A 115,343-nucleotide genomic window follows, 5' to 3' on the forward strand; every position below is an offset into this window, starting at 1 on the left:
CGCGGCGGCCCGAGGGGCGGCAGGGCGCGGCGCGGTGACGTACGCGCGTCGATCCTGGCCCTCCTCAAGGACCGGCCGATGCACGGCTACGAGATGATCCAGGAGATCGCCGAGCGCAGCGGCGGCGCGTGGAAGCCGAGCCCCGGCTCGGTCTACCCCACCCTGCAGCTGCTGGAGGACGAGGGCCTGATCGCCAGTGAGTCGGAGGGCGGCAAGAAGCTGTTCGCCCTCACCGAGGCCGGCCGTACCGCGGCCGAAGAGGGCCCGGACGCCCCCTGGGAAGAGGCTTCCCGCGGGGTCGACTGGGAGGCCCTCAGTGAGATCCGCCAGGCCGGCTTCGGTCTGATGGAGGCCTTCGGCCAGGTCTGGAAGACCGGCAGCAAGGAGCAGCGCGAGAAGGCGCTGACCGTCATCAACGACGCCCGCAAGAAGCTGTACCTGATTCTGGCCGACGAGGACTGATGTCCTCGGGGTCGGAAGAAGTGGCAGGCCAGGGCGCCCCGCGGAACTTCCGTGGGGCGCCTTCCCTGTGTCCGTTCCCGTTCCTGCGGTGCCCCGGCGCGTTCCTCAGGCCACCAGCCCGGCCAGTTTGCGCAGCGACTCGTTCAGGGCAGCCGTACCCGAGTCCTTCAGTTTGCCCGCCATCAACGACACCGCCGCACCCGTGAACTCACCGTCGATCCGGACCGTCGTGGCGTTGCCGTCGGGCGTGAGCGTGTAGCGCGTGGCGACGTTCACGGCCATCGGGCCCTTGCCGCGGATGGCGAACACCCGGGCCGGTTCGACCTCCTCGATGGTCCACTCGACCTCGGCCGGGAAGCCCATCAGCTTCATGTTCTCCTGGAAGGTCCCGCCCACCGCGAGTACGTCCGGGCCGCCCTTGGGGAAGTTGGTGTGCGTCGCGTTCCACTCGCCGTACGCGGACCAGTCCGTGAGCTGAGCCCACACCTTCTCGGCCGGGGCCTCGATGCGTGCCTCCGCGCTGATTTCGGCCATGCGACCACCTCTTCGTATCGGGCTACCGTGTCGCGGAACGTAGCCGCAGGGCGCGCAACATTCAATACTGATGAACCGTCAGGAATTGTGTACGTGACGGGAATTGCGCACGGCGGCCGACTTGCCCGGTTCGGCCTCGCGCGGTTCAGCTCACCCGTCGTATGACCGCCGCGTCGAAGAGGTCCCACGCGCGCGGGTGGGCACTTTCGTCGTGGCAGTGCCACGCGTCCCAGAACAGATCGGCGAGCAGCGCGTCCTCCGGGGCGTACACCCGGTACACGTACTGCCTGCCGTCGACCGCCGGTAATGCCACCAACCAGCACCTGCTCTCCACGTTCGCGAAAGACGTACGCCGGGTGCAGGGCGGTTGCGCACGGGGCGCGCGGCGGCCGGGCGCGCGCCTCTCGGGGTCAAGGGGCGTGATCTCATCCGTAAGGAGGAGATTCCGTCGGCCCGGGTCCACTCTGTGTGGGACGCCGAAATGCAACCCTCCGGGGATGCCCTCAATGCGGGGGACTGATGGGGTAAGAGTGTGCAACCCCGTATCCCCAGGCAGTCGGCCCGCGAGCAAGGAATCCACCGCGCGGACAGCGATGCCAGACTCAGTGCAGAGCTGGCAGCGGTGATCGCCGGTGCGCGCCGCCGGGCCCTGCGGGACGGGGACCGACAGATCGACACGGCCCACCTGCTGCACAGCCTCCTGGAGTCGGACCCCGAGGCGCGCGCCGTCTTCGGTGACGGCCCGCAGATCGCCCGACTCCTCGGCTACCTCGTCCAGCGCAGCATCGGCTACGGCCTCCGCTGGCAGGGCGCGGTCGAGGACTCCGGCGCGATCCCCGTGATCCCCGCGGCGGAAGGCTGGTCGCCGCTGGCCGCCGGCGCCCTGGAGTACGCCTGCGAGCGCGCCGAACTCCGCGACGGCGACCTGGCCTGCGGCATCGACCTCCTCGCCGCGATCGTCGCGGACCCGGAGTCCCGCGCGGTCGAGGTCCTGCACCGCGCGGGTATCGAGTCCCCCGAGGTGCTGATCTGGATCGAGGGGCGCTTAGGGGAGTACGTCAGGGGCGCCGAGACGGGTTGCTGACAGTCCACGCCCTGAGACAGGTGTCATCAGGGGCGACGCTCCTGTCATCCCCTGTCATCATGTGCCCGTGCATACGTCTGAGAGCAGTGCGGCCGGAGGTGGCGGCGGCAAGAGTGTCGGGCTGGGCCTGGCACTCGGGTCCGCGTTGGCCTTCGGGGGATCCGGGGTCGCGGCGAAGCCGTTGATCGAGGCGGGGCTCGACCCGCTGCACGTGGTGTGGCTGCGGGTGGCCGGCGCGGCCCTCGTGATGCTGCCGCTCGCCGTACGGCACCGCGCGCTCGTACGGAGCCGTCCCGCGCTGCTCCTCGGGTTCGGGCTGCTCGCCGTGGCCGGTGTCCAGGCCTGCTACTTCGCTGCGATCTCCCGCATACCCGTCGGGGTCGCCCTGCTCGTGGAGTACCTCGCCCCCGCCCTCCTGCTCGGCTGGGTGCGGTTCGTGCAGCGGCGCCCCGTCACCCGTGCCGCCGCGCTCGGTGTCGTCCTCGCGGCCGGCGGCCTCGCCTGTGTCGTCGAGGTGTGGGCGGGCCTGACCTTCGACGCCGTGGGACTGCTGCTCGCGCTAGCCGCCGCCTGCTGCCAGGTCGGCTACTTCGTTCTGTCCGACCAGGGCGGCGACGCCGGCGTCGAGGCCCCCGACCCGCTCGGCGTGATCGCCTACGGCCTCCTCGTCGGCGTCCTCGTCCTGACCGCCGTGGCCCGCCCCTGGACCATGAACTGGTCGATCCTCGCGGGCGACGCCCATATGAACGGCACCGCGGTCCCTGCCGCCCTCCTGCTCGCCTGGATCGTCCTGATCGCCACGGTCCTGGCGTACGTCACCGGAGTCGTCTCCGTCCGCCGCCTCTCCCCGCAGGTCGCGGGCGTCGTGGCCTGCCTCGAAGCGGTCATCGCGACCGTCCTCGCCTGGATCCTCCTCGGCGAACACCTCTCCGCACCGCAGATCATCGGGGGAGCGGTGGTCCTGCTGGGCGCTTTCATCGCCCAGTCCTCCGCACCCACGAAGAGCTCCGCGGAACCGGTGGCCGGCGGCGCCCCGGAACGAGAGCCGGCCATCCGGGAGACGACGGCCTGAGCGCGTCGCACGACAGGTCGCCCCGCCGTCCCACCACCCACCACATCGGCACCTGCGGCCTACCGCCCCGACGCCCGCCGCAATCGGCCCACCGCCCGGCCCACCGCCTACCGCCTACCGCCCGCAGGCTTGCCCGCCTGCTGCCTGCTGCCTGCTGCCTGTCGCCTGCTGCCCGCCGCCCGCCGCCCGCAGGCATGCCGGCTTGCCCCCTGCCGACCCGGCTCCCGGGGCCTGCCGTTCGCCTGCCGTCCGGGCGCCCCCGCCGCGATCGGGCCGCCGCCTAACGCGTGCGGGCCTGTCGTTTGCGCGCTATCCGCGATCGGCACGCCGCCTAATTCCTGCGGGTCTGCCGCGCACTGCGACCGGCCGTCGCCTGTCGGCTCGCCGCCACGGCCTGACGTCTTGCCGCTCGCCTGTTGTCCGGGTTGGCGCCGCGATGGTCCCGAATGCCTGCCCGCCGTCCCGGTGTTCACTGCGATCGGCCGGCATCCCACGGACTGCCGCCTGTGGACCTGCCGCGCACTGCGACCGGCCGTCGCCTGTCGTCTTGCCGCCTGTCGGCTGTCCGGGTTGGCACCGCGATGGTTCCGAATGCCTGCCCGCCGTCCCGGTGTTCACTGCGATCGGCCGGCATCCCACGGACTGCCGCCTGTGGACCTGCCGCGCACTGCGACCGGCCGTCGCCTGTCGTCTTGCCGCCACGGCCTGTCGTCTTGCCGCCTGTCGGCTGTCCGGGTTGGCACCGCGATGGTTCCGAATGCCTGCCCGCCGTCCCGGTGTTCACTGCGATCGGCCGGCATCCCACGGACTGCCGCCTGTGGACCTGCCGCGCACTGCGACCGGCCGTCGCCTGTCGGCTCGCCGCCCACGGCCTGTCGTCTTGCCGCTCGCCTGCTGTCCGGGTTGGCACCGCGATGGTCCCGAATGCCTGCCCGCCGTCCCGGCGTTCACCGCGATCGGCCGGCAGCCCACGGACTACCTCCCGTGAGCCTGCCGCCCACCGCGATCGCCCGCCGCCTGCCGTCCCGGCTCCCACGGCTTGGCGTCTCGCCAGCCGCCTGCCATCCGGGCGCTCCCCGTGATCGGCCCACCACCCGCCGCCTAACGCCCGTGGGTCTGCCGCCACCCGCGACCGGCCGTCGCCTGTCGGCTCGCCGTCCACGGCCTGGCGTCCCGCCGCCTACCGCTCGCTGCGACCGTCCCGCTGCCTACCGCTCGCCGCCCCCTCCGCAGGCTGTGGTTATTTCTAACCGGTCATCTGGGTATACGGTGGTTAGATTTGCCCCCGGCTTCCAGCGCCCCCCACGCCAGACCGCCCGCGGGCCAGCCGCCCGTCGCGGCCGGCCCGCCGTCCACCGTCCGTCAGCTCGGTCGGCGGCGTGCCTGTCTCAGTTCGCGGTCGACGGCCCAGGCGTCGGCGACCGGGCCGATGTGGCCGAGCTTGTCGGGGTTGATCACCGCGCGGATGGTCTGGATCCGGCCGTCGAGGACGTCGAGGGCCAAGGTGTGGAGCACCTTTCCGTCGCGGTCGCGGAAGAGCGCGCCGGGCTGGCCGTTGACCTCGTGCGGTTCGTACGACACGTCGATGCGGATCAGCCAGGGGAAGACCGTGCCCAGGACGCGGGCCACGTTTTCCGCCCCGGCCACGGCCTTGGCCAGTTGGGGTGCCTTTCCGCCGCCGTCGCCGACGAACTGCACGTCGGCGGCCAGCAGTTCACGCAGTCCGCCCACGTCGCCGTCCTTCAACGCGTCGAAGAACCGGGACGCCAGTTCCTCCCGCTCCTGCCGGTCCGCGGCGAACCGGGGCCGCCGGTCCGCCATGTGCCGCCGCGCCCGTACCAGCAACTGCCGGCACGCCGACTCCGAACGACCCACGGTCGTGGCGATCTCGTCGAAGCCGAAGGCGAACACCTCCCGCAGCACGAACACCGCCCGCTCCAGCGGGCTGAGCTGCTCCAGCAGCAGAAGGGCCGCCATCGACACCGAGTCGGCCAACTCCACGGACCGCGCCGGATCCTGGTACGGGTCGCTCAGCAGCGGCTCGGGAAACCACGGGCCGACGTACTCCTCCCGCCGCACCCGAGCGGAACGCAACACATCGATCGCGATCCGCGTCACCGTGGCCGACAGGAAGGCCTTGGTCGACGTGGGCCGGGTCGCCGAGCCGTCGAACCGCAGCCAGGTCTCCTGCACCGCGTCCTCGGCCTCGCCCACACTGCCCAGAATCCGATAGGCGATCGAGAACAGCAGTGGCCGCAGTTCCTCGAACTCCTCGACCTTGCTCACGCCGAATCCCCTTCCCCTGATGGCCTAGTTGGTGCCCGTCTCGCTCAGCAGTCCCGTTCAGCCGAACAGGCCGGGCTCGTAGTCGCCCGCACACGGCTGGCGGGTGATGATGTTCAGCCGGTTCACCGAGTTCATGAAGGAGACCAGGATGACCAGAGTGGTGAGCTGCTCGTCGTCGTAGTGCTTGGCGGCGTGCGCCCACACCTCGTCGCTCACCCCGCCCGCCGCGTCCGCGACCCGGGTCCCCTCCTCGGCCAGTTCCAGCGCGGCCCGCTCCGCCTCGGTGAAGACCGTGGCCTCCCGCCAGGCCGCGACCAGGTTCAGCCGCACCGAGGTCTCGCCCGCCGCGTCGGCCTCCTTGGTGTGCATGTCGATGCAGATGGCGCAGCCGTTGATCTGGCTCACGCGCAGCGCCACCAGTTCCTGCGTCAGCGCCGGCAGCGCCGACCCCTTCAGCGTCCTGCCCACCGCCATGAACTGCTTGGCGGCCTTGCCGGCGATCGGGCTGGAGAGGTAGTTCAGTCGTGCGTCCATGGTGTGTCTCCGTGGGCTGTGTCGTCCGTGGTTACACCCCCGAGACGAGACAGCCCGGCTCCCTGTGACATCGGCGAATATGACCTGCGTCTCCCACCCGTCGGCCCCTGGTCCGGCCGCCGTGTACGCGAACGCACTCGTTCGTCCGCCGCCCGCCGTCTGAGGCGGGCCCCCGGATCCCAGGCCCGGCCCGGCACAGGACATCGCCGGGCGGAACGGTGCCGCCGGCAGAAGTAGCCCACGGACCCGCCGACAGGGGTCCCTCGTCGCACTTCTGCACTTCTGCACCTCTGCGGAGACCCCTCGTGTCGAACACCGCTCTCGGCCTGCCCGTCGGGCGAGGCCTGCTCTACCTGACCATCGCCCGAGCCGCCTGGGGCACCGCGGGCGCGCTCGCAGCCTTGGCCTACCGGACGAGTGACCTCGGCCCCCTCGCCCTGTCCTCCCGGCGCTGCGCGGCCGGTTTCGTCCTGCTGCTCGCCGTCCACCGCATACGACGGCCGCGGGGCCGCCCCGCCGCCGTAGCCGGACCACTCCGCCGCAAGGTCCTGCGGACGGTGATGACCGGCCTGGGACTGGCCGTGTTCCAGACGGCCCACTTCGCGGCCGTCGAGGTCACCGGGCCCACCGTGGCGACCGTCGTCACGCTCGGCGCCGGACCCGCCCTCGTCGCCCTCGGGGCGCGGCTGACCCTGGGCGAGCGGCTCGATGCCGGCGGCACGGTCGCCGTGGGCGGGGCGCTCGCCAGGCGCGCGGTTCCGTCCCTGGCCCGGCCGTGACCGTACGTCCGTCGGGCGTGCTGCTCGCGCTCGGCTCGGCGGCCGGTGGTTCGGCGATGACCCCTGCTGACCTGGCGCTGGGGGCGCGTAGGCGCAACCGACGCGTCCGCCAAGGCAGTTGGGACGTTCACGGTCACCAGCCTGTGCCGGCTGCCGTTCGCCCTGGCCGAGGGGCTGGTACCGCACACCGCCCGGCCGGGCCCCCACGACCCCGGCCGGCACCCTGCTGATGCTCACCTCGGTCGCGGGCCTGGCGGTGACGGAGGCGCGCGGGGCGGCAGCGGACGAACAAGCCCTCACGTGAGAGGAGTTCCGCCCCTCAGCCCGCGCGTCGCCGCCGTAGCAAATGCTCTCGCGCCACCGCGTCCCGAGGCCCATCCCGATCCACGAGCCCCGCCGCGATACGGTCCTGGACCTCGGCCGACCGCTTGCCCGCGTACTTGAACTTCGCCCGTACGCCGGTCACTTCGAGCCGCACCACCCGGATGCCGGACAACAGCCGTCCGTACGGTGCCTCGCCCGCCGCGACCGTCAAGGAGCCGCCCTCGGGCTGGAAGTGGCCGACCTGGCGGTTGAGCAGGGTCGCCGTCTCGGCGGGGTCGTCCACCAGGTGGGCGGTGCACCGGAGTTGGACCGCAGCGTAGAAGCTGGTCGGCACGCCGTGCTCGGGCGGGCCGGCCGGTTCCGCCTGCCAGGGGCCGGGGACGTAGACGTAGTCGTCCACGACGCTCAGGACCACCTGCGGGTCTGCCGCCAGCGCGGACAACAGCGGGTTGGGGCGGGCGAGATGGGTGATCGCCTCGCCGCGCTCCGGGTCGTAGGCGAAGTGGAGGGGCTGGACGAACGGGGGTTCGCCGGAAGGGCCGTTGGCGGCGAGTTGGCCGAAGTCGTGCACGGCGATCCAGTGTTGCCACTCGGGGTCGTCGCGCGGCGCGTCCCAGGGGTGGATGAGCATTACAACGCGGCCAGGTAGGCGGGGAGTTCGGTGCCGGGGGACAGGTCGTCGTTCGGGAGCGGGGTTCCGTAGGCGGGGGAGAGCGGGACCACTCCGGCCCAGTGGGGGAGGTCCAGGTCCTCGGGGTCGTCGTTCGCGCCGCCGCTGCGGAGCTTGGCGGAGACCTCGTCGAGGTCGAGACGGATCACCATGGTGGCGGCGAGTTCCTTCTTGTTGGCGGGCCGCGAGTCCGCCGACCGGCCCGGCACGACGTGGTCGACCAGCGAGTCCAGCGCCGTCCGCTTCTCCTCGGGGTCCGTCACCTGGTGGGCGATGCCGTGCACCACCACGGAGCGGTAGTTGATCGAGTGGTGGAAAGCGGAACGGGCCAGCACCAGACCGTCGACGTGCGTGACCGTCAGGCAGACCGGCAGCCCCGGGTCGGCCTGCCCCGTCATCCGCAGCGGGCGCGCGCCCGTCGACCCGTGCACGTACAGCCGCTCGCCGACCCGCCCGTACAGCGTCGGCAGCACGACCGGCATGCCGTCGCGCACGAAGCCGAGGTGGCAGACGTAGGCCTGGTCGAGTATCGCGTGCACCAACTCCTTGTCGTACGAAGCCCGTTCCGCGGAGCGCGTGGGGACGGTCCGGTCGGTCGGCGTGTAGGCGGCGGGCGGTGACGTCGGCTGCGAGGTGGTCCCCTGCATGGTGCTCTCCGTTGGTGTGTTCGCTGTTCGGGGGTCTGGTGCCCGATTGCTATCTGTATTGCACTAGTGCATAGTGTGCTTTGTGCTAGGAGGATATCGGATCGAGGGGCGACGCGCAGCGGACATTGCGGCGGACGTCGAGCGCGCGGTGGGTTCGGGAGAGTTGAAACCCGGGCAACTGCTGCCGCCCATGCGGGAGTTGGCGGTCGAGCTGGGCGTGAACCCGAACACGGTCGCGGCCGCGTACCGGACGCTGCGTGAGCGCGGGGTCATCGAGACCGCCGGGCGCCGGGGCAGCCGGGTACGGCCCAAGCCGGCCACGACCGGGCGCGAGCACATCCGGGTCGACGTGCCGACGGGGGTGCGCGACGTGTCCCACGGCAACCCGGATCCGGCACAACTGCCTTCCCTGGTGCGGGCGTTCACCTCGGCCGCCGAGCAGTCCGACCGGCAGCCGGTCATGTACGGCGACGACCCGGTCGAACCCGACCTGGCCCGCATCGCCCGGTCCGAGCTGGACGCGGACGGGGTGCCGGAAGGCCCCGTGGCCGTCACCTCAGGCTCCCTGGACGCCATCGAGCGCGTCCTCGCCGCCCATCTGAAACCCGGGGACACCGTCGCCGTAGAAGACCCGGGGTGGGGCAGCCTGCTCGACCTTGTACCGGCGCTGGGGCTGCGCGTGACGCCCGTCCGCGTCGACGACGAGGGGCCGCTCCCGGACGACGTGCACGCCGCGCTGGAGTCCGGCGCGCGGGCGTTGATCGTCACCGACCGGGCGCAGAACCCCACCGGAGCCGTGGTGAGTGCCACGCGCGCGCGTGCGTTGCGTTCCGTGCTCCGCCGCCACCCGGAGACCCTGCTGATCGAGGACGACCACGGCCACGGCATCGTCGACCAGCCCCTGCACCCCCTGGCCGGCACCACCCGCACCTGGGCCTTCGTCCGCTCGGTGGCCAAGGCCTACGGCCCCGACCTACGGCTGGCCGTGCTCACCGGCGACGCCGTCACCCTCGACCGCGTCCGAGGCCGCCAACGGCTGGGCCCGGGCTGGGCCAGCCGCATCACCCAGCGGGCCGTGGCCCGCCTGTGGGCCGACGGCGCGGTCGACACCCCGGCGGTGGCGTCCGCGTACGGCGCTCGCCGCGACGCGCTGATCGCCGCGCTCGCCGAACGCGGGGTCGCCGCCCATGGCATCAGCGGCCTCAACGTGTGGATCCCGGTACCGGACGAGACCGGCGCCGTCTCCCGCCTCCTCCACGCCGGTTGGGCCGTGGCCCCGGGCGCCCGCTTCCGCCTGGGCGCACCGCCGGGGATCCGCGTCACCGTCTCGACGTTGACGCCGGATGAGGCCGGTCCGCTGGCGGAGGCGGTCGCTTCGGCGAGTGGTCCGGCGCCGGTTCGGGGTTATGTCTGAGGCTGGTTCGCGGCTTGGGGGGAGTGCGCTGCCGGGCATGGGTGTGACCGTGTCGATGCTGACCGCCGATGAGGCCGGTCCGCTGGTGGGGGCGGTCGCTTCGGCGAGTGGTCCGGCGCCGGTTCGGGGTTATGTCTGAGGCTGGTTCGCGGCTTGGGGGGAGTGCGCTGCCGGGCATGGGTGTGACCGTGTCGATGCTGACCGCCGACGAGGCCGGTCCGCTGGTGGAGGCGGTCGCTTCGGCGAGTGGTCCGGCGCCGGTTCGCGGGGCGCATGTGCGTTGGCCGGGCCGTTGCCCCTGCCACCCCCTGTCGTCCGTATCCACCTGAGCGCGCAGCTAGGAGGCCGACGCCGATTCACGGCAACGGCCGCCCCTGCGCAGGCCCCTACGTCCCCTCGCCCGCGCCGCGCCACCTACCGCTTGCCCCTCGCCCGCACCTGCGTAAGCGCCGCCCCCGCCAACACGATCACCGCCCCGACCGGAGTCGACCAGGTCAGCGACTCGCCCAGCATCGCGACGCCCGCCGCCGTGGCGATGACCGGGATGAAGTACGTGACCATCTGCGCGGTGGTGGGGCCGACTTCGGCGACCAGGCCGTACTGGAGGAGGACGGCGAGACCCGTGCCCAGGGCGCCCAGCGCGGCGATCGCCAGCAGGGGGAGGGCGGGGAAATGGGTCGGTATGGATGTGAACAGCGGGGTGACGAAGGCCAGTTGGAGGGTGGCCAGGAGCAACTGTGCTCCCGTCAGGGAGAGATGGGAGACGGTGGTGCCCGCCAGCGTGCGGCGGACGTAGATCCAGCCGATCGGGTAGCTGAGCGAGGCCAGCAGCGCCATCGCCGTGCCCCTGGCGTCCAGGCCGCTGAAGCCCTGCCACGCGCCGAGGACCGTCAGGACGCCCAGGAAGCCGAGGCCGAGACCGGCGACGCGGACGCGGGTCGGGCGGTCCTCGGAGAGGGCGACCAGGGAGAGGGCCATGCCCCACAACGGCGAGGTCGCGTTGCAGATGCCCGCGAGCGTGGACGGGATCGTCAGCTCGGAGTAGGCGAAGAGGGAGAACGGCAGGGCGTTGAGCAGGAACGCGGCGACCGACAGATGGGCCCACGTACGCGCACCGCGCGGCAGCCGCTCCCGCTTCACCGCCATCGCCGCCGCCAGCACCACCGTCCCGAACAGCAGCCGCCCGAACGTGACTTGGAAGGGCGCGTAACCATGTGTGCCCACCTTGATGAGCAGGAAGCTGAAGCCCCAGATGAGGGAGAGCGCCCCGAAGCGCAGCCGCCAGTCGAGGGCGCGGCTGGGGAGAGGAAGGGGGAGGGGCGTGGTGGTCTCCCCGGCCTGCTTCAGGGCGGCGTCGGCGGTGGTCGCGGCGGTGCTGACTGTGCTCATGGATACCAAGATCCTGGCCCAGACCTCGTAGCACAAGCGAGATTTGGCGCCAGCTATCTCGTAGTATCGCTTACATGTTAAACCTGGAGCGCCTGCGCACCCTGGACGCCCTTGCCCGGCACGGCTCGGTCAGCGGTGCGGCCGAGGCGCTGCATGTGACGACCTCGGCCGTGTCGCAGCAGATGTCCAAACTGGAGCGGGAGGTGGGACAGCAGCTCCTCGCCAAGAACGGGCGAGGCGTACGGCTCACCGACGCCGGCCGGCTGCTCGCGGAGCACGCGGGCCGCATCCTCTCCCAGGTGGAACTGGCCCAGGCCGACCTGGAGGCCCAACGTGGCCAGGTGGTCGGCGAGTTGAGGCTCTCCGCGTTCCCGACCGCCGCCCGCGGCCTGTTCCCCACCGCGCTCGCCGCCCTGCGCGCCCGCCACCCCGCCCTGCGCGTCCGCTCCACGGAACAGGAACCGGAGAGCGGCATCGCCGGCGTCGTACGCGGCGACCTCGACCTCGCCGTCGTCCTCGACTGGTACAACAAGCCGATGCCGCTCCCGGACGGCCTGGTCAAGGCCCCGATCCTGGACGACCCCGCCGACGTGGCGATGCCGTCCGGCCATCCGCTGGCCGGGCGCGACGAGGTGGACCTCGGGGAGTTCGCCTACGACGAGTGGATCACCTGGGCCGAGGGCGAGTTCTGCCACGAGTGGCTGATGTTCACCCTGCGCTCCCGCGGCATCGAACCGATCATCGGGCACCGCGCCGCCGAGACCCACACCCAACTCGGCCTGGTAGCAGCAGAGTTGGGCGTCTGCATCGCCCCCCTCCTCGGCCGCAACCCCATGCCCACCGGAGTCGTCACCGTCCCCCTGAAGCAACGCGTCCGCCGACACGTCTACGTCGTCTGGCGCGCCGACGCCGACCGCCGCCCGTCCATCCGCGCGGCGGTCGAGGCACTCCAGGCGGCGGCCGAGACCGTCGGCTAAGGGGACCGGGCAATCCGAAAGGGCCGCCAACTGCCCTACAGCGCCCCCAACTTACGGAAGTCCCAGGACGCAAGCGTGTCCGGCGTCAGTCGTACCCACGCGTGCCGCCCGTCGTACGGCATCGCGTCGAGCCCGAAGTTCTTCTGGGCGAACAGCTTCTCCACGGGGACGAGTTCGGGATGCGGCTCGCCCGTGCGGGGGGCCTCGCCGACGAACTCGACGGTGCCGGAGAGTTCGACGCCGCGCAGCTCGTCGTAGGCGTGACCGCCGTCGATGACCACCGCGACGCGCGGGTCGCGGCGGAGGTCGGACCAGCGCTTGCTGCGGGTGATCGAGTACAGCCAGAGCGAGGTGCCGTCCCAGGCGAACCAGAGGGGGCTGACGTGCGGGGCGCCGTCCGTGGAGGTGGTCGCGACGCGGCAGGTGCGCTCGGTGGTGAGGAACTCGTCCAGTTCCTCGGGTGTCATCATGATCTTCCGGCCTCGACGCTGAGTGGCGGTCATGCGATCCCCTTCGACTACGGCACGAGCGGCGGACAGCCGCTTCTGACGTCGCGTCAGAAATCGGGCCTGAGGAGCGTCGGCCGTCTTCCCTCCGCACGCGATGCTCGTTACTGTCGCCCGCCCCGCCCGTCGACGACAAGGGAGAGCCATGCCGTCGCACGAACAACTCGGTGAGATCCTCGACACGGTGAGTACTGTCCTGCTGACCGTCGAATGTCAACAGGGGGTGGTCGGACCGGACAGCGCGCTGCCCGAACTCGCCCTCGCCGCACGCCAGTCGGGTGCGCTCGCGAACGTGGCCCGCCTGGTCGCCGCCGCGCACGAGAGCGGGGTGCAGGTGATCCACGCCGTCGCCGAGCGCCGGCCGGACGGCCGCGGGGCGAACCGCAACGCCCGGCTGTTCCGCGCCGCCGAACGCCTGCCCGTACAGCAGTTGTCGGGCACCGCGGCGGTGCGCGTGGCGCCGCCGATCGAGGTCGCCGAGGAGGACTTCGTCGTACGACGGCTGCACGGTCTGTCGCCGATCCAGGGCACCGAAGTCGACGCGCTGTTACGGAACTTGGGCTGCCGCACACTGATCGTCACCGGCGTCTCGGCCAACGTGGCGATTCCCAACGCGGTGTTCGACGCCGTCAACCGCGGCTACACCGTCGTCGTCCCCGGGGACGCCATCGCGGGGGTGCCCGCCGACTACACCCCCGCGATGATCCGCAACACCCTCGCATTGGTCGCTACGGTCGCGACCACGGACGAGGTGCTGGGCTGTCTCGAACGACCGCGCAGGGCACGTCGCGGCTGACCGTCACGCCAGCGTGATCGAGTCCCCGGAGACGGTGATCTGCTCGGCGGGCAGGCCCTGCGTGGCCGGGCCCTTCTTGACGCTGCCGTCGGTGACGGAGAACTCGCTGCCGTGGCAGGGGCAGACGATGGCCCCGCTGCTGATGCTGCTCACCGCACAGCCCTGGTGGGTGCATTTCGACGAGAACGCCTTGTAGGTGCCCGCCGTCGGCTGGGTGACCACCACGCCCTTGCTGGCGAAGATCTTGCCGCCGCCCTCGGGGATGTCGGAGGTCTTCGCCAGCTCGGTGCCACCCGCGTCGCCCTGGGCGGTGGACGCGCCGGCCGTGCTGGTGGAGCCCGAGGTGTCCGAGGAGCTCGACGTGCCCGACGACGAGTCGTCGCCGGACGAGCACGCGGTCAGCGCGACGGCGAGTCCCGCCGCGCCGACCGCCGCCAACGCGGTGCGACGGGACGGCGTCGTGACGGGTTCGAACGATTCGCTGGTCATGCTGACGTTCCTTCCATGGAAAGCATTCGTGGATGTGCAAAGGGGTACGAGGTGCGGGCGACCGTCGTTCAGACGGTGTCGAGAGCTTGGCCTTACCGAGATCAGGAACACGTAAAACGTCCCTGTCGTTCCGCTGTCGACCGCGCATAAGCCCTGGCCAGGCACCACCAACAGGCACCAGTAACCTGGGGCGATGCTCAAGGAAGTCATCGCGACCCGCTACATCACGCCCCTGCGCGAGGGCGGCTCGCTGCCGGGGCTCGTCGAGGGCGACGACCTCGGGACCTACGTCATGAAATTCAGCGGCGCCGGACAGGGCCGCAAGACACTCGTCGCCGAGGTCGTCGTGGGGGAACTGGCCCGCCGGCTGGGCTTCCGGGTGCCCCGCCTGGTGACCCTCGACCTCGACCCGGTGCTGGGCCTCGGCGAACCCGACCAGCAGGTACAGGAACTGCTGAAATCCAGCGGCGGCACCAACCTCGGCATGGACTTCCTGTCCGGCGCGCTCGGCTTCGACCCGCTCGCCTTCACGGTGAGCCCCGAGGAGGCCGGCCGGATCGTCTGGTTCGACGCGCTGGTCAACAACGTCGACCGCTCCTGGCGCAACCCCAACCTCCTGGTGTGGCACGGCGACCCGTGGCTCATCGACCACGGCGCCACCATGATCTGGCACCACAACTGGCCCGGCGCCCAGACCTCCGCGGCCCGCCCCTACGACGCCACCGACCACGCCCTCGCCCGCTTCGCACCGGACGTCGCGACCGCGGCCGTGGACCTGGCACCGAGGGTCACCGGGGAACTCCTCGCCGAGGTCACCGCCGAGATCCCCGACGCCTGGCTGACCGGCGAACCCGGCTTCGACACCCCGGACCTCCTCCGTGAGGCGTACGCGGCACCCCTCCTCGCGCGCGTGCCCTTCCTCCACGACCGCATCAAGGGACTCCAGTGACCGAGCGCCACATCATCCGCCCGAGCGAGGCGAACACCCGGGACGTCTTCGAGTACGCCCTCCTCCGGGTCGTACCGCGCATCGAGCGCGGCGAGTGCGTCAACGCCGGGGTCCTCGTCTACTGCCGCGCACAGTCCTACGTCGGCGCCCGCACCCATCTGGACGAAGCGAGGCTGCTCGCTCTCGACCCGCATGCCGATGTGGCCGGGATCAGGGCCGCGCTCGGCGCCGTGGAAGGTGTGTGTGCGGGTGGAGAGGCGGCCGGGCAGGCGGCTGTGGACGATGCCGGGCGGCGGTTCCGGTGGCTGATCGCGCCCCGGTCCACCGTGGTGCAGCCGGGGCCCGTGCACACCGGGCTGACCGTCGATCCGGCGGCCGAGGCGGAGCGCCTGCTGGACCTGCTGGTGAGGTAATGGATCACACCCGGCTCATGTGGCGTTGACACCGGGTGCCAGGGCTTCTAGCGTCACGTCTGCCGAAGGTACTAAGCGGTCGCTCACCGGCGGGCCGCGCAGGGCGAGAGATTCTCAAGGGCGAGGAGAACCAGCAATGTCCACCACTGAGCAGCGGGTCGCGATTGTCACCGGCGGGGCGCGGGGCATCGGCGCCGCCACCGCCGTACGCCTCGCGGCCGAGGGCCGCGCGGTCGCCGTGATCGACCTCGACGAGGCCGCCTGCAAGGACACCGTGGAGAAGATCACCGCGGCCGGCGGCAAGGCCCTCGCGGTCGGCGCCGACGTCTCCGACGAGGCGCAGGTCGAGGCCGCGATCACGCGGATCGTCGCGGAGCTGGGCGCGCCGACGATCCTCGTCAACAACGCGGGCGTGCTCCGCGACAACCTGCTCTTCAAGATGAGCGTCGCCGACTGGGACACCGTCCTGGGCGTCCACCTGCGCGGCTCGTTCCTGATGACCAAGGCCGTCCAGAAGCACATGGTCGACGCGGGCTTCGGCCGGATCGTCAACCTCTCCTCGTCCTCCGCCCTCGGCAACCGCGGCCAGGCCAACTACTCCGCCGCCAAGGCCGGTCTGCAGGGCTTCACCAAGACCCTCGCCATCGAGCTGGGCAAGTTCGGCATCACGGCCAACGCCGTCGCCCCCGGCTTCATCGCCACCGACATGACCGCCGCCACCGCCGCCCGCGTCGGCATGGGCTTCGACGACTTCAAGGCCGCGGCCGCCACCCAGATCCCGGTGCAGCGCGTCGGCGAGCCCGACGACATCGCCAACGCCGTCGCCTTCTTCACGAACGAGGCGGCCGGTTTCGTCTCCGGCCAGGTCCTGTACGTCGCCGGCGGACCGCTCAACTAGGGAACACCGGAACACGGGACACGGGACACGGGACACGCGAAAAATGACTGAACAGCCTGAACTGCCTGAACTCTCCGGCAAGGTCGCCGTCATCACCGGCGCCAGCCGCGGCATCGGCTACGGCGTCGCCGAGGCGCTGCTCGCCCGCGGCGACCGGGTCTGCATCACCGGCCGCAGCGAGGACGCCCTCAAGGAGGCCGTCGACGCGCTCGGCGCCGAGCGCGTCATCGGCGTCGCCGGCAAGGCCCACGACGAGGCCCACCAGGCCGTCGTCGTCGAGCGCACGATGGAGGCCTTCGGCCGCGTCGACTTCCTGGTCAACAACGCCGGTACGAACCCGGTGTTCGGCCCGATCGCCGACCTCGACCTGAACGTCGCCCGCAAGGTCTTCGAGACCAACGTCATCTCTGCGCTCGGTTTCGCCCAGAAGACCTGGCACGCCTGGCAGAAGGACAACGGCGGCGCCATCGTCAACATCGCCTCCCTCGCGGGCGTCTCCGCCTCGCCGTTCATCGGCGCTTACGGCGTCAGCAAGGCCGCGATGATCAACCTGACGCTCCAGCTGGCGCACGAGTTCGCGCCCGGCGTACGGGTCAACTCGATCGCCCCGGCGGTCGTGAAGACCAAGTTCGCCGCCGCCCTGTACGAGGGCCGCGAGGCGGAGGCCGCCGCCTCCTACCCGCTGGCCCGGCTCGGCGTGCCGTCCGACATCGGCGGCACCGCCGCGTTCCTGACCTCGGACCAGTCCGACTGGATCACCGGCCAGACCCTCGTCGTCGACGGCGGCATCCTCCTGAACGCCGGAGTCGGCTGACCGATCCGTCCGGGCGCCGATTTCTTTGCTGTTCCCTTGACGGAATCGGCGCCCGTGTCAGGACATGGAACGCGCACAGCCGAATGACAACGTCGTCATAAAAACGCTGCTCAACAGCCTCGTCCGAACCAGCTTTTCCGGCCGGGGAACTGCGGTACGGTCTGCCGACCCTTGGTACGGCGGATCGAGGAGCGTGCGTGTGTTCAACCGGAACCGAGGCCTGCGGGCGGGCGCGGCGATCGCGTCGATATCCCTGGCGGCCGGATGCGGTGTGTTCTCGGACGGGAATTCCGACGACCGGGGAGCCATCGTCGTCGGCACCACCAGCGCCCCCACCACACTCGATCCGGCCGCCTCCTGGGACGGCTCCTGGGAGCTGTTCCGCAACATCTACCAGACGCTCCTCGCCTACCCGTCCGGCGCGACCTCGCCCGAACCGGACGCCGCCGAGTGCGCGTTCACGGACGGGTCGAACACGACGTACCGCTGCGAACTCCGCGCGGGCATGAAGTTCGCCGACGGCGACACCCTCGACGCCAAGGCCGTCAAGCACTCCATCGACCGGATCCGGCAGATCGACGCCTCGGGCGGACCCGCCGGCCTGCTCGGCAGCCTCGACCGCGTGCAGGTCCGCGGCGACCGCGAGGTGGTCTTCCACCTCAACAAGCCCGACGCCACCTTCCCGTTCGTGCTCGCCACCCCGGCCATGTCGATCGTCGACCCCGACGACTACCCCGCGCACTCCCTGCGCAAGGACGGCAAGGTCTTCGGCTCCGGGCCGTACACCCTGAAGTCGTACGACGACGGGAAACAGGCCCGACTCGTCCGCAACGACCGCTACAAGGGCTTCGCCAAGCGCGAGAACAGCGCGGTGACGATCCGCTACTTCCAGGACTCGGGCACCATGGTGAAGGCGCTGCGGGACGGAAAGATCGACGTCACGTACCGCGGTCTCGCCGCCGACGACATCATCTCCCTCCAGGGCCGCGCCTCGAAGAGCCTGCAACTGGTCGACGGCTCCGGCACCGACATCAACTACCTGGTGTTCAACCCCAAGGACAAGTGGGCCGGGAACCTCGCCGTCCGCAAGGCCGTCGCCCAGCTCGTCGACCGCGGGGCGATCACCCACAAGATCTACCGCGACACCGTGGACCCGCTCTACTCGATGGTCCCGAAGGGCCTCACCGGCCACACCACCGCCTTCTTCGACGACTTCGGCGACCCCAGCGTCCCCAAGGCACGCAAGCTCCTCACCGACGCGGGCATCAACCGGCGCGTCCCGCTCACCCTCTGGTACACCACCGACCGCTACGGCTCCGAGACCGCCCTCGAATTCGGCGAACTGAAGCGGCAGTTGGACAACTCCGGGCTGTTCTCGATCACGCTGAAGAGCCGCCCCTGGAAGACGTACGTGACGGGCTACCAGAAGGGCGAGTACCCGGTGTTCGGGCGCGGCTGGTCCCCGGACTTCCCCGACGCGGACAACTTCATCGCGCCGTTCGTGGGGAAGCAGAACGCGCTCGGCACGCCCTACCCGTCGACCAGGATCACCGACGTACTGCTGCCCGAGTCCCGCCGGGAGAGCGACCGGGCCGACGTGGTCAAGGAGTTCGAGGACGCCCAGCAGGTCCTGGTGGACGACGCGCGGCTGCTGCCGCTGTGGCAGGGCCGGCAGTACGTGGCCGCGAGCGAGGACGTCTCCGGCGGGGAGCAGGCCCTCGACCCGTCGACGATCATGATGATGTGGGAGCTGTACCGCAAGACCAGCTGGTGACACGGCTTTCGGCACCCGTTGTCAGTGGCCGCCTGTAGGTTCTGGGCATGGCAGCGACCGCACCGCGCGGTCGCTCCGCATCGCAGTCGCCGCACACCGTAAGGAAGTTGACGTGACCGACATCTCCATGCTCCCCGAGTCCTGGCGCGGGGTCCTGGGCGACGAGCTTCAGCAGCCCTACTTCAAGGAGCTGACCGAGTTCGTCGAGGAGGAGCGCGCGAAGGGTCCCGTCTTCCCGCCGCGCGAGGAGGTCTTCGCCGCCTTGGAGGCGACGCCGTACGACCAGGTGAAGGTCCTGATCCTCGGTCAGGACCCGTACCACGGCGAGGGCCAGGGCCACGGCCTGTGCTTCTCGGTCCGCCCCGGCGTGAAGACCCCGCCCTCCCTGCGGAACATCTACAAGGAGATGAAGGAGGAGCTGGATCTGCCGATCCCGGACAACGGATATCTGATGCCATGGGCCCAGCAGGGCGTCCTGCTCCTCAACGCGGTGCTCACGGTCCGCTCCGGCGAGGCCAACTCGCACAAGGGCAAGGGCTGGGAGAAGTTCACGGACGCGGTGATCCGCGCGGTCGCCGACCGCTCCGACCCGGCGGTCTTCGTCCTATGGGGCAACTACGCGCAGAAGAAGCTCCCGTTGATCGACGAGGAGCGCCACGTGGTGGTCAAGGGCGCGCACCCGTCCCCGCTCTCCGCCAAGAAGTTCTTCGGCTCCCACCCGTTCACCCAGATCGACGAGGCCGTCGCGCAGCAGGGCCACACCGCCATCGACTGGCGCATCCCGAACCTGGGCTGACCTCACCGGGGCCGGTCCGGGGCCATGGCGAGGGACGACAACGTGGTAGATGCGCGTGCCACACCCCGCGTCTGCGGCATGATCCGCCGGGCAGGCCCTAACGTCGACGGGGACAGCCAGGGTGGCTGGCGAGTGCGGAGGACGCGGTGGCGGAGCGACAGGAGCAGGCGGCGCCGGACGCTCTGCTGACGCGGATCGGACAGATCGTCATGCTGCACCACGGCGGCGACCGCGAGGAGGCCCGGGACCGCCTGCTGGGCCTCTGGGTGGAGCTGGGCGAGGACGGCGACCCACTCCACCGCTGCACACTGGCCCACTACCTCGCCGACACCCAGGACGACCCGACCGACGAACTCGCCTGGGATCTCAGGGCGTTGTCGGCGGCGGACGAGCTGACGGACGGGCGGGACGCGGGAGACCCCGGGGAGACCGAAGACTCCGGGGACATGGGGAACGCCGGCCAGGAGGGGGCGATCACGATCCGCGCCTTCTACCCCTCCCTGCACCTCAACCTCGCCGCCGACTACGTGAAGCTCGACCGCCCGGACGCCGCCCGCACCCACATCCGCCGCGCCCGCGACGCCTGCACCGTCCTCGCCGACGACGGCTACGGCAACGGCGTGCGGGCCGCGATCGGCCGGCTGGAGCTGCGACTGGGCGACGGGGACGCGGGCGGGGGCGAGAGCTGGGGACCGCCGAGACCGCGGCCGTAGGGTCCGGTCGGGACAGGGGTCCCGGGGTCCGGGTGGCAGTGGCTCCGGAGTTCCCCGCGTTTCAACGGCCGTACGTCTGGCCGCAGATGATCGACTGCGGGCTGTCCGACTGCCAGCCGCCGTACTTCTTGCCCAGCGCGCAGACGTCCTGCGTGTTCTTGGGCACCGACTTCACCACGTCGGGGATGTTCGCGCCCGACTGCCGGGGGCGGTGCGGCTTCGGGTGCGGATGGGGGTGCGCCTGCGGGTGGGAGTGCGGGTGCGAGCGGGAGACCGGTGCCTGGGCCGCCTGCGGGGGCTGGACCGGTGCGTGGTGCGGCGGATGCGTCGCGGGTCTCGGATGGTGGGACGGGTTGATCAGTTCCAGCGCCTCCCGCGCCGGGGCCTGTACGACCTGCGGCTCCGCGCTGCCGTCCGGGCGTGGCACCGACGCTTGGGTCGGTGCGGCCGGGGAAGCGGGGGCCGCCGGCCGCTGGACCGTCACACAGCCGGAGAGGGCCGAGACAGCCACGGTGACCAGGAGCGTTGCGGTGGTCGTCGTTCGATGCACCCGCGCAACTCTGCTGGTTCCGGACCCGGTTGGGACAGCGGACGGGCGGATGATGCCCCACACGGGTGATCTCCGCCCCCTTACGGACGGCGCGCGCCCGCTCCGGGTGACGTGACGTCAGCCGCCGGTCACCGGTGTCAGTCGCCGGTGTTCCCGTCGATCCGCTCACGCAGCAGGTCGGCATGGCCGTTGTGCCGGGCGTACTCCTCGATCATGTGGGTGTGGATCCAGCGCAGGTTGAAGCGCTCGCCGGTGCGCCGGTGCTTGCCCACGGAGATGTTGTCCAGGGTGAACCGGGCCGCGTGCTCGTTCGCTGCCGCGATCTCGGCCTGCCAGGTCGCGTACGCCTCGGCCCAGGTGTCCGCCTCGGTGAGGTGGAAGTCGCCGTCCGGGTCCTCGTCGCTGTAGTAGATCGGGGTCAGCTGCTCGTCCGACAGGACCCGGCGGTACCAGCTGCGCTCCACCTCCGCCATGTGCCGCACCAGGCCCATGAGCGTCAGGTCGGACGGCTCCACCGAAGCGGTCCGCAACTGTTCGTCGGTCAGGCCCTCGCACTTCTGGGCGAGGGTCGCCCGGTGGTACGTGAGCCAGCCGTCCAGCATGGTGCGTTCGTCGGCGGTGGTGGCGGGTTCACTGCGCTCGATGGTCATCCCCGCATCCTCGCGTGCTCCGCCCGCCCGCACCAGCGGATATTCCCCCGCCGTATGCTTCCGAGGAGGTACACGAGGTACCGCTGGGCGAGCGTTGGGAGACTCCGTGAAGGTCGGCTGCATCGGGCTCGGAGACATCGCGCAGAAGGCCTACCTGCCGGTTCTCGGCGGGCTGCCCGGGGTGGAGCTGCATCTGCAGACCCGCACGCCCGCCACCCTCGCCCGGGTCGCCGACGGCCTGCACCTCCCGGCGGACCGGCGGCACACGGACCTCGACGCGCTCCTCGCGCAGGGCCTCGACGCCGCGTTCGTGCACGCGCCCACGATCGTGCACCCCGAGATCGTCACCCGGCTTCTTGAGGCGGGGGTGGCGACATACGTCGACAAGCCGCTCGCCTACGAACTGGCCGACTCCGAGCGGCTGGTGCGGCTCGCGGAGGAGCGGAACGTGTCGCTCGCGGTCGGCTTCAACCGCCGCCACGCCCCCGGGTACGCGCAGTGCCTCGACCACCCGCGCGAGTTGATCCTCATGCAGAAGAACCGGATCGGGCTCCCCGAGGAGCCGCGCGCGATGATCCTGGACGACTTCATCCACATCGTGGACACCCTGCGGTTCCTGGTGCCGGGCCCGGTCGAGGACGTGACCGTGCGCGCCCGCACCCGGGACGGACTGCTGCACCACCTCGTGCTCCAGCTCTCCGGCGACGGCTTCACCGCGCTCGGGGTGATGAACCGGCTCAGCGGCTCGGTCGAGGAGATCCTGGAGGTCTCCGGCCAGGACACCAAGCGTCAGGTCCTCAACCTCGCCGAGGTCGTCGACCACAAGGGCCAGCCGACGACACGGCGCCGAGGGGACTGGGTGCCGGTGGCCCGGCAGCGGGGCATCGAGCAGGCCGTCCTCACGTTCCTCGACGCCGTGCGCGCCGGCAAGGTGCTCAGCGCCCGGGACGCGCTGGCGACTCATGAACTGTGCGAGCGGGTGGTACGAGAGGTCGCGGACCGGTCCGCCGCAGCCTGAGCGCCTGTACCCCCTCGCCGGCGCACATGGCCGCGAGGATCAGCAGCGCCATCCCCACCGGCCAGGCGCCGTAGCGGACGTACGGCGTGATGCCGTGGGCGAGCGGGACGTCGTAGACCTGGGTGGTGCTCTTGTTCGTGCCCAGCCAGGAACCGATGCGCTGTCCGCTCGGGCCGTAGACGGCGGAGACGCCGGTCAGGGTGGCGTGGACGATCGGGCGGCCGGTCTCGGCGGCGCGCAGGGCGGCGAGGGTGGCGTGTTGTTCGGGGGCCCAGCTGTTCTGGAACGACGAGGTCGACGACTGCGCGAGCAGGACGTCGGCGCCGTCCTGAGCTAGGTGGCGGCTCATGTCGGGGAACGCGGTCTCGAAGCAGATCAGCGGGCCGATGCGCAGCCCGTGCCCCACGTTCATCACCACCTGCTCGGTGCCGTGCCTGCGGTCCACGCCCGCCGCCTTGCCTACGGAGGTGGCCCAGCCGAGCAGCGAGCGGAACGGGATGTACTCCCCGAAGGGGACGAGCCGCATCTTGTCGTAGCGATCGCCGGTGAGACCCTTCGGGCCGACCAGGATCGAGCTCTTGTAGATGCCGGGCTTGTCGGAGCGCTGGGCGTCCACGTTGACCAGGATGTCGGCGCCGGTCTCCTTGGAGAGGGCGGCGATACGACGCGCGAGATCGGGCCGTTTGGTCAGATCGAAGCTGACGCTGCTCTCGCCCCAGGCGATCAAGTCGACGTTCCGACCGACCAGTCGGCGGGTCAGCTGCTCCTCGCGGTCGAAGCGCCGGGCGCCGCTCTCGTCGCCGTCGATGATCCCGGGCTGTACGACGGCGATCCGGACGCGGCCGTCGACGTCGGGGCGCGGCGACCACACCCAGGCGGCGGAGGTAGCGGCGGCGGTGGCCAGGAGCCCGGCGACGGCGGGCACCCGGGACTCGCGCACGGCGACGAGGACGGCGACCGCGACGTTGACGGCCACGACCAGGAAGCTCAGCAGCCACACCCCGCCGACGGACGCGAGCCGCAACGCCGGTTCCACCTGCCACTGGGTGGAGCCGAGCAGCCCCCAGGGGCCGCCCAACCCCTGCCAGGACCGCACGAGTTCGACCATCAGCCAGCCCGAGGGCAGCACCAGCAGCGCGGCACCGCCCCGCCGGGGCGACGGCACGCCCCCGAGGAAGCGGCGCACCAGCCAGCCCCACGGCGCCCACAGCACGCCCAGCAGCCCCGCGATGACCACGATGAACACACTCAGGCTCGGCACCAGCCAGCTGTGCACGGCCAGCATGAACCCGAGCCCCCCGAACCAGCCGTCGTAGAGCGCCCGCCGCCCGGTCGGCGCGGAGCGTGTCAGCAGGATCCAGGGGACGAGCGCGACGTAGGCGAACCACCACAGGGACGGCGCCGGAAACGCGAACACGGGCAGGGCGCCCGCGAGCACGGCGAGCAGGGAGCGCCGCCACGGAGAGGCGAGCCAGTCGCCGAAGGTCTTCATACGGCACCTCCCTACCCGCTGATCGCTCCAGTGTGCGTGCCGGGGAGGATCTCGCACAGAGGACGTCGACCGGGTCGTCCGAGTCCGGCCATCTCAGTCCGGCCATCTCAGTCCGGCTGTCTCAGTCCGGCCATCTCAGTCCGGCCGACTCAGTGGATCACGGCCTGCGGGCGCCGGTCGGGAAGACGCCGCCACTTCTCCTCCACGACGACCTCGGTCAGCCGCCAGCCGTCGTCCGTCCGCAGCAGCCCGAACGCGTACCGCCCGCCGCATACGAAGTCGGGAGCGGTGGAGCGGTCGCCGTCGCCGCTGATCTCCTGATCCTGATCCTCGTCCCTGGCGAAGCGCATCGGATTGACGTAGTCGGCCTGGACGCGTGCGGTGTCGTCGGTGTGCTGATCCAGGGCTCCGAAGTGGATCCGCCGGTTCACGATCAGATGCTGTCGCATCGAGAACAGTCCCAGGCTCTCCGTGAGCCACCCGGCGATCTCTTCCGCGTTCCCCTCGATCCCTCCGGCGGACCGGTAGTCGGCACGCCCGTCCGGGGCGAACAGTTTCCGGTACGCCTCCCAGTCGCCGTCGTCCACCGCCACCGCGTATTCGGTGATCACTTCGTCCACGGCCAGCCGGTCCATCACAATCGCCAGTTCCACACGCTGCGTCATCGGCTCAGTGTTGGCTACGGAGCGTGTCGCGCCAAGGGGGACGCGGATACAAGGTGGGGAACATTCGGTGGTCGTCGTCCCGAGGAGTGCTCATGAAACGTCTTGTCACGGTCGTCACCGGGGGCAGCCGGGGGATCGGTGCCGCGACCTGCCGACGGCTCGCGGAGGACGGGCACGACGTGGTCGTCGGCTACCTCCGGGACGCGCAGGCCGCCGAGGACGTCGCGGAGGCGGTACGGCGGGCCGGTGCCCGTTCGGTCTGCGTACGGGCGGACACGTCCGTCGAGGCAGACGTCGAGCGCCTCTTCACCGTGGCCGAGAAGCAACTCGGCCCCGTCACAGGCCTGGTGAACAACGCCGGGGTGACCGGCCCGTTCGGCCGCCTCGCCGACACCGACCCCGCCGACCTGCGCCGCGTCGTCGAGGTCAACCTGCTGGGGACACTGCTGTGTTCACGCCGCGCGGCGCGTGCGATGACGGCACGGGGAAACGGCGTGATCGTGAACGTCTCGTCCGCCGCCGCGACCCTCGGCAGCCCCGGCGACTACGTCCACTACGCCGCGACGAAGGCCGCCGTCGACACCCTCACGCTCGGCCTGGCCAAGGAACTCGGCCCCGACGGCATCCGCGTCAACGCGGTCGCGCCCGGCGTCATCGACACGGAGATCCACGGGAGATCCGGCGACCCGGACCGCGCCGAGCGGTTGGCGGCGTCGATCCCGCTGCGCCGCGCCGGCCGGCCCGAGGAAGTCGCCGCGGCCATCGCCTGGTTGATGTCACCGGAGGCGTCCTACGCGACGGGGACGGTGGTGCGGGTGTCGGGCGGGCGGTGAGCTTCAGGCCGCCGCGATGACCTCGTCACGTATCGCCTTGGCCCACTCGACCACCAACAGCTCGTATTCCTCCCGCTCTTCGGTCGAGAGCGAGCCGCCCGCACGCAGCCAGAGTGCCCGGATCTGCTCGTTCACCTCGGAAGCAGACCGCACGGAACCAGGGGCCACGGAATCGGGGGACATGTGAACAGCCTAGGGGCAAGGACTGACACTGCGCTACCGGACGGCTACTCAGACCGTATGGGCTTGGTCACGGGCGGGTTGAGCGAAGCGCCCGGCGCGGCCCGGACGCTCAGTCGACCCACGTGACGACGCACTGGGTGTGACGTGCGGCGGCCCGGTAGAACTCCCGCAGGGCGACGAAGTGTTCGGTCAGATGTTCCCGTACGTCGATGTCGGACCGGGGGCCGAACCCGCAGACGTCGGCCGCGACTTCGGCGGACGCCGGCATGTCCGCGAGCAGGTCGCCGAGTTGGAGACGGACCAGTGCGGCGGCGACGTCGGCGACCGCGGCCGGGGCGAGCAGTCGAGGCGGATCGCCGAAGCCGTCGTACACGTCGTCGTGGTCCAGGAATCCCACATTCCCGTCGGGATCGCCCGAGACGGCCCGGTCGAGCAGGGCGATCGCCTCCGGGTCGGCGCCGGTCGACCGGCAGTAGCGGATGAGGCCCCACAGCGCCCAGCCCGTGTCGAGCAGGTCGCCGTCCGGTGGATCCCAGCCCGGGGACGCGCCGGGCGAGGTGAGGGCCGAAGTGCGGCAGCGGTCGAGGTAGTCGGGCGGCACGCGGGCGAACTGCTGCGTCAGCGCCATGAGTTGGTCACCCCCGCCGCTCGGCCCACACCCGCGACCACTCCGACAGCGGCCCCATCGCCGTCACGAGGTCCGCGCCGAGCGCGGTCAACTGCCAGGCCCCGTCCGGCGTCTGCCCCGCGATGTCCGCCTCGCGCAGCTCCGTCAGCCGGGTGGACAGGACGCTGGAGGACATGGCGTCGCAGCGGCGTCGCAGGTCGCGGAAGCCGATCGGGACGTCGTGCCGGTGGAGCTCCCAGATCACGCGGAGTGTCCAGCGTCGGCCGAGGAGGTCGAGCGCGGCCATGACGGGACGGCCGGTGGACGATCCGCGCACGGGGCGACCGGGGGTGGGGGTCGGTTCCAACTGGGCCTCCTCGCCCGGCACATGGTGATCGCCTGGTACGAACTCCTCGTTCACTCTTGCGCTTCGATTTCAGAAGCGCAAGAGTCGGTAGACGTGAACCCGGACATGAAACAGCGCATCGAAGGTGTCACCCCGCCCTACACCCCCGAGACCGACCGCGCCCTGCACCGCTGGATGCCACCCGGCGTCACCCGCGAACCCCTGATGCTCTTCAAGGTCCTCGAACGTCACCCGGAACTCGCCTCCCGTATGCGGGCGTTGGGCGCCGGGCTCCTCGTCCACGGCCTCCTGGGCACCGCCGACCGCGAACTCGTCATCGCCCGCGTCTGCGCCCGTTCCGGCTGCGCCTACGAGTGGGGCGTTCACATGGCGACGTACGCCGAAGCCGCTCGACTCACCCAACGGCAGGTCACTTTGACCGCGACCGGCGCCTCCGGCGACCCCGCCTGGTCGCCCCGGCAGTCCGCGCTGCTCCGAGCCGTCGACGAACTCCACGCCGACGCCCGGCTGAGCGACCCGGTCTGGTCCGGCCTGCGGGAGCACCTCGACGAGCCCGAAGCGATCGAGTTCCTCGTGCTGGCCGGGTGGTACCGCACCATCGCCTACGTCGCGAACGGCGTCGGGATCGAGCCCGAGCCCTGGGCCCTTGCCCTGCCCGGGAGTTGACTCAGCCCGCCGACTCCGCCGCGTGCGGGCTCAGCGCGCCCGCCGTCACCAGCGCGATGATGACGATGCCGAGGGCGACGCGGTAGTAGACGAACGGCATGAAGCTCTTGTGGGAGATGAACTTCATGAACCACGCAATTACGGCATATCCGACGACGAACGCGATCAACGTCGCGAACATCGTCGGCCCCCACGCGACGTGCCCTTCCTCCGCCGCGTCCTTCAACTCGAAGGCTCCGGAGGCCAGTACGGCCGGCATGGCGAGGAGGAAGGAGTAACGGGCCGCCGCCTCGCGGGTGTAGCCCATGAAGAGGCCGCCGCTGATGGTCGCACCCGAGCGGGAGACGCCGGGGACGAGGGCCATCGCCTGACAGAGGCCGTAGAGCAGGCCGTCCTTGGTGTTGAGGTCCACCAGGGTCTTGCGCTGCTTGGGGGCCCGGTGTCGGCCGCCGTTCTCGTCGCGGGCCGCGAGGCGGTCGGCGACGCCGATGACGATGCCCATCACGATCAGCATCGTGGCGGTGACGCGCAGGTCGCGGAACGGCCCCTCGATCTGGTCCTTGAGGGTCACGCCGAGCACGCCGATCGGGATGGAGCCGACGATCACCAGCCAGCCCATCTGGGCGTCGTGGTCGCGCCGCATCTCCTTGTTGGTGAGCGATCGGAACCACGCGGCGAGAATCCGCCCGACATCCTGGCGGAAATAGATCAGCACCGCCGCCTCCGTGCCGAGCTGGGTGATCGCGGTGAAGGCCGCGCCCGGGTCCTCCCAGCCCGAGAAGGCCGCCGTGAGCCGCAGATGCGCGCTGGAGGAGACGGGGAGGAACTCGGTCAGCCCCTGGACGAGTCCGAGGATGAGTGATTCAAACCAAGACATGGAGTTACGGAGTCCAAGTGCTGATCGTGGAGGGGCAAAGGACACACCAAAACGCCGCGCGCGGTGAACGAGTGTGTGTGAGGGGCAGCGTAGCGTCCCGGTGTGACAGGCCCGACACAGGGGTTTCGCGGCGGTTGTGGGACTCCGGGCACAGAGGTTTCAGGGCTGTTGCGCGACTCCCTGCACAGAGGTTTCACGAGTGGTCCGACGACTCCGGGTTCGCGGTGTTGACCAGCTGCGGGGGCGGCGCATACGTTGCAGCGGAGGAAAGCGCTTGCTGCATGCGCTCGCTGTTCCCCGGAGGAGTGCTGATCACGACCATGTCCACGCCCGCCACCAACCCCGGGGCGCTCCAGCCCTTGACCCCGCTCACCGGCCGACGTATCCGGGCCGCCGTGGTCGGCGCCGGTGCCATCGGCCGCGGCTCGCATTTCCCGGCGCTCGCGCGGCTCGCCGAGGAGGGCGAGACCGAGGTCGTCGCCGCCGTTGACATCGATGCCACGTCGGCCGAGTCCTTCTGCGCCGAGGCCGGGATCCCGCACGCCTACACCGACCTGGAGCAGATGCTCCGGGAACAGCGGCCGGACCTCGTCACCATCTGCACCCCGCCCACCCTGCACCGCGCGCAGACCGTCGCCGCGCTGCGGGCCGGCGCCTGGGTCTGGTGCGAGAAGCCGCCGGTGCCGACGCTGGCCGACTTCGACGCCGTAGAGGACGAAGAGGGCCCGGGGAGGGGCGCACCCGACGGGCCGTATGCCTCGATCGTCTTTCAGCACCGCTTCGGGTCGGGCTCCCGGCATGTGCGTCGGCTGCTCGCCGAGCGGGCGATGGGGCGGCCGCTCGTGGCGCACTGCCAGACCACCTGGTACCGCGACACCGCTTACTACGCCGTGCCCTGGCGCGGGCGTTGGGAGACCGAGGGCGGCGGTCCCGCGATGGGGCACGGCATCCACCAGATGGATCTGCTGCTCGATCTGCTCGGGCCGTGGAGCGAGGTGAAGGCGATGGCCGGGCGGCTGGTCCACGACGTGGAGACCGAGGACGTCTCGACCGCGCTGGTGCGTTTCGAGAACGGCGCGCTGGCCACCGTCGTGAACAGCGTGCTGAGCCCCGACGAGGTCAGCCGTATCCGCATCGACTGCGAGCGCGCGACCGTCGAACTCACCCACCTGTACGGGCACAGCAACGACAACTGGCGCATCACGCCCGCCCCTGAGGTGTCGGGCGAGGAGGCCGCGGCCTGGCAGGACTTCGGGCCGGACGTGCCGAGTTCGCACCTGGAGCAGCTGCGCGAACTCGTCGTCAGTATGCGAGCCGGTGAACGGCCGCGCAGCAGCGGCACGGACGGGCGCACCAGCCTCGAACTGATCACCGCCCTCTACAAGTCGGCGTTCACGGACACGACCGTACGGGCCGGCGAGATCGGCCCCGGAGACCCCTATTACACGGCGCTGCACGGCGGCGCCCCCGGCTGGGCGCCCGTGGCGCGCGAGGAGGTGTCGGCGTGACCGGCCTGCGTATCGTCCATGCCCACGGGGACCGCATCACGGTGACCGAACCGGCCACCGGCGTCGAGCTGTTCAGCTATGTGTACCGGCCGGAAGCCGCCTGGGAGGCGCCGAAGCCGTATCTCCACCCGATCCGGACGCTGGCCGGTGACGTCGTCACGGACTACCGGCCCAATGACCACCGCTGGCACAAGGGCCTGCAGTTCACCGCCTCGCATCTGTCGGGCCAGAACCTGTGGGGCGGCAACACATACGTTCACGGTGAGGGGTATCTCCAACTCCCGGAGCGGGTCGGGTCGATGGCCCACGTCGCCTTCGACGAGATCGACGCCGACGATTCACGTCTCGTGATCGCCGAACGGCTGACCTGGCACCCGCACAGCGGCGAACTCTGGGCCGACGAGCAGCGCCGGATCGAGGTGCACGACGTCGACACGGAGTCGGGTTCGTGGGCGCTGACCTGGACGAGCGCCGTGACCAATCGCCGTGACGAGCCCCTGCTGTTCGGCAGCCCGACCACCCACGGGCGCGAGGCGGCCGGCTACACGGGCCTCTTCTGGCGCGGCCCGCGCGCCTTCCGCGACGGCCGGATCATCGGCCCCGACGGTGAGGGCCCCGAGCTGATGGGCTCCCAGGGCCCCTGGCTCGCCGTCTCCGGAGAGCACGACGGCACCGACGGCCACGCGACCATCGTCTTCGCGCACGCGCCCGAGAACGACCAGACCGACGCCCAGGGCACCCACCCCGATCACTGGTTCGTACGCAACGAGCCGTTCGCGGGAATCGCCCCCTCCTACGCCTTCTACGACGAGCTGGTGCTCGACCCCGGCGACACGCTCACCCGGCGCTACCGGGTCGTCGTGGCCGACGGGGCATGGGAGCGGGAGGAGATCGCCAAGTACCTGGAGGCGCGGCCGTGGTGAACACGCCTGCGGTCAACACACCTGCGGTAAACAAACCTGCGGTCAACAAGCCTGTGGTGAACACACCTGCGGTGAACAGAGGGTCCGCTGAAGGTTTTTCCGGGCTGCCGGGCGGGGTCGCCGTCTCGCATCTGTCGGTCTACGACTGGCCGGCCGTGGACGGCGTGTGCGGCGGAACTCCCCATATGCACCTGACCTGTTCGGAGGGGTACGTCGTCACCGGCGGGCGCGGTGCGGTTCAGACGCTCACGACGTCCGGGTACGAGGTGACGCCGCTCGCGGCCGGAACGGTCGCCTGGTTCACGCCGGGTACCATCCACCGGCTCGTCAACGAGGCCGACCTGCGCATCACCGTCCTCATGCAGAACAGCGGCCTGCCCGAGGCGGGGGACGCGGTGCTCACGCTGCCTCCGCAGTACCTCACCGACCCGGAGACGTACGCCTCCGTCACCGTGATCCCGGCCGACGCGCCGGAGGCGGAGCGGGAACGCGTCGCGCGTGCCCGGCGCGACCTCGCCCTGGAGGGCTACCGGGCGCTGCGTGACGCCGAGGGTCCGGAAGCGCTGGCCGAGTTCCACCGGGCCGCCGCCGCGTTGGTACGGCCCCGGCTCGCGGAGTGGCGCGAGCGGTGGGAGCGGGGGGCGCGGGCCGCTGCTGCGGCTACGGGGGCGCAGCTCGACCAGCTGGAACAGGGTGACTTCTCGCACCTCGCGGGTGCCGCGGTACGCGCTGAACAGCCGTCCGCGTACGGGAAGTTCGGGATGTGTGGGCGGTTGGACGTCTACAAGGGGACGTAGGTCTGGATCTCAGGCCGCGGTTGGGCCTGTCACCGTCCAGCCCGGTGTCTGCGGGTGGGCCGTCAGGTCCTGGTGGTGAACCGGGGCGCCGCAGGCCGTGCAAGTGACGGCGGGGACAAGCTCGTTGCCGCAGATGTGTTCGATCACCATGGGGCGGTCGAGCTGATCCCTCCGAAGATGGCGGTCGCCCCACGCCATGAGGGTCATCAGGACCGGCTCCAGTTCGAGCCCCGCTTCCGTGGGCCGGTACTCGAAACGCTGCGGGTGTTCGCTGTACGTCCGCCGGGTCAGGATCCCGGCGTCGACGAGGCGGCGCAGCCGGGTGGCCAGGACGTCGCGCGGGGCGCCGATGTTGCGGACCAGCTGGTCGAAGCGGCGGTTTCCCAGGCACACCTCCCTCAGGACGAGCAGGGAGTACTTCTCGCCGACGAGTGCGAGCGCGTCGGCGATGGAGCAGGGGCGCGGGTCTTTGGGGGCGGCCATGGCACCTACTTTAAGGGAGGGTTTGATTTTCCAACTAACGAAGCTATGGTGAGTTTGAATTTCCTACTCACTGGTAGTGCCCGCTGGAAACAACGCTGGAAACAACGGAGGCCCGCACCATGCGTGACGCAGTGATCGTCGAAGCCGTACGCACGCCCGTAGGCAAGGGCAAGCCGAACGGCTCCCTCGCCCAGGTCCACCCCGTCGAACTCCTCTCGCACACCCTGCGCAGCCTCGTCGAGCGCACCGGGATTGACCCAGCCCTCATTGACGACGTCATCGGCGGCACGGTCACCCAGGTCGGTGAGCAGGCGGTCAACATCACCCGGCAGGCCGTTCTGTCGGCGGGCTTCCCGGAGTCGGTGCCCGCGACCACGGTGGACCGCCAGTGCGGCTCGTCCCAGCAGGCCGTGCACTTCGCGGCGCAGGGCGTGATCTCCGGGGCGTACGACATGGTCGTGGCCTGCGGAGTGGAGTCCATGGGGCGCGTGCCGATGGGGTCGAGCGTGCTGCCCGGGACGGACCCCTTCGGCCCCGGTGTCGCCGGGCGTTACCCGGAGGGCCTCGTCCCGCAGGGCATCAGCGCCGAGATCATCGCCGCCAAGTGGTCGATGACACGCGACCAGTTGGACGCCTTCGCGGTCTCCTCGCACGTCAAGGCGGCCGCCGCCTGGGACGCGGGTCTCTTCGACGCCCAGGTGGCACCCCTGGCTGGGGCGACGCGCGACGAGTGCGTACGGCCCGGCAGCACCCCCGAGATCCTCGCCGGTCTCAAGCCCGCCTTCTACGACGCGACGTACGCCGAGCGCTTCCCGCAGATCGAGTGGAACATCACCGCCGGCAACTCCAGCCCCATCAACGACGGTGCCTCCGCAGTCCTCATCACGTCGAGCGAGACGGCGGCCCGGCTCGGCCTGCGTCCGCTCGCGCGACTGCACAGCTTCGCGGTGACCGGGTCCGACCCGCTGCTCATGCTCACCGGTGTCATCCCGGCCACCGAGAAGGTGCTGCGCCGGGCGTCGCTCACCCTCGACGACATCGACCTGTTCGAGGTCAACGAGGCGTTCTCCAGCGTCGTCCTGGCCTGGCAGCAGGAGACGGGCGCGGACCTCGCCAAGGTCAACGTGCACGGCGGGGCCATCGCGATCGGGCATCCGCTCGGGGCGAGCGGTACACGGCTGACGACCACACTGGTGCACGCGATGCGGGACCGCGGGGCGCGTTACGGGCTGCAGACGATGTGCGAGGCGGGGGGTCTCGCCAACGCGATGATCATCGAGGCGGTCTGATCCCTCACTGGGCTCGCAGGTGGTGACGCTTGCGCCAGGCCACCACCGCGCCGCCCAGGGCCGGCAGGGCGATGCAGGCCATCGCGATCAGGAAGGCCGGCGAGGTGGGGCTGGAGGCGCGGGCGCCGGCGACGACGTACGCCGCGGTGTTCGGGATCGAGCCGAGTGCCGTCGCGAGCAGGAACGGCGTCCAGCGCATGCGGGAGACGGCGGCGCAGTAGTTCACGCCCCAGAACGGCAGTCCCGGGAAGAGCCGTGCCGCCATCATCGAACGGAAGCCGTGTCGACTGAGCTGGCCGTCGGCCGCCTTCAGCCAGCGGCCCCGCAGTAGCGGGCGCAGGGCGTCCTGACCCAGTACTCGGCCCAGGCCGAAGGAGATCCCGGCGCCGAGCACCGTGCCCGCCAGCGCCGCGCCGGTGCCCAGCTGGGAGCCGAACAGCGCGCCCGCCGCGAGGTTCAGCAGGGGGCGCGGTACGAACGCCACGCTGCACAGGCCGTACGCCGCCGCGAACACCAACGCCGCCAGGGCGCCGCCGAGTTGGGGCGGCCAGCCGTCGGAGAGCAGGCGCTGCGGGTGGAAGAGCAGCACGGTCGACGCCGCCCCGGCGAGCAGCACGAGGAGCATCGACAGCCGCGACCACGGCGAGAGCAGGGCTCTCGTGCAGCGCGCGCTGAAGCCGGTCGGGACGACGGGCAGCAGAGGCGCTACGGCCATGGCCGCGGGGACGGTCACGACTGCGGCGAGCTCCGTGCCAGTGACATGGGCAGTGGCCTGGGGAGTGGCCGTGGCGGTGCCCCCAGAGCGGGTGCCCCCGGAGTCGGTGGCGGCATCGGCGAGCATGTCGGCGACACTAACCGACCTGTGTATGTGATCGCCGTATGGTTCGTCTCATGAGCGTCACAGGTGCGGGCACCCCGCGAGTGCCGGGCAGCGTTCTCGCGGACACCGTGCTGGAGCGGCTCACGGCCACGTACGCCGCCGCAGCCGACCCAGAGCGGGCCGTGCCCATGCGGGCGTACATGAAGGACATCGCGCCCTTCCTGGGCCTCACCACACCCGTACGCAGGGCGTTGTCCCGCACGGTCCTGGAGGGCACACCCCACCCCGACGAGACCGACTGCACCGCGATCGCCCTGCGCTGCTGGGAACTGCCGGAGCGCGAGTACCGGTACTTCGCGGTGGACTACCTGCGCCGCCATGTGAGGCACTGCACGTCCGGCTTCCTGCCGGTCGCCCGTCACCTCGTCTCGACGGTTCCTTGGTGGGACACCGTCGACGCACTCGCCTCGCACGTAGTGGGAGGCCTGGTCGCCGCCGACCCGAAGCTGACGTCGGACATGGACGAGTGGATCGTCGACGAGGACATGTGGGTCGCCCGTACGGCTCTCCTCCACCAACTGCGCTACAAGGAGCGCACCGACACCGAACGCCTCTTCGCGTACTGCCTCAGTCAGTCCGGGCACCCGGAGTTCTTCATCCGCAAGGCGATCGGCTGGTGCCTGCGCGAGTACGCCAAGACGGACCCGGAGGCGGTACGGGGCTTCCTGGCGCGGGAGAAGGGGCGGTTCGCGCCGCTGTCGGTGCGCGAGGCCCTGAAGAACGTCGGCGCCTGACGTCCCACGTACTGATAAATCGTTCGACGCCGGGCAAAGCGTCGGCAATGATCGGCCTCATGTTCCGGTACGCCTTCCACCTCGCAGCATCCGCGGTCGCGGATGCCCCGAAGGCTGCCGTTCCCGTACTCGTGTCTGTTCCAGCGGCCGCAGTCGACGGCGCCCGAAGCTGACCCTCTCCGGATCGTCCGGCGGACCCCGCAGGGGGAGGGTCGGCGAGTCCTCGGGGGTCCCCCTTCTTTTCACCACCGGAGAGGCTTCGAGGTACAGCCATGCCCAAGACGGCATACGTGCGCACCAAACCGCATCTGAACATCGGCACCATGGGCCACGTCGACCACGGCAAGACCACCCTGACCGCCGCCATCACCAAGGTCCTCGCCGAGCGCGGCGCGTCCACCTTCGTACCGTTCGACCGGATCGACCGGGCGCCGGAGGAGGCCGCACGCGGCATCACCATCAACATCGCGCACGTCGAGTACGAGACGGACACCCGGCACTACGCCCACGTGGACATGCCGGGCCACGCCGACTACGTCAAGAACATGGTCACCGGGGCCGCGCAGCTCGACGGGGCGATCCTCGTCGTCTCCGCGCTCGACGGGATCATGCCGCAGACCGCCGAACACGTGCTGCTCGCCCGGCAGGTGGGCGTCGACCACATCGTGGTCGCGCTCAACAAGGCCGACGCGGGCGACGACGAGCTGACCGACCTGGTCGAGCTGGAGGTCCGCGAACTGCTCACCGCGAACGGCTACGGCGGCGACTCCGTACCCGTCGTGCGGGTGTCCGGTCTCAAGGCCCTTGAGGGGGACCCCCGTTGGGCTGCGTCGATCGACGCGCTGCTCGACGCCGTGGACACGTATGTGCCCATGCCCGAGCGGTACTTGGACGCGCCGTTCCTGTTGCCGGTCGAGAACGTGCTCACGATCACCGGGCGCGGGACGGTCGTCACGGGTGCGATCGAGCGCGGCACGGTCCGGGTGGGCGACCGGATCGAAGTGCTCGGCGCCGCCGTCGACACGGTGGTCACCGGCCTGGAGACCTTCGGCAAGCCCATGGCGGAGGCGCAGGCCGGCGACAACGTGGCACTGCTGCTGCGCGGTGTCCCGCGCGACGCGGTCCGTCGCGGGCACATCGTCGTGGCGCCCGGCAGCGTCGTCCCCAGCCGCCGTTTCTCGGCGCAGGTGTACGTCCTGTCGGCCCGCGAGGGTGGCCGCACGACCGCCGTGTCGACCGGCTACCGGCCGCAGTTCTACATCCGCACCGCGGACGTGGTCGGCGACATCGACCTCGGCGAGACGGCGGTCGCCCGCCCCGGTGACACCGTCACGATGTCGGTCGAACTGGGCCGTGAGGTCCCGCTGGAGCCGGGGCTCGGCTTCGCGATCCGCGAGGGCGGGCGCACGGTGGGGGCGGGGACGGTGACGAAGGTGGGCTGAGCGGGGTCGGCTGAGTGGAAGTGGAATGGGTGCCCGTCCTTTCGGGGGCGGGCACCCACGTGCGTTCTCGGTGGGGCGGCCCTGCGCTCTTTTTCGAGGTCAGCGGCTCGTACCCGTGATTGTCAGTGGCGTGCGCAAGACTTGATCGCGGCGGCAGTTGTGGCGAGGCGTGGGGAAGGCAGGGCACCATGGCGGGCAAGGCATTGGTCCTGGGCGGCGGGGGCAGCAGCGGGATCGGCTGGATGGCCGGAGTGCTGTACGGGCTGGCCGAGGCCGGCGTCGATCTCTCCGACGCCGATGTCGTGATCGGTACGTCGGCGGGTTCGACCGTCGGGGCCCAGCTGCGGGCCGGCACGCTCAAGGAGCTCTACGAGCGTCAACTCGCCGCCCCCGAGGGCGAGATCCCCGCCCGACTCGGCATCGGCCTAATGCTTCGCTACGCATGGGCGACGGTGACCTCGCGTACTCCGGAGGCGTACGGGCGGAAGATCGGCCGTATGGCACTCGCGGCCAAAACGCCCCGAGCGGCGGCCCGGCGCGCGGCGATCGAGACCCGGCTCGTCTCACCGGAGTGGCCCGACCGCGCGTTGCGCATCACCGCCGTCGACACCGTGACCGGTGAACTCCGGGTCTTCGACAAGGACAGCGGGCTGCCCTTGGTCGACGCCGTGGCCGCCAGCTGTGCCGTCCCCGGCGTGTGGCCCCCGGTCACCATCGAGGACCGCCGCTGGATCGACGGCGGTATCAATTCGGCGGCCAACGCACAACTCGCCGAGGGGTACGACCAGGTCGTCGTCCTCGCTCCGATAACCCTCGGGGGTGGCCCCCTGGTGTCCCCGACGGCCCAGACCCGGCGACTTGTGGAGCGGGGCGCCCGTGCGGTCGTCGTCTCGCCGTCCCCGGAGGCGAAGCAAGCGTTCGGCCGTAACCCGCTCGACCCGGCGGTACGGGCGGGGGCGGCGCGGGCGGGGCGGGAGCAGGCGGCGGTGCATGGGGCGGAGGTGGGGGACGTCTGGGGCGTTGGCGGGGCGGGTGGGTGATCGGCTTGCTGGGTGTTGGCTTGGTGAGGGGGCGGGTTGGCGGGGTGAGGGTGCCGGGCTGGTGGGGGCGTGGGGTGGTTGAAGGGAGTGAGCGTGGGGCGGGTATCTGTGGGGCGCGCGGACGGTTGGCGGGGGAGCGGGCTGACGGCTGGCGGTGCTGATCGCCGGGGCTGACTGGAGGATGCGGGCTGTGTGGGTATCGGCGATGAACTGGCCTGCGCGGGGGCGCACGGTGCCGGGATTACCCCGGCACACGCTCACCGGAATGAGCCGCGCGGCTCGCGCCCGCGTCCCGCACGTCAGTGCCTACCCGCACGTCCGCGCCCCACCCACACTCCAGTGCCCCCACAGCCAGCCCCCGCACGAGCCCACGACCACCCCGCCGCGTCACCTTCCGTCCCACCACCCCGGCACAATGGACCCGTGAACGAGCCGATACCCGTGACCCGGGACGTAGATCACGGGGTCGCCAAGCTCATGCCCGACGTGGATCGGGAGCGGGCCTGGTTGCTGACCGTCGACGGGGCGCCGCAGTCCTACGTGGACCTGGACGCGCCGACGCACCTGGAGTTCGAGTACACGCGGCGGCTCGGGCATGTGCTGGACACCCTCGCGGAACCGAGGCGTCCGCTGGATGTACTGCACCTGGGCGGAGGGGCGCTCACGTTGCCCCGGTACGTCGCGGCGACCCGGCCAGGTTCGCGGCAGGACGTGGTCGAGGCCGACCTGGGGCTGCTGGAGTTGGTCGCCGAGCACCTGACGGTGCCGGACGGTGCCGGTGTCACCGTGCACGGTGCGGATGCCCGCGCCTGGCTGGAAGCGGCGCCGGACGGTTCGGCGGACGTGATCGTCGCCGATGTCTTCGGCGGTTCACGGGTTCCGGCGCACCTCACGTCCGTGGCGTACGCCCGCGAAGCCGAGCGTGTCCTGCGCACCGACGGCGTCTACCTGGCCAACCTCGCGGACGCCGCCCCCTTCACCTTCCTGCGCGCCCAACTCGCCACGTTCGGCACGGTGTTCCAGGAACTGGCGCTGATCGCGGAACCGGGCGTACTGCGAGGCCGCCGCTTCGGCAACGCGGTACTCGTCGCCGCGCACCACCCGATCGAGAGGGCGCCCCTGACCCGCCTCGTTGCCTCGGACGCGTTCCCGGCACGGCTCGAACACGGCTCTGCGCTACGGGACTTCATCGGCGGGGCGCGGCCGGTCCAGGATGAGGATGCCGTCCCGTCGCCGGAGCCTCCTGAGGGCGCGTTCGGCATCGGCTGAGCTGGCTCCTGGCCCGGCAGGTCTGCCTGGCGCAGCTCGAACGGCGGCTCGGGCTGGGGGAGTTATTAGGTGGGGCGGGGCGGAGCGCGGCCGGTCCATGGTGGGGATTGGCTGACCGGGCTCTCGTGGTCCCGCACGTTTTCCCGGCGCGGCTTGAACACGGGCCTGCGATAAGGGAGTTCGTCGGCCGTGCGTGGCCGGTGCGCAATGAGGATGCTGTGCCGTCCCTTGCGCCCTGGGACGCCTTTCCGCCGTGCCCCGAACACGAGCCTGCGTTAAGGGACTTCACCGGCAGTACGCGAGCCACCCGCGACGAGAGCGCCGTACCGCGCCACCTCAACGCGCCGACCCACAGCCCCGCTCACCCTCCCCCCACACCCCGAACTCAGCCCCACCTCAAGGCACTCCACCGCCCCACACGCACCCCGCCCCCCACCCAATCCCCGCCATCACCCAATCCCCCCCTCACCCAATCCCCCTCACCCAAGTCCCTCCACCGCCCGCCCCACATCATCAACCGCCCCACCCGCACCCCCGGCCACCCCCTTCCCGTCCCCCGCCCCACCCCGCCGCCGCAGATTCCGAACCTCCGGTACACACAGCACCGCCCCCGTCACCACCGTGACCAGCGCCGCGCACCCCCACAGCGCCGCCGTACGCCCGAAGGCGGACTCCGTCGGGCCCGCCGCCGCTGCGGCGAGTGGCATCAGGGCGATGGAGCCGAACCAGTCGTAGGCGGAGATGCGGGAGAGTTTGTTCTCGGGGATTTCCTGGTGCAGGGCGGTCATCCAGCTCACCCCGAAGATCTCGACCGTCGTGCCCGCGACGAACATCACCGCGAACAGGACGCCGATCGGGACCGGGACGGCGAGCGCGGCGGACGGGAGGGCCAGCGGGAAGATGCCGAGCATGCCGGCGAGAAGCAGGCGGCGGGGTTTCCAGCGGGTCATCAACAGGGCGCCGGCTACCGTGCCCGCGCCGAATGCCGCCAGGGCCAGGCCCCACGGGCCCGCGCCGCCGAGGCTGTCGCGGGCGACGAGTGGGCCGTAGACCGCGTCCGCCGCGCCGACGACCGCGTTGGCGATGGAGAAGGCCACGACGATGGACCACAACCACGAGCGGCCGGTGAACTCCCGCCAGCCGTCCCGGAGATCGGCGACCATGCCGCCGCCCGGCGCCCGCGGCGGGATGTGGCTCACGTCGAGGAAGGAGCGGACTCCGCCGGCCACCGCGAACGCCGTCGCGTCGACCGCGAGCACCCAGCCCGGGCCGACCGCCGCGACCAGTGCGCCGCCGAGCGCCGCGCCGCCCAACGACGCGCCCTGCATCGCCATCCGGAAGACCGCGAAGGCCCGGCCCGCCTGTTCGCCGCTCACCGTGGACATGAGCATGCCCTCGGCCGCCGGGCCGAAGAACGCCTGGCCGGTGCCGCCCAGCGCGGTCAGCAGCATCATCTGCCAGAGGCGCGGCTCGCCGGTGAGGACGAGAACCGCGAAGGCCGCCTGCGAGACGCAGCTGAGGGCGTTCGCCGCGACCATGACGTGGTGGCGCGGAACCCGGTCCGAGATCGCGCCGCCGATCAGCAGGAACAGCACCAGCGGCAGCGTGCGCGAGGCGGCCACCAGACCCACGTCACCGCTGTCGCCATCCGCGTCCAGCACCGCGAACGCCGACGCGATCAGCGCGCCGTTGCCCCCGAGACCGGTCGCCACCGCGGCGGCGGTCAGCAGGGTGTAGTTGCGGCCCGCCCAGTCGGGTCGGCGCGGTCGACGGGGAGCAGCGGGGGCGGGTGCGACGGTCACCGGCCGACTATCGCCGCCCACGCCACACCCTGCCAAACAGATTGCCGCCAGAATCAAGCCAAACGGCCAACGGCCAACGGCCAAGGGCCAATGGTCAACGGCCAGTGGTCAACGGCCCACGGCTGTCAGCTGGTTGAGCCCGTCGGGTCCCCGTGCAGTCGTACGGTGCTCAGGATCTTCTGGATCGTGGCGTCGGGGATCTCCTCGCTCACGCCCTTCGCGCCGTAGAGCGTCCAGGAGACGAAGTCGTCCGCCGAGTTCTTGAAGGCGAACGTCGTCGCCTTGCCGTCGGAGGAGCACTTGCCCGTCTTCGGGACGCCGGACGTGTACGAGGTGGCGACGCTGCCGGCGACACCCGACTTCGTCGTGTACGGCTTGGCCGCGCCGATCTTCAGGTACTTCTTGGACGAGTCCTTCTGGTCCGTGTACCCGCCGAACGCGAACGAGGCCGCGTCACCGCGCGCGGTGCTGGCCGTGTCCTTCGCGCCGTCCTCGCCCTTGGTGCCGCTCGACGCCAGCGACGAAGTCTCCTTCGTGCCGTCCTTGTTGTCGTCTGACTCGCACCAGTTCTCCTTGAGATAGGCGGGCGCCGAGAAGCCGATGTACGGGGAGCCGTCGCCCTTCACCTCGTCCTCGAAGAAGCTGAAGGTGCCCGGCTTGCCGACCTCCCAGGTGGGGGGGACGTCGAAGGCGGTGCCGTACTTCTGGTTGACGACGACCTTCCAGCCCGCGATCGTCGGCTTCTCGGTCTCGTTGCCGCGCGGGTTGTCGTCCGAACCGGAGGAAGAGGCACTCGGGTCCGCGGACGTCGACGGCGACCGGCTCGATTTGTCCTTGCCGCCGTCCGCCTTGTCGTCCTTGTTGCCGCCGAGCACCAGGAAACCGGTCACACCCGCGGCCACGACGACGGCCGTCGCCGCGATGATCGCGACCAGCTTCGTCCGGTTCCCGCCGCCCCCGCCCTGCGGTGGCTGTGGCGGCTGCGGTCCGCCGGCGGAACCCGGAGCGCCCCACTGCGGCTGCTGCCCATAGGGACTGGGCTGCTGGTAGCCGGGCTGCTGATACGGATTCGGCTGTTGGTACCCCGGCTGCTGGTACGGGTTGTCCTGCGGGTTCTGCTCGCCCCCGGGCGGCTGCTGTCCTGGCCACATGGGCAGTAACCCTAGTCCGGCGTCGGACACGGTTGGGTCACCGCCCCTTGTCAGGGTCGTACCAACTTCGTGGCTGAATGGCGGGCAGGCGGTGGGTGCGGGGTGTGTGCGGGCGCACACATCTGGCCAGACGTGGCTACTCGTGGGTAACATGCCTTCCATGAGCGCAGATCAGATGTCCATCGGCGAGCTGCTCGCCGCGACGGTGCCGATGGTTCGCACGCTGAACCTGGAGTACCTGGAGACCAGTCCGGAGCGGGCCGTGCTGGCCCTGCCGGATCAGAGCGAGTACCGCAACCACGTCGGCGGGCCGCACGCCGGTGCCATGTTCACCCTCGGCGAGTCCGCCAGCGGCGCGATCGTCCTCGCCGCCTTCGGCGACCAGCTCTCGCGGGCCGTGCCGCTCCCGGTCAACGCCGAGATCGCGTTCAAGAAGATCGCCCTCGGCCCGGTGAAGGCCACCGCGACCCTCGGCCGCCCCGCCGCCGACGTCGTCGCCGAGCTCGACGCGGGCGAGCGCCCCGAGTTCCCGGTCACCGTCGCCATCCAGCGCGAGGACGGCGCCGTCACGGGCGAGATGACGGTCATCTGGACCCTCCGCCCGAACGGCTGAACAGCTCAACTTCGGTACGAGGTCCGGTTGTTGCCCACGGCCGACCGACTCCGCTACGAGGGCCCGGTCATCGCCTGCCGATGACCGGGCCCTCGTGTGCGTGAGACTCAGGCCGCGATGCGCGCGCCGTCGCTCTCGCCAGGCTGTCCGGCGCTCTCCAGTCCCGCCACGAACTCCTTGAGCCAGGCGACGAATTCGGGTCCCAGGTCGTCGCGGTCGCAGGCCAGCCGGACCACCGTGCGCAGGTAGTCGGCCTTGTCGCCGGTGTCGTAGCGCAGGCCCTTGAAGACGACTCCGTGGACCGTGCCCTCGGCGGCCAACTCCTGGAGGGCGTCGGTGAGTTGGATCTCGCCGCCGCGGCCGGGCGGGGTGCGCTCCAGGGTGGGGAAGATCGCGGGGTCGAGGACGTAGCGGCCGATGACGGCGTAGCGGCTCGGGGCGTCCTCGCGGGACGGCTTCTCGACCAGGCCGGTGACCCGTACGACACCCTCCTCGCCGGTCGGCTCCACGGCTGCGCAGCCGTACAAGTGGACTGATTCCTCCGGGACTTCCATGAGGGCGACCACGCTGCCGGCGTAGCGCTCGCGGACGTCCAGCATCTGGCTGAGCAGGGTCTCGCGTGGGTCGATCAGGTCGTCGCCGAGAAGGACCGCGAAGGGCTGGTCGCCGACGTGGTGGCGGGCGCACAGCACCGCGTGCCCGAGGCCGAGCGGGTCGCCCTGGCGGATGTGGTGGATGTCGGCGAGGCGTGCGGGATCGCGTACGGCGTCCAGGCGCACGGTGTCGCCCTTGGCGGCCAGGGCCTGTTCGAGTTCGAAGGCGTGGTCGAAGTGGTCCTCGATGGCGCGCTTGTGCCGGCCGGTGACCATCAGGATGTCGTCGAGCCCGGCCGCGGCGGCCTCCTCGACGACGTACTGGATCGCGGGCTTGTCGACGACCGGGAGCATCTCCTTCGGTGTCGCCTTCGTCGCGGGCAGGAACCGCGTGCCGAGCCCGGCGGCCGGCACGACCGCCTTGCGGACCGTGGGGGCGGGGGAGGGCGTGGGGGCGGGTGCGGGGGTGGCTGAAGAGTGGGGGGTGATCATGCGGCCCATGGTGGCGTGCGGCGATGAGAGCACCCCGAGAGAAACCTCGGAGTTCCCTGTGGGCCGCCCTTAGTTCGCGCGGGAGTTGGAGATTTGGTGGAGACGCCTGTGGATACCGCCGGTAACCAATCTGAATTCTCAGCGTTTTGAACATCGGTCACTCGAACTCCTTGTTTCCTGTCAGCGGCTTGTGCGAGTGTGAGCCACCCCGTGAGACCGGCTGTCAGTAGACATCGGAAGGCAATGGTCAGCGTCCCTTCCGGCACCTTCTGGCATCTCATAGGTATGCACCAATCAAGCACCTGCTTTCCGAGGTCGGTCATTCCGTGTGCCGTCCTGCGGCTTGGAAGGAAATGGTTCCGTGCAATCCCCCAACCCCCCACGCCCGCCCTTCCCGCCCCGCCCCGGATCGAGCCCGGGGGAGTCCGACCGCAATCTCGTGGCGCAACTCGGCGATAAGGCGGCGGGCACCCGTGCCGTGGCACTGCTGCTGGCACGACACTGGCAGGCGACAAGCGAATATGCCGTCATCTGCCTGGCCACCGCCGACAGTTCGGCGTCCATGGTGGCCAGCGCCGCCTTCCACCAGGTCCTGGCGGGCCGTGCCACCGGCGGCGCTCTGCGTCCCCAACTCCTCGTCGCGGTAAGGGAGATGGTGAAGAAGTGGTCGGCGGAGGAGCGAATTGCCGCCGTGCTGCCGGAACTTCGTAAACCCACTGGCGCCCGAGGTCTACGCGCGGCGAGGCCCGGCACCCCCGAAAGGCGGAAGCTCGCGGAACGTGCTTTCGGCGCGCTGTCCGGTGCCTCCCAATGCCTGCTGTGGCACTCCGAGGTCGAAGCCGAACCCATATCCGTACCGGCCGGTCTGCTGGGCGTGGACGAGCTCACCGCGACTGCCGCGCTGGACCAGGCGCGAGAGCAATTCCGGCAGGGCTGTGCACGTGCCCATAAGGAACTCGCGCCGACCGCGGAATGCCGTCACTACAACCGGCTCCTCGACGTCCCGATCCGCCGCGGCGGCGGCCTGTTGCCCGATGTGCAACGGCATCTCATGACGTGCCGCTACTGCCGTTTCGCGGCAGAGCAGTTGAGTCATTTCGACGGCGGTCTCGAAGTACTGCTCGCCGAGACCGTCCTCGGCTGGGGCGCCCGCCGCTACCTCGACTCACGGCCCGGCCGCGAGACCCCCGAGAGCGCCGCCCGCGCCGCCGGCCGTCCGATGGGCCGGCACCGCCCCACGCCGGACGGCCGCCTCACCTTCCCGCGCAGGCACCCCAAGGCCGCACTCGTGGGCGTGGGCCTGACCTCGCTGGCCCTGCTCGCGACCGTGCTCGCCACCAAGGGCTGGTCCGAGGGGGGCAACACGCCTGGTCCGCACGTCACTTGGGGCGCCGCCACTGGCAGTTCGACCCGTCCGAGCCCTGTCGGCGCGCCCTCGTCGGACGGTTCCGCCGCCTCCGCGTCGGCCGCCGGGGGAGTCGCGGGAGTCGTCCAGCAGGGCGTCCTGCGCAGCCTCGCCTCCGGCCTGTGCCTCGACATCCCGGGTCGCCAGGTGCGGTCCGGCGCCGCCGTCACCATGGCGACGTGCTCGACCGCCGAGTCGCAGCAGTGGTCGTACGACCAGGACGGCCTGCTGCGCAGCCTCACCGACCCGGGCCTCTGCCTCGACGCCGACACCACCGCGCGCACGGTCACGCTGGCCGGGTGCCTGGTGCACGCGGGGGAGGTGCACTACGACCTGACGGTGCGCGGCGAGTTCCTGCTCCGCTGGAGCCAGGGGCTGGCCGTCGCTCCAGCGAGCGCGAAGGCCGGGGCGCGGGTCGTGGTCACGGACCGGGACGGGTCCGCCCGGCAGCGCTGGGCGCTGGAATCCGCCGCCGACGCACGGGTGAAGCAGGGCGAACCGAACGGAAAGGGCGGCGCGGAGGGGAAGGGGACGGGGAAGAGTGGGGCGCCGGGGGACGGCGCACCGGATGCGCCCGTGCCGCCCGAGGGCGCCCAGGGCGACGTACCGCCGCCTCCTCTCTCGAACCTTCCGCAACAGGACCAGCCGCAGTACACGCCCCGCGCCGCGCAGGTCGCCTGCTGCGACGAACCGGCGCCGGAGCCCGCACCCGCGGGTGGCGGAACCGGCGGCATCGCCGTCGCCGCGGAGCCGCTGACGACGGTCGTGGCGGCTGTCGTGGACACCGTCACCTCCCTCGTCCCGGCGCTGCACTGACTCGCGGGGCCACCCCACCAGGGTGGCCCCGCGACTCTTTCACCCTTCGGTTCTCGTGGCCGCGCGGCCGATTCCTGTGCGTGTCATTGACACGAGTCAGTGACGGTCATAGTTTTCCGGCCGCGCCAGTGGTGTCTGACGGGACGTCAAGTCGGTAGGGACGCATGGTGCGTTCGGATGCCGAACACGGAACGAGGCACCTAGGCGCATCCGCGGTCCACGACGTCGTGGACCGCACACCGAAGGACGAAGGAGTGACGGCTCATGACCGACACCGTGTCCCGGCGATCCGCCCTGCGTCTGCTGGGCGGCGCGGTCGCGGTCGCCAGCGCGGCCACCACCGGACTCGTCTCCCCGTCGCACGCGTACGCGCAGGCCAGACCCGAGACGGGGGCCGGTCCCCGTGTCGAAGGACTCCTGGCCAGGCTCACCCTCGACGAGAAGATCTCCCTCCTGCACGGCGCCACCGACCCGAACTCGCTCGGCCAGGCCGGCTACATCCCCGGCGTCCCGCGCCTGAGGATCCCGCCGCTACGGCTCACCGACGGACCGGCCGGCGTCCGCGTCACCGCACACGCCACCGCCCTCCCGGCACCCGTCCTGCTCGCCTCCGCCTTCGACCCCGAACTCGCCCGCCGCTACGGCCAGGTCGTGGGCCGGGAGGGTCGCGCGCTGGGCCAGGACGTCCTGCTGTCGCCGATGGTCAACCTCATCCGCACCCCGTACGCGGGCCGCAACTTCGAGACCCTCAGCGAGGATCCGCTGCTCGCCGGTGATCTGGTCGCCGCCGAGATCAAGGGCATCCAGGGCGAGGGACTCATCGCGACCGTCAAGCACTTCGCGATGAACAACCAGGAGAAGGACCGCGACTCCATCGACGTGCGGGTCGACGAACAGACCATGCACGAGATCGAGTTGCGCGGTTTCGAAGCGGCCGTCGGGGCGGGCACCGGCGCGGTGATGGGCGCGTACAACAAGGTCAACGGCACCTTCGCCTGCGAGAACAAGACCCTCCTCACCGACATCCTGCGTGGTCAATGGGGCTTCGAGGGCTGGGTGATGACCGACTGGTTCGCCGCGCACAGCACCGTCGCCGCGATCACGGCCGGCCTCGACATGGAGATGCCGGACGGCACCTACTTCGACGTGCCGCTCAAGTCGGCCGTACGGAACGGCAGTTTGCCCGAGCGGTACGTCGACCGTGCGGTGCGCCGCGTCCTCGGCGTCATGGACCGGTTCGGGCTCCTCGACGGCAGCGTGCCGCCGCGCCCCGCCCGCGACGCGAAGGCCGGCGTCGCCGTCGCCCTGGAGGTGGCCAAGGCGGGCGCCACCTTGCTCCGCAACGAGAACCGCACGCTTCCGCTGACCAGCGGCGACACCATCGCGGTGATCGGCCCCACCGGCACCCTGCCCTTCGTCAGCGGTGGCGGCAGCGCGCACGTCGTGCCGGACCACGCGGACAGCCCGCTCGACGCGATCAGGGCGCGGGCCGGTTCGCGGACCCGGGTCACGTACGCGCTCGGCGAGGACCTGTTCGGCAAGGCCATCCCCGCGTCCTCCCTCACACCCGCCTTCGACAGCGAGGGCCGGCGGGTGGACGCGGGCAAGAGCTGGCAGTACGACGGCTCGCTCACCGTGACCGAGACCGACGAGTGGACGTTCGTCCTGCACTTCTCCTCCGCCCCCACCGCCCGCCCCCAAGTCCTCCTCGACGGCACGGAGTTGTTTCCCGTCGCGGCCGGATACGGCGAGTACTTCTCCGGCGGCCTGGTCTCGGCCGACCCCGACGGCCTCTCCGTCCGCCGCAAGACCCTCACCCTCGGCCAGGGGACCCACACCCTGAAGATCACCGCCGAGGGCGGCGACGCCGGACTCCTGTTCCGGCTGCGGCGCATCACCGGCGCGACCCGCGCCCAGGACGTGGCCGAGGCGGTCACCGCGGCGCGCGCCGCCCGCAGTGTCGTCCTGTTCGCCTACGAGGACGCCACGGAGGGCCTCGACCGCACCACCCTCGAACTCCCCGGAAACCAGGCCGACTTGATCAACGCGGTGACGGCCGCGAACCCCCGCACCACGGTGGTCCTCAACACCTCGTCCGCTACGGCGATGCCGTGGCTGGCACGCACCGGCGCGGTGCTCCAGATGTACTACCCGGGACAGGAGGGCGCCGCCGCCACGACCGCCGTCCTGTTCGGCGACTGCGACCCCGGCGGCCGCCTCACCCAGTCCTTCCCGGTCGACGACACCCACCACCCCGTCGCCGGCGACCCCCTCCGCTACCCCGGCGTGAACGGCATCGAGGAGTACTCGGAGGGCATCCACGTCGGCTACCGCTGGTACGACGCGGAGGGCGTCCGGCCCCTCTACCCCTTCGGGCACGGACTTTCGTACACCTCCTTCTCCTACGAGGACGCGTCGGCGCGGTGGAACGGGCACGGGCGCGGGCTCGACGTGACGTTCACGGTCCGCAACACGGGGCGCCGGGAGGGTGTCGCCGTGCCTCAGGTGTACGTCGGCCGCTCACCGGACCTCCAACTCGACCAGGCTGTACGGGTGTTGGGCGGCTATCAGCGACTCGTGCTGCGGGGCGGGGAGCGGCGGCGGGTTACCGTGCATGTCGATGCGCGTACTTTGTCGTCGTGGGACGCGAAGCGGCATGCGTGGGTGCTGGGGAGCGGGCGGCGGGCTGTGTGGGTGGCGGCCTCGGCGGGGGATCTGCGGGTGCGGACGAGTGTCGACGTGAAGGAGGCGGCGGAGAGCACGATCCACGAGGTAAGGTAAGCCTTACTTAACTTGGTGGAATCGTTGGAGGAGTGCCCTCGGCATTCCCCTGGAGGCCCTTATGGCGGACAACCCAAGCGCCCTGATCCTCACCCGGGTGCGGCTCGGTGCCGGTGGGCCGCTCGCCCGGGTGCGGGTGGCGGACGGCCGGATCACTCATGTCGTACCGGAGACGGACACGGGCGCGGGCTCGGGCGTCGAGGTTGGCGGTGGGCGCCAACTCGATCTGGACGGGCGGGTGTTGTTGCCCGGCCTCTGGGACGCCCATGTCCACCTGGCGGAGTGGGCGAGTGCTCGGCACCGGCTCGACCTGGCCGGTACCGCGTCCGCGCGGGCCGTCGCCGATCTCGTCCGGGAGCGGGCCGGGGTGGGCGACGGCACGGTGCTCTACGGGTACGGGTTCCGGGACGGGCTGTGGGCCGATGCCCCGCACAAGGCGCTGCTGGACGCGGTGTTGCCCGATCGGCCGGTCGCTCTGGTCAGTGCCGATCTGCATGCGGCGTGGCTCAACTCCGCCTGCCTCGCCCTCGTCGGGCGCGGTGATCACCCCACCGGCCTGATTCGGGAACACGAAGCTCACGAGGTTCTGTCCGCACTGCCCGCCGCGCCGGTCGACGTGGTCGACGGGTGGATCGAGGAGGCATGCCGGGCCGCCGCGGCGCGCGGAGTCAGCGGTGTCATCGACTTCCAGTTCGGCGACACGGTGGGGGACTGGGAACGGCGCTCGGCCCAATTCCGGCCCGCCGTACGAGTGTCGGCCGCGGTGTATCCGAGTTACCTGGACGCCGCGATCAAGCGCGGGCTGCGGACGGGGGACGCCGTCGGTGCGGACGGCGGGCTGGTTCGGGTCGGGCCGTTGAAGCTCTTCACGGACGGTTCGCTCAACACCCGTACCGCCCTGTGCCGCGACCCCTACCCGGGACTTGAGGACACGGACGGCGCCCACGGCATCGAGGAGACGGCCCCCGGCGAGCTCGTACGGCTCATGCGGCACGCCGCCGCGCACGGCATCGAACCCGCCGTGCACGCCATCGGTGACCGCGCCAACACCGTTGCCCTGGACGCCTTCGAGGTGGTGCGCTGCCGCGGCCGGATCGAGCACGCGCAGCTGCTGAGCCCCCAAGACCTGCCGCGCTTCGCCGAGTTGGGGGTCACGGCGGGCGTACAGCCCCGGCACGCGACGGACGACCGTGACGTGGCGGACCGGCACTGGGCCGGACGCACCGAACGCGCCTTCCCCTACGGCGACCTGCTCGCCGCAGGGGCCCGGCTGGAGTTCGGCTCGGACGCCCCGGTCTCGCCGCTCGACCCCTGGCTCGCCATCGCGTCCGCCGTCAACCGCACCGACGACGAACGCCCCGCCTGGCACCCGGAGCAACGCCTGTCCGTCCCCGACGCGTTGGTCGCCGCGGCCCGCGGACGCCGGCTCATCAGGGTCGGCGATCCGGCCGACCTGGTGGTCGTCGACGTGGATCCCCTGGACGCCGATCCGGAGACTCTGCGCGCGATGCCCGTCCACGCCACGATGACCAACGGCCACTGGACTCACGGGGCTTACTGAGCCGGTCCGGTCCAGTCCGGTCCCGTGTTCTCCAACCCCACGACGTAACCCCGCGACGTCGCTCCATGACGTCCGACGAGCGGTGAGAGGCCGACGCGTATGCCGTCATCCGACATGGTCCCGTACGTCATGCCCGGTTCCGCCGCGCTGCCCCCGGACCGGACGGGCTGGGCCATCGACCCCGGTCGCGCGGCGCTGGTGGTCCTGAACGTCCAGAACCACTTCCTGCACGTCCTGCGGGAGTCCTCCGCGCCGGTCGGTGAACTCCTGGCCGGAGTCGGCCTGTTGACGGAGTCGGCGCGGGCGGCCGGTATCCCTGTCCTGTACACCCTCAAGACCGCCGAGCGGGAACCGGACGGCCGGGAGACCAGCTTCGGGCATCCACGCCTGCCAGGCGGCGAGGCCTCCCGCGACGTCGTGGACGCGATTCGCCCGCAGGTCGGCGACAGCGTGCTCGTCGCGAAGCGGTTCAGCGCCTTCGCCGGTACCCGACTGCGGCGCAGGCTCGCGGAGTTGGGGCGCGACCAGCCGGTGATCGTCGGGGTGTTCGCCCGCACCCAGGTGCTGCTGACGGCGGCCGACGCGTGGATGCAGGACATGGAGCCCTTCGTCGTCGCGGACGCGGTGGCCGACCGCGCGCACGACGACCACCGGATGGCCGTGGACTGGATCGCGGCGACCTGCGGGGCGGTCAGGACCGTACGAGGCGTGGCAGACGTGTTCGGCGAACCCGGTCTCCGACACCGCGGAGCGAGCCGCCCCTCAACGCCCCTGATTTGACCGAGGTTTGGTCTGCGGCGACCGCTAGATGACCTGATCATCATTGCCGAGCGCCGCAGGGCGCCCGCTCCCACCCGAAAGACTCCTCCCCGGACGGGTAAGACCCCGCCCCGGTACAGAAAGCCCCCGGCACAGAAAATGCCCCGGGCCCGGAAGGGGCCGTACCCTCCGGGCCCGGGGAGTTCAGGTGGCGTCAGACAGGCAGTTTCGTCGCCTGTATCGAGCGGTGGATCTCCTCCGCGCGTACCGCCACCGTTGACAGCAGCGTGCTGGTGAGCCCGTGTGTGTGCTCCGTGCCGCCCTGGAGGTAGAGGCCGGCTGTCACCTCCGGCACTGTTTCGACGCGGTGGTCTCGGCCCACGCGGACCTCGTCACCGTCGTCCCGCAGGCAGAGCTTCGCCGCCTCGCCGAGGAGTGAACTCAGGTCGCGGGGACGGTAACCCGTGGCGAGCACCAGCACATCCGCGGACAGCACCTGCTTCTCGCCGGTGGGCAGGAACTCCACGGCGACGTCGAGACCGCCGTCTGCCGCGGGGTCGACCGCGCGGATGCGGGAGACGTTGAGGAAGCGCAGCCGTTCCCGGCCGGCCACCTTCTCCCGGTAGGCGGTGGCGTACAGGGCCTCGATCAACTCCATGTCGACCACGGAGTAGTTGGTCGAGCGGTGGTAGTCGATGAGCGACTGCTTGACCTCGGACGGGGCCGAGAAATAGACGTCCACCGCCTCCGGGTCGAAGATGCGGTTCGCGAACGGGCTGTCGTCGGCCGGGGTGTAGCCGTATTTGGCGAACACCGAGCACACCTCGGCGTCCGGGAAGGTGCGGTGCAGATAGTCCACCGCCTCGGCGGCGCTCTGCCCGGCGCCGAGCACCATGGCCCGCTGCACCGGCTTGCCCTCGTCGGCGAGTCGGGCCGCGCGGGGGATCAACTCACTGTTGTGCCAGATGCGTTCGGCCAGTTCGAGACCGGGCGGGACGTGCGGCTCAAGTCCCATCGCCACGCTGATGTTGCGGGCCCGCCGGGTCACCGTCGTACCAGAACCCGATGGGTCGCGGCTGGTGACGTCGAAGTAGGCGATCTCGCCGTCGTCGCCGCGCACCGGGTCGACGGCGACGACCTCGCTGCCGTAGGAGACCAGGTGGGAGACCCGTTCCGCCGCCCACTCGAAGTACTCGTGGAACTCCACGCGCAGCGGGAACAGGGTCTTCTGGTTCAGGAAGTCGATCAGTCTGCCCTGCTCGCGCAGGAAGCAGAGGAAGCTGTAGTCGCTGGTCGGATTCCGCAGCGTGACCAGGTCTTTGAGGAACGACACCTGCATCGTGGCGTCGTCGATCAGCATGCCCCGGTGCCAGCCGAAGCGCGGCTGGCGTTCCAGGAACAGGGCGTTGAGACGGCTGTCTGCCGGAAGGCTCTTGTTGTGCTCCTCAACCGCTATGGACAGAGCGAGATTTGACGGACCGAATCCGATTCCGAGTATGTCGTGGACCACTTCGGAATCCAGTAGCGGTGACTTCACCGTGGCATCGCCTCCCTCAGGCAGCCCAATGCTAGATAAGGTAAGGCTTACCTTGCAATGAGTCGTTGAAGGGAAGGACCGTCATGCGGGTCGTCATGCTCGGCTATCAGACCTGGGGTCACCGCACGCTGCAGGCGTTGCTGGACTCCGACCACGAGGTCGTTCTCGTCGTCACCCACCCGAAAAGTGAGCATGCCTACGAGAAGATCTGGGACGACAGCGTCGCCGAACTCGCCGAGAAGAACGACGTCCCCGTCCTGCTGCGCAACCGCCCCGACGACGCCGAACTGCTCGACGCCGTACGGGAAGCCCGGCCGGACATCATCGTCGCCAACAACTGGCGCACCTGGCTGCCGCCGGAGCTGTTCGACCTCCCGCCGAACGGCACACTCAACGTCCACGACTCGCTGCTGCCGTCGTACGCGGGCTTCTCGCCGATCATCTGGGCGCTCATCAACGGCGAGCCGCGCGTCGGCGTCACCGCGCACCGCATGAACGGCGAACTCGATGCCGGGGACGTCCTGATCCAGCGCTCGGTACCGGTCGGGCCCACCGACACGGCTACCGACCTGTTCCACCGGACCGTCGACCTCATCGCGCCCATCGTGCGCGAGTCGCTCGACCTGATCGCCTCCGGCCGCGACGCCGGCCAGTGGGTGCCGCAGGACCGCGGCCGTGCAAGCTTCTTCCACAAGCGCTCGGCCGAGGACAGCCGCATCGACTGGAGTTGGCCCGCGGAACGCCTGGAGCGTCTCGTACGGGCCCAGTCGGACCCGTATCCGAACGCGTACGCCTTCCACCGCGGCGAGCGGCTCAGGATCGTCTCCGCGGCCGTCTCGGAGGGTCGCTACGGCGGCACCCCGGGCCGGATCTTCATCCGCGAGGGCGACGGCGTGGTCATAGTGGCCGGCCCCGAGGCCCACACCGGGCGCAGTCGGGGGCTGTTGGTGCGCCGGGTGCGCACGGAGGACGGCACCGAGTACGCGGCCGGTGACTACTTCCGCACGATGGGCGGGTACTTGACGTCCCGGCCCTGAGCGGGCTTACCCGCGCCGGCGGGCGGACACTGCCGGTGCGTAGGGCGGGATGGGGGTGGCGGTTCGAGAAATGTGACACTTGCCCACCTGAGTGTCACATTTCCGCGACTGGGTACCCCTGCCCGCCCGCGGCGCTGCCCTCACCGCGTTGTGACGGCGTCCTCGGTCTGCTCGGACTTCTCGGCCCGGGGGGCGCCGTCGTGGTGGTGCCGCCCCAGCGGGATCACCAACGGCGTGCCGCTGACCGGGTCGGGCGTGATCCGGCAGCGCAGGTCGAAGACGTCCTCGACGGTCGCCTCGGTGACCACGTCGGCGGGTGCGCCCTCGGCGACGATACGGCCGGCCTTCATGGCGATGACGTGATCGGCGTACCGGCAGGCCTGGTTGAGGTCGTGCAGGACCATCACGATCGTGCGGCCTTCGCGCCGGTTGAGGTCCGTGATCAGGTCGAGTACGTCGATCTGGTGGGCGAGGTCGAGATAGGTCGTCGGCTCGTCGAGGAGCAGGATCGGGGTGCCCTGGGCGACGGCCATGGCGATCCACGCGCGCTGCCGCTGGCCGCCGGAGAGTTCGTCGACCGGGCGCTCGGCGAGATCGGTGAGGCTGGTCGCCTCAAGGGCCGCGTGCACGGCTTCCTCGTCGGCCGCCGACCACTGCCGCCACCAGGTCTGGTGCGGGGAGCGGCCCCGGCCGACCAGGTCGAGCACGGTCAAGCCCTCCGGCGCCACCGGTGTCTGCGGCAAGATGCCCAGTTTGCGGGCCAGTTCGCGGGTGGGGACCGACCGCAGCGCGACGCCGTCCAGTTCCACCACGCCCTGGCGCGGGGCCAGTAGCCGGGCGAGCGCCCGCAACAGGGTTGACTTCCCGCAGGCGTTGGCGCCGACGATGGCGGTGATCCGGCCGGTCGGCACGGTCAGGTTCAGATTCTCGACCACGGGCCGCCCGTCGTAGGCGAGATGAAGATCACGTGCCCGCAACTCGGGCCCCGGGGCCGGTGCTTCGGACGTCCGCGGGGCGCGCGGGTCGGTGGTCGACATGCGATCAGCCTCCAGAGCCCGCGCGGTTGGCGCGGATGAGCAGCCACAGCAGGACCGGCGCGCCGAGGGCGCCGGTGACGATCCCGACCGGCAGTTCCGTCCCCGGGATCGCCTCGCGGGCGAGGAGATCGGAGCCGAGGACGACGAGCGCGCCGGTGAGACCGGAGACGAGCGGGGGCGGCGACGAGGTGCCCGCCAGCCGCTGGGCGATCTGCGGGCAGGCCAGCGCGACGAAGGCGACCGGCCCGGCAGCCGCCGTACCGAAGGCGACCAGGCCCACACCGGCCAACAGCAGTGCCAGCCGGACGGGTTGGACGGGTGTGCCGAGTCCGGCAGCTACGTCGTCGCCGAGCATGAGTGTGCGCATCCAGCGGCCCATGCCCAGCGTGATCGGCAGCAGTACGGCGAGGGCGATGGCCAGGGAGTCCACCTGGTTCCAGGTCCGGCCGTTGAGGTTGCCGACCAGCCAGCCGAGGGCCGCCTCCGCCTCGAACCGATTGCCGCGCGCCACAAGGAAGTTGGTCGCGCTGGAGCAGATCCAGGACACCCCGATACCGACGAGGATGATGCGGTACCCGGTGGCCCCGCCCTTCCACGCCAGCGCGTACACGAGGAGCGCGGTGGCGAGCGCGCCGAGCAACCCCAGCGTGGACAGCCCGAGTCCGCCGGTCCAGCCCAGAACCACCGCCGCCACGACGGCAGTTCCGGCGCCCTCGGTGAGCCCGATCATGTCGGGGCTGGCCAGCGGATTGCGGGTCATCGTCTGGAACACGGCCCCGGAGACGCCGAAGGCGACGCCGACCAGCAGCCCGACCAGGGCACGAGGCAGCCGTAGATCCTGGACGACGATGACCGTGCCCGCGTCGCCCGACCCCCACAGAGCCCGGATGACGTCCGTGAAGGCCACGGGATAGTCGCCGATGGTCAGGCCCCAGCAGAACAGCAGAAAGACGCCGAGCGCGACGCCAACTCCCGTGAGCAGCAGGCGTGGACGCAGCACGCCGGACACCGGGGGCACGGTCAGCCTGAACGGCCGGTTGCCCAGGACGGCGGGTGACGGTGGTGCGGGCACGCTCATACCTCCGCGAGCTTCCGGCGGCGGACCAGGACGATGAAGAACGGGCCGCCGAGGAAGGCGACGAGGACACCGGCCTGGATCTCGGTCGGGCGGTCCACCATCCGGCCCAGGATGTCGGCGGACAGCAGCAGCACGGGCGCGAGCGCGGCGGACAGCGGCAGCAGCCACCGGTAGTCGGGGCCGATCCCGGCGTACTGCGCGAGGACCCGCGCGATGTGCGGGACGACCAGACCGAGGAAGACCACGGGACCGATGACGGCGACGGACGCGCCGGTCAACAGCACGACGGCGGTGACCCCTTGGAGTCGTACGAGACCGAGCCGCCGTCCCAGCGAGGCGGCCACGTCGTCGCCGAGGGCCATGCTGTTGAGGGCGGGCGCGAGGGACAGGGCCAGCACGGCGCCCACGGCGAGGAAGGGCAGGATGCGCACCAGCTCGCCGGAGTCCTGGTCGGCCAGGGTGCCGGCCGACCAGAAGCGGTAGCGGTCGAGCGCGTCCTGGTCGGTGAGGACGATGGCGCTGGTGAACGACTGGAGCAGCGCGGTGATCGCGACCCCGGCGAGCGCCAGTTTTACCGGTGTGGCCCCGGACCCGCCCAGCCGCCCCAGGAAGAAGACCACGACACTCGCGACGAGCGCCCCGCCGAACGCGAACCACACATAGCCGTACAGCGAGGCCACCCCGAACACCCCGACCGCCACGACGATCGCGAAGGACGCCCCCGCGCTCACCCCGAGAATTCCCGGGTCCGCGAGGGGATTTCGGGTCAGGGCCTGCATCAGCGCGCCGGACAGGCCGAGCGCGGCGCCCGTCGTCAGGCCGAGCAGGGTGCGGGGCACGCGCACCGACCAGATGACGTTGTCGACGAGGCGGCTGGGTGGATGGCCGAGGACCGAGCGCACGACCTGGTCGAGCGGGACGCTGAGCGCGCCCAGGGCGATCGACAGCAGCGACAGCAGGACGAGGAGGGCGACGACCAGTGTCACCAGCACCGTGGTGCGAAGCCTTCTGCCTGAAGCCACTTTGCCGGTCTCCATGTCGTCTTCCGTGGTGCCACCGGGGCATCTTCCGTGCTCTGGAGCCCTGTTGGCGGACCACCGGACGGCCCCGCCAGCAGCTTAGGTGAGCATAACCTCAGCGGCTGTGACATGGACCTGGGGTTCCGGGGTGGGTCTATCAAGTAAGGCAATGCTTACCTTACTATGCGAGCGGTCGCGGCTCCGCTGAGCCGTTCCACACGCATCGGGAGGCACGGGCAGCTGTGGCGGGCAACACGCTTTCTTCGGCACAGGTAACGGCGACGAACGACTTCTGGCGACGGCGGTTCGCGTCACCGGTACCGGAGACGTCCTTGCCGCTGGACTTCCCCCGTCCGTCACGCGGGGAGGGCGCGGTCTCCCGCGCGCGACGCGCGGCGGTCCTCGCCGTGACAGCCGACGAGGCCACCCAACTCACCGCCTTCGTCGCCCTGTTGCACCGCTACGGCGGTACGACGGCCACCGAGACGGCAGTGGCCCAAGACGGCCTCCCGCTGCGCGTCACCATCGACGGCGACACCCCGTTCTCCCAACTCCGCGCCCAGATCGAGGCCGTACGCGCGGAGGCCGCCGCCCACCACCTCCCGACCACCGATCTGCTACGGCTCCTCGCCCCCGAACCCTTCCGCGGCGGCGGCCTGCTGTGCGCCACGGGCTTCGGGCCCAGCCCCTGGGACGAGAACGCCCCACTGGACCTGGCGCTGACCGTGACCGAAGGGGAGGTGGCGGCTGACTACCGCACCGACCTCTTCTCGCCCGCCACGGTCGACCTGATCCTCGGCCACTACGGCACCCTCCTTGCCGACGCCGTCGCCCGCCCGGACACCCCGGTCGCCGACCTCGACCTCCTCGGCGCCGACGAACGGCACCGCATCCTGCGCGGCTGGAACGACACCGAGCACGACGTCCCCGCGCTCACCTGGCCCCGCATGTTCGCCGACCAGGTCACCGCCCGCCCGGACGAGATCGCCCTCATCCACGAGGACGTCCGCCTCACCTACGCCGAACTCGACGCCCGCGCGGCCAAGTTGGCGCACGCCCTGGTGGCCAGGGGTGCCGGTCCCGAGCAGGTCGTGGCGCTCGCCGTGCCGCGCTCGGCGGACATGATCATCGCCGAGGTCGCCGTCCTGAAGTCGGGCGCCGCCTATCTGCCGGTCGACACCGACTACCCGGCCGACCGCGTCGCCTACATGCTCGCCGACGCCCGCCCGGTCTGCCTCGTCACCACCGCCGAGATGGCCCCCGACCTCCCGCCGGACCTCGACCCGCTGGTCCTCGACGCCCCCGACACGGTCGCCGAGCTGGCCGCGTACCCGTCCCAAGGGCCGTCCAGCGCCGCCGAGTTGACGACCGCGCACGCGGCCTACGTGATCTACACCTCCGGCTCCACGGGCCGCCCCAAGGGCACGGTCCTCTCCCACGCGGGCGTCGCGAAACTCGTCGCCACCCAGCGGGAGCGCTTCGGCATCGGCCCGCACAGCCGGGTCCTCCAGTTCGCCTCGCCCAGCTTCGACGTCGCGTTCTGGGACCTGTGCCTCGGCCTGCTCTCCGGCGGCCGCCTGGTCGTCGTCCCCGCCGACCGCCGCGTCCCCGGCGCGCCCCTCGCGGACTACGCCGACGAGCACGGCATCACCTTCATGATCCTGCCGCCCGCCCTGCTCGCCGCCATGCCGGAGGACGTCCAACTCCCGCCCGAGGCAACCCTGTTGGCGGGCACGGAACGCGTCTCGCCCGAACTGGTCGGCCGGTACGCGCGCGGCCGGATGATGTTCAACGCCTACGGCCCGACCGAGGCCACCACCAACTCCACGCTCGGCCTGTGCGACCCGGACACCTCGGCCGGCACCATCGTGCCCATCGGCGTCCCCGACCCCGGCACCCGCGCCTACGTCCTCGACGACCGGCTGCGCCCGGTCCCCGCCGGTGTCACGGGAGAGCTCTACCTCGGCGGCGCCGGCCTGGCCCGCGGCTACCTCGGCCGCCCCGCCCTCACCGCCGAACGCTTCGTCGCCGCCCCCGCCGACATGACCGCCGCACCCGGCGAACGCCTGTACCGCACGGGTGACTTGGTCCGCTGGAAGACGGACGGCCGACTGGAGTTCCACGGCCGCGTCGACACCCAGGTCAAGATCCGCGGCTTCCGCGTCGAACCCGGCGAGATCGAGTCCGTCCTGCGCTCCCACCCGTCCGTCGACCAGGCCGCCGTCGTCGTCCGCGAGGACCGTCCCGGCGAACGCCGCCTCGCCGCCTACGTCGTGCCCTCGCTGGACGCCGAGCCGAACCCCGACGAAGGGGTGGCCGAGTGGAAGGACCTGCACGAACTCCTCTACTCCGCCGCCGGATCGGACGGCTTCGAGGAGAACTTCGCCGGCTGGAACAGCATGTACGACGGCCTGCCCATCCCCCTCGCCGACATGCGCGAGTGGCGCGAGGCCACCCTCGACCGCATCCGCGCGCTACGACCCCGGCGCATCCTGGAAATCGGCGTCGGCAGCGGCCTGTTGCTGTCCCGGCTCGCCCCGGACTGCACGGAGTACTGGGGAACCGACCTCTCCGAGGAGGCCGTACGCGCCCTGGGCGCCCAGGTGTCCGCCGTCCCCGAACTCGCCGACCGCGTCACCCTCTTGGCCCGCCCCGCGCACGACCTCACCGGTCTGCCCGAGGGCCACTTCGACACGATCGTCGTGAACTCCGTCATCCAGTACTTCCCCGGTGGGGACTACCTGACGGGCGTACTCCGTGACGCGGCGGCTCTACTCGCCCCCGGCGGCGCGGTGTTCGTAGGCGACGTACGGAACCTGCGACTGCTCCGCACCCTGAGCGCGGCCGTCGAGAGCGGACGGGTAGTGGACGAGGAGGCGGACGGCGACAAGGAAGCCCTGCGCGCCGCCGTGGACCGGGCCGTCGCCTGGGAGGGCGAACTCCTCGTAGACCCGGACTACTTCACGAGCCTCGACGGCCTCAGCGCCGACATCCGCGTCAAGCGCGGCACGCACCACAACGAACTCACCCGCTACCGCTACGACGTTGTGCTCCGACCGCAGTCGGACGCTTCCGAGGAGATCCCCGAGTCGCCCTGGCCCGCGCTGGGTTCGGTGCAGGCGCTGGACGAGCTGCTCGCCGGGAGCCGAAGCCCGGACCCGTTGCGGATCACGGGTATCCCCAACTCCCGTCTTGCCGACGACCTCGCCGCGCTCGACGCCCTCGACGACAGCAGCAGGCCGGCCGCCGGGTCGTACGGCGTCGAACCGGAGGCCCTCTACGAGGTCGCCGCGCGGCACGGTTACGAGGTGGCGCTGACCTGGAACGGGGGTGCGGAGGACGGCAGCCTGGACGCCGTGTTCGTCCCTGCCGGAGCCGACCTCGGCACGGTCGACTACCGTCCCGGCGGCGGTCACCCGCTCACCAACCGGCCCGCGCCCTTCCGCAACGTGAACGCCCTCATGTCGACCCTGCGGACGCACGCCACCGAGTACCTGCCCGACTACATGGTCCCGGCCGCGTTCGTCCCGCTGGACCGGCTGCCCGTCACCCCGAGCGGCAAGCTCGACGCCGCCGCGCTGCCCGTCCCGGACCTCACCCGCCTGCTGAGCGCGGGCCGGGCGCCCGAGACGGCCCGCGAGCAGCTGCTGTGCGACCTGTACGCACGGGCGCTCGCAGTGCCCTCGGTCGGCGTCGACGACGACTTCTTCGCGCTCGGCGGCGACAGCATCGTCGCCGTCCAACTCCTCATCCTCGCCCGCCGGGCAGGCCTGGAACTCACCCCGCGAGACGTCTTCCGGCACCGTACGGTCGCCGAACTCGCCACGGTCGCGCGGACCGGTACGACCGACCTCGTCGAAGAGGCCCCGTGGCAGACGCTGAGCGATGAAGAACTCGCTTCCGTCCAGGGCGAGTTCCCCGTCGCCGTCGAGGAGGTACTGCCCCTCGGCCCGCTTCAGGAGGGCTTCTTCTTCCACGCGCTGGTGGACGGCGCCGAACTTGACGCGTATGTCGTCCAGCAGGTCATCGAGCTGTCCGGACCGGTCGACGGCACCCTGCTGCGCGAGGCGGCCCAACGACTCGTCGACCGGCATGCCCCGCTGCGCGCCTGCTTCCGCCAGACCCCCGACGGCCGCCCGGTCCAGCTCATCGCCTCCGGCCTCGAACTGCCCTGGCACGAGGTCGACTTGACCGCACAGGACGACACCACCGTCCGCCGCACCCTCGCCGAGGCCGTCGCCGCCGACGAACGCGCCCACCCCTTCGACCTCGCTCGCCCGCCACTGATCCGCTGCGCCCTCATCCGCTTCGGCGAGGGCCGCAGCCGCCTGGTCCTGACGTTCCATCACATCGTCGCGGACGGCTGGTCCTTGCCGGTCCTGCACCGCGAACTCCTCGCCCTCTACGGCGAGAACGCGACCCCCCTCCCCGAAGTCGCCCCCTACCGCGGCTACCTCCGCCGCATCGCCGGCGCCGACCGCGAGGCGGCCCGAGCCGCCTGGAGCACCGCGCTCGCCGGGGTGGAGGAACCCACCCGACTCGTCGAGGCCCTCGCGCCCGCCGGACCCGTCGAACCCGCCCAGATCCGCGTGGAGTTGAGCGAGCGGGTCACCTCGCGCCTCGCCGCCCGTGCCCGCGAGCGCGGAGTCACCCTCGGCACGCTCGTCCAGGGCGCCTGGGGCCTGCTCGTCGGCCGAATGACGGGCCGCGAGGACGTGCTGTTCGGTACCACGGTCGCCGGACGTGACGCCGCCGTCGACGGCATCGAGTCGATGATCGGCCTGTTCATCAACACCCTGCCCACCCGGCTGCGTTGGGCTCCGGGGGACACCCTCGGCGGGCTGCTCGACCGGCTCCAGGACGAGCAGAGCGCGCTTCTCGACCACCAGCACCTCGGCCTCGCCGACATCCAGCGAGCCACCGGGCACGCGGGCGACGGTGAACTCTTCGACACCCTCGTGGTGTTCGAGAACTACCCCGGCGGCGAGGGCGCCCCGGGCATCACCGACCCCACCGGCACGATCGCCGTCGCCGGACACGCCTTCCACGACGCCGTGCACTACCCCCTGGCCCTCATCGTCAAGCCCGGCCGCCGCCTCGACCTGCGCCTCAAGCACCACGCCCGCCGTCTCGACGCCGACGCCGTACAGTCCCTCGCCGACCGGCTCACCCTCATCCTGCACGCGCTGGCGGACGACCCCGGCGCCCGCGTCGCGGACCTCGACCTGCTGACGCCGGACGAGTTGGCCGACGCCCACCCGGCGGGGGAGACCCGGCCGGTTCCGGCCACCACGCTCGCCGACGCGTTCGCCGCGCAGGTCGCGCGAACCCCGGACGCGACGGCTGTTGTCTACGACGGTACGACCACGCTCACCTACGCCGAACTGAACGAGCGAGCCGAGGAGTTGGCCGCGCGACTGCGGGCCGAGGGTGCCGGCCGCGAGCGGTTCGTCGCCGTCGCCGTACCCCGCTCGGCCGAGCTGATGGTGGCGCTGCTGGGGGTCCTGAAGTCGGGGGCCGCGTATCTGCCCCTGGACCTGGACTATCCGGCCGAACGACTCGCGTACATGCTGGCCGACTCGGGGGCGACGACGGTCGTCACGACCGAACAGGACGCGCACCGGCTGCCGTCGGTCGAGGGCCTGGACGTGCTGCGGCTGGACGCGGAGGGCGACGAGGCGCTGTTCGGCGGAACGCCCGACCCCGCCCGACCCGACGACCCCGCCTACCTCATCTACACCTCCGGCTCCACCGGCCGCCCCAAGGGCGTCGTCGTCACCCACCGCGCCATCGGCAACCGGCTGGCCTGGATGCAGGGCGAGTACGAACTCAGCGCCGACGACCGGGTGTTGCAGAAGACGCCGTCCAGTTTCGACGTGAGCGTGTGGGAGTTCTTCTGGGCGCTGCGCGAGGGCGCCGCCGTAGTCCTGGCCGCTCCTGACGGTCACCGCGACCCCGCATATCTGTCCCGCCTGATCCGGGCCGAGGGCGTCACGACGATGCACTTCGTGCCGTCGATGCTGGAGGCGTTCCTCGCCTCCGACGAGGTCACCGCCGACCCCGCGTGGGCGGGCAGCCTGCGCCGCGTCTTCAGCAGCGGCGAGGCCCTGTCCGGGTCCGCCGCCCACCGCTGGCACGAGCTGACCGGCGTCCCGCTGCACAACCTCTACGGCCCCACCGAGGCCGCCGTCGACGTGACACACCACGCCTACGACGGCACGCCCGACACCACCGTGCCCATCGGCCGACCCGTGTGGAACACCGGCCTGCGCGTGCTCGATTCATGCCTGCGCCCGGTCCCCGACGGCGTACCCGGCGAGCTGTACCTGACCGGCGTCCAGCTCGCCCGCGGCTACCACCGACGCCCCGCTCTCACCGCCGACCGCTTCGTCGCCGACCCGTACGCCACCGAACCCGGCACCCGCATGTACCGCACCGGCGACCTCGTACGCCGCCGCCCCGACGGCACGATCGACTACCTGGGCCGCACCGACCGCCAGGTCAAACTCCGCGGCAACCGGGTCGAACTCGGCGAGATCGAGGCCGAGTTGACGCGCCTGCCCGCCGTCTCCCGGGGCGCGGTCGTCGTCCGCGACCAGCGACTCGTCGCCTACGCCGTCCCGGTCGCCGGAGCCACCGTGGACCCGGCCGATCTGCGCGCCGCCCTCGCCGACGCACTGCCCGCACCCCTGGTCCCGGAGGCGTACGTCGTCCTCGACGACCTCCCGCTCACCCCCAGCGGCAAGTTGGACCAGGCCGCGCTGCCCGCCCCCGAGGCCGAGCGTGCCGAACGCCGTTCGCCCGCAGGACCGTTGGAACAGCAGCTCACCGAGATCTTCGCGGCCGTCCTCGGCATCGAGGACGCGGGACCGGACGACGACTTCTTCCGGCTCGGCGGCGACAGCATCAGCTCCATCGGCGTCGCCGGCCGCGCCCGCGCGGCCGGCCTGGACCTGAGCCCGCGCGACGTGTTCACGCACCGCACCCCGGCCGCCCTCGCGACGGCGGCCGGTACCGCAACGGCCGCCCCGAGCGACCGAGTTGAGGCCTTCACCCTCACCGAGGCCGAACACGCCCGCGTCCGCGCCGTCGCCGCCCCGGCGGAGGTTGCCGACGTATGGCCGCTGGCCCCCCTCCAGGAGGGTCTGTTCTTCCACTCGGCGTACGACGAAGGCGCGTTGGACGTCTACACCGTCCACGAGACCTTCGACTTCGCGACCCGCCTCGACACCACCCGTCTGCGCGCCGCCGTCCGCACGCTCCTCGACCGCAACCCGGGCCTGCGTGCGGGCTTCACCAGCGACGGCCTCGACCAGCCGGTGCAGTTCATCGTCGAGGACCCCGAGATCCCCCTCGAAGAGGTCGACCTCTCCCTCCTCTCCGCCGCCGAACAGGACGTACTCCTGCGGGAGTTGACGGACGCCGAGCGCAACCGCCGCTTCGACCTCTCCGCACCTCCGCTCTTCCGTCTCCTCCTGCTCCGCCTGGGCGCGGAACGCGGCGACCGCCTCGTCATCGGCCGCCACCTGATCCTCTGGGACGGCTGGTCGGCCTGGCTGTTCCTCGACGAACTGTTCGCGCTCTACGAGACGGGCGGCGAGGCCAACGCCCTCCCCGCGCCCGGTAGTTACCGCGACTACCTGACCTGGCTCAAGGAGCAGGACGACTCGGTCGCCACCGCCGCCTGGCGCACCGCGCTCGCCGGTCTCGACGAGCCGACGCTGCTCGCGCCCACCGCCACCGACGGTCTCGAACCGGTCATCCCCGACCAGCTCGACGTACGCCTCCCCGCCGAACTCAGCGACCGCCTGCGCGAGTTGGCTCCGGTCCACGGCCTGACCCTCAACACGATCCTCAACGCGGCCTGGGGACTCACCCTCGCCTCCGCGACCGGCCGCGCCGACGTCGTGTTCGGTACGACCGTCGCAGGACGCCCCAGCGAGGTCCCGGACGTCGGCGACATCATCGGCCTGTTCCTCAACACCGTCCCGACACGCATCGCCCTCGATCCCGCCGAACCGGTCCTCGACCTGCTCCGCCGTATCCAGGGCGAGCGCCTCGACCTCATGCCGTACGAGCACCTCAGCCTCGGTGTCCTCCAGGCCGAGACCGGGCACCGCAAGCTCTTCGACACGCTGTTCGTGCTGCGCAACAACGACACCGAGGAGCGGTTGGCGGACCTGAGGACCCGGCACGGCGCCACCGCCGTCGCCAACGTCGACGCCACGCACTACCCGGCCAACCTCGTCATCACCCCGGGCCGCGAGATCGCCGTCACCCTCACCCACCGCCCCGACCTCGTCCCGACCGACCGCGCCCAGGCCCTCCTCGACCGCTTCGCCCTGCTCGTCGACCGCCTCACCGCCGACCTCACGGCACCGGTCGGCTCCCTGGACCCGCTCCTGCCCGCCGAACACGCGGCGCTACGGCGGGAGTCGGCGGCCAGTCGTGTCCCCGACCCCGAGGACACCATCGCCGACCTGCTGGCCGCACAGGCCGAACGTACCCCGGACGAACGGGCACTCGTCTTCGGCGACCTCAGCATGACGTACGCCGAACTCGACGCCGCCGTCAACCGGTTGGCCCGGCTCCTGATCGACCGGGGCGCGGGCCCCGAGCAGGTCGTCGCCCTCGCCCTGCCGCGCTCCCTCGACATGGTGGTCGCCCTCTTCGCGGTCCTGCGCACCGGATCGGCCTACCTCCCCCTGGAGTTGGACCACCCGGCCGACCGCCTCTCCCTGATGCTGGCCGACGCCCGTCCGCTCCTGCTGCTCAGCACCACGGCCGTATCGGCCACGCTGGACGGCGAGATGACCCGCGTGCTGCTCGACGACCCCGAGACCAAGGGGGAGTTGGCGGGCCAGTCGGACGCTCCCGTCCGCCTCCGCTTCAGCCTCGAACACCCCGCCTACGTCATCTACACCTCCGGCTCCACCGGCCGCCCCAAGGGCGTCGTCACCCCCTACCGGGGTCTGACGAACATGCAGTTGAACCACCAGAAGGAGATCTTCGAGCCCGCCATCGCCTCGGCCGGCGGGCGCCGGCTGCGCATCGCACACACTGTGTCCTTCGCCTTCGACATGTCGTGGGAAGAGCTGCTGTGGCTCGTCGAGGGCCACGAAGTGCACGTCTGCGACGAGGAGTTGAGGCGCGACGCAGAGGCGCTGGTCGCCTACTGCGAACGCCACCGCGTCGACGTGGTCAACGTCACCCCCACCTACGCCCGACTCCTCATCGAGCAGGGCCTGTTGGAGGGCCATGTCCCGCCGCTCGTGCTGCTCGGCGGCGAGGCCGTCCCCGAGACGGTGTGGACGGCGCTGCGCGACACCGGGGGGACGTACGGCTACAACCTGTACGGGCCGACCGAGTACACCATCAACACCCTCGGCGGCGGCACCCTCGACAGCGACACCCCGACCGTCGGCAAGCCCATCCGCGGCACCCGCGCCCACATCCTCGACGCCTGGCTGCGCCCGGTGCCCGACGATGTCCCCGGCGAGCTGTACATCGCCGGAATCGGCCTGGCCCGCGGCTACTTGGACCGCCCCGCGCTGACCGCCGAACGCTTCGTCGCCGACCCGTTCGGCGAACCCGGCGAACGCATGTACCGCACCGGCGACCTGGTGCGCCGCAACCCGGACGGCAACCTCGACTTCCTCGGCCGCACCGACGACCAGGTCAAGATCCGCGGCTACCGCATCGAACCCGGCGAGATCGAAACCGCCCTCAGCCGCCACCCGTTGGTCGCCCAGGCCGCCGTCGTCGTCCGCGACGAACGCCTCGTCGGCTACGTCGTCCCCTCCGGCGCCGACTCCGCCGAACGCACCGCCGCCGAGGCCGCGCAGGTGGGGGAGTGGCAGGAGATCTACTCCGACGAGTACGAGGAGATCGGCACCGCCGTCTTCACCGAGCAGTACGACGGCTGGGACAGCTCCTACGACGGACAGCCCATCCCCTTCGAGGAGATGCACGAGTGGCGCGAGGCCACCCTCGCCCGCATCGGCGCCCTCAAGCCCCGCCGCATCCTCGAAATCGGCGTCGGATCAGGCCTGTTGCTGTCCCGGCTCGCCCCCGCCGCGGAGGCGTACTGGGCAACTGACTTCGCCGCGCCCGTCATTCGCAAGATCGGCGAGGAAGTACGGCGCGACCCCGCCCTGGCTTCCAAGGTCGAACTCCGCTGCCGCCCGGCCGAGGACCTGAGCGGTCTGCCGTTCGCCTACTTCGACACGATCGTCATCAACTCCGTCGTCCAGTACTTCCCGAGCATCGACCACCTGACCGCCGTGCTGCACGGCGCCATGGAGCTGCTCGCGCCCGGCGGCGCCCTGTTCGTCGGCGACGTCCGCAACCTGCGGCTCGCCGGCACCTTCCACACCGAGATCCAGCGCACCCGGGGCACCGCCGAGGAAGACCTGGAGCGGGCGGTGGAACGCGGCCTGCGCCTGGAGAAGGAACTCCTCGTGGACCCCGACTACTTCACCACCCTCGGCTACGGCGTGGACCTGCGCACCAAGCGCGCCCACCACCACAACGAACTGTCCCGCCACCGCTACGACGTCGTCCTCTACGCCCACGACCCGGACGTTCGCCTGGACAGCATCCCGTCCGTCGACTGGGCCACCGGCAACACCATCGGTGAACTCCTGCGCGGCGACTGGTCGTCGGCCGAGGCGATCGGTGAACTCCTGCGCGGTGGCTGGTCCGCGACCGGCGCCACGTCCGAACGCCCGCGCGGCGAACGGCCCGAGGCACTCCGCTTCACCGGCATCCCCGACGGCCGTACGACCGAGACGGGCGTCGACCCCGAGCACCTGCACGAACTCGGCACGGCTGCCGGATACCTGGTGCTGACGACCTGGTCGGGGGAGGCGGGGACTTACGACGCCGTCTTCCTGAAGTCCGCCGAACTGCGCCTGACCGGCGGTCTGTTCAGGCCCGGCGGCGGTACGCACCCCTACGCCAACGACCCCACCGCCGCCCGCGAGGCGAGCGCGTTGGTACGGCGGCTGCGGGACGACCTGGGCCGTGAACTGCCCGACTACATGGTCCCGTCGGCCTTCGTCACCGTCGACGGCCTGCCCATGAACGCCAACGGCAAGCTCGACGTCCGCGCCCTGCCCGACGCCGAACCCGCCGTCGCCCTCGGCGGCGGACGCGGTCCGCGCACCCCGCAGGAAGAGGTGCTCTGCCGCCTGTTCGCCGAGGTGCTGGGACTGCCCGAGGTCGGCGCCGAGGACAACTTCTTCGACCTGGGCGGCCATTCACTCCTCGCCACCCGCCTGGTCAGCCGCGCCCGCACCGAACTCGGCGCCGAACTCGCCATCCGCGACCTCTTCGAGGCCCCCACCCCGGCACTGCTCGCGGGCCGCGCCGACCAGGCGAGCCCGGCCCGCCCGGCGGTGACCCCGGTCGCCGAACGACCCGACCGCATCCCGCTGTCGGCCGCCCAGCGACGCCTGTTGCTGGTGGAGGAGATCACCGGCAGCGGCGTCGCGTACAACTTCCCGTTGGTCTTCCGGTTGCGCGGCGCCCTCGACACCGAGGTGCTGTCTGCCGCCCTGCGGGATGTCGCCGGCCGCCACGAGGCCTTGCGGACCGTCTTCCCGACCCACGAGGGCGAGCCGTACCAGCGGATCATCCCCGCCGCCGACGCCCATCCCGTCTCCACGGTCGTCGACTGCGCGGAGGACGAACTGCCCGCGCTGATCGAGTCCGCCCAGCGCCGCCCCTTCGACCTGACCACCGAACTCCCGCTGCGCTGCGCGGTGTTCAGGCTCGGCGCGGACGAGCACGTAGTGGCCGTCGTCCTGCACCACATCACCACCGACGAGTGGTCCGACCGCCCCTTCCTAGCCGACCTCGACACCGCCTACGCGGCCCGTCGTGAGGGACGGGCGCCCGAGTGGCCCCCGCTGCCGGTGCAGTACGCCGACTACACCCTCTGGCAGGACGACCTCCTCGCCCGCACCGGCGAGGCCCAACTCGACCACTGGGTCGACGCCTTGCGCGGCCTGCCCGACGAACTCGCCCTCCCCACCGACCGACCGCGCCCCGCCGAACCGACCGGCCACGGCGGCAAGGTCCGCCTGGAACTCCCCACCGCCACCGGCCACGCCCTGCGCGACCTCTCCGGCACCACCGGCACCAGCATGTTCATGCTGTTCCAGGCCGCCACCGCCGCCCTGCTGAACCGGCTCGGCGCGGGCGACGACATCCCGCTCGGCGCCCCCATCGCGGGCCGTACCGACGAGGCCCTCGCCGACCTGGTGGGCTTCTTCGTCAACACGCTGGTGCTGCGCACCGATGTGTCCGGCGACGAGCTGACGTTCCGTGAACTCCTCGGCCGGGTAAGGGAGTCGTCGCTCGCCGCCTTCGAGTACCAGGACCTGCCGTTCGACCGGGTCGTCGAGGCCCTGAACCCGCCCCGCGTCGCCGGCCGCAACCCGCTCTTCCAGGTCATGCTCGGCTACCACCACCGCCCCGAAGGCGACCCGGACGTGCTCGGCCTCGCGACCGAGTGGTTCGACATGGACACGGGTATGGCCAAGTTCGACCTGCACTTCACCTTCGTCGACGAGACGGGCAGCGACCGGGTGGTCCTGCTCCTGGAGTACGCGACCGACCTCTTCGACCATGGCACCGCAGAACGAATCGCCGGTCGCATGGCCCGCCTGCTGGACCACGCGGCGGCCGAACCCGACCGAGCGGTAAGGGACTTCGACCTCCTGGCGGACGCCGAACGTGCCCTGGTCCTGGAGGAGTGGAACGCCACCGACCACCCCGTCCCGGCCACCACCCTCCCGGAACTCTTCCGCGCCCAGGCCGCCCGCACCCCCGACGCCACGGCCCTCGTCTTCGAGGGGCAGGAGCTGACCTACGCCGAACTGGACGCCCAAGTCGACCACACGGCAAGGGTGTTGACCGCACTCGGCGCAGGCCCCGAGCAGACCGTGGCCGTAGCCCTCCCGCGCTCACTCGAACTCGTCGTCGCCCTCCTCGCCGTACACCGAACCGGAGCCGCCTACCTCCCGCTCGACCCGGACTACCCGGAGGAACGCCTCGCCCTCATGGTCGAGGACGCCCGCCCGGTGTACGTCATCCGCGACACCCTGCCGACCGGCCCCGAGGGTCAACTCCCCACGTCCTACGACCCGTCGAGCCCCGCGTACGTCATCTACACCTCGGGTTCGACCGGTCGCCCCAAGGGCGTCGTCGTCCCGCACGAGGGCATCGTCAACCGGCTGCTGTGGATGCAGGACGCGTACGGCCTCACGGCCGACGACCGGGTGCTGCAGAAGACGCCGTCCAGCTTCGACGTGTCGGTGTGGGAGTTCTTCTGGCCGCTGATCACCGGCGCCACGCTGGTCGTCGCCCGCCCCGAAGGCCACCGCGACCCGGCCTACTTGGCCCGCCTCATCCGCGAACAGGACGTCACCACCGTCCACTTCGTGCCCTCCATGCTCCAACTCTTCCTGGAGGAACCGGCCGCAGCCGACTGCACCGGCCTGCGCCGAGTGATGTGCAGCGGCGAGGCCCTGCCCGTCGCCCTCACCCACCGCTGCCACGGCATCCTGACCACCGCCGAACTCCACAACCTCTACGGCCCGACCGAGGCCTCGGTCGACGTCACGGCGGTGGAGATCGGCCCCGAGACGGCGAGCGTCCCGATCGGCCGCCCGGTGTGGAACACCCGCGCCTACGTCCTCGACGCCGGACTGCGCCCCGTCCCGCCCGGTGTCCCGGGCGAGTTGTACCTCGCGGGCGTCCAACTGGCGCGCGGTTACCTCGACCGGCCGGGCCTGACCGCCGAGCGCTTCGTCGCCGACCCGCACGGCGCCCCCGGCACCCGCATGTACCGCACCGGCGACCTGGCCCGCTGGAACGCCGACGGCACGATCGAGTACCTGGGCCGCACCGACGACCAGGTGAAGGTACGCGGCTTCCGCGTCGAACCCGGCGAGATCGAGGGCGCGTTGACCGCGCACCCGTCCGTCGCCCATGCCGTTGTCGTGGTCCGGGAGCAGCTCCTGGTGGCGTATGTGGTCCCGGCCGGGGACGGCAGTGGATCGGTGGACGTGACGGCCCTGCGCGGCCACACGGCCACCGCCCTTCCCGCCCACATGGTCCCCGCCGCCTTCGTCACCGTCGACGCGCTGCCCCTGACCCCCAACGGCAAGCTCGACCGCGCCGCCCTGCCCGCCCCCGACTTCACGACCAACACCGTCACGGACGCGCACACTTCGCCCCGCAGTCCGCGTGAGGAGATCCTCGCCGGACTCTTCGGTGACGTCCTCGGTCTCGAACACGTGTGCGCCGACGACGACTTCTTCACCCTCGGCGGTCACTCCCTGCTCGCCATGCGCCTGGTCAGCCGCGTCCGCACGGTACTTGGCGCCGACCTCACCGTCCGTACCGTCTTCGAGGCGTCCACGCCCGCGCTTCTCGCGGCCCGCCTCGACGACCGGGCCGACGGACTGCCCGCCCTCGTCCCCGCAGACCGGCCCGACGAACTCCCGCTCTCCTACGCCCAACAGCGACTGTGGCTGCTGCACCGCATCGAGGGCCCGGGAGCCACGTACAACATCCCGGCCGCCTGGCGACTCACCGGCACACTCGACCGGAACGCCCTGTCCGCCGCCCTGGACGACCTCGCCGTACGGCACGAAAGCCTGCGCACGGTCTTCCCCGAGCGGGACGGCCGCCCCCACCAGGTCGTGCTGGACGAGGCCTCCGTGCCTCTCCACGACAGCCACGTCACGGACACCGAACTGCCCGAACGGCTCGCCGAGGCCGCCGCGCGAGGCTTCGAGATCGACCGTGAACTGCCGCTGCGGGCCCACGTGTTCGAGGTGAGCGAGGACGAGCACGTCCTGCTGCTGGTGCTGCACCACATCGCCGGCGACCAGTGGTCCGACGGTCCGTTGTGGCGCGACCTGGCCACGGCCTACGAGGCTCGCCGCGAGGGACACGCGCCCGAGTGGACTCCGCTGCCCGTGCAGTACGCCGACTACTCTCTCTGGCACCGCGAGGCGCTCGGCGACCCCGACGCCTCGGACAGCCGGCAGTCGCGCCAACTCGCTTACTGGCAGGACACCTTGGCGGGGCTGCCGGACGAACTCGCCCTGCCCACCGACCGCCCCCGCCCACTGGAGAGCAGTCACCGGGGTGGCGCGGTCGGCCTGAAGCTCGACGCCGAACGGACCGGCGACCTGCGTGCGTTGGCCCGCCGCCACGGCGTCAGTATGTTCATGGTCACCCAGGCCGCCGTCGCCGCACTGCTCCACCGGCTCGGCGCCGGGGACGACATCCCGCTCGGCGCGCCCATCTCGGGGCGGGGCGACGAACACCTCGAAGACCTGGTCGGCTTCTTCGTCAACACCCTTGTCCTGCGCACCGATCTGTCCGGTGATCCCACGTTCGCCGACCTGCTCGCCCGCGTCCGGGACACCGACCTCGCCGCCTACGAACACCAGGACCTGCCCTTCGAGCGCCTGGTCGAGGCGGTCAACCCGGCCCGCTCACTCGCCCGGCACCCGCTGTTCCAGGTGATGGTCGTCCACCTCGACGACGAGGGCGCCACCCCTGCCCTGCCCGGACTGACCGCACGTCGTGAGGAACTCGGCCAGCGGGGCGCGAAGTTCGACCTCAGCTTCGACTTCGTCGAGCAGGGCGAGGACGGGATGCGGTGCTGGATCGAGTACAGCGCCGACCTCTTCGACGAGTCGACCGCCGAACTCCTGGCCCAGCGGCTTGAGTTGCTGCTCGCGCAGGTCGCCACGGCCCCCGACCGACGGGTCGGCACACTCGACGTCCTGGGTGACGACGAACGCACCCTCGTCCTCACCGACTGGAACGACACCGCCCGCGCCGTCCCCGAGCTCACCCTGCCGGAACTGTTCCGCGCCCAGGTCGCCCGCACCCCCGAGGCCGCGGCGGTGGTCTTCGAGGACGCCGCCCTCACCTATGCCGAACTCGACCTGCGGGTAGAGAAGTTGGCGCACACCCTCGCCGCGCACGGAGCGCGGGCCGAGGCCGTCGTCGCCGTCGCCCTGCCCCGCTCCCTCGCCCTCGTGGTGTCCCTCCTCGCGGTCCACCGCGCGGGCGCCGCCTATCTCCCCCTCGACACCGGCTACCCGGCCGAGCGGCTCGCCTACACGCTCGCCGACGCCCGTCCGGTCTGCCTGATCACCGCCGAGGGCGTCACCCTCCCGGACAGCGACGTGCCCACCCTCACGGTGGACGCGGACGGCGCCCCCGACGACCCGGCGTACGCGCCACTGCCCACTGCCCACGACCCACGCCACCCCGCCTACGTCATCTACACCTCCGGCTCGACCGGCCGCCCCAAGGGCGTCGCCGTCCCCCACCAGGGCATCACCAACCGCCTGCTGTGGATGCAGGACGCGTACCGCCTCGACGCCGACGACCGGGTGCTGCAGAAGACCCCGGCCGGGTTCGACGTGTCGGTGTGGGAGTTCTTCTGGCCGCTGATCACCGGCGCCACGCTCGTGGTGGCCCGCCCGGAAGGTCACCAGGACCCGGTCTATCTCGCCGAACTGATCCGGCGTCAGCACATCACCACGGCCCACTTCGTGCCGTCGATGCTGCGCGCCTTCCTCGACGAGCCCGCCGCCGCCCGCTGCACGGACCTGCTCCAAGTCATGTGCAGCGGCGAGGCGTTGCCCGCCCCGCTGGCCGCCCGATTCCACCAGGTCCTCCCGGGCAGCCGACTGCACAACCTCTACGGCCCGACCGAGGCGTCCGTCGACGTCACGGCCCACGAGGTCCCCGCCGAACCGGCCACCGTGCCGATCGGCCGCCCGGTGTGGAACACCCGCACCTATGTCCTCGACGCCGGACTCGGCCCCGTGCCACCCGGTGTGGCCGGCGAACTGTATCTGGCGGGCGCCCAGTTGGCGCGCGGCTACCTGGGCCGGTCCGCCCTGACCGCCGAGCGCTTCGTCGCCGACCCGTACGCCACCGAGCCCGGCGCCCGGATGTACCGCACCGGCGACCTGGCCCGCTGGACCCGGGACGGCGAACTGGAGTACCTCGGCCGCGCCGACGACCAGGTCAAGCTGCGCGGCTTCCGTATCGAACTCGGCGAGATCGAGAGCGTGTTGACCGCCCACGCGAGCGTCGCGCACGCCACCGTCGTCCTGCGGGACGAACGCCTCGTCGCGTATGTGGTGCCGGACGGAGACGCTGCTGACTCCGCCGAACTGCGTTCCCATACCGCCCAGTTGCTGCCCGATCACATGGTCCCGTCGGCCGTCGTCACCCTCGACGCCCTCCCGCTCACCCCCAACGGCAAGCTCGACCGCCGCGCCCTGCCCGCCCCCGACTTCGCCGCCGAAGTCACCGACACCCGGCCGCGCACACCGCTGGAGGAGACCCTCTGCGCCCTCGTCGCGGACGTGCTCGGTCTCGAACGGGTCGGTGTCGAGGACGACTTCTTCTCACTCGGCGGCGACAGCATCGTGGCCATGCAGCTGGTCGCCCGCGCCCGTGCGGCCGGGCTCACCTTCAGCCCGCGCGACGTGTTCCGCCACAAGTCGGCCGCGGGGCTGGCCACCGTGACCGCCACCACCACGGCCGCCGCCGAGCGCGACGACGACGTCATCCTGCTCGACCTCACCGACGACGAGCGCGCCGAACTGGCCGCGCTGCCCGCAGGAACCGAAGTCCTGCCCGTCTCCCCGCTCCAGGCCGGCCTGCTCTTCCACGCCGCCCTCGACTCCGGCGACGACGGACCGGACGTCTACACCGTCCAGGTCTCCTACGACCTCGAAGGCCCCCTGGACATCGACCGGTTGCACACCGCGGCCCAGTCCGTGCTCGACGCGCACGAGAACCTCCGCAGCGGCTTCCGGCACCTGTCCTCCGGACGGCCCGTCGCCGTCGTACCGCGTACGGCCGTACTGCCATGGCGGCAGCTCGACCTGGCCGACGACCCCGAGGAGTGGGAGCGCCTGCTCGTCCAGGAGCGGCGCCGCTTCGAGCCCGAACGGCCGCCGCTGCTAAGGCTGTTGCTGGCCCGGCTCGGTCCGGACCGGCACCGGCTCGTGCTCTCGCACCAGCATCTCCTGCTGGACGGCTGGTCGTTGCCGCTGCTCACCGCCGAACTGTGGGCGCGCTACGAGGGCCGTACTCCCGCCACGCCCGCTCCGTACCGTGAGCACCTGCGGCTGCTGGCCGCCCAGGACCCGGCCGTCTCCACCGCCGCATGGGCCGAGGCCCTTGGCGGGCTGGCCGAGCCGACGCGCCTCGCGCCCGTCGACCCCGACCGTGCCGCCGTCGTACCGTCCACCCACACCCTGGAGTTGGACCCGGACCGCACGGCCGAGCTGGAGGCGTTCGCGCGGCGGCAGGGCGTCACCGTGAACACCCTTGTCCAGGCTGCCTGGGGCGTGCTGCTCGGTCGGCTCACCGGCCGGGACGACGTGGTGTTCGGTGCCACCGTCGCCGGCCGTTCGCCCGAACTCGACGGTGCCGAGTCGATGATCGGCCTGTTCATCAACACCATTCCCGTACGGGTACGGGTCCGCCCGGAGGAGAGCACGGCCGCACTCCTCGACCGGCTCCAGGACGAGCAGTCCCGACTCATCGCCCACCAGCACCTCGGCCTCGCCGACATCCAGCGGGCCGCGGGACTCGGCGAGCTCTTCGACACCCTCGTGGTGTTCGAGTCGTACCCGGTCGCCGACGGCGAGGAGGGGGGCGACGGGCCGCGCGTCACCGTGCGCGACCACGAGGACTCCACGCACTACCCGTTCGCGTGGGCGGTCGAGCCCGCCGAACGGCTGCGGCTCACCGCCGAGTTCAGGCCCGACCTCTTCCAACCGGCCGTCGTGCGACGGATCACGGACGCCCTGACCGCCCTCCTCACCGGCATGGCGGCCGAGCCCGACCGCCCCGTCGGCCGGCTCGACCTCCTCGATTCCGCCGAGCGGCACACGGTCGTGGAGGCCTGGAACGACACCGCGCTGCCCGCGCCGGAGACCGAACGGCTCGGTACCGTACCGGCGTTGTTCGTCGCCCAGGCTGCCGCCGATCCCGGTGCGGTCGCCGTCACCGACGGCCGTACGACGTGGACGTTCGCCGAACTCGACGCGCGCACGGACCAGTTGGCCCGCGTCCTCGCCGGACACGGTGTCGGACCCGAGCGGATCGTGGCCCTCGCGCTGCCCCGCACCGCCGACCACATCGCCGCGATCCTCGCCGTGATGAAGGCGGGCGCCGCCTATCTGCCCCTCGACCCCGACCTCCCCGAGTCCCGCCTGACCGGCATGCTCGACGACGCATGCCCCGCGCTGATCCTGGCCACGGCGGAGACGGCCGCCACGCTGCCCTCAACCAGCGTCCCGGTCCTGCGACTTGACGCCCCGACCGACGGACTGCCGGAGGCCGAACCCGTCGCCCCCGGCCCCGACCACCCCGCCTACGTCATCTACACCTCCGGTTCCACCGGCCGCCCCAAGGGCGTCGTCGTCACCCAGCGAGGCATCGCCAACCTCTTCCACAGCCACCGCCACGACCTGCACGAGGTCGCCAAGCGGCGCACCGGACTCCGGCGTCTGCGCGTCGGGCACGCCTGGTCGTTCTCCTTCGACGCCTCCTGGCAACCGCAGTTGTGGCTCCTTGACGGACACGCGCTGCACATCGCCGACGACGAGACCCGGCGCGACCCCGAACTCCTCGCCGCGTTCATCCGCGACCGGGGCATCGACTTCATCGAGGTCACCCCGTCGCTGCTCGCGCAGATGGCGGACAGCGGCCTGATCGGCGACGAGGGCGACTGCCCGCTCTCCGTGGTCGGCTTCGGCGGCGAGGCCGTGCCCGAGTCGCTGTGGGCGCGGTTGGCCGCGCTTCAGGACACCGAGGCGTTCAACCTGTACGGCCCCACCGAGGCCACCGTCGACGCCCTCGTCGGCCGGGTGCGCGACAGCGCCACCCCGGTCGTCGGACGCCCGGTTCACGAGTCCCGTGCCTACGTCCTCGACACCGCCCTGCGCCCCGTACCGCCCGGCGTCACAGGGGAGTTGTTCCTGTCCGGGCCGGGGCTGGCCCGTGGCTACCTCGGCCGGCCCGAGCTCACCGCCGAACGCTTCGTCGCCGACCCGTACGCCACCGAGCCCGGCGAGCGCATGTATCGCACCGGCGACCTGGCCCGCTGGACCGAGGACGGCCAGCTGGAGTTCGCCGGGCGCACCGACGACCAGGTCAAGATCCGCGGCTACCGCATCGAACTCGCCGAGATCGAGGCCGCGTTGGACACCCACCCGGCCGTCGCGCAGACCGTCGTCGTCGCCCGCGAACACCGGCCCGGCATCCGGCAGTTGATCGCCTACGTGGTGGCCGACGACGCGGACGGGACCCAACTCCGCGCCCACGCCGCCGCCGCACTGCCCGACTACATGGTCCCGGCCGCCGTGGTCGTCCTCGACCGGCTGCCACTGCTGTCCAACGGCAAACTCGACCGATCCGCCCTGCCCGCACCGGACTTCACCGCCCAGGGCGGCGGCCGTGCCCCCGGGAACGACACCGAGCGCACTCTCCGCGACCTGTTCGCGGACGCCCTCGGACTGCCCGCCGAAGCCGTCGGCACGGACGACGACTTCTTCACCTTCGGCGGCGACAGCATCGTCGCCATGCAACTGGTCGCCCGGGCCCGCGCGGGCGGTCTGCGGATCACACCCCGGCAGGTCTTCCAGCACCGAACTGTCGCCGCCCTGGCCGCCGTTGCCGTCCCGCTCGGCAGCGACGAACGGCACGCCGTCCACGACGACGGCACCGGCACCGTCCCGCTCACCCCGATCATGCGCGCCCTGCTGGAGCGCGGCGGCCCCATCGCCGCCTACCACCAGGCGGCCCTCGTCCAGACCCCGGCCGACCTCACCGAACCCGGCCTGCTGACCGTGCTCACGGCACTCGCCGACCGGCACGACATGCTGCGGGCCCAACTCGCTCGCGAACCCGAGTGGTTGGTGCGGGTACCGGCCGCACGGGACACCGACGTCAGCACCTGGCTCACCCGCGCCGACGTGCGCGGGGCGGACGACGACGCACTGCGCGCGGCCATCTCCCGCCACGCGGAGACGGCCCGGGCCGGGCTCGACCCGGACGCCGGGGCGATGGTGCGGGCGGTCTGGTTCGACGCCGGACCCGGACAGCCCGGCCGACTCCTCATCCTCGTCCACCACTTGGTGATCGACGGCGTCTCCTGGCGCGTCCTGCTGCCCGACCTGGCCACCGCCTGGGCGGCGGTCAGGGGCGGCCGTACGCCCGAACTCGCCCCCGTGGAGCTGTCGTTCGGGCGCTGGTCCCGGCTCCTCGGAACCCGCGCGACCGACCCGGCCACCGAGGACGAGCTGCCGTGGTGGACCTCAGCCCTCGCCGAAGGCGCCGAACTCCCGCTGGCCCGCCCGCTCGACCCGGCCCGTGACACGGTCGCCACCACCCACTACGTCTCCCTGTCCCTGCCCACCGACGTCACCGGCCCGCTGCTGAGCCGGGCCCCGGCCGCGTTCGGAGCCACGGTCAACGACGTACTGCTCACCGCCTTCGCGCTGGCAGTCGGTGACTGGCGCACCCGTACCCTGGGCGTCGAACAGTCGGGCGGGCCGGTGCTGGTGGACGTGGAGGGCCACGGCCGCGAGGAGCAACTCGCGGGCGACGCCGACCTGTCCCGTACGGTCGGCTGGTTCACCAGCGTCGTACCCGTACGACTCGACCCGGGTGAGGCCGACTTGGCGGACGCCTTCACGGGCGGGCCGGCCCTGGACGCGGCCCTGGCCCGTATCCGCGAGCACCTCACCGCGCTGCCCACCGCCGGCATCGGGCACGGCCTGCTGCGTCACCTCAACCCCGGGACGGGTGCACATCTCGGCCAACTGGGTGAGCCGCAGATCGAGTTCAACTACATGGGACGCTTCGACCGCCCGGCGGCAGCCGACTGGTCCTACGCCCCCGAGGACGACGCCGCCGACCTCGACGCCGACCCCGGCCAGCCGATGTCCCACGCCCTGACCCTCAACGCCATCACCGAAGACCGCCCCGAGGGACCGGAGTTGAGCGCCCACTGGGCGTACGCCGCCGAACTCCTCACCGAGGAACAGGTACGGGACCTGGCCCGCACCTGGTTCCGGGCACTGGAGGCGGTCGTACGACGAGCGGCCGTACTCGACAAGCCGTGAACTGAACAAGACCTGACCGAACCGGACCTACCCACCCGACCGCATCAGAGAGGCAAGGAAACCCCGACATGAGCAACCCGTTCGAGAACCCCGAAGGCGTCTACTCCGTTCTCGTCAACGACGAGGGCCAGCACAGCCTTTGGCCCGACTTCGTGGACGTACCGGCGGGCTGGACGGTCGCGTTCGGACCGGCCGCGCGGCAGGAGTGCCTCGACCACATCGAGGCCAACTGGACGGACATGAGGCCGAAGAGCCTGGTCGAGGTCGACGGGGCCTGAGCGCACGAAGGGGGGCGGGTCCGAACTACCTCGGACCCGCCCCCCTTTCACGTTTCCATGGGTCAGGACGCCGGCTGCTCCACCTTCGTCGACGTCTTGCCGTCCACCGCCGCCGCGAGCTGCGGCACCATGCGGTCCAGGACGTAGGGGATGCTCAACACCGTGGACAGGGACACCGCGTTGCCGTAGTCGCTGGTCTCCTTGATGAAGACCTCGCGGCCCTGCTTCACCACGTTCAGGTCGCCGTAGATCTTGTCGCTGTGCAGCTTCGTGACGGCCGTGGTGGTGTCCGGCACGATCCACACGGCGACCTTCTGGTCGAGGAGGTCGTAGCGCTCCTTGCTGATGTTGGCGCCGAACGTGTCACCGATGACCTTGTCGAGGCCCTTCGGGAGCGAGAAGCCGAGGTCGGAGAGGAGGCGGGAGCGCGGGTCCTGGCTGCCGTAGACGAAGACGCCCTCGTACGGGGTGGCCATGACGGCCGTCGCGCCGGCGAAGGCGGGGTTGGCCTTCTTGGCGGCGGTGAACTTGGCCTCGACGCCCGACACCAGGGTCTTGGCCTCGTCGGCCTTGCCGAGCGCCTTGCCGATCTCCTCGGTCTGCTGCTGCCACGGCACGCCGTAGTCGTTGTACTGCTTGGGCTGGGCGACGACCGGCGCGAACTGCGACAGGCTCTGGTACTGCGCCTTCGTCAGACCCGAGTACACGGCGAGGATCAGATCCGGCTTCAGGGCGGCGATCTTCTCCACCTGCGGGCCGGTGCCGGTGTCCTTGAGGACGGTCGGCGCCGCCGCACTGCCCAACTTGTCCTGCGCCCAAGGGCCGATGGCGCCCTTGTAGCCGCCGAGCCACTCGGTCGTGCCGACCGGCACCTTGCCCAGGGCGAGAACCGCGTCCTGGTCGGTGAGACCGACGGTGACGATCCGCTTGGGCTCGGACTTGATCGTCGTACTGCCGAACTTGTGGGCGATCGTGACGGGGAAGGCGTCCGCGGAGGCCTTCGCCTCCGACCCCGACGTGTTCGAACTGGACGACGTGGAGTCGGAGTTGGAGGAACCGCAGCCGACCGCCGTGACGGCCAGCAGGAGTACGGAGGCGAGCAGGCCGGACAGCCGGGAAGCTCTGGTGGCGCGGGGCATCGGATGATCCTTCTGTTCGTCGCGGTGGATTCGGCGGGGGGTGACAGGTCTTGAGCGCGGGGGGCTAGTGGGCGTCGGGGGCTGCCTCGGCGGAGCGGCTGCCGGACCAGGCGTGCCAGAGGGCGGCGTACTGGCCCTGGGCGGTGAGGAGTTCGTCGTGCGTGCCGTTCTCCACGACCCGGCCGCCGCTCAGGACGATCACCCGGTCCGCGGAGGCGGCCTGGCTGAGCCGGTGCGCCACGACCAGTGCGGTACGGCCGCGCAGCGCCTGCTCGGCGGCCTCGTCGAGTTGCCGCGCACCCGAACTGCCCGCCTCCGCCGTCGCTTCGTCAAGGACGACAACGGGTGGGTCCGCCAACAGGAGCCGGGCGAGGGCGAGTTGCTGCGCACGGTCGGCGGTCAGCCGGTGACCACCGTCACCTACGACGGTGTCCAGGCCCTCCGGCAACGCCTCGACCCAGCCGAGCGCTCCCACCGTGTCGAGCGCCTCACGGAGTTCCTCGGTGTGCGCGTCCGGGCGGGCCAGCCGCAGATCCTCGGCGAGCGGCCCGGCGAAGACGTGCACCTCCTGCGTGACGAGGCCGACCAGGTGACCGGCCTCGTCCGGTTCGGCGCCGCCGACGTCGATCCGGCCCGACTGCGGGCGGTGCAGCCCCGCGACCAGCTTGGCCAGGGTCGTCTTGCCCGCACCGGTCGTACCGACCAGCGCGACCCGCTCCTTGGGCCGTATCTCCAGGTCGACGTCGTGCAGCACCGGGCGGCCCGGCACATACGCGTGGGAGACGCCGGTCAGCGTCACGGACGGGGGCCCGGCGGCGGTCGTACGGTCGTCCGCGCGGTCGGCGACCTTGGTCTCGGGCTCGTCCACGACCCCAACGAGGCGTGCCAGCCCGGCCGTTGCGGATTGGGCGTCGTCCAGCAGCACCAGCGCGGTGTTGACCGGCCCGAAGAGACTGGCGAAGTACAGCGCTGCCGCGGTGGCCGTACCGACCGACGCGGTACCGTCGCGCACCAGCAGGAACCCGGTGACCAGGACCGCGGACAGCCCCAGATACTCGGCGATGTGCAGCCGACTGTAGAAGCGCAGCATCAACTGCACGCCGCTCATGGTCAGTTCGACCGCCGAGCGCGAGCGTTCGGTGACCCGCCGGGTGTGGCCCTTCTGCAGCCGGTACGCCCGGACGGTCCGCGCCCCGCCGATGGTGTCCAGCAACTGCTGCTGCTGTGTCCCGGTGGCGATGCGCTCCTTGGCGTACAGGGGAACGGCGTTGCGCACATACCAGCGGGCGGTGTGCGCCTGCACCGGCACGGCGATCAGCGCCGCGATCAGGAACCGCCAGTCCAGCAGGGCGAGCGCGCCCAGCGTCAGCACGATCGACAGCGCGGACCGCGCCAGTTCGGGCAGCGCCCCGCGCACGGCGTCGGCGACCCGCGAAACGTCGCGCGTGACACGGGCGTTGAGGTCACCGGAGCCTGCCTTCTCCACCCGGTCCAGGGGGAGTGACAGGGCGCGCTCGACGAACAGTTCGCGGAGCCGTGCGAGCGCGGTCTCGCCGAGCCGGGACACGAGGGACATGCCGAGCGCGGTGGTCACGCCCTGGACCACAGCGACTCCGGCCAGCGCCACCACCGGGAAGGTGAGCGCGTCGGGGGAGCGGTGCTCGGTGACGATGTCGACGATGTGACCCAGCAGGGGCTGGGTGAGCAGTCCGACGGCAGTGGCGAGCACCAGCAGCCCGAACCCGGCGGCGGCCAATCCCCGCTGCGGGCGCAGGAGTTCGCGCACCGCGGCGCGGGTGCGGGCGGGGGTGGCGGTGGGGAGGAGGGTGCGGTCGGAATCGGGGTCGGGGGCGGACTGGTCGGCGTTCGATGGGGCGGTGGTCGTCCGCTCCGCACGCGGCTGTCCGGCGTCGACGGGCTCGCTTACCGTCCGCTCGGCACGCGGACGCCCGGCGTCGGCCGACTCAGCGTCGACCGGCTCGGCTTGCGTCAGCCCGGCACCAACCTGCCCGGGACTCGCCTGCCCGGCACCCACCTGCCCGGCACCCACCTGCCCGGCACCCACCTGCCCGGTGTCCGCCTGCCCGGGACTCGCCTGCCCGGTGTCCGCCTGCCCGGCACCAACCTGCCCGGGACTCGCTTGCCCGGCACCCACCTGCCCGGTGTCCGCCTGCCCGGGACTCGCCTGCCCGGTGTCCGCCTGCCCGGCACCAACCTGCCCGGGACTCGCTTGCCCGGGACTCGCCTGCCCAGTGTCCACCTGCCCGGCACCCACCCGCCCGGTGTCCACCCGCTTCGCGTCCGTCCCTCGCGCGTCCACCCGTCCCGCTCCCGTCCCCTCGGCTCCCGTCGTCATGCCAGCACCGCCGTCCGGTAGGTCGCGTCGGTTCGTACGAGGTCCGCGTGGGTGCCCTCGGCGCCGACGCGGCCGGCGTCGAGGAGGATCACGTGGTCGGTGACGGCGAGCAGGGCGGGGCTGTTGGTCACCACGATCGTGGTGCGGCCCTGCCGGAACTCGCGCAGGCCGTCGGCGATACGGGCCTCGGTCACCGTGTCGACGGCGGTGGTCGGATCGTGCACGACCAGGACGGGCGGTCCGGCACGCAACGCCCTTGCCAGCAACACACGTTGGCGCTGGCCGCCCGACAGGGAGCGTCCGCCCTCACCGACGCCGGTCGCGGTTCCGTGCGGCAGGGAGTCGGCGACTTCGTCGGCACGGGCGGCGGCCATGGCACGCGCGGTGAGGAGATCGGCCTCTCCGCCCTGAGACTCGTCCTCCGGTGTCACGTTGGCCGCCAACGAGCCCTCGAACAGCGCCGCGTCATGCGCGGCGACCAGCACAGCGGCCCGAAGCCCCGCCGGATCAAGCCGAGTCAGGGGCACGCCGTCCAGCTCGACAGAGCCCGACTCCGGGTCGGTCTCACGCCCGAGGCACCGCAACAGGGCCTCCGCGCCGGCCGGGTCCGTCACCGCGATGCCGGTCAACTGCCCGGCGGGCAGGTCGAGATCGACACCGTCGAGCCCACCGAGCCGTACGCCACGCAACCGAAGTTCCCCGCGAACGGGCTCGGCGACCGGGTCGTCACCGGCCACGACGGCGGGCCCGGTGGCCAGTACCTCGGCGACGCGCGCGGCCGAGGCACGGCCCTGTGCCAGCTCGGCGTTGACCCAGGCGAACGTCTCCAACGGCCCGAGCAGGAACAGCGCGAGCCCCACCGCCGACACCAACTGCCCCAGAGTCATCGACCCGTTGAGCGCCAGCCGACCGCCCACGAGGGCGATCAGCGCGATGAACCCACCGGTGAGCGCGAGCACCAGCCCGGTCTGCCAGGACTCGGCACGCGCCGAACGCAGCGTGGCGGCAAGGGAGATACGACTCGTCCGGCGATACCGCTCGACGGCGGCATCCTGCGCACCGAGCCCCTTCAGCACCCGCAGCCCGGCCACCAGATCGGCGGCCACTCCCGACGCGTGAGCGGCCTTGTCCTGCTCGGCCTCGCTGCGCCGCTCCAGCGGCTTGCTCAGCAGATGCCCCAGCCACAACAGCACGGGTGTGCCCAACAGCACGATCAACCCGAGTGTCACGGAGGTCAGCAGCAGCGCCACGGCGCTCACGGCGACACCCGAGACGGCCCAAATCCCCGCCATCAGCGCCATGTTGACCGCGCCGACCCGCTTGGCGTCCTCGGTGGCGACGTTGGCCAGTTCCCCGGGGAGCCGTCCTTCCTCGGCGCCGCCACGGGCGTCGAGCACCCGCCCCACGATCGCCAACCGCAGTGTGTGCGCGGCCTCTTCGGCGCTGCGCTCACCGGCCTTGGCGCCCAGCCGGAAACTCCACGACAGCGTCACGTACATGACGGCCAGTACGCCGAGCCAGAGCGCCAGACGTCCGGCGTTCTGCCCGGCGACGGCCTGGTCGATGACGACACCGATGAGCACCGGCACCAGGGCTTCCCCCAGTTGGTGCACGCTTCCGAGTGCCGAGCCGAGCGCGACACGCCGTGTCTGTCCCTTGACCGAGCGCGTCAGGACGTCTCGCCCCGACAGTTCCCCTGCTCCCACCAGCCACCCTCCGGAAACCGGCCAACTTAGGCAAGGCTACTCTAAGTGCATCTTGGGTGGTCGACGCCCTGTCGGTCCTCCTGGCACGTAACGGAGCGATTCCGATGCGGTCGTCGGAGCCGGTGCCAGGCCGCTGTCAGGCCGCCGTCAGGCAGTTGTCCAGGTCGCTGTCCGGGCCGCTGTCCGACCGGTCGCACGAGGGGCGTTGCCGTCCGATGCCGAGCGGTAGGCTTCCGGAGTGCGCCCGTTTTTCCGCGGGGCGCATGCCGGCAAGACAGGCAGTCCGCGCGTTACAGGAGGACCGGCGTTGCACGTCCAGGAATGGCTCGACTCGGTTCCGGCGGTGGCCGTCTACGCCGTGGTGGCACTCGTCATCGGGGTGGAGAGCCTGGGCATCCCGCTGCCGGGCGAGATCGTCCTGGTCTCGGCGGCACTGCTCTCCTCCCAGCATTCGGGCATCAACCCGATCGTCCTGGGCGCCTGCGCGAGCCTGGGCGCGGTGATCGGCGACTCCATCGGCTACGCGATCGGCCGCAAGGGCGGACGTCCCCTGCTGGCCTGGCTCGCGAACAAGTTTCCCCGGCACTTCAGCGAAGGCCATGTGGCCACCGCCGAGCGCTCGTTCGAGAAGTGGGGCATGTGGGCCGTCTTCTTCGGCCGTTTCATCGCCCTCCTCCGCATCTTCGCCGGCCCCCTCGCGGGCGTACTCCGCATGCCCTACTGGAAGTTCCTGATCGCCAACGTCCTCGGCGGAGTCATCTGGGCCGGCGGCACCACGGCGGTCGTCTACTACGTGGGAATCGTCGCCGAGGACTGGCTCAAGCGCTTCTCGTACTTCGGCCTGGCGGCAGCGGTACTGGTCGGCCTGGCTTCAATGCTGATCGTCCGCCGCAAGGCGCAGAAGATGACAGCCAAGAAAAACGAGCCCGAACCGGTAAGCGCCGCCGAGTAAAGAGCCCCAAGGGGGCGCGGGGAACTGCGCGACAAGCCACGACGGTCCCGCACCCGCCAACGGTCTACTCGTACACCCCGCGATGCGCCTTGGCCAACTCCGCGTACATGGTCCCGTTGAGGGTCAACCCCTCCCGCTCCTCACCGCTCAACTCGCGCCGCACCTTCGCAGGCACCCCGGCGACCAGTGACCCCGGCGGCACGACCATCCCCTGCGGCACCAACGCCTGAGCCGCAACAAGCGAACCCGCCCCGATCACCGCCCCGTTGAGCACCGTAGCGCCCATCCCGATCAGGCAGTCGTCCTCGACGGTCGCCCCGTGCACGACGGCGTTGTGCCCGACGGAAACCCGCTCCCCGACGCTCACGGGAAACCCGGGATCGGCATGCAGCGTGCAGTTGTCCTGGATATTGCTGTGCGCCCCCACCGAGATCCGCTCAACGTCACCCCGCAACACCGCGCCGTACCAAACGCTCGCTCCGGCCCCCAGCGAAACGTCCCCGATCACAGACGCCGTAGGAGCCACAAAGGCCTCCCCGTCGACCTTCGGCTCGCGCCCACCAATACCCACGATCAACGCCCTGTGCGTCATAAGACCCTCCCAACCGTCGAAGACACCCGCACGGTACGACATCGGTAGGGCGAAGATCACAGCGGCCGGACCTCATGGCCGCGGCTCACGCTGAGTACCGTGGCCGGGTGCCCAACCGCAAGAACACGTTCTCAAAATGGCGGAGCCACCTCGCGCAGCGCGCCGTCCACGCGGGCTGGGCCTGGGTGCAGCGCACGGGCTCGGTGACGGCCGAGAACCCCGGCCGCTTCCGGTTCGGCTCCATCGGCGAACACACCCGGCTCGCCTTCCCTCTGGGCACGGTCTTCGGCGAATCCTGGATCCACCTCGGCTCCCACTGCATCGTCGGCGAACAGGTCACACTCACGGCCGGCCTGATGCCCGACCTCGACCTCGGCCCCGACCCGATCCTGCGCCTCGGCGACGGCGTCGTCCTCGGCCGCGGCAGCCACGTCATCGCCGACACGACGGTCACCATCGGCAGCGACTGCTACTTCGGGCCGTACGTCTACGTCACGTCCACGAACCATTCCTACGACGATCCGCACGAGCCCATCGGCAAGCAGTGGCCGCGTATGGAACCCGTCGAGATCGGCCCCGGTTGCTGGATCGGCACCGGCGCGGTGATCCTGCCGGGCGCGCGGATCGGCCGGAACGTGGTGGTCGCGGCCGGTGCGGTGGTCCGCGGCACGGTGCCCGACCACGCCGTGGTGGCGGGGGCGCCCGCCCGGGTCGTACGCCGTTGGACGCCGACGGAGGGCTGGCAGCCACCGCTCCGCACCCCCGCACCGGTACCGATTCCCGCGGACGTGACCCCGGATCAACTCCGGGCACTCGCGGGCCTGGACGAGGCGAGCGCGGCACGGCTGGCCGAACTGGACGAGAACGTGATCGCCCACCTCGCGGAGCTGGACGCGGAGGCCTGATCCGGCACATGCGCGGAGCCGGCTCTGCGCGTGTGTCGAACCGACCCGGCACGTCTGCCGACATGCCGCGGCACTTGTACCGCAGCTCGATCCGGCACGTACGCCGACGCCTGACCCGGCACGCATGTCGAGGCGCCCCCGGCACCGGACGCCACCCGACCCGAAACTTGACGCCCCACACACAACCCCGTCCTCCCGTCCCCTCACCCCGTCGTCTGATGCGGCACGCATGTCGAGGCCCCTGGGCCCCGACGTTCCTCCCTGCTCCGCTCCCCGCGCCAGTCGCCCCCCGACGTCCCTCGCGGCACCCGCCGCCTCGCACGCACCCCCACCCCCTCACCCCGTCGCCAGCAACAACGTCCCCACCAACGCCAACCCCGCCCCCGCCGCCTGAATCACCCGCAACCGCTCGCTCAGAAACCCGCGCGCGGCCAGCGCCGTCACCACCGGATACAGCGACGCGAGTACCGCCGCCACCGTCACCGGCCCATGCTGCGCGGCGATCGAATACGTTCCGTTGGCCGCCACGTCGGCCAGCCCGACGAAGGCCAGTGCCGGCAGTGAGCCCCAGGGGAACCCGCCCTCCGGAAGCGCGACCCCGCCCCGCCGTACGGAGACGTAGAGCGCGGTGCCACCCGTGGCTACGCTCGTGACGCGCTGCACGAAGAGCGCGAGGAAGAGCCCGGTCACGGTCGTGGACGCCTCCGCGATCAGTGCGAACACCGTGCCGAAGCCGAGCGCGGCGACCAGCGTCAGCAGGATCGTCTGGCGTTGTACGGGCGCGCCCCGCAACTGCGGGCCGCCCGCGAGGACGACCCCGGTGACGGCGACCGCGATCCCCGCCACCTGCATCAGGCCGGGCCGTTCGCCGAGAAAGAGCCCCACCCCGACCGGCACCGCCACGCTCAGCGTCGCGAGCGGCGAGACGACGCCCATCGGGCCCAGCGCCAGCGCCTTGTAGAAACTGAACAGCGCGACCGGTCCCACCACCCCCGCCGCGAACGCGAACCACAACCGCGGCCCGGCCTCGCTCCAGCCCCCGGTGCCCACCACGACCGCGCCGAGCACTGCCGCCGCGATCGCCTGCGAGACCACGACCACCGTCAGCGCCGGAGTCCGCCGCGTCAGCAGGCCTCCGCCGAAGTCGGCCATCCCCCACAGGAGGCTGGTGGCCAGGGCGAAGAATGCTGTCACGGGGTGCCTCGCAGTACAGTTCGGTGAACGATCGGGTGCAGCACACCGTAGTTCGATCCATTGCACTCTGTCATCCACAATATTGAACTCAAGGTATGGGCGGAACGTGTCGGACCTCGACCTGCTGAACCAGTCCCTGGCTCGCAACGTCAAGCACTGGCGCTCGGTGCGCGGCTTCACCCTGGACGTGCTCGCCGCCCGGGCCGCCGTCAGCCGGGGCATGCTCATCCAGATCGAGCAGGCCCGCACGAACCCCAGCATCGGCACGGTCGTCAAGATCGGCGACGCCCTCGGCGTCAGCATCACCACCCTGCTCGACTACGAACAGGGCCCGAAGGTCCGCATCGTCCCGGCCGATCGCGCCGTACGCCTCTGGCACACCGACGCCGGCAGTTACAACCGTCTCCTCGCCGGCACTGAGGCCCCCGGTCCGCTGGAGATGTGGGACTGGCGGCTGATGCCGGGTGAGGCCAGCCCCTCCGAGCCCCACCCCACCGGCACGGTCGAACTCGTCCATGTCACCACCGGCGAGCTGACCCTCACCGTGGACGGCGAGGACCACCGCGTCCCGGCCGGCGCGAGCGCCACCTTCGAGGCCAACACCCCGCACACGTACGGCAATCGGGGCGACGTACCGATGGAGATGGTGATGGCGGTGTCGGTCCCGCCCGTGCACCGGGAGACCTCGTGAGCAGCCGCCGTACGACCGTTCGGGACACCCCGTGAGCCGCCGTCGCCCGCCTGTTAGCGTGCCGTCATGCGCGCACCCATCGGACACTTCGACCACGCCACCCCGGCCCCCGACCGCCTCGACGAACTGATCCGCCCGGTCGCCGACGCCGTGCGCACCTGGCAGGGCAGCGTCCCCGCCGACCAGTTCGTCTACGTCGACACCGACCCCGAATGGGCCGACACCGCCACCTTCGTCGAGCACTATGGCCAGGAGTTGCTGGAGCGGTCCGCGAACTGCGTGGTCGTTGCCGGGAAGCGCGGCGGCGAGACCACGCTGGCCGCGTGCGTCGTCCTGTCCATCACCCGCGTCGACGTGAACGGCGTCGTGCGCCGCCAACTCGGCGCCCGCAAGGCCTCGTTCGCGTCGATGGACACCGCGACCGGCGAGAGCGGCATGGAGTACGGCGGCATCACCCCCGTCGGACTCCCCGCCGACTGGCCGGTGTTGGTGGACTCTGCCGTCGTCGACCTGCCGTACGTCCTGGTCGGCAGCGGACGCCGCCGCGGCAAACTCCTTGTCCCGGGCAAGGCGTTCGCGGAGCTCCCGGGCGCTGTGGTGCTGGAGGGCCTGGGAGTCGCCTGACCCCCAAGCCGTGGAAAACCGGCCTCACGCCATGGCGTGGTGGTGCGCCAACTCCCCATGCGGGTCCGCTTCGCCGGGCACCGGTGCCGGGTCGGCGTGCACGAGGGCGGCCGTGAGCCGCGGCACCGCGTGCAGCAGCGCGTGCTCCGCCGCCACGGCGACGGCGTGGGCCTGCCGTACCGTCGCCTCCCCGTCCACGACGACCGCCACCTCGGCGCGCAGCCGGTGTCCGATCCAGCGCAGCCTCAACTCGCCCACTCCGCGCACCCCTTCGATCTCCCGCACGGCATGCTCGGCCCGGTCCACCAGTTCCGGATCGACGGCGTCCATCACGCGCCGGAACACCTCGCGCGCCGCGTCCCGCAGGACCAGCGCGATGGCGGCCGTGATCGCCAACCCCACGATCGGGTCGGCGAGTTGCCAGCCCAGCGCGGAACCGCCGGCCCCGACCAGCACGGCCAATGAGGTGAACCCGTCCGTACGGGCGTGGAGTCCGTCGGCGACCAGCGCGGCCGACCCGATCTCCCGGCCCACCCGCATCCGGTACCGGGCCACCCACTCGTTGCCGACGAACCCGACGAGCGCCGCGACGGTGACCACCGGGACGTGTGACATGGGACGCGGATCGAGCAGCCGGTCCACCGCCGCCCAGGCCGCGAAGGCGGCGGACGCGGCGATCGTCAGCACGATCGCGATCCCGGCGAGATCCTCGGCGCGCCCGTAGCCGTACGTGAAGCGGCGGGTGGCGGCCCGGCGGCCGAGCACGAACGCGATGCCGAGCGGTACGGCGGTCAGCGCGTCCGCCGCGTTGTGCACGGTGTCGCCGAGCAGCGCGACCGAGCCGGACACGACCACCACGACCGCCTGCACCAGCGCCGTCACCCCGAGCACCGCGAGCGAGACCCAGAGCGCGCGCATCCCGCGGGCCGAGGACTCCAGGGCGGAGTCGAGTTTGTCGGCGGTCTCGTGCGAGTGCGGGGTGAGGAGGTGGCCGAGGCGGTGACGGATGCCGGTGGGGGAGTGGTCATGGGGATGCGGGTGGTCGTGGCCGTGGTCGTCGTGCGGGTGTGCGTGCCCGTGTTCGTGGTGCTGGTCGCTCACGTGGGTCCCCTTCCGGTGCGCGGGTGGACGTACGACGCCCACAGGGCCATTATGTGCGTATGAGCGCACGCATGCACCTATCAACTGCGCATGATGCGCATCCGCGCACCCCGGGCGAGGAACAGTTCGCGCTGGCCGCCGAACTCTTGGCCCTCCTCGGCGACCGCACCCGCCTGACCCTCCTGCACGCGCTGACGGCGGGCGAGTCCGACGTCACCACCCTCACGGAGGCCTGTGACGCGGCCCGCCCGGCGGTCAGCCAGCACCTGGCACGGTTGCGCCTCGCGGGACTGGTGACCACGCGCAAGGAGGGCCGCCGAGTGATCTACGCGTTGAGCGACGGTCATCTGCGGCGGCTGGTCGACGAGGCGTTGAACGTGGCGGACCACCGCCTCAACGACCGCCCGCCGCACGACTGACAGCCGTACAACTGGCCGCCGTAGCTCAGGAGTTGGGGTCCTTGCCCAGGTAGCTCTCCGCGAACGCGAGGGCCGCGGCGGGGGATTCGAAGACGCGGCGGAGTCGGGCGAGGGTGGTGCCCGCGTGGTACGGGTCGCCGGACGAGGTGCCGTGGTAGACCTCGGAGAGCCACCGGGAGAACTCCTGGTACTCCCAGACGCGGCTCAGGCAGGCCTCCGAATAGCCGCCCAGGGCCGCCGAGTCGCCCTTCGCGAGGTACGCGACGAGCGCGTCGCCGAGCAGGAACGCGTCGTGCAGGGCGAGGTTCATGCCCTTCGCGGCGATGGGCGCGGTGAGGTGGGCCGCGTCGCCGGCGAGGTAGAGACGGCCGAACACCATGGGTTCGACAACGTAGTTGTGCATGTCGAGCACGCGCTTCTCGATGAGCCGGCCCTCGGCCAGCGGCGCGGCGCCGGTCGCGGCGAGGCGGTGCTGGAGCTCGGACCAGACGCGTTCGTGGGGCCAGTTGTCGGGGTCGTCGCCGGGCGGGCACGCCAGGTAGTAGCGGGTGACGTCGGGGCTGCGCGCCATGTGTCCGGCGAACCCGCGCGGATGGACGCCGAACACCACACAGTCCGACGACGGCGGCGCCTCCGCGAGCAGCGCGAGCCAGCCGATGCCGTAGTCGTGCCGCGCGATCCGCGCCCGCTCCGGCGGCAACGCGGCCCGGGTCACCCCGCGCGCACCGTCGCAGCCCGCCACGAAGTCACCGTGCACGAGCTGCCGTTGACCGGTCTCGGGGTCGGTGTACGACACCGCCGGGCGGTCGGAGTCGAGATCGTGCAACTGGACGTCCTGGACGCCGAAACGGATCTCACCGCCCCGCACGTCCGCGTACTCCCGCACCAGGTCCGTCACCAGCAACGGCTGCGGATAGACGAAGTGGTGATGCCCCGTCAACTCCGTGTAGGCCAAACGATGTCGCTGCCCACCGAACCGGAACTCGCACTCGGTGTGCAGCTGCGCCCGCGCCAACAGGACCTCGGCTAGCCCCCGTTGCTGGAGTCCCCGGACGGCCCACTCCTCGATGACCCCGGCCCGAGGCCGCCGCTCGATGAACTCCCGGGTCTCGGTCTCCAGGACCAGGCAGTCGATCCCGGCGGCGCGCAGGATGTTGCCGATGGTGAGTCCGGCGGGTCCGGCGCCGATGACGACGACCGGAAAGTGGTGTGGGGAAGCGGAGTTGGGGTGGGGGGAGGTGAAGGTCACCGGACCATTATGACGGTGTGCAGACAGCCGAAAACCGGCCACCTGGAGGGGGCCGGTTCGGATTCCGCGGTGAGGGTTCGGATCAGTTCAGTGGGCGGGCGCGTCCGTGATCACTACCTCGTCGATGCTGCGCTCGATGTCCTCGGGCCGCGACGCGGTGGCCTTGGCCCAGTAGTAGATGACGAGGGAGAAGACCGCGACCACCGCGATGTCCCACCACAGTGCGATGTGACCCTGACCGCCGAAGCTGCCCTGCCAGGAGATGACTCCGAGGCCCAGCAGATAGACCGGCAGCCACTGCGCGGCCTTCCAGTCCAGTCGGGGCGCGTCGGGCCGCTCGCTCGCCGTGGCGTACCAGGCGTAGGCGCCGAGCAGTATGTAGCCGAGGACGATGGCGACGCCCAGCCGCCAGAGGGTGTCCCAGCCGGCCCAGTAGATGATGAGGTTGGCCACCACGAACGACAGCGGCGAGAGCACCTTGCCGAAGGGGAGCCGGTAGGGGCGCTCCAACTGCGGCAGCCGGTCGGCGAACACGCCGTACGCCAGCGGGGCGCCGGCGTACATCAGGACGCTCGCCGAGGTGATGAACCCGACCAGCTCCTGCCAGCTCGGGAACGGCAGGAAGCAGACCACGCCGGTCACGAAGGAGATGATCAGGCCGAACCACGGCACGCCGCGCTTGTCGGTGTCGGCGAAGACCCTGGGCGCGTAGCCGTTCTTGGACAGGCCGTAGGAGACGCGCGAGGTGGCGGTGGTGTAGATCAGGCCGGTGCCACCGGGGGAGATGATGGCGTCGAGGTACAGCACGACGCTCAGCCAGCCGAGGCCCACCACGGTCGCGAGGCCCGCCCAGGGACCGCTGATCCCGGCGTACGCCAGGTGCGCCCAGCCATGTGCGAAGGAACTGCCCGGGAGCGCGCCGATGAACACGACCTGGAGCAGGACGTAGATGGTCGCGCCGATGGCCACGGAGCCGAGGGTCGCGCGCGGCAGGTCCCGCTTGGGGTCGCGGCTCTCGCCGGCGAGCTGGATGGCCTGCTCGAAGCCCAGCAGGGCGAAGATGATGCCGCTGGAACTGATCGCGCTCAGCACGCCCTTGGCACCGAACGGCGCGAAACCGTGCGAGGTGAAGTTGCCCGGGTGGAAGTTGCCGACCGCGATGATGAAGATCGTGGCGAGCGGCACGGCGATCTTCCACCAGGTCGCGGCGCTGTTGGTGTGCGCCAGGACCCGGACGCCCAGGAAGTTGACGACGACGAACACGGCCATGAGGAGGACGGCGACGAGGATCCCGCTGCCCGTCAGCGTCCCGTCGGTGTGCTGGAAGCCGGTCGCCCAGGACCAGTGACCGGCGTAGCCGATCATGGCCTCGACCTCGACCGGCGCCACGGTCGCCGCCTGCAGCCAGGAGAACCAGCCGAAGGACATACCGGCCAGGCCGCCGAAGGCGTAGTGCGGGTAGCGTGCCGTACCGCCCGCGACCGGGAACATACCGCCGAGTTCCGCGTGCACCAGGGCCAGCAGCACGATCGCGACCGTGCCGATCAGCCAGGAGATGATCGCTGCCGGACCGGCCACCACCACGGCCTTCTCGGCGCCGTACAACCACCCGGAGCCGATGATCGAGCCGACCGATGCCCACATCAGCCCGATCAGGCCGACGTCCCGCCGCAAGCCGCTCGGGTCCCTGGTGGCCTCCGGGACGAGTTTGTCAACACTCACCATGTCAAGGGGCCTCTCGAAGTCAGCACGCGTGCTTAACGGGGAAGAGGCCTCAGGCTAGGAATGAATGAATATTTACAGAAGTCCGTTGCCTGAAATTTGACTCGTCTTCGAGGGCTTCTTTTACATGTTCACAGCGTTCTTACGTCGTCAGCCGGAGCTGCGGCCGAGGGTCGGGATCTCGATCGCCGGGCAGCGGTCCATCACCATGTCGAGACCGGCGGCCCGGCTCCGCTCGTACGCGCTCTCGTCGATCACCCCGAGTTGGAACCAGACGGCCTTCGCGCCGATGCCGGCCGCCTCGTCGGCGACCGCGCCCGCGAGGTCGCTGTTGACGAACACGTCCACGACGTCGACCTCGAAGGGGATGTCGGCGAGGGACGCGTAGCCCTGCTCGCCGTGCACCGTCTCCGCCTTGGGATGGACGGGTACGACACGCTTGCCGAAGCGCTGCAGGACCTCCGCGACGCCGTAGGCCGCGCGTGACCGGTTCGACGACAGGCCCACGACGGCCCAGGTGTCGCCGGACTCGGTGAGGATCCTGCGGATCGTTGCTGGGTCGCCGTACATGCTCGGCCTCCTTGGAATCGTGCCCGCCCGCTGCTGCCTGCGACAACAGCGGGCGGAGCACCGTGATTCCTCAGTCCATTCCTCAGTCCGCGACCACGGACGTGTTGAGGCCCTTGTCGTAGTGGTTGTGCGCGATCTTGATGCCGGAGCTGCCGTGGAAGACGAACAGCGGTGAGGTGTACGGCGGTTGGTCCGCCGGGGCCAGGCGGCGGACGGCGTTGCCGGTGAAGGTGAAGCCGCCGACGCTCTTGGCGTCCACGACCGTCACGTCGCTGATGTCGAAGGAGTTGTGCTCGACCTTGATGTCGTGGTGCACCGGGTGCGCCGGGTCGACGACCTGGTTGGTCGGCTCCACGAAGATGACCGGGCCGGTGGGGCGGGTGAAGGAGTTGTCGCGGATCGTGAGGTCGGCGACCGGGCCCGACTCGTACCACTGGTAGGCGTCGGCGGAGACGTAGATGCTCGCCATGGACATCGCGTCGAAGCTGTTGCCGGCGATCAGGACCGGCTTGCGGGTGGTGACCAGGATGCCGCGCGTCGGCACGTTGCGGAACGTGTTGCCGGTGATGACGACGGACGGGGTGGCCGTGATGTTCTCGACGACCGTGCCGCCGATCTCGACCCCGGCGGGGACCGGCCGGTCGAAGGTGACGTTCATGGTGGTGAGGGACTTGGTGTGGTCCATGCCGCTGGGGCCGTCGACCGCGGTGACCTTCGCGTGCGGGTCCGCCACCGGGGTCATCGTGCGCTGCGTCGTGAACTCGACCTCGTCGCCGGGCGCGAACTGCGGGAAGCCCGCGGTCTGCGGGTGCTCGTAGGCGAGGGTGAGGGTGTTCGGGCCGGGCTGTCCGACGACCTCCAGGTAGGTGCCGTGGATGTTGATCGGGTCGTCGTGCGGGCCGTCGAAGAGGCTCCGGGTGATGGAGACCTTGCCCTTGACGCCCGACATCTGCACGAAGTCGGCGAACGAGGCCGTGGACCGGCCGGACTTCGGATCGGGGGCGAAGTTCACCCTGTCGATGGAGATGTTCTCGCTGAACTGGCCCACCACGCCGAAGGACTGGAGGTAGTAGGCGTTCATCGAGCGCATCGTGACGTTCTTGGACTGCCAGATGAAGGCGCCCGGTTCGGTCCGCTCGATCAGGCGCATCTGGTAGACGAGCCCGGCGTCCGTCGGCTGCGTCGCGCCGGTGTAGTCGATCCGGATCCGGCGGTCGCCGAGGTCGGTGACCTTGGAGACGTCGTTGAACAGCGGGTTGTCCCCGCGCCAGGTCCGTTGTGCCTTGGGGTCGTGGATCTGGGTGTACTGGAGCCCGTCCGTGCCCGACCAGTACGGCTGTCCGGTGGCCGGGCTCTTTTCGCCGAGCCAGGTGATGTGCGTGCCGTTCACCTCGTACGGGCTGCCGGCCGGGATCTTCAGGACGCGGTAGGCGTGGGCATCGGTGCCGCCGGTCACCCCGGCGGTGGCGACGGTCGCGTCGATGACCTCGGGCGCCGCGTAGTCGAACGAGAAGTTCTGGAAGGTCACGTTCGTCGAGCGGATCGACGCGAACGCCGTCTGCAGACCGTGGTAGACGAGCTTCGCGCCGCCGCCGTCGACGGTGACGTCGTGCATGTCCTCGATGAGGAGCCCGATCTTCTTGTCGCGGTAACGCTGGTCCGCGCCAACGGTGTTGGAGACATACAGCTCACGCGTCTCGGCCCGCTCGGGGTAGAGCTGGTAGGTCCCCTTCGAGAACTCGATCCTGACCGCCCGCCCGTGATCGACGCTCTTGGCGTGCCGCAGCGCCGCGACGACGGCGGGCGTGGAGTCCGTCCGGCCGGTGGGGTCGGCCCCGAACGCGTCCACGTCGACCACCGCCACCGGCGTCGTTCCCCGCGCCGCGGCGACAGGACCGCCGCCGCCCACGAGCAGCGCGAGCGCCACCCCGACAAACACGAACCGAGACCGAGACATAGCTCCTCCGGAGCATTCATGATGCACGACCATGAGCCGCGAAACACCCGATGAATATGCGGAGTTGTGGCCGATTCCCCGGTCGGAACTCCGACTGGAGTGTCCTTAGATCCGACCTCTAGGTCAATGGTCCGGACAAGTCAGGGGGACTCGGGTCACGCCCTCCGCCGCCTCACGCCTTCGGTGCCCCCGTGCTCGCGCGGATCACCAGCTCCGGGTCGAAGAGGAGTTCGCCGACGGGGACGTCACGGTTGCCGACCAGGGCGAGGACGCTGCGGCCCGCCTCCGAGGCCAGCCGGTCGGCCGGTTGACGGACCGTGGTGAGCGGCGGGTCGACGAAGTCCATGATCATGGAACCGTCGTAGCCGACCACCGACACATCACCCGGCACGTCGTACCCCTGCCGGCGCGCGCCGCGGATCGCGCCCAGCGCCATGTAGTCGCTGGCCGCGACGATCGCCGTGGCACCCCGGCCGAGCAGCGAGATCGCGGCGGACTGGCCACCCTCGACGGTGTACGACTGCCGGACCACCCACTGCTCCGCGTCCTCGACACCGCGCCTGGCGAGCGAGGCGACGAAGCCGCTGACGCGCCGGTCGGCCGGGCGGTTGCCGAGCGGGCCCGACGCCATGCCGATACGGCGATGGCCCAGCCGGTGCAGATGGTCGACGGCGAGTTCGGCGGCGAGCAGGTCGTCGGTGGAGAAGACCGGTGCCTCGCTCACGCCCTCGAACCGGCCGTTGATCCCGACGAACGGGATCCTGCGGGACCGCAGCAGTTCGTATGCCGAAGGGTCCGCGCCCTCAAGGGTGTTGCTGGCCGACAGGAACACGACGGCGGCCACGCCCCGGTCGGCGAGCGAGGTCACGAAGTCCAACTCCTGCACCCCGCCCGGGAAGCACGGGCACAGGACCGTCTTCAACCCGTGCGGGGCGAGCACCGACTCGATGCGTTCGGCGACATCGGCGAAGAACGGGTTGGAGACCAACTCGGTCACCACCGCGACCAGTTGACCCCGGGTCTGCCGCTCGTACCCCAGGTCCGCCATCGCCTGCTCGACCGCCTCGCGGGTCTTGCGGGACACGCCCTGACGCCGGTTGATGACCCGGCTGACCGTGGCCTCGCTCACCTGCGCCCGGTCCGCGACCTCGGTGATACCGACCTTCATCCGCTTCCCTCCACCCCGACTTGCAATAGATGGACGAAAACTTTCAGTCCAACCCTCCACTTAACATAGCAGCGATACTGCATGTCTTCCATGTTTCTCGCGCATGACCATTGAATCGCCACTTCGGCCCCTGCTAGCTTTCCGGCCACCACGCGGCCCCACCCCGCAGTGACCGACGACCGGGAGACCCGATGAAGCCCTCAAGGCTCATGCTGCTCACCGCTGTTGCCCTGCTCGCCCCGATGGCTCCCGCTCTGTCGGCCACCGCGTCCGCCGCACCCCGCACCCAACTCGCCATCCCGGACCCCGGGTTCGAGAACGGCGGCACGGGCTGGACCTTCACCTCGGGGGCCGGTGTCGGCACCGGCAACAGGCACGGCGGCGAACGCTTCCTCTACCTCGACGGCGGAGCCGGCAAGAGCGCCCAGCTGACCATCGTCGCGCCCAGGAACGGGAGTTACGACTTCTCAGCGTGGATCGGCAGCGCCGGCACCGGCGGCACGTACACGATCCGGCGCAACGGCGAGACCGTCCAGACGATCACCCTGCCCCAGCACCCCGGCTACGCCCGATACACCATCAGCGACGTCCGATTGAGGACCGGCGACAAGCTGCGGATCGAATTCGGCTCCGGCAGCTCCTGGGTCAACGCCGACGACCTGATGATCTCGCCCGCCGCGCCCGCCGACCCCAAGGTCACCTCGTCCGATCCCCAGGTCGTCGCGATGTTCGACTGGGCCCGGAAGAAGGCCAACAGCTGGGTCCAACTCCCCGGCACCGTGGGCCCGGTCAACGTCGACGAGTACCAGACCGGCGGCACCGGCACCGCGACGTACGAGCCCACCTACTGGGCCGGATACGCCAACCGCAGCGCCTACTACTCCCGCGACATGACCCACCAACTCGCCGGCGCCCACCTCATCGGCCTCGACGCCGAGAACGAGACGATGCTCCGCTCGTACGCGGCATCGGCCACCGCCGAGCACAAGTACTTCCCGGTGTGGTCCCTCAACTTCGACGCCAAGACCTACCTCAGCATCGACTACAAGAGCCCGGACAACTTCGTCCGCGAGGTCCCGGCCACGTTCGAACTCGTCGAGAAGGCGGCCCAGGCCTACCTGTGGACCGGCGACCGCAGATACGTCGACGACCCGGTGCTGTGGGCCTTCTACCGGCACGCCACCGAGCAGTTCATCGACCTGCACAACTCCGCCAAGGACAACGGCAAGGTGAAGGTCGCCGAGGGCACGGGCCAGGGCATCTTCCAGGGCGCCGCCAGCTACAACGAACAGGACGGCGACGGTCTCGCCGAGGCCGGGGACGGCATCGCCTCCGAGTACCAGGCCTACCTGGCGATGGCGATCCTCGCCCACGGCAAGGGCGACACCGCGCTGGCCAGGACGTACGACAAGCGTGCCGCCGACCTGAAGACGTACTTCAACGACGACTGGAGCGGCACCGGCAGCGGCGCCGACATGGTCCGCGCGTACACCACCTCCGGCACCCCGGTCACCGGCTGGGGCAAGGAGAACAGCGTCTTCATGCCGATGAAGCAGATCATCGACCCCGGCCCGCGCAACGACGCCTACCTCGACTACATCCAGGCACAGGAACTGGGCCCGGACGGCTCGCCCAACATCGAGTCGACGACCTACCTGCCCGACATGTTCTTCAAGAACAACCGCCCCGACACCGCCTGGCAGTGGATGCAGAAGATCTACGGCGAGCGGGAGACCCAGCACGTCAACTCCAGCCAGGGCCCCGACGGCGACTACCCCGAGGTGTCGTTCACCCTGGTCAGTCAGACCATCCAGGGGCTGATGGGCATCACGCCGGATGCCCCGAACCGCAAGGTGACCACCCAGTCGCAGCTGCCGACCGGCATGAAGTGGCTCCAGGCGGCGGACGTCCCCATCGGCTCGGGTACGGTCACCGTCCGCCACGACGGCGCGACGAAGACCACCCTGACGAACAACTCCCGCAAGGACTCCTACAGTTGGGAGGCCCGCTTCCCCGGAGTCCACAAGAAGATCAAGGTCAACGGCGTCCAGCAGCACGCGCGCACCAAGGTGGTCAACGGCGTGACCTACACGTATGCGACGCCGACGGTACGGGCGGGGGCGACGGTGGTGGTGCGGGTGACCGGCTGACGCGAACTCCGGTTCACCGGGGGCGTCGTAGCGCCGCGGAGAGGTTGTCGAGGTGGTGGGCGACCGGCCCCAGGGTGAGCAGGCCGCTGCCCGCCCCGGCCAACTCGGCTGCGGCGGGCGTCAGTTCGGCGTACGCGCGCTCCATCGTCCTCCTGTCGTCGACGGCGATCGCCGCGCGGGCGGCCAGGCACCACAGGGCCTCGAAGAGGAGGTCGCGGGGCGGGTCCGGGAGTGAACTCAGTGCCGCCCGGGCTTCGTCGGGGCGGTCGCGGGCCAGCGACACCAGCGGGTGGGCCCATGGTTCGTACGGTCCCCAGTCGATGTGTTCGTCGGTCTGGGCGGGCCGCCCGTTCCGCAGGCGCAGGCACAGCAGGGCCAGCGGCAGCAGCCCGTGCTCCAGCCCGGGCATACCGGCTCCGTCCAGCCGAAGTGCCGCGTCCTGGTAGGCGGTTGCTGCTTCGGTGGGCCGGGGGTTGCCGGTCGCGGCGAGTCGTAGGACCCGGTACCACTGGGTGAACACGCCCACCAGCGGCAGTTCATGACGGTCGGCCAGCTGTTCCGCGGCTGCCGCGTGCCCGTCGGCTCCCGGGAAGTCCGCGAGGGCGCCGCGGGACTGGATCCGGATGAGATGGCCGAGCACCTCGTAGGTGACCATGCCGTGCCGGGCGGACAGGGTGACCAACTCGGCGCCGATCTCGTCCCGTTGAGGCGCCAGGCCCGCGCGGTAAAAGGTCTGCATGAAGGTGCCGTTGAGGGCGAAGGTGAGCAGCGCGGGGTCGTTCAACCGGCGGGCGATGTCCTCGGCCTGGCGGGCGGCCTGGGGTCCGCGTGCGGAGCGGGTGCCGCGCGACTCCAGCGCGATCGTGGCCAACAGGCGGGCCCGCGCCGCGAGATGGGCATCCGGCGGGAGCGCGGCCAGGGTGCGCTCGGCGGCGGCCACCGTGTCCGCCGCCTGCTGTGGGTCGTCGGCCCGGGTCCAGATCGCCGGGACGTCGTAGGCACCGATCACGCGGGCCGTGAGTTCCGGGTCGCCCAGTTCCTGCGCGGCCGTGATGGCGCCGAGGCGGTGCCGACGGGCCGCTTCCAGGCCGCCGCCTCCGGTCACCGCGAGGGTGCGGAGCAGGCCGACTGTCGATTCCAGGCGGGCGCGGGCGCCGGACGCGACGGTTCGGTCGTAGGCGGCGGTCGCTTCGGCCCATACGCGATCGGCTGGACCGCTCGGATCTGACACGGGGTTGAGGTGCGGGGCGTGGGCGGGTGAGGGCGGACGGGCGATGTGTGGGTCGGGGTCCAGGTGCGCCGCCTGGTCCAGGATGTCCGCCTCCAGGCGGCGCAGCGTCGGGCCCGGGTCCGCTCCGAGTTGTTCTATGAGGAGGGTGCGTGCCCGGCGCAGTACCGCGAGGGCGTCGCCCTGGCGGCCGGTGCGGTAGAGGGCCAGGGCGAGTAGGCGCCAGGCGTCCTCGCGCCAGGGGTGTTCGGCGACGTGGGCGTCCAGGTCGGGGATCGCCTCCGCGGCCCGGCCCAGGGCGAGTTGGGTCGCGGCGCGGCGTTCGACGGCGTGCAGGCGGAGTTCGGTGAGGCGGGAGCGTTCCGCGCGGGCCCAGGTCTCGTCGGCGAAGTCGGCGTAGGCCGGACCCCGCCACCAACTCAGCGCCTCTTCAAGGAGTTTGAGCGCGTGCGGGGCCGGAAGGGTTGCGGCGGCGGTCACCGCTCGCTCGAAGCGCCAGGCGTCCACGGCCTCCGGCTCGGCGCGCAGGGCGTATCCCGGGCCCTCGGTGACCAGCAGCCGGGCCGGAGTTCGCGGCGGGCGCTCCGGTTCCAGGGCCCGGCGCAGTGCGGCGACGAAGGTGCGGAGCGCGCCCACCGCGTCGGCGGGTGGCTCCGCGTGGTCGGCCCGGTCCGCCCACAGGTCATCGACCAGGCGTCCCACCGGTACGACCCGACGCCTGGCGACCAGCAGTCGGGCCAGCACGGCGCGGTGGCGCGGGCCCTTCAGGGCGATCGTGTCCCCGGCGCCGTCCCAGGCCGCGACCGGCCCCAGCACCCCGAACGCGACCTCCATCGCCGACCACCCTTTCCGGGGCATCGCCCCAGGTCACCGTAGCGCGCTCATTCGTTGCTCATCGGCGCGCGGCAGGCTCGGCGGCATGTCAACGACCATCCCCGGTTTCAGCTACCACCGCGTCCCCGTCGCGGACGGCGTCTCCCTAAACGCCGCCGTCTCCGGCTCGGGCAGACCGATCGTGCTGCTGCACGGCTTCCCACAGACCCACCTCATGTGGCGCCACGTCGCCGCCGACCTCGCGGCCGACCACACCGTGATCTGCCCCGACCTGCGCGGCTACGGCGCGAGCGACCAGCCCGCCGAGACCGACGGCTCCGGTTACGCCAAGCGCACCATGGCCGCGGACGTCGTCGCGCTGGCCCGCGCCCTGGGCCACGACCGGTTCGCGCTCGCCGGGCACGACCGCGGCGCCCTGGTCGCCTTCCGCGCCGGACTCGACCACCCCGGCACGATCACCCACCTCGCCTGTCTCGACGTACTCCCCACACTGGACATGTGGGACGTGATGCACGGCGTCACCGCCGCCGTCGGCTTCCACCTCTACCTGATGGCCCAACCCCCGGGCCTGCCCGAGCAGTTGATCGCCGCCGCGCCCGACGCGTTCTTCGGCCACTTCCTCGACCTCTGGACCGACGACCCGTCCGCGATCCCCGCCGGCATCCGCACCGCCTACCTCGACGCGTGCCGTGCCGCGGTCCCCTCGATCGTGGCCGACTACCGTGCCTCCGCCGGCATCGACGTCACCCACGACCGGGCCGACCGCGACGCCGGCAACCGGCTGCGGATGCCGGTCGCCGTCCTCCAGCAGGACTGGGGCGCCGCTCTCGGCTTCGACGCGGCGGCCCTGTGGAGCGCCTGGGCACCGGACCTGCGGCACGCGACCGTGACCTGCGGCCACTTCATGGCGGAGGAGGACCCGGCCGTCGTGGCGAAGACGCTGCGGGAGCTTGTCGCCGCCCGCTGAACCGGTGTGCCTCAGGCGGTCCTCGCGGTCACGGTGAAGTCGACGTCCTCGCCGACCGCCGAGACCTCGTTGAAGGCGGCGCTCGCGTGCAGGCGGTTGGCGCCCGCCGGGAGCGGGGTGTCCGGCGCGCACGACCAGGTGCCGTCGACGCGCGCGACACCCGCGCACACCTTGCGCTCGGCGGCGTCCACGACACTCACCCGCGCCCCCGGATAGGAGGTCCCGGCGAGCCGTGCCGCGCCGGACACGAACGTGCCGCCCGCCGGCTCGGTCAGCATCGGCACGGGCATGCCCACGGTCACGGTGCACCTGCCGGACGCACGACGGGTTCCACCCGCGTCGGTCAGCTCGACGTCGCACCCGGGCAGCCGCGTTCCCGGCACCGCCCGCGCGTCCACGGCGAGCGCGAACGGATAGCCGCCGTCCTTCCACGAACCGGGCCCCGAGTCCCGGACGTAGGTGTACGTGCCGGTCGCACCGTCGGCGGTCACCGAGCCCTGGAACCGTGCCGTGTCGGCGAGGGGCGTACCGGTGACCCGGGCCCCGGCGGGCGCGGTCAGCCGCAGCGAGGACCCGGCCGGCAGGTCGGCACCGTCGTACCCGCCGATCTCCACCAGCCCGGACCGCCCCGGCACGATGGTCACCCCGCCGCCCAGAGCCCGTGCGGAGAACTCCCAGGAGTCGGTGCGGAGCGGCGCGGCCGTGGCGGCGACGGCACCGGTCGGGAAGAGAGCGGCGGTCAGGAGGAGGAGCAGCAGTCGCCGTCGGACGGGCGACGGCGACGGGGGTCCGTGGGGGCACATACGGCGGTCGGTCATCGGAACTCTCCGGGATCGTCTCGCGGGATCGTCTCGGCCGGGGTGCTGGTCGGTGCTCCCACCCCACACGCCTCACCGGCCTCGGCGAAAGGCGGGATGGGCGAACGGGTGAACACCGACGAGGTCAGACACCTCGGTGTACCGGACAGACCGGGGTGAATCCCGCCACCTCGGCCGGAGCGGAGCGAACATGCATGCGTACGGCCCTCCGCCCGCCTACGCTCAGGCCGTGCTGCGCATCACCGACGCCCGAACCGGCGAGTCCGTCGAAGCCGCCCCCGCCCGCCGTGGCCTGACCAGGGTCGAGGCGCATGCGTCGGGCCTGGCTCCCACGACCCTACGAGTGCTCCTCATGTCGGACCTCCTCCTACGCGCCCTGGAACTCGGCGGCACCCCCGTCTGGTCCCTCCTCACCGGCGAACACGAGCAGGCCGAACTCCGTTCCGCGGCAAGGGACTTGGGCATAAGGCCGTTCGAGGACGGCGCAGACCTCGGCTCCGGACTCGGCGAGGCCCAGGTCCTCCACGTGGCGACCGAGGGCGCCGGGACGACCGGGGGAGTCCTGGTGGCCGTAGCCCCCGTCGATTCCCCTACGACCGCCGCGCCCGACCTCTCCGACCCGGCCGCGCTCCGCCTCGCGCTGCTCTCGCACCCCCGTGACCTGCCGGTACGGCTCGACGAGGATGCCCTGGAGGAGGCGCGGCGGACGCTGGCGCACTGGCGCGGTTCGGTCGCCGAGTGGGCGCGGCGGCCCTCGCGGCCGGTGCCCGACGAGGTGCGCGCGGAGCTGCGGACCGCCTGGGAGGACGACCTGAACGTGCCCGAGGTGCTGCGGGTGCTGCGCCGGGTGGAGACCTGGCCCGAGCTGCTCGACGGCGCCCGCTTCGAGACCTACGCCTACGCGGACCGGCTCCTCGGGCTCGAACTCACCCGTGACATCGGGTCGTTGGCGTGAGCGCCCGCGCCGGAGCCCGCCCGTTGCGCCGCCTGGTCGTGCTGCGGCACGCCAAGTCCGCCTGGCCGGAGGGTGTTCCCGATCACCAGCGCTCCCTCGCCCCGCGCGGGCGACGCGACGCCCCGGCCGCCGGTATCGCCCTCGCCGAGACCGACTCCCTGCCGGACCTCGCCCTGTGCTCCACGGCCGTACGGGCGCGCCAGACCTGGGAGTTGGCGTCCGCCGAGTGGGGCACCCCGCCGCCGGTGCGGTTCGAGCCGGGGTTGTACGCGGCCGACGTACCGGCCCTTCTCGACGCCGTCCACCAAGTGCCGCCCGAGGTCGAGACGTTGCTCCTGATCGGCCACAACCCCGGCCTGGAGGAGCTGATCCTCGAACTCGCCGGTGACAGCCTCGACGACGCGCTCGACGAGGTCCGGGTGAAGTTCCCGACCTCGGCGATCGCGGTCCTGGCGTGGCACGGCGCCACCTGGCAGGAACTCGCCCCGGGCACAGCCCTGTTGACGGGCCTGACCGTGCCGAGGGGCAGGAAGAAGTGAGACCTCAGGGCCGCGGGGCGCGGGACCAGCTCGCCAGCAGCTGAAGGCGTTCCGCGGAGGGGGACCCCGGCTCGGCGGTGGAGACGCCGAGGGTCTGCTCGGGGTCGTCGGCGGGGGTGAAGGCCTCGTAGCCCAGGACGAGGTCGCCGACGACGGGATGGTGGTAGTGCTTGGTGCCGTGGGTGCGCTGGAACACGTCGTGGTCGGCCCACCAGTGGCGGAAGTCCGCGTCCTGGACGGAGAGTTCGCCGACCAGCTCGGACAGGGCGGGGTCGTGCGGGCTGCGTCCCGCGTACAGGCGGAGCGAGGCGACGATGCCGCGCGCGGCGCCTTCCCAGTCGGCGTACAGGCTCCGGAAGTGCTCGTCGAGGAAGACCAGGCGGGCCATGTTGCGGCTGCGGGCGGGCAGGGCCTCGAAGTCCGTGTACAGGGCGCGGGCGAGGTGGTTGGCGGCCAGGACGTCCATGCGGCGGCCGTAGACGAGGGCGGGGACGTCGGTGAGGCTGTCGAGCAGCAGGCGCAGACCGGGGCGGACGCGCTGCGGAGGCAGCGGGCGAGGACGTGTGTGGGTCGGTCTGGCGACACGGAACAGGTGGGCGCGCTCCACGTCGTCGAGGCGCAGGGCGCGGGCGATCGCGTCGAGGACGGACGCGGAGACGTTGAGGTGGCGTCCGCGCTCCAGGCGGACGTAGTAGTCGACGCTGACGCCGGCCAGCTGGGCGACCTCCTCGCGCCGCAGGCCCGGGACGCGGCGGGTGCCGGGCAGGGGTGCCAGGCCGGCCTCCTCGGGGGTGATCTTCGCGCGGCGCGAGCGGAGAAAGTCCCGCAGCTCGCTGTTCGGTTCCTGGGCCATGCCACCACCGTAGACCGGGTGACCTGGGGAGCAGCCGCGCCAAAGGGGGTCTGTCGGACCCCCGGTCGGAGCGGGTCTCCCACCCCGGCCGTGCGTGGTGGTCGTCTGGAGGAGAGCAAGCACGCACCTGGAGGTATCCCTGATGAAGCACAGGATTCTTGGCGGCACCGGCATGTCGGTGAGCGCATACGCGCTCGGCACGATGATGTTCGGCGCGATGGGCAACACCGACCACGACGAGTCGGTCCGCATGATCCACACGGCACTGGACGCCGGGATCAACCTCGTCGACACCGCCGACGTGTACTCCGGCGGCGAGTCGGAGGAGATCGTGGGCAAGGCGCTCAAGGGCCGCCGCGACGACGTCGTCCTGGCCACCAAGTTCGGGCTGGCGATGGGCGAGGACCCCAACCGCCGCGGGGGATCGGCCCGTTGGATCCGCCGCGCGCTGGAGGACAGCCTGCGCCGCCTGGACACCGACCACATCGACCTTTACCAGATGCACCGGCCGGACCCGCACACCGACATCGACGAGACCCTCGGCGCCCTGTCGGACCTGGTCAGGGCCGGGAAGGTGCGTGCCGTCGGTGGCTCGTTCTTCTCCCCCGAGGAGACCGTGGAGGCCCAGTGGACGGCCGAGCGCCGCGGCCACCACCGGTTCCGCACCGAGCAGTCGCCGTACTCGATCCTCACCCGCGGTGTGGAGAGCCGGGTGCTGCCCACCGCCCGGCGTTACGGCATGGGTGTGCTGACCTTCGGTCCGCTCAACTCCGGTTGGCTGTCCGGCCGTTCGGATCCCACGGCCGGGCACCGCAGCGCCGGCGCGGGGGCGAGGATGTTCGACCTGAGCCTGCCGGGCGTGCGCGCCAAGGCCGACGCCGTGCGCGAACTGACCGCGCTGGCCGCCGAGTCCGGACTGCCGCTGCCTCATCTGGCCACCGCTTTCGTCCTGGCCCATCCGGCGGTCACCGCGGTGCTCATCGGCCCGCGCCGTCCCGAGCAACTGACCGACCTGCTCGCCGCGGCCGACGTGGGACTCGGCGACGACATCCTCGACCGCATCGACGAGATCGTCCCGCCCGGAGTCGACGTGAACCTCGGCGACTTCTACATCGACCCCACCCCGCCGATCACCGACAAGCGCCTGCGCCGTCGCTAGCGCGCTGCTGCCGACGGTCAACACCCTTGCGGCGGGCGGCCGTTCAGCCGACGTGCACGCGAGGCCGCCGCTCCGGATCCGGTTCCGCGCGGCGCAGTACCTCGCGGGTCACCGGCGCGACCTCGCCGTCGCCGAAGACCAGGAAGCGGATCAGGTGGCTGACCGGGTTGCCCTCGGTCCAGGTGAAGTAGGCGTGCGGGACCTTGCCGGTGCGGTCCCGGAGGGAGAGGAGGACGGCGGCGATCGCGTTGGGCACCGTCGGGCCCTCGACGCGGAGTCGCCGTACGCCGTACTTCTCGTCGCCGTGCACGGAGATGTCCGCCGAGAAGTCCGAGGAGTCGCGGAGGAACACCTCCAGGAACAACACCGGCCCGCCGTCCGGGATATGGGTCTCCTCGCGCTGGCTGTACTCCTTGGCGCGGTACTCCCGCCTGCTGTGCTCCTGCGGCTCGTTCGCGATCAGCCGGAGCGGGCCGCCGCGCGCCGCCTCGTCGACGAAACGGGACGCCGTGTCGTCGAACGTGATCTCGGCGGCGCGGAGTTCGAAGGCGCGGTGCACCCGCGAACCGAACGACGTCACCAGGATCAGCACGATGAAGATGCCCGCGATCTTGATGCCGTCGGGCCGTTCGATGACGTTCGTGACGAGTGTGTACGCGAACACGGCGGTGATCACGCCGAAGCCGAGCGTGGCCTTCCGATGGCCCCGCTTGTGCACGGTGACCGTGGAGGCGAAGGCCGCGGACAGCATCAGCACCAGCACACCCGTCGCGTACGCGCCGCTCTGCGCGTCGACGCTCGCGTGAAACCACAGGGTGATGACGATGGCCGTCACCATGAAGACCAGCACCAGGGGCCGCACCGCCCCCGTCCACTCCGGCGCCATGCCGTAGCGCGGGAGATAGCGCGGTACGAGGTTCAGCAGGCCGGCGAGTGCGGAGGCGCCCGCGAACCACAGGATCGCGATCGTCGAGACGTCGTAGAACGTGCCGAAGACCTGGCCCAGGTGCTCGTGCGCGAGGTAGGCGAGCGCGCGGCCGTTCGCCGGGCCGCCCGTCTTGAACGCGCTCTGCGGGATGAGGATGGTCGTGGCCAGGCTGGACAGCAGCAGGAAGCCGGACATGATCACGGCGGCCGTGGTGAGCAGCTTGCGGGTCTCCCGGATGCGGCCGGTCGGCTTCGCCCAGGTGTCCGTCGGATCGCCCTTGACCTGCGGCATCACCGCGACGCCCGTCTCGAAGCCGGACATGCCGAGCGCGAGTTTCGGGAACACCAGCAGTGCCACGCCGACCATCGCGAGCGGCGAGGAGTGCGCGGCCGTCATCGCGTCCGTCCAGTCGCCGATCTTCACCGGATGGCTCAGCACCTCCCAGGCGGACACCGCGAGAACGACCAGGTTGAGCGTGAGATACACGCCCACCAGCACCACGGCGATCCCGATGGCCTCCCGGAACCCCTTGAGGAAGACCGCGCCCAGCGCGCCGACGAGCACCAGCGTGATCCACGTGTTCCCGCCGTGCATCCAGCCCGGCGCGAACGGGTTCTCCACCACGTGCGCCGCCGCGTCCGCCGCCGACAGGGTGACCGTGATCATGAAGTCCGTCGCCGCGAAACCCAGCAGCACCAGGACGAAGATCTTCCCCGACCACCACGGCAGCAGCCGCTCCAGCATGGCGATCGACCCCTCGCCGTGCGGAGACTCGTGCGCCACCCGCCGGTAGACCGGCAGCGCGCCGAGCAGCGTCAGCCCGATCAGGACGACCGTCGCCAGCGGGGAGAGCAGTCCGGCAGCGAGGGCCGCGATGCCCGGCTGGTAGCCCAGGGTGGAGAAGTAGTCGACGCCGGTCAGACACATGACCCGCCACCAGCGGTGCCCCTCGTGCTCCGGGTTTGGGGTGGCGTGCGGGCCCGGATGCCGGGCGCTCTGCTCGCTCAGCCCGTCCAGGAGCCAGGCCCGGCAGCGCTCCGCGGCGGATCCGGGACCGCCGGACGCCGTGGTCTCCGTAGGATCCGCCTGCGCGCCGGTCATGCGTGTGAACTCCCTGTGATCGGACGACCGTGCCCGGGGCCCGGGCGACGAGGAGCGAGTATCCACCACATCGTCGCCCGCACCCGGACCGGGGGCGACCCCCGGGCCTGCGCATAGGCTGGCCGGATGCAGGACGAGTACCGCACAGTGGCCCGCCCGGGCGTGCACGAGACCGAGGTCAACCGCTCCCGCTTCCTGTGCGCCCTCGCCCCGGCGGCCACCGAACAGGAGGCCCAGGCCTTCGTCGCCCGCATCCGCAAGGAACACACGGACGCCAGCCACAACTGCTTCGCCTACGTCGTCGGCGCCGACGCCGCGATCCAGAAGGCGAGCGACGACGGCGAACCCGGCGGCACGGCAGGCGTCCCCATGCTCCAGATGCTGCTCCGCCGCGACATGCGGTACGTCGTCGCCGTCGTCACCCGCTACTACGGCGGCGTCAAACTCGGCGCGGGCGGCCTCATCCGGGCCTACGGCGGCTCGGTCGGCGAGGCCCTCGACACCCTCGGCACGATCACCCGCCGCCGCTTCCGCCTCGCCACGGTGACCGTCGACCACCAGCGCGCGGGCAAGGTCCAGAACGACCTGCGCGCCACCGGCCGCGAGGTACGGGACGTCCGCTACGGCGAGGAGGTCACCATCGAGATCGGCTTGCCGGACGCCGAAGTGGACGCTTTCCGGGGCTGGTTGGCGGATACGACGGCGGGGACGGCGGGGCTGGAGCTGGGCGGCGAGGCGTACGGGGACGCGTGAGGGGCCGGAGATCTTGACGGTGCGTCAGGGGGGTCCGCGGCTGATGATGTGTCAGGTGGACCAGTTCCAGACCTGGTTGGAGCTGCCCGCGCAGCCCCAGGCCTGCACGACCTGACCGTCCTGCCCGGCACCTGGGGCATACGCGTCCAGACAGAAGCCGTCCGGGACGCTGACCAGTGTCCCGTGGCCGCCGAGTTGCCACCGCTGGGCGCCGAGCCCGTCGCAGGCTCTGGTCCGGACCACCTGACCGTTCCGGCCGATCGTGCCGCTGTCGGCGTCCAGGCAGTGATGACTGCCCCGATTGACCACCAGATACTGGGAGGTGTGCCCGGGCACGGGATACAGCGTCCACTTCTGCGCCACCGTGCCGTTGCACCCCCACACCTGTACGGCACCGGTACGGGCGTCGAGGCACCGGGCGACGTCAGCGATGTGGACGCTCTCGGTGACGGTCACCGAACCGGCCCGGACGGGTCCGCGCTCCGCGCCGTAGAGCAGCTTCATGGTCTGCGCGTCCACCGATCCGCTCGCGGTGGTCCCGGCCTCGGTCTGGAAGACCTTCAACGCGTCGACCGTGGCCTTGCCGAACTCGCCGTCGACCGTGACGTGCAACCCGTAGCCCGCGAGCAGGAGTTGGAGGGCCTTGACGCAGTCGCCGTGATAGTCCGAGGCGAGTTCGGTGACGCAGGAGGAGAGCCGGATGTCGAGTTTCGCGGGATCACGGGTGACCGGCGCGCTCGGCGACGCCCCGCCCTTCGTCGCCGACGCGGCTGTACTCGGCGAACTGCCCGTCCCCGGAGGCGAGTTCTCCGGTACGGCCGGCGCTGGGGGCGTCCCCGGTCCTGGGCCGGCCGACGTCCCGTTGCCGTCGTGGTGCAGCAGGAGCAGCGTCGCGGTGATGCTGCCGGCGACGAGGAGGGCGGCCACGGCGACGGCGCCCGCGATCAACCTTCCGCGTTTTCGCGGGGTGTTCGCGTGTTTCCGGGACGTGGTGGGCGGGTCGGAGGGTGCCGCCGAGGGGTGGGCCCCGCGTTGCTCGACGGGGGAGGGCCCGCGCTGGGGGGCGACCCGGGGCGGACCGCCGGCCGGCGCGGACAGCTGATGCCCGATGGCCGTCCTGAACACCGCCTCGGGCAACGGCCGCAGTTCGGGGTCCTTGTCCAGGCAGGTGCGGATGAACGCGGCCAACTCCGCGTCGACGCCCGCGACTTTGTCGAGGACGTCCTCCCGGGGCGGGTCGAACGCCACCCGGTGCAGCACGTCGACGCCCGTGCCCTCGCCGAACGGGGCTTCCCCGGCGACGGCGTAGGTGAGCGTGGACGCCAGCGAGAAGACGTCGGAGGCGGCGGTCACCTCCTGGCCGCGCACCTGCTCCGGGGACATGTAGGCGGGGGTGCCGACGTTCTGGCCGGTGGCGGTGATCGAGGTGCCGTCGTGGGCCTGGACGACACCGAAGTCGATGACACGGGCGCCGTCGGCACCCAGGATGACGTTGGACGGCTTGAGGTCGCGGTGCACGATCCCCTCGCGCCAGATCGCCTCGATCGCCCGCCCCACGTCGGCCAGCAGGCGCCAGGCCGCCGCCACGTCGACCGGTCCGCGCGCGTCGACCAGCTCCGCGAGGGTGGGCCCGGGTATGTACTCGGTGGCGACCCACACCAGATCCTCCTCGCAGCCGCTGCCCAGCAGCCGTACGATGTGCGCCCCTTGGATCCGGCCCAGCGCGCCGACCTCGCGCTCGAAGCGCTTGCGGAACAGCGGGTCCTCCGCGTACTCGGGCCGGATCACCTTCACGGCGGCGGGGCCCGTGGCACCGGTGGTGTCACGGCCCAGATAGACCCGGCCCATCCCGCCGCTGCCGAGCACCGACATCAACCGGTACGGACCCGCCTGGCGCGGGTCGCTCTTCCGCAGCGGCACCACGGGAGGCGGCTCCATCCCCGCCGCCGCGTAGGCCATCGTTTCGGACCGACCGCGGAACTCGACTGGCATGGGAACCCTGTGTCTCTCGCGTGGTGCGTGTGACGGGAGATTAACGCAGCACACGTGTGCGACAAGGGAGTTGGGAATTTCCACAGCCGACGCCCAGCCGCGTAGCCGCGCGCCGACAGGCTGTGCCCCAGCCGGCTCCGCACGGAGATGGCCGACCGCCGGACGACCCGCCTCGCGGAGGAGGCCGGACTGGACGGCGGGATCACGGCACCGGACCCGGGAACGGTGGGATCCGACCGCGGCCTTCAGCGCCGTGACGACGCTCACTGATCCCGGTATGGGGCATATTTCCTGCCATAAGGTCCCGAATGCGTGGGAACTCCGAGGTCAATGGTGGTTCAGGGGCCGGCAGGCGCTAGCGTGGTGGACCGATGAGACTGCTGCACACTTCCGACTGGCACCTGGGCCGGGCCTTCCACCGCGTGAACATGCTCGGGGCCCAGGCCGACTTCGTGAGTCACCTCGTCGCCACCGTGCGCGAGCGCGATGTGGACGCGGTGCTCGTGTCGGGAGACGTGTACGACCGGGCGGTGCCGCCGCTGGCCGCGGTCGAGCTGTTCGACGACACCCTGCACCGGCTCGCCGACCTGGGCGTGCCCACGGTGATGATCTCCGGGAACCACGACTCCGCCCGCCGTCTCGGCGTCGGCGCCGGGCTGATCGACCGTGCGGGCATCCACCTCCGCACCGAGCCGTCGGCCTGCGGGACGCCCGTGGTGATCCCGGACGCGTCCGGCGACGTGGCCTTCTACGGGCTGCCGTATCTCGAACCCGCCCTGGTGAAGGCCGAGTTCGGGGTGGAGAAGGCCGGGCACGAGGCGGTCCTCGCCGCCGCCATGGACCGCGTCCGCGCCGACCTCGCCGACCGAGCGCCCGGCACCCGTTCCGTGGTCCTCGCGCATGCCTTCGTCACCGGCGGCGAGGTCAGCGACAGCGAACGCGACATCACCGTCGGCGGAGTCGCCGCCGTACCGGCCGGGGTCTTCGACGGCGTCGACTACGTGGCGCTCGGGCATCTGCACGGCTCCCAGACGATCACCGGGCGCGTGCGCTACTCGGGCTCCCCGCTGCCGTACTCCTTCTCCGAGGCCGACCACCGCAAGAGCATGTGGCTCGTCGACCTCGACGCGGACGGGGCCGTCACCGCCGAGCGCCTCGACTGCCCGGTACCGCGCGAACTTGCCCGTATCCGCGGCATGTTGGAGGACCTCCTCCACGACCCCGGCCTCGCGCGGCACGAGGAGGCGTGGGTCGAGGCGACCCTCACCGACCCGGTGCGACCGGACGACCCCATGGCCCGGCTCACCGAGCGCTTCCCGCACACCCTCAGCCTCGTCTTCGACCCCGAGCGCGGCCCCGACGACCCCGACGTGTCGTACGCCCGCCGCCTCGCGGGCCGCGACGACCGTGAGATCGCCGACGACTTCGTGGCCCACGTACGCGGCGCCGGTCCCGACGAGCACGAACAGACCGTTCTCCAGGAGGCGTTCGACGCGGTGCGCGCGGACGCGGTCGTACGGGAGGTGACGCCGTGAACGTACGGCACGCGGGAACAGAGGGTCACCGATGAGGCTCCACCGGCTCGACCTCACCGCCTTCGGGCCCTTCGGCGGTTCACAGACCGTCGACTTCGACGAGCTGTCCTCCGCCGGGCTGTTCCTGCTCCACGGGCCGACCGGCGCCGGAAAGACCTCCGTCCTCGACGCCGTGTGCTACGCGCTCTACGGCTCGGTGCCCGGCGTCCGGCAGTCCGGTCAGGGGCTCACCCTGCGCAGCGACCACGCCCCGGCCGGCACGCGCACCGAGGTGCGGCTCGAACTGACCGTCGGCGGGCGGCGGTTGGAACTGACCCGGCAGCCGCCCTGGGCGCGTCCCAAGAAGCGCGGCACCGGCAGCACGCTGGACAAGGCACAGAGCTGGCTGCGCGAGTACGACGCGACGGCCGGCGCCTGGAAGGACCTCAGCCGCTCGCACCAGGAGATCGGCGAGGAGATCACCCAGCTGCTGGGCATGAGCCGGGAACAGTTCTGCCAGGTCGTGCTGCTGCCCCAGGGCGAGTTCGCACGGTTCCTGCGGTCCGACGCCGAGGCGCGCGGCAAGCTGCTCGGGCGGCTCTTCGACACCCACCGCTTCGCCGAGGTCGAGAAGCGGCTCGCCGAACGGCGCCGGGCCACCGAGGCCCAAGTCCGTGAGGGCGACGCCCAGTTGCTTGCCGACGCGCACCGCATGCAGCAGGCCGCCGGTGACGCCATGGAGCTGCCGGACCTCGCTCCGGGCGAACCCGGCCTCGCCGACACGGTGTTGGGCGCGGCGGCCGTGGCCCGGAGTACCGCACGCGAGCAACTGACCGTGGCGCAGGGCGGGTTGGCTGCCGCCGAGTCCGCCCAGGCCGCCGCCGATCGTGAACTGGCCGACGTCCGTGAACTGGGCCGCCTGCAAGAGCGGTTCGCGCAGGCGCGGGAGCGGGCCACGCTCATGGACGAGCGGGCCGACGGCTATCGGCAGGCGCAGGCGCGGATGGAGCGGGCCCGGAAGGCGGAGGCGGTGGCGCCGGCGCTGGAGCTGCGCGAGGCCGCCGACGCCGAGCACCGGGACGCCGCCCGGGCCGAGACGCGCGCGCGTGGCCTGCTGCCGGACACCTTCGCGGGCGCCGGCGCGGCCGGGCTCGCCGCCGCCGCACGCCGGGCCGCCGAGGAACTGGGCGGACTGGAATCGGCCCGCCGCGCCGAGCAACGGATCACCGAACTCCGCGTGGAACGCGCCGAGTTGGACCGCCAGGAGCGTGCCGACGAGGACGTACGGCAGGAGGCCGAGGCCTGGCTCGCCGAGTGGGACACCACCCGCGCGGGACTCCAGACGCGGATCGAGTCGGCGCAGGAGGCCACCACCCGGGCCGAACAGCTCGGCGTGCGGCGCGAGCCCGCCGAGCGGCGGCTCGGGGCGGCCCGGCAGCGGGACCAGTTCGCCGGTGACACCGAGGACGCCCAGCGGCAGGTGCTCGTCTCCGCCGAACGTGCCGTCGAGGCCCGCGCCCACTGGCTCGACCTCAAGGAACAGCGCCTCAACGGCATCGCCGCCGAACTCGCCGCCCACCTCACCGACGGCGCACCCTGCGCCGTCTGCGGAGCCACCGAACACCCCGCCCCCGCCCGCAAATCCGCCGGACACGTGGACCGTGCGGCGGAGGAACAGGCCCTCACCGCCCACCAGCGCGCCGAGGAACAGCGCACCGAGGCCGAGCGCCGCCTGGGTGTCGTACGGGAAGCCCTCGCCGCCGCCACCGCAGAGGCGGGTGACGCGCCGACCGGCCAACTCGCCGACGAGGTAGCGGAGTTGGAGCGGTTGTACGAGCAGGCGCGCCGGGACGCGTCCTGGCTGCACCCCGCGACCGAGGAGCTGCGCCGGGCCGAGCAGGAGCATGAGCGGCGGACCGTGATCCAGCAGCAGGCCGCGCTCCGGGCCGCCTCCCGTACGACCCTGCGCGACACCCTGGACCGTGAACGTTCCTCCCTGGAAGGGGAGTTGGCGCAGTCACGGGGTACGGCCGACAGCGTGGCCGCGCGTGCCGCCCAACTGGAGCGGCAGGCCGCGCTGCTCACCGACGCGGCCGACGCCGGCCGTACCGCCGAGGACACCGCCCAGCGCCTCAAGGACGCCGACGCCCGGCTCGCCGACGCCGCCTTCCGCGCCGGGTTCGACACCCCGCAGGCCGCGGCCGCCGCCCTTCTCGACGACACCGCCCATCGCGAACTCCAACGCCGCCTGGACGCCTGGCAGTCGGAGGAGGCCGCCGTACGGGCCGTGCTCGCGGAGGTCGACACGGCGGCAGCCGCGCAGCAGGCGCCAGTGGACCTGGACCTGGCGGAGCGGGTCGCGACCGCGGCGGTTCAGCGGACGCGTGACGCGGCCTCCGCGCGCGACGCGGCGGCCCGGCGCTGCACCGAACTCGACCGGCTCTCCGCCCGATCGGCCG

General features: G+C 71.4%; 87 protein-coding genes and 1 pseudogene (2 of these 88 only partly in view). 46 read left to right on the top strand and 42 right to left on the bottom strand.

Going from position 1 to position 115,343, the window contains the following annotated elements; genetic code table 11:
- Positions 1-462: the 3' portion of a PadR family transcriptional regulator gene (locus OG226_RS40425; protein WP_078652573.1), read on the top strand. 177 nt of this gene lie to the left of the window's left edge; only the last 462 of its 639 coding nucleotides appear in the window; its start codon lies off the left edge, out of view; it ends in the stop codon at positions 460-462.
- Between the two features lie 105 nt (positions 463-567).
- On the opposite strand, the gene OG226_RS40430 is transcribed toward OG226_RS40425, so the two are convergent.
- Together OG226_RS40430 and OG226_RS40435 are read right to left on the bottom strand one after the other, a co-directional pair.
- Positions 568-996 (bottom strand): type II toxin-antitoxin system Rv0910 family toxin, encoded by a 429-nt coding sequence (locus OG226_RS40430; RefSeq protein WP_329351720.1) that lies wholly within the window; start codon positions 994-996, stop codon positions 568-570.
- 145 nt (positions 997-1,141) lie between these two features.
- Positions 1,142-1,309 (bottom strand): hypothetical protein, encoded by a 168-nt coding sequence (locus OG226_RS40435; RefSeq protein WP_106971117.1) that lies wholly within the window; start codon positions 1,307-1,309, stop codon positions 1,142-1,144.
- A 219-nt stretch (positions 1,310-1,528) separates the two neighbouring features.
- Here OG226_RS40435 and OG226_RS40440 point away from each other — a divergent pair, with 219 nt between their 5' ends.
- Together OG226_RS40440 and OG226_RS40445 are read left to right on the top strand one after the other, a co-directional pair.
- Positions 1,529-2,080: a Clp protease N-terminal domain-containing protein gene (locus OG226_RS40440; RefSeq protein WP_329351722.1), complete on the top strand. Its 552-nt coding sequence runs from the start codon at positions 1,529-1,531 to the stop codon at positions 2,078-2,080.
- Positions 2,081-2,141: 61 nt separating this feature from the next.
- Positions 2,142-3,152 carry an EamA family transporter gene (locus OG226_RS40445; RefSeq protein ID WP_329351724.1) on the top strand — a complete coding sequence of 337 codons (1,011 nt, stop codon included), beginning with the start codon at positions 2,142-2,144 and terminating at the stop codon, positions 3,150-3,152.
- Positions 3,153-4,514: 1,362 nt separating this feature from the next.
- Here the strand turns inward: OG226_RS40445 and OG226_RS40450 are convergent.
- Positions 4,515-5,438 carry an RNA polymerase sigma-70 factor gene (locus OG226_RS40450; protein WP_328684667.1) on the bottom strand — a complete coding sequence of 308 codons (924 nt, stop codon included), beginning with the start codon at positions 5,436-5,438 and terminating at the stop codon, positions 4,515-4,517.
- A 57-nt stretch (positions 5,439-5,495) separates the two neighbouring features.
- Entirely contained in the window at positions 5,496-5,972 is a 477-nt protein-coding gene (locus tag OG226_RS40455; RefSeq protein ID WP_329351726.1) for a carboxymuconolactone decarboxylase family protein, read from the bottom strand.
- A 305-nt stretch (positions 5,973-6,277) separates the two neighbouring features.
- On the opposite strand from OG226_RS40455, the pseudogene OG226_RS40460 reads away from it, so the two are divergent.
- Positions 6,278-6,949, top strand: a pseudogene (locus OG226_RS40460) (EamA family transporter); the annotation flags it as partial.
- A 121-nt stretch (positions 6,950-7,070) separates the two neighbouring features.
- Here OG226_RS40460 and OG226_RS40465 read toward each other — a convergent pair.
- Positions 7,071-7,706, bottom strand: coding sequence for an FMN-binding negative transcriptional regulator (locus OG226_RS40465; protein WP_328684669.1), 636 nt, complete (start codon positions 7,704-7,706; stop codon positions 7,071-7,073).
- Positions 7,706-8,392, bottom strand: a complete 687-nt coding sequence (locus tag OG226_RS40470; RefSeq protein ID WP_328684670.1) for a pyridoxamine 5'-phosphate oxidase family protein — start codon at positions 8,390-8,392, stop codon at positions 7,706-7,708. The genes OG226_RS40465 and OG226_RS40470 overlap by 1 nt, the downstream gene beginning before the upstream one ends.
- A gap of 82 nt (positions 8,393-8,474) precedes the next feature.
- Here OG226_RS40470 and OG226_RS40475 point away from each other — a divergent pair, with 82 nt between their 5' ends.
- Positions 8,475-9,806, top strand: coding sequence for an aminotransferase class I/II-fold pyridoxal phosphate-dependent enzyme (locus tag OG226_RS40475; RefSeq protein WP_329351727.1), 1,332 nt, complete (start codon positions 8,475-8,477; stop codon positions 9,804-9,806).
- 414 nt (positions 9,807-10,220) lie between these two features.
- Here the strand turns inward: OG226_RS40475 and OG226_RS40480 are convergent, their stop codons facing one another.
- On the bottom strand, positions 10,221-11,195 hold the full coding sequence (locus tag OG226_RS40480) for a DMT family transporter (protein ID WP_443066947.1): 975 nt from the start codon (positions 11,193-11,195) through the stop codon (positions 10,221-10,223).
- Between the two features lie 74 nt (positions 11,196-11,269).
- Here OG226_RS40480 and OG226_RS40485 point away from each other — a divergent pair, with 74 nt between their 5' ends.
- Positions 11,270-12,172: a LysR family transcriptional regulator gene (locus tag OG226_RS40485; protein WP_329351729.1), complete on the top strand. Its 903-nt coding sequence runs from the start codon at positions 11,270-11,272 to the stop codon at positions 12,170-12,172.
- 35 nt (positions 12,173-12,207) lie between these two features.
- Here OG226_RS40485 and OG226_RS40490 read toward each other — a convergent pair whose 3' ends face one another.
- Positions 12,208-12,675: a pyridoxamine 5'-phosphate oxidase family protein gene (locus OG226_RS40490; protein WP_328684674.1), complete on the bottom strand. Its 468-nt coding sequence runs from the start codon at positions 12,673-12,675 to the stop codon at positions 12,208-12,210.
- 148 nt (positions 12,676-12,823) lie between these two features.
- Between OG226_RS40490 and OG226_RS40495 the strand changes: the two genes are divergently transcribed.
- Positions 12,824-13,474 (top strand): cysteine hydrolase, encoded by a 651-nt coding sequence (locus OG226_RS40495; RefSeq protein WP_328684675.1) that lies wholly within the window; start codon positions 12,824-12,826, stop codon positions 13,472-13,474.
- 3 nt (positions 13,475-13,477) lie between these two features.
- On the opposite strand, the gene OG226_RS40500 is transcribed toward OG226_RS40495, so the two are convergent.
- Complete coding sequence (locus OG226_RS40500; RefSeq protein WP_328684676.1) at positions 13,478-13,963, bottom strand: Rieske (2Fe-2S) protein; 486 nt, start codon at positions 13,961-13,963, stop codon at positions 13,478-13,480.
- Between the two features lie 193 nt (positions 13,964-14,156).
- Between OG226_RS40500 and OG226_RS40505 the strand changes: the two genes are divergently transcribed.
- From OG226_RS40505 to OG226_RS40535, 7 genes are all read left to right on the top strand, one after another.
- Positions 14,157-14,912: a HipA family kinase gene (locus tag OG226_RS40505; protein ID WP_329351730.1), complete on the top strand. Its 756-nt coding sequence runs from the start codon at positions 14,157-14,159 to the stop codon at positions 14,910-14,912.
- Entirely contained in the window at positions 14,909-15,325 is a 417-nt protein-coding gene (locus tag OG226_RS40510; protein WP_328684678.1) for a DUF3037 domain-containing protein, read from the top strand. The genes OG226_RS40505 and OG226_RS40510 overlap by 4 nt, the downstream gene beginning before the upstream one ends.
- A 136-nt stretch (positions 15,326-15,461) precedes the next feature.
- On the top strand, positions 15,462-16,223 hold the full coding sequence (gene fabG, locus OG226_RS40515) for a 3-oxoacyl-ACP reductase FabG (RefSeq protein ID WP_019059411.1): 762 nt from the start codon (positions 15,462-15,464) through the stop codon (positions 16,221-16,223).
- 43 nt (positions 16,224-16,266) lie between these two features.
- Entirely contained in the window at positions 16,267-17,037 is a 771-nt protein-coding gene (locus OG226_RS40520; RefSeq protein ID WP_328684679.1) for an SDR family oxidoreductase, read from the top strand.
- Positions 17,038-17,236: 199 nt separating this feature from the next.
- On the top strand, positions 17,237-18,811 hold the full coding sequence (locus OG226_RS40525; protein WP_329351732.1) for an ABC transporter substrate-binding protein: 1,575 nt from the start codon (positions 17,237-17,239) through the stop codon (positions 18,809-18,811).
- A gap of 112 nt (positions 18,812-18,923) precedes the next feature.
- Positions 18,924-19,607 carry a uracil-DNA glycosylase gene (ung, locus tag OG226_RS40530; protein ID WP_329351734.1) on the top strand — a complete coding sequence of 228 codons (684 nt, stop codon included), beginning with the start codon at positions 18,924-18,926 and terminating at the stop codon, positions 19,605-19,607.
- A 146-nt stretch (positions 19,608-19,753) separates the two neighbouring features.
- Positions 19,754-20,320, top strand: coding sequence for a hypothetical protein (locus tag OG226_RS40535; RefSeq protein WP_329351735.1), 567 nt, complete (start codon positions 19,754-19,756; stop codon positions 20,318-20,320).
- A 61-nt stretch (positions 20,321-20,381) separates the two neighbouring features.
- Here the strand turns inward: OG226_RS40535 and OG226_RS40540 are convergent, their stop codons facing one another.
- Together OG226_RS40540 and OG226_RS40545 are read right to left on the bottom strand one after the other, a co-directional pair.
- Positions 20,382-20,870, bottom strand: a complete 489-nt coding sequence (locus tag OG226_RS40540; RefSeq protein ID WP_329351737.1) for a hypothetical protein — start codon at positions 20,868-20,870, stop codon at positions 20,382-20,384.
- Positions 20,871-21,007: 137 nt separating this feature from the next.
- The gene (locus OG226_RS40545; RefSeq protein WP_329351738.1) at positions 21,008-21,520 is read right to left on the bottom strand and encodes a DinB family protein; all 513 of its coding nucleotides are present in this window, start codon (positions 21,518-21,520) and stop codon (positions 21,008-21,010) included.
- A 106-nt stretch (positions 21,521-21,626) separates the two neighbouring features.
- On the opposite strand from OG226_RS40545, the gene OG226_RS40550 reads away from it, so the two are divergent.
- On the top strand, positions 21,627-22,538 hold the full coding sequence (locus OG226_RS40550; RefSeq protein WP_329351739.1) for a Gfo/Idh/MocA family protein: 912 nt from the start codon (positions 21,627-21,629) through the stop codon (positions 22,536-22,538).
- On the opposite strand, the gene lnt is transcribed toward OG226_RS40550, so the two are convergent.
- Positions 22,456-24,030 (bottom strand): apolipoprotein N-acyltransferase, encoded by a 1,575-nt coding sequence (gene lnt / locus OG226_RS40555; RefSeq protein ID WP_329351740.1) that lies wholly within the window; start codon positions 24,028-24,030, stop codon positions 22,456-22,458. The two genes, OG226_RS40550 and lnt, sit on opposite strands and share 83 nt — an antisense overlap.
- 149 nt (positions 24,031-24,179) lie before the next feature.
- Positions 24,180-24,695 carry a nuclear transport factor 2 family protein gene (locus OG226_RS40560; protein ID WP_328684687.1) on the bottom strand — a complete coding sequence of 172 codons (516 nt, stop codon included), beginning with the start codon at positions 24,693-24,695 and terminating at the stop codon, positions 24,180-24,182.
- 92 nt (positions 24,696-24,787) lie between these two features.
- Here OG226_RS40560 and OG226_RS40565 point away from each other — a divergent pair, with 92 nt between their 5' ends.
- Positions 24,788-25,528 (top strand): SDR family NAD(P)-dependent oxidoreductase, encoded by a 741-nt coding sequence (locus tag OG226_RS40565; protein WP_328684688.1) that lies wholly within the window; start codon positions 24,788-24,790, stop codon positions 25,526-25,528.
- Positions 25,529-25,531: 3 nt separating this feature from the next.
- On the opposite strand, the gene OG226_RS40570 is transcribed toward OG226_RS40565, so the two are convergent.
- The 3 genes from OG226_RS40570 to OG226_RS40580 all read right to left on the bottom strand — a co-directional run bounded on the left by OG226_RS40570 (position 25,532) and on the right by OG226_RS40580 (position 26,625).
- On the bottom strand, positions 25,532-25,711 hold the full coding sequence (locus OG226_RS40570) for a hypothetical protein (protein ID WP_328684689.1): 180 nt from the start codon (positions 25,709-25,711) through the stop codon (positions 25,532-25,534).
- A gap of 109 nt (positions 25,712-25,820) precedes the next feature.
- Positions 25,821-26,339 carry a DUF1877 family protein gene (locus tag OG226_RS40575; RefSeq protein WP_328684690.1) on the bottom strand — a complete coding sequence of 173 codons (519 nt, stop codon included), beginning with the start codon at positions 26,337-26,339 and terminating at the stop codon, positions 25,821-25,823.
- Positions 26,340-26,346: 7 nt separating this feature from the next.
- Entirely contained in the window at positions 26,347-26,625 is a 279-nt protein-coding gene (locus OG226_RS40580; protein ID WP_328686572.1) for a winged helix-turn-helix transcriptional regulator, read from the bottom strand.
- 165 nt (positions 26,626-26,790) lie between these two features.
- On the opposite strand from OG226_RS40580, the gene OG226_RS40585 reads away from it, so the two are divergent.
- Positions 26,791-27,351 carry a carboxymuconolactone decarboxylase family protein gene (locus OG226_RS40585; RefSeq protein WP_329351742.1) on the top strand — a complete coding sequence of 187 codons (561 nt, stop codon included), beginning with the start codon at positions 26,791-26,793 and terminating at the stop codon, positions 27,349-27,351.
- 1 nt (position 27,352) lies between these two features.
- Here OG226_RS40585 and OG226_RS40590 read toward each other — a convergent pair whose 3' ends face one another.
- Positions 27,353-28,228 (bottom strand): undecaprenyl-diphosphate phosphatase, encoded by an 876-nt coding sequence (locus tag OG226_RS40590; protein WP_328684692.1) that lies wholly within the window; start codon positions 28,226-28,228, stop codon positions 27,353-27,355.
- 320 nt (positions 28,229-28,548) lie between these two features.
- Between OG226_RS40590 and OG226_RS40595 the strand changes: the two genes are divergently transcribed.
- From OG226_RS40595 to OG226_RS40605, 3 genes are all read left to right on the top strand, one after another.
- Positions 28,549-29,736, top strand: coding sequence for a Gfo/Idh/MocA family protein (locus OG226_RS40595; RefSeq protein ID WP_328686573.1), 1,188 nt, complete (start codon positions 28,549-28,551; stop codon positions 29,734-29,736).
- On the top strand, positions 29,733-30,659 hold the full coding sequence (locus OG226_RS40600) for a PmoA family protein (protein WP_328684693.1): 927 nt from the start codon (positions 29,733-29,735) through the stop codon (positions 30,657-30,659). Before OG226_RS40595 ends, OG226_RS40600 begins: the two co-directional genes overlap by 4 nt.
- 185 nt (positions 30,660-30,844) lie before the next feature.
- Complete coding sequence (locus OG226_RS40605; RefSeq protein ID WP_329353653.1) at positions 30,845-31,456, top strand: cupin domain-containing protein; 612 nt, start codon at positions 30,845-30,847, stop codon at positions 31,454-31,456.
- Between the two features lie 9 nt (positions 31,457-31,465).
- Here the strand turns inward: OG226_RS40605 and OG226_RS40610 are convergent, their stop codons facing one another.
- A complete protein-coding gene (locus OG226_RS40610) occupies positions 31,466-31,939 on the bottom strand; it encodes a winged helix-turn-helix transcriptional regulator (RefSeq protein WP_329351744.1) in 474 nt (157 codons plus the stop codon).
- Between the two features lie 119 nt (positions 31,940-32,058).
- On the opposite strand from OG226_RS40610, the gene OG226_RS40615 reads away from it, so the two are divergent.
- Positions 32,059-33,228, top strand: coding sequence for a thiolase family protein (locus tag OG226_RS40615; RefSeq protein ID WP_329351745.1), 1,170 nt, complete (start codon positions 32,059-32,061; stop codon positions 33,226-33,228).
- Positions 33,229-33,232: 4 nt separating this feature from the next.
- On the opposite strand, the gene OG226_RS40620 is transcribed toward OG226_RS40615, so the two are convergent.
- Complete coding sequence (locus OG226_RS40620; RefSeq protein WP_329351746.1) at positions 33,233-34,069, bottom strand: TVP38/TMEM64 family protein; 837 nt, start codon at positions 34,067-34,069, stop codon at positions 33,233-33,235.
- 50 nt (positions 34,070-34,119) lie between these two features.
- Between OG226_RS40620 and OG226_RS40625 the strand changes: the two genes are divergently transcribed.
- From OG226_RS40625 to OG226_RS40640, 4 genes are all read left to right on the top strand, one after another.
- Entirely contained in the window at positions 34,120-34,842 is a 723-nt protein-coding gene (locus OG226_RS40625) for a DNA alkylation repair protein (protein ID WP_329351747.1), read from the top strand.
- Between the two features lie 272 nt (positions 34,843-35,114).
- A complete protein-coding gene (gene tuf / locus OG226_RS40630) occupies positions 35,115-36,284 on the top strand; it encodes an elongation factor Tu (RefSeq protein WP_328684698.1) in 1,170 nt (389 codons plus the stop codon).
- 188 nt (positions 36,285-36,472) lie between these two features.
- Complete coding sequence (locus OG226_RS40635; RefSeq protein WP_329351749.1) at positions 36,473-37,324, top strand: patatin-like phospholipase family protein; 852 nt, start codon at positions 36,473-36,475, stop codon at positions 37,322-37,324.
- Between the two features lie 423 nt (positions 37,325-37,747).
- Positions 37,748-38,593, top strand: a complete 846-nt coding sequence (locus OG226_RS40640; protein ID WP_328684700.1) for a spermidine synthase — start codon at positions 37,748-37,750, stop codon at positions 38,591-38,593.
- 479 nt (positions 38,594-39,072) lie between these two features.
- Here the strand turns inward: OG226_RS40640 and OG226_RS40645 are convergent, their stop codons facing one another.
- A complete protein-coding gene (locus OG226_RS40645; protein ID WP_328684701.1) occupies positions 39,073-40,395 on the bottom strand; it encodes an MFS transporter in 1,323 nt (440 codons plus the stop codon).
- A 125-nt stretch (positions 40,396-40,520) separates the two neighbouring features.
- A complete protein-coding gene (locus OG226_RS40650) occupies positions 40,521-41,546 on the bottom strand; it encodes a hypothetical protein (RefSeq protein ID WP_328684702.1) in 1,026 nt (341 codons plus the stop codon).
- Positions 41,547-41,721: 175 nt separating this feature from the next.
- Here OG226_RS40650 and OG226_RS40655 point away from each other — a divergent pair, with 175 nt between their 5' ends.
- Complete coding sequence (locus OG226_RS40655; protein WP_327407361.1) at positions 41,722-42,159, top strand: DUF4442 domain-containing protein; 438 nt, start codon at positions 41,722-41,724, stop codon at positions 42,157-42,159.
- Between the two features lie 107 nt (positions 42,160-42,266).
- Here the strand turns inward: OG226_RS40655 and galU are convergent, their stop codons facing one another.
- Positions 42,267-43,244, bottom strand: coding sequence for a UTP--glucose-1-phosphate uridylyltransferase GalU (gene galU, locus OG226_RS40660; RefSeq protein WP_328684703.1), 978 nt, complete (start codon positions 43,242-43,244; stop codon positions 42,267-42,269).
- Between the two features lie 361 nt (positions 43,245-43,605).
- Here galU and OG226_RS40665 point away from each other — a divergent pair, with 361 nt between their 5' ends.
- From OG226_RS40665 to OG226_RS40680, 4 genes are all read left to right on the top strand, one after another.
- Entirely contained in the window at positions 43,606-45,465 is a 1,860-nt protein-coding gene (locus tag OG226_RS40665) for an RICIN domain-containing protein (RefSeq protein WP_443066948.1), read from the top strand.
- A gap of 264 nt (positions 45,466-45,729) precedes the next feature.
- Positions 45,730-48,246, top strand: a complete 2,517-nt coding sequence (locus OG226_RS40670; RefSeq protein WP_328684704.1) for a beta-glucosidase family protein — start codon at positions 45,730-45,732, stop codon at positions 48,244-48,246.
- Positions 48,247-48,307: 61 nt separating this feature from the next.
- A complete protein-coding gene (locus OG226_RS40675; RefSeq protein WP_329351751.1) occupies positions 48,308-49,807 on the top strand; it encodes an amidohydrolase in 1,500 nt (499 codons plus the stop codon).
- 99 nt (positions 49,808-49,906) lie between these two features.
- Positions 49,907-50,587 (top strand): isochorismatase family protein, encoded by a 681-nt coding sequence (locus OG226_RS40680; RefSeq protein ID WP_328684706.1) that lies wholly within the window; start codon positions 49,907-49,909, stop codon positions 50,585-50,587.
- Between the two features lie 193 nt (positions 50,588-50,780).
- On the opposite strand, the gene OG226_RS40685 is transcribed toward OG226_RS40680, so the two are convergent.
- Positions 50,781-52,103 (bottom strand): lysine N(6)-hydroxylase/L-ornithine N(5)-oxygenase family protein, encoded by a 1,323-nt coding sequence (locus OG226_RS40685; protein WP_329351753.1) that lies wholly within the window; start codon positions 52,101-52,103, stop codon positions 50,781-50,783.
- An 83-nt stretch (positions 52,104-52,186) separates the two neighbouring features.
- Here OG226_RS40685 and OG226_RS40690 point away from each other — a divergent pair, with 83 nt between their 5' ends.
- Entirely contained in the window at positions 52,187-53,140 is a 954-nt protein-coding gene (locus tag OG226_RS40690) for a methionyl-tRNA formyltransferase (protein WP_329351755.1), read from the top strand.
- Between the two features lie 140 nt (positions 53,141-53,280).
- Here OG226_RS40690 and OG226_RS40695 read toward each other — a convergent pair whose 3' ends face one another.
- The 3 genes from OG226_RS40695 to OG226_RS40705 are packed head-to-tail and all read right to left on the bottom strand — an operon-like array spanning position 53,281 to position 56,292.
- On the bottom strand, positions 53,281-54,177 hold the full coding sequence (locus tag OG226_RS40695) for an ABC transporter ATP-binding protein (protein ID WP_329351757.1): 897 nt from the start codon (positions 54,175-54,177) through the stop codon (positions 53,281-53,283).
- A 4-nt stretch (positions 54,178-54,181) separates the two neighbouring features.
- A complete protein-coding gene (locus OG226_RS40700; RefSeq protein ID WP_328684710.1) occupies positions 54,182-55,255 on the bottom strand; it encodes a FecCD family ABC transporter permease in 1,074 nt (357 codons plus the stop codon).
- A complete protein-coding gene (locus OG226_RS40705) occupies positions 55,252-56,292 on the bottom strand; it encodes a FecCD family ABC transporter permease (RefSeq protein WP_266869321.1) in 1,041 nt (346 codons plus the stop codon). The genes OG226_RS40700 and OG226_RS40705 overlap by 4 nt, the downstream gene beginning before the upstream one ends.
- A 224-nt stretch (positions 56,293-56,516) precedes the next feature.
- On the opposite strand from OG226_RS40705, the gene OG226_RS40710 reads away from it, so the two are divergent.
- On the top strand, positions 56,517-78,470 hold the full coding sequence (locus tag OG226_RS40710; protein ID WP_329351761.1) for a non-ribosomal peptide synthase/polyketide synthase: 21,954 nt from the start codon (positions 56,517-56,519) through the stop codon (positions 78,468-78,470).
- Between the two features lie 68 nt (positions 78,471-78,538).
- On the top strand, positions 78,539-78,748 hold the full coding sequence (locus OG226_RS40715; protein ID WP_328684713.1) for an MbtH family protein: 210 nt from the start codon (positions 78,539-78,541) through the stop codon (positions 78,746-78,748).
- A gap of 62 nt (positions 78,749-78,810) precedes the next feature.
- On the opposite strand, the gene OG226_RS40720 is transcribed toward OG226_RS40715, so the two are convergent.
- The 3 genes from OG226_RS40720 to OG226_RS40730 form a co-directional block, all read right to left on the bottom strand.
- Positions 78,811-79,887, bottom strand: coding sequence for an iron-siderophore ABC transporter substrate-binding protein (locus tag OG226_RS40720; RefSeq protein ID WP_328684714.1), 1,077 nt, complete (start codon positions 79,885-79,887; stop codon positions 78,811-78,813).
- 64 nt (positions 79,888-79,951) lie between these two features.
- On the bottom strand, positions 79,952-81,952 hold the full coding sequence (locus OG226_RS40725; protein ID WP_443066949.1) for an ABC transporter ATP-binding protein: 2,001 nt from the start codon (positions 81,950-81,952) through the stop codon (positions 79,952-79,954).
- Positions 81,953-82,239: 287 nt separating this feature from the next.
- Positions 82,240-83,949, bottom strand: a complete 1,710-nt coding sequence (locus OG226_RS40730) for an ABC transporter ATP-binding protein (protein WP_328684715.1) — start codon at positions 83,947-83,949, stop codon at positions 82,240-82,242.
- 307 nt (positions 83,950-84,256) lie between these two features.
- Here OG226_RS40730 and OG226_RS40735 point away from each other — a divergent pair, with 307 nt between their 5' ends.
- On the top strand, positions 84,257-84,901 hold the full coding sequence (locus OG226_RS40735; protein ID WP_328684716.1) for a DedA family protein: 645 nt from the start codon (positions 84,257-84,259) through the stop codon (positions 84,899-84,901).
- Between the two features lie 64 nt (positions 84,902-84,965).
- Here the strand turns inward: OG226_RS40735 and OG226_RS40740 are convergent, their stop codons facing one another.
- Positions 84,966-85,493: a gamma carbonic anhydrase family protein gene (locus OG226_RS40740; RefSeq protein WP_328684717.1), complete on the bottom strand. Its 528-nt coding sequence runs from the start codon at positions 85,491-85,493 to the stop codon at positions 84,966-84,968.
- Positions 85,494-85,567: 74 nt separating this feature from the next.
- Here OG226_RS40740 and OG226_RS40745 point away from each other — a divergent pair, with 74 nt between their 5' ends.
- A complete protein-coding gene (locus OG226_RS40745) occupies positions 85,568-86,398 on the top strand; it encodes an acyltransferase (RefSeq protein ID WP_328684718.1) in 831 nt (276 codons plus the stop codon).
- Between the two features lie 336 nt (positions 86,399-86,734).
- Here OG226_RS40745 and OG226_RS40750 read toward each other — a convergent pair whose 3' ends face one another.
- A complete protein-coding gene (locus tag OG226_RS40750) occupies positions 86,735-87,592 on the bottom strand; it encodes a DMT family transporter (protein ID WP_328684719.1) in 858 nt (285 codons plus the stop codon).
- 106 nt (positions 87,593-87,698) lie between these two features.
- Here OG226_RS40750 and OG226_RS40755 point away from each other — a divergent pair, with 106 nt between their 5' ends.
- Both OG226_RS40755 and OG226_RS40760 read left to right on the top strand, forming a co-directional pair.
- Positions 87,699-88,283, top strand: a complete 585-nt coding sequence (locus OG226_RS40755) for a helix-turn-helix domain-containing protein (RefSeq protein WP_328684720.1) — start codon at positions 87,699-87,701, stop codon at positions 88,281-88,283.
- Between the two features lie 66 nt (positions 88,284-88,349).
- Positions 88,350-88,907, top strand: coding sequence for a YbaK/EbsC family protein (locus OG226_RS40760; RefSeq protein ID WP_328684721.1), 558 nt, complete (start codon positions 88,350-88,352; stop codon positions 88,905-88,907).
- Positions 88,908-88,931: 24 nt separating this feature from the next.
- Here OG226_RS40760 and OG226_RS40765 read toward each other — a convergent pair whose 3' ends face one another.
- Complete coding sequence (locus OG226_RS40765; protein ID WP_328684722.1) at positions 88,932-90,008, bottom strand: cation diffusion facilitator family transporter; 1,077 nt, start codon at positions 90,006-90,008, stop codon at positions 88,932-88,934.
- 59 nt (positions 90,009-90,067) lie between these two features.
- On the opposite strand from OG226_RS40765, the gene OG226_RS40770 reads away from it, so the two are divergent.
- The gene (locus OG226_RS40770; protein ID WP_328684723.1) at positions 90,068-90,427 is read left to right on the top strand and encodes an ArsR/SmtB family transcription factor; all 360 of its coding nucleotides are present in this window, start codon (positions 90,068-90,070) and stop codon (positions 90,425-90,427) included.
- Between the two features lie 25 nt (positions 90,428-90,452).
- Here OG226_RS40770 and OG226_RS40775 read toward each other — a convergent pair whose 3' ends face one another.
- The 5 genes from OG226_RS40775 to OG226_RS40795 form a co-directional block, all read right to left on the bottom strand.
- Positions 90,453-91,676, bottom strand: coding sequence for a 4-hydroxybenzoate 3-monooxygenase (locus OG226_RS40775; protein WP_329351765.1), 1,224 nt, complete (start codon positions 91,674-91,676; stop codon positions 90,453-90,455).
- 87 nt (positions 91,677-91,763) lie between these two features.
- Positions 91,764-93,401: an APC family permease gene (locus OG226_RS40780; RefSeq protein ID WP_329351766.1), complete on the bottom strand. Its 1,638-nt coding sequence runs from the start codon at positions 93,399-93,401 to the stop codon at positions 91,764-91,766.
- Positions 93,402-93,548: 147 nt separating this feature from the next.
- Positions 93,549-93,968: a CoA-binding protein gene (locus OG226_RS40785; RefSeq protein ID WP_329351768.1), complete on the bottom strand. Its 420-nt coding sequence runs from the start codon at positions 93,966-93,968 to the stop codon at positions 93,549-93,551.
- A gap of 82 nt (positions 93,969-94,050) precedes the next feature.
- Positions 94,051-95,925 (bottom strand): alpha-1,3-galactosidase-related protein, encoded by a 1,875-nt coding sequence (locus OG226_RS40790; RefSeq protein ID WP_329351771.1) that lies wholly within the window; start codon positions 95,923-95,925, stop codon positions 94,051-94,053.
- A 172-nt stretch (positions 95,926-96,097) separates the two neighbouring features.
- A complete protein-coding gene (locus OG226_RS40795; RefSeq protein WP_328684728.1) occupies positions 96,098-97,093 on the bottom strand; it encodes a LacI family DNA-binding transcriptional regulator in 996 nt (331 codons plus the stop codon).
- A gap of 191 nt (positions 97,094-97,284) precedes the next feature.
- Between OG226_RS40795 and OG226_RS40800 the strand changes: the two genes are divergently transcribed.
- Positions 97,285-99,243 carry a hypothetical protein gene (locus OG226_RS40800; protein WP_329351772.1) on the top strand — a complete coding sequence of 653 codons (1,959 nt, stop codon included), beginning with the start codon at positions 97,285-97,287 and terminating at the stop codon, positions 99,241-99,243.
- Positions 99,244-99,256: 13 nt separating this feature from the next.
- On the opposite strand, the gene OG226_RS40805 is transcribed toward OG226_RS40800, so the two are convergent.
- Positions 99,257-101,305: an AfsR/SARP family transcriptional regulator gene (locus OG226_RS40805; RefSeq protein ID WP_329353658.1), complete on the bottom strand. Its 2,049-nt coding sequence runs from the start codon at positions 101,303-101,305 to the stop codon at positions 99,257-99,259.
- 85 nt (positions 101,306-101,390) lie between these two features.
- Here OG226_RS40805 and OG226_RS40810 point away from each other — a divergent pair, with 85 nt between their 5' ends.
- The gene (locus OG226_RS40810) at positions 101,391-102,272 is read left to right on the top strand and encodes an alpha/beta fold hydrolase (protein WP_328684730.1); all 882 of its coding nucleotides are present in this window, start codon (positions 101,391-101,393) and stop codon (positions 102,270-102,272) included.
- An 11-nt stretch (positions 102,273-102,283) separates the two neighbouring features.
- Here OG226_RS40810 and OG226_RS40815 read toward each other — a convergent pair whose 3' ends face one another.
- The gene (locus OG226_RS40815; RefSeq protein WP_329351774.1) at positions 102,284-103,090 is read right to left on the bottom strand and encodes a carboxypeptidase regulatory-like domain-containing protein; all 807 of its coding nucleotides are present in this window, start codon (positions 103,088-103,090) and stop codon (positions 102,284-102,286) included.
- Positions 103,091-103,280: 190 nt separating this feature from the next.
- On the opposite strand from OG226_RS40815, the gene OG226_RS40820 reads away from it, so the two are divergent.
- Together OG226_RS40820 and OG226_RS40825 are read left to right on the top strand one after the other, a co-directional pair.
- Positions 103,281-104,045 (top strand): hypothetical protein, encoded by a 765-nt coding sequence (locus OG226_RS40820; RefSeq protein ID WP_329351776.1) that lies wholly within the window; start codon positions 103,281-103,283, stop codon positions 104,043-104,045.
- The gene (locus OG226_RS40825) at positions 104,042-104,584 is read left to right on the top strand and encodes a SixA phosphatase family protein (RefSeq protein WP_329351777.1); all 543 of its coding nucleotides are present in this window, start codon (positions 104,042-104,044) and stop codon (positions 104,582-104,584) included. The genes OG226_RS40820 and OG226_RS40825 overlap by 4 nt, the downstream gene beginning before the upstream one ends.
- Positions 104,585-104,588: 4 nt before the next feature.
- Here OG226_RS40825 and OG226_RS40830 read toward each other — a convergent pair whose 3' ends face one another.
- Positions 104,589-105,437, bottom strand: coding sequence for a helix-turn-helix transcriptional regulator (locus OG226_RS40830; RefSeq protein WP_329351779.1), 849 nt, complete (start codon positions 105,435-105,437; stop codon positions 104,589-104,591).
- A 142-nt stretch (positions 105,438-105,579) separates the two neighbouring features.
- Here OG226_RS40830 and OG226_RS40835 point away from each other — a divergent pair, with 142 nt between their 5' ends.
- The gene (locus OG226_RS40835; RefSeq protein WP_329351781.1) at positions 105,580-106,596 is read left to right on the top strand and encodes an aldo/keto reductase; all 1,017 of its coding nucleotides are present in this window, start codon (positions 105,580-105,582) and stop codon (positions 106,594-106,596) included.
- Between the two features lie 43 nt (positions 106,597-106,639).
- Here the strand turns inward: OG226_RS40835 and OG226_RS40840 are convergent, their stop codons facing one another.
- A complete protein-coding gene (locus OG226_RS40840) occupies positions 106,640-108,625 on the bottom strand; it encodes an amino acid transporter (RefSeq protein WP_329351783.1) in 1,986 nt (661 codons plus the stop codon).
- A 126-nt stretch (positions 108,626-108,751) separates the two neighbouring features.
- Here OG226_RS40840 and OG226_RS40845 point away from each other — a divergent pair, with 126 nt between their 5' ends.
- Entirely contained in the window at positions 108,752-109,378 is a 627-nt protein-coding gene (locus OG226_RS40845; RefSeq protein WP_328684737.1) for a YigZ family protein, read from the top strand.
- A gap of 51 nt (positions 109,379-109,429) precedes the next feature.
- On the opposite strand, the gene OG226_RS40850 is transcribed toward OG226_RS40845, so the two are convergent.
- Entirely contained in the window at positions 109,430-111,370 is a 1,941-nt protein-coding gene (locus OG226_RS40850) for a protein kinase domain-containing protein (RefSeq protein WP_329351785.1), read from the bottom strand.
- Positions 111,371-111,741: 371 nt separating this feature from the next.
- On the opposite strand from OG226_RS40850, the gene OG226_RS40855 reads away from it, so the two are divergent.
- Positions 111,742-112,905 carry an exonuclease SbcCD subunit D gene (locus OG226_RS40855; RefSeq protein ID WP_329351786.1) on the top strand — a complete coding sequence of 388 codons (1,164 nt, stop codon included), beginning with the start codon at positions 111,742-111,744 and terminating at the stop codon, positions 112,903-112,905.
- Positions 112,906-112,936: 31 nt separating this feature from the next.
- A protein-coding gene (locus OG226_RS40860) for an SMC family ATPase (RefSeq protein ID WP_329351788.1) crosses the window boundary here: on the top strand, positions 112,937-115,343 show its 5' portion. The gene runs 584 nt beyond the window's last position; only the first 2,407 of its 2,991 coding nucleotides appear in the window; it begins with the start codon at positions 112,937-112,939; its stop codon lies off the right edge, out of view.

This window comes from Streptomyces sp. NBC_01261, assembly GCF_036226385.1.
Taxonomy (GTDB): Bacteria; Actinomycetota; Actinomycetes; order Streptomycetales; family Streptomycetaceae; genus Streptomyces.

Excerpts from the sequence above, each read along its gene's own strand:
- OG226_RS40465 (WP_328684669.1), bottom strand. The coding sequence starts at position 7,706 with ATGCTCATCCACCCCTGGGACGCGCCGCGCGACGACCCCGAGTGGCAA.
- OG226_RS40520 (WP_328684679.1), top strand. The coding sequence starts at position 16,267 with ATGACTGAACAGCCTGAACTGCCTGAACTCTCCGGCAAGGTCGCCGTC.
- galU (WP_328684703.1), bottom strand. The coding sequence starts at position 43,244 with ATGATCACCCCCCACTCTTCAGCCACCCCCGCACCCGCCCCCACGCCC.
- OG226_RS40650 (WP_328684702.1), bottom strand. The coding sequence starts at position 41,546 with ATGTGGCCAGGACAGCAGCCGCCCGGGGGCGAGCAGAACCCGCAGGAC.
- OG226_RS40795 (WP_328684728.1), bottom strand. The coding sequence starts at position 97,093 with ATGAAGGTCGGTATCACCGAGGTCGCGGACCGGGCGCAGGTGAGCGAG.
- OG226_RS40705 (WP_266869321.1), bottom strand. The coding sequence starts at position 56,292 with ATGGAGACCGGCAAAGTGGCTTCAGGCAGAAGGCTTCGCACCACGGTG.
- lnt (WP_329351740.1), bottom strand. The coding sequence starts at position 24,030 with ATGAAGACCTTCGGCGACTGGCTCGCCTCTCCGTGGCGGCGCTCCCTG.
- OG226_RS40805 (WP_329353658.1), bottom strand. The coding sequence starts at position 101,305 with ATGGAGGTCGCGTTCGGGGTGCTGGGGCCGGTCGCGGCCTGGGACGGC.
- OG226_RS40840 (WP_329351783.1), bottom strand. The coding sequence starts at position 108,625 with ATGACCGGCGCGCAGGCGGATCCTACGGAGACCACGGCGTCCGGCGGT.
- OG226_RS40695 (WP_329351757.1), bottom strand. The coding sequence starts at position 54,177 with ATGTCGACCACCGACCCGCGCGCCCCGCGGACGTCCGAAGCACCGGCC.
- OG226_RS40790 (WP_329351771.1), bottom strand. The coding sequence starts at position 95,925 with ATGTCTCGGTCTCGGTTCGTGTTTGTCGGGGTGGCGCTCGCGCTGCTC.
- tuf (WP_328684698.1), top strand. The coding sequence starts at position 35,115 with ATGCCCAAGACGGCATACGTGCGCACCAAACCGCATCTGAACATCGGC.
- OG226_RS40560 (WP_328684687.1), bottom strand. The coding sequence starts at position 24,695 with ATGACGCAGCGTGTGGAACTGGCGATTGTGATGGACCGGCTGGCCGTG.
- OG226_RS40585 (WP_329351742.1), top strand. The coding sequence starts at position 26,791 with ATGAAACAGCGCATCGAAGGTGTCACCCCGCCCTACACCCCCGAGACC.
- OG226_RS40845 (WP_328684737.1), top strand. The coding sequence starts at position 108,752 with ATGCAGGACGAGTACCGCACAGTGGCCCGCCCGGGCGTGCACGAGACC.
- OG226_RS40490 (WP_328684674.1), bottom strand. The coding sequence starts at position 12,675 with ATGACCGCCACTCAGCGTCGAGGCCGGAAGATCATGATGACACCCGAG.
- OG226_RS40455 (WP_329351726.1), bottom strand. The coding sequence starts at position 5,972 with ATGGACGCACGACTGAACTACCTCTCCAGCCCGATCGCCGGCAAGGCC.
- OG226_RS40855 (WP_329351786.1), top strand. The coding sequence starts at position 111,742 with ATGAGACTGCTGCACACTTCCGACTGGCACCTGGGCCGGGCCTTCCAC.
- OG226_RS40780 (WP_329351766.1), bottom strand. The coding sequence starts at position 93,401 with ATGGTGAGTGTTGACAAACTCGTCCCGGAGGCCACCAGGGACCCGAGC.
- OG226_RS40605 (WP_329353653.1), top strand. The coding sequence starts at position 30,845 with ATGCACCTGACCTGTTCGGAGGGGTACGTCGTCACCGGCGGGCGCGGT.
- OG226_RS40655 (WP_327407361.1), top strand. The coding sequence starts at position 41,722 with ATGTCCATCGGCGAGCTGCTCGCCGCGACGGTGCCGATGGTTCGCACG.
- OG226_RS40480 (WP_443066947.1), bottom strand. The coding sequence starts at position 11,195 with ATGAGCACAGTCAGCACCGCCGCGACCACCGCCGACGCCGCCCTGAAG.
- OG226_RS40620 (WP_329351746.1), bottom strand. The coding sequence starts at position 34,069 with ATGCTCGCCGATGCCGCCACCGACTCCGGGGGCACCCGCTCTGGGGGC.
- OG226_RS40720 (WP_328684714.1), bottom strand. The coding sequence starts at position 79,887 with ATGCCCCGCGCCACCAGAGCTTCCCGGCTGTCCGGCCTGCTCGCCTCC.
- OG226_RS40700 (WP_328684710.1), bottom strand. The coding sequence starts at position 55,255 with ATGAGCGTGCCCGCACCACCGTCACCCGCCGTCCTGGGCAACCGGCCG.
- OG226_RS40500 (WP_328684676.1), bottom strand. The coding sequence starts at position 13,963 with ATGACCAGCGAATCGTTCGAACCCGTCACGACGCCGTCCCGTCGCACC.
- OG226_RS40470 (WP_328684670.1), bottom strand. The coding sequence starts at position 8,392 with ATGCAGGGGACCACCTCGCAGCCGACGTCACCGCCCGCCGCCTACACG.
- OG226_RS40590 (WP_328684692.1), bottom strand. The coding sequence starts at position 28,228 with ATGTCTTGGTTTGAATCACTCATCCTCGGACTCGTCCAGGGGCTGACC.
- OG226_RS40835 (WP_329351781.1), top strand. The coding sequence starts at position 105,580 with ATGAAGCACAGGATTCTTGGCGGCACCGGCATGTCGGTGAGCGCATAC.
- OG226_RS40830 (WP_329351779.1), bottom strand. The coding sequence starts at position 105,437 with ATGGCCCAGGAACCGAACAGCGAGCTGCGGGACTTTCTCCGCTCGCGC.
- fabG (WP_019059411.1), top strand. The coding sequence starts at position 15,462 with ATGTCCACCACTGAGCAGCGGGTCGCGATTGTCACCGGCGGGGCGCGG.
- OG226_RS40580 (WP_328686572.1), bottom strand. The coding sequence starts at position 26,625 with ATGGCCGCGCTCGACCTCCTCGGCCGACGCTGGACACTCCGCGTGATC.
- OG226_RS40545 (WP_329351738.1), bottom strand. The coding sequence starts at position 21,520 with ATGACCATCGAGCGCAGTGAACCCGCCACCACCGCCGACGAACGCACC.
- OG226_RS40565 (WP_328684688.1), top strand. The coding sequence starts at position 24,788 with ATGAAACGTCTTGTCACGGTCGTCACCGGGGGCAGCCGGGGGATCGGT.
- OG226_RS40785 (WP_329351768.1), bottom strand. The coding sequence starts at position 93,968 with ATGTACGGCGACCCAGCAACGATCCGCAGGATCCTCACCGAGTCCGGC.
- OG226_RS40495 (WP_328684675.1), top strand. The coding sequence starts at position 12,824 with ATGCCGTCGCACGAACAACTCGGTGAGATCCTCGACACGGTGAGTACT.
- OG226_RS40740 (WP_328684717.1), bottom strand. The coding sequence starts at position 85,493 with ATGACGCACAGGGCGTTGATCGTGGGTATTGGTGGGCGCGAGCCGAAG.
- OG226_RS40675 (WP_329351751.1), top strand. The coding sequence starts at position 48,308 with ATGGCGGACAACCCAAGCGCCCTGATCCTCACCCGGGTGCGGCTCGGT.
- OG226_RS40635 (WP_329351749.1), top strand. The coding sequence starts at position 36,473 with ATGGCGGGCAAGGCATTGGTCCTGGGCGGCGGGGGCAGCAGCGGGATC.
- OG226_RS40800 (WP_329351772.1), top strand. The coding sequence starts at position 97,285 with ATGAAGCCCTCAAGGCTCATGCTGCTCACCGCTGTTGCCCTGCTCGCC.
- OG226_RS40615 (WP_329351745.1), top strand. The coding sequence starts at position 32,059 with ATGCGTGACGCAGTGATCGTCGAAGCCGTACGCACGCCCGTAGGCAAG.
- OG226_RS40485 (WP_329351729.1), top strand. The coding sequence starts at position 11,270 with ATGTTAAACCTGGAGCGCCTGCGCACCCTGGACGCCCTTGCCCGGCAC.
- OG226_RS40505 (WP_329351730.1), top strand. The coding sequence starts at position 14,157 with ATGCTCAAGGAAGTCATCGCGACCCGCTACATCACGCCCCTGCGCGAG.
- OG226_RS40715 (WP_328684713.1), top strand. The coding sequence starts at position 78,539 with ATGAGCAACCCGTTCGAGAACCCCGAAGGCGTCTACTCCGTTCTCGTC.
- OG226_RS40820 (WP_329351776.1), top strand. The coding sequence starts at position 103,281 with ATGCATGCGTACGGCCCTCCGCCCGCCTACGCTCAGGCCGTGCTGCGC.
- OG226_RS40690 (WP_329351755.1), top strand. The coding sequence starts at position 52,187 with ATGCGGGTCGTCATGCTCGGCTATCAGACCTGGGGTCACCGCACGCTG.
- OG226_RS40760 (WP_328684721.1), top strand. The coding sequence starts at position 88,350 with ATGCGCGCACCCATCGGACACTTCGACCACGCCACCCCGGCCCCCGAC.
- OG226_RS40670 (WP_328684704.1), top strand. The coding sequence starts at position 45,730 with ATGACCGACACCGTGTCCCGGCGATCCGCCCTGCGTCTGCTGGGCGGC.
- OG226_RS40595 (WP_328686573.1), top strand. The coding sequence starts at position 28,549 with ATGTCCACGCCCGCCACCAACCCCGGGGCGCTCCAGCCCTTGACCCCG.
- OG226_RS40810 (WP_328684730.1), top strand. The coding sequence starts at position 101,391 with ATGTCAACGACCATCCCCGGTTTCAGCTACCACCGCGTCCCCGTCGCG.
- OG226_RS40610 (WP_329351744.1), bottom strand. The coding sequence starts at position 31,939 with ATGGCCGCCCCCAAAGACCCGCGCCCCTGCTCCATCGCCGACGCGCTC.
- OG226_RS40575 (WP_328684690.1), bottom strand. The coding sequence starts at position 26,339 with ATGGCGCTGACGCAGCAGTTCGCCCGCGTGCCGCCCGACTACCTCGAC.
- OG226_RS40570 (WP_328684689.1), bottom strand. The coding sequence starts at position 25,711 with ATGTCCCCCGATTCCGTGGCCCCTGGTTCCGTGCGGTCTGCTTCCGAG.
- OG226_RS40625 (WP_329351747.1), top strand. The coding sequence starts at position 34,120 with ATGAGCGTCACAGGTGCGGGCACCCCGCGAGTGCCGGGCAGCGTTCTC.
- OG226_RS40770 (WP_328684723.1), top strand. The coding sequence starts at position 90,068 with ATGAGCGCACGCATGCACCTATCAACTGCGCATGATGCGCATCCGCGC.
- OG226_RS40850 (WP_329351785.1), bottom strand. The coding sequence starts at position 111,370 with ATGCCAGTCGAGTTCCGCGGTCGGTCCGAAACGATGGCCTACGCGGCG.
- OG226_RS40430 (WP_329351720.1), bottom strand. The coding sequence starts at position 996 with ATGGCCGAAATCAGCGCGGAGGCACGCATCGAGGCCCCGGCCGAGAAG.
- OG226_RS40815 (WP_329351774.1), bottom strand. The coding sequence starts at position 103,090 with ATGACCGACCGCCGTATGTGCCCCCACGGACCCCCGTCGCCGTCGCCC.
- OG226_RS40745 (WP_328684718.1), top strand. The coding sequence starts at position 85,568 with ATGGCCGCGGCTCACGCTGAGTACCGTGGCCGGGTGCCCAACCGCAAG.
- OG226_RS40680 (WP_328684706.1), top strand. The coding sequence starts at position 49,907 with ATGCCGTCATCCGACATGGTCCCGTACGTCATGCCCGGTTCCGCCGCG.